General features: G+C 61.3%; 97 protein-coding genes, 3 tRNA genes and 2 riboswitches (1 of these 102 running past the window's edge). Of the genes, 40 read left to right on the top strand and 60 right to left on the bottom strand.

Translation table 11 applies throughout. From position 1 onward, the window contains the following. Positions 1-120: the 5' portion of a 30S ribosomal protein S4 gene (rpsD, locus tag QRX41_RS07365; protein ID WP_015021916.1), read on the bottom strand. 507 nt of this gene lie to the left of the window's left edge; 120 of the gene's 627 nt are visible here — the first part of the coding sequence; its start codon is at positions 118-120; its stop codon lies off the left edge, out of view. Positions 121-438: 318 nt separating this feature from the next. Between rpsD and QRX41_RS07360 the strand changes: the two genes are divergently transcribed. Beyond that, positions 439-1,101, top strand: a complete 663-nt coding sequence (locus QRX41_RS07360; RefSeq protein WP_052692786.1) for a TetR/AcrR family transcriptional regulator — start codon at positions 439-441, stop codon at positions 1,099-1,101. After that, the gene (locus QRX41_RS07355) at positions 1,098-2,357 is read left to right on the top strand and encodes an MFS transporter (protein WP_313839670.1); all 1,260 of its coding nucleotides are present in this window, start codon (positions 1,098-1,100) and stop codon (positions 2,355-2,357) included. Before QRX41_RS07360 ends, QRX41_RS07355 begins: the two co-directional genes overlap by 4 nt. 42 nt (positions 2,358-2,399) lie before the next feature. Here QRX41_RS07355 and QRX41_RS07350 read toward each other — a convergent pair whose 3' ends face one another. The 3 genes from QRX41_RS07350 to QRX41_RS07340 are packed head-to-tail and all read right to left on the bottom strand — an operon-like array spanning position 2,400 to position 5,916. Further along, positions 2,400-3,737, bottom strand: a complete 1,338-nt coding sequence (locus QRX41_RS07350; protein WP_313839668.1) for an ABC transporter permease — start codon at positions 3,735-3,737, stop codon at positions 2,400-2,402. Next, complete coding sequence (locus QRX41_RS07345; RefSeq protein WP_313839667.1) at positions 3,724-4,917, bottom strand: ABC transporter permease; 1,194 nt, start codon at positions 4,915-4,917, stop codon at positions 3,724-3,726. The genes QRX41_RS07350 and QRX41_RS07345 overlap by 14 nt, the downstream gene beginning before the upstream one ends. A gap of 42 nt (positions 4,918-4,959) precedes the next feature. Further along, positions 4,960-5,916 (bottom strand): ABC transporter ATP-binding protein, encoded by a 957-nt coding sequence (locus tag QRX41_RS07340; RefSeq protein WP_313839665.1) that lies wholly within the window; start codon positions 5,914-5,916, stop codon positions 4,960-4,962. 178 nt (positions 5,917-6,094) lie between these two features. On the opposite strand from QRX41_RS07340, the gene QRX41_RS07335 reads away from it, so the two are divergent. Then, positions 6,095-7,330: a sensor histidine kinase gene (locus tag QRX41_RS07335; RefSeq protein WP_313839663.1), complete on the top strand. Its 1,236-nt coding sequence runs from the start codon at positions 6,095-6,097 to the stop codon at positions 7,328-7,330. Continuing rightward, on the top strand, positions 7,327-7,980 hold the full coding sequence (locus QRX41_RS07330; RefSeq protein WP_313839661.1) for a response regulator transcription factor: 654 nt from the start codon (positions 7,327-7,329) through the stop codon (positions 7,978-7,980). Before QRX41_RS07335 ends, QRX41_RS07330 begins: the two co-directional genes overlap by 4 nt. A 27-nt stretch (positions 7,981-8,007) precedes the next feature. On the opposite strand, the gene QRX41_RS07325 is transcribed toward QRX41_RS07330, so the two are convergent. Further along, a complete protein-coding gene (locus QRX41_RS07325) occupies positions 8,008-10,536 on the bottom strand; it encodes a UvrD-helicase domain-containing protein (RefSeq protein ID WP_313839659.1) in 2,529 nt (842 codons plus the stop codon). A gap of 206 nt (positions 10,537-10,742) precedes the next feature. Further along, a complete protein-coding gene (locus QRX41_RS07320) occupies positions 10,743-11,036 on the bottom strand; it encodes a hypothetical protein (protein ID WP_045924523.1) in 294 nt (97 codons plus the stop codon). Between the two features lie 247 nt (positions 11,037-11,283). On the opposite strand from QRX41_RS07320, the gene QRX41_RS07315 reads away from it, so the two are divergent. Further along, the gene (locus QRX41_RS07315; protein ID WP_144085655.1) at positions 11,284-11,874 is read left to right on the top strand and encodes a xanthine phosphoribosyltransferase; all 591 of its coding nucleotides are present in this window, start codon (positions 11,284-11,286) and stop codon (positions 11,872-11,874) included. Between the two features lie 39 nt (positions 11,875-11,913). Here the strand turns inward: QRX41_RS07315 and QRX41_RS07310 are convergent, their stop codons facing one another. The 3 genes from QRX41_RS07310 to QRX41_RS07300 form a co-directional block, all read right to left on the bottom strand. Continuing rightward, positions 11,914-12,906 (bottom strand): D-2-hydroxyacid dehydrogenase, encoded by a 993-nt coding sequence (locus QRX41_RS07310; RefSeq protein ID WP_313839657.1) that lies wholly within the window; start codon positions 12,904-12,906, stop codon positions 11,914-11,916. A gap of 57 nt (positions 12,907-12,963) precedes the next feature. Continuing rightward, positions 12,964-14,133: an aminotransferase class I/II-fold pyridoxal phosphate-dependent enzyme gene (locus QRX41_RS07305; RefSeq protein WP_313839655.1), complete on the bottom strand. Its 1,170-nt coding sequence runs from the start codon at positions 14,131-14,133 to the stop codon at positions 12,964-12,966. A gap of 369 nt (positions 14,134-14,502) precedes the next feature. Beyond that, a complete protein-coding gene (locus QRX41_RS07300; protein ID WP_313839654.1) occupies positions 14,503-15,447 on the bottom strand; it encodes a sugar-binding transcriptional regulator in 945 nt (314 codons plus the stop codon). Positions 15,448-15,602: 155 nt separating this feature from the next. On the opposite strand from QRX41_RS07300, the gene deoC reads away from it, so the two are divergent. The 7 genes from deoC to QRX41_RS07265 all read left to right on the top strand — a co-directional run bounded on the left by deoC (position 15,603) and on the right by QRX41_RS07265 (position 22,307). Then, positions 15,603-16,253 carry a deoxyribose-phosphate aldolase gene (gene deoC / locus QRX41_RS07295; protein WP_313839653.1) on the top strand — a complete coding sequence of 217 codons (651 nt, stop codon included), beginning with the start codon at positions 15,603-15,605 and terminating at the stop codon, positions 16,251-16,253. A 93-nt stretch (positions 16,254-16,346) separates the two neighbouring features. Next, positions 16,347-17,693: an L-fucose:H+ symporter permease gene (gene fucP / locus QRX41_RS07290; RefSeq protein ID WP_313839652.1), complete on the top strand. Its 1,347-nt coding sequence runs from the start codon at positions 16,347-16,349 to the stop codon at positions 17,691-17,693. 14 nt (positions 17,694-17,707) lie between these two features. Further along, on the top strand, positions 17,708-18,724 hold the full coding sequence (locus tag QRX41_RS07285; protein WP_313839651.1) for an aldose 1-epimerase family protein: 1,017 nt from the start codon (positions 17,708-17,710) through the stop codon (positions 18,722-18,724). An 8-nt stretch (positions 18,725-18,732) separates the two neighbouring features. Further along, positions 18,733-19,659, top strand: coding sequence for a ribokinase (rbsK, locus tag QRX41_RS07280; protein WP_313839650.1), 927 nt, complete (start codon positions 18,733-18,735; stop codon positions 19,657-19,659). A 152-nt stretch (positions 19,660-19,811) separates the two neighbouring features. After that, positions 19,812-20,636: an oxidoreductase gene (locus tag QRX41_RS07275; RefSeq protein WP_313839649.1), complete on the top strand. Its 825-nt coding sequence runs from the start codon at positions 19,812-19,814 to the stop codon at positions 20,634-20,636. A 350-nt stretch (positions 20,637-20,986) separates the two neighbouring features. Beyond that, complete coding sequence (locus tag QRX41_RS07270; protein WP_313839648.1) at positions 20,987-21,994, top strand: hypothetical protein; 1,008 nt, start codon at positions 20,987-20,989, stop codon at positions 21,992-21,994. Next, a complete protein-coding gene (locus QRX41_RS07265; protein WP_313839647.1) occupies positions 21,981-22,307 on the top strand; it encodes a hypothetical protein in 327 nt (108 codons plus the stop codon). The genes QRX41_RS07270 and QRX41_RS07265 overlap by 14 nt, the downstream gene beginning before the upstream one ends. Before the next feature lie 1,101 nt (positions 22,308-23,408). On the opposite strand, the gene QRX41_RS07260 is transcribed toward QRX41_RS07265, so the two are convergent. Then, on the bottom strand, positions 23,409-23,603 hold the full coding sequence (locus QRX41_RS07260; RefSeq protein WP_313839646.1) for a hypothetical protein: 195 nt from the start codon (positions 23,601-23,603) through the stop codon (positions 23,409-23,411). 27 nt (positions 23,604-23,630) lie between these two features. On the opposite strand from QRX41_RS07260, the gene QRX41_RS07255 reads away from it, so the two are divergent. The 3 genes from QRX41_RS07255 to QRX41_RS07245 all read left to right on the top strand — a co-directional run bounded on the left by QRX41_RS07255 (position 23,631) and on the right by QRX41_RS07245 (position 25,454). Continuing rightward, positions 23,631-23,813 (top strand): hypothetical protein, encoded by a 183-nt coding sequence (locus QRX41_RS07255; RefSeq protein ID WP_313839645.1) that lies wholly within the window; start codon positions 23,631-23,633, stop codon positions 23,811-23,813. Between the two features lie 861 nt (positions 23,814-24,674). Continuing rightward, positions 24,675-25,094 carry a TetR/AcrR family transcriptional regulator gene (locus QRX41_RS07250; protein WP_313839644.1) on the top strand — a complete coding sequence of 140 codons (420 nt, stop codon included), beginning with the start codon at positions 24,675-24,677 and terminating at the stop codon, positions 25,092-25,094. Positions 25,095-25,097: 3 nt separating this feature from the next. Continuing rightward, positions 25,098-25,454 (top strand): PH domain-containing protein, encoded by a 357-nt coding sequence (locus tag QRX41_RS07245; RefSeq protein WP_313839643.1) that lies wholly within the window; start codon positions 25,098-25,100, stop codon positions 25,452-25,454. 135 nt (positions 25,455-25,589) lie between these two features. On the opposite strand, the gene guaA is transcribed toward QRX41_RS07245, so the two are convergent. Next, positions 25,590-27,152, bottom strand: a complete 1,563-nt coding sequence (gene guaA, locus QRX41_RS07240) for a glutamine-hydrolyzing GMP synthase (RefSeq protein ID WP_313839642.1) — start codon at positions 27,150-27,152, stop codon at positions 25,590-25,592. Positions 27,153-27,489: 337 nt separating this feature from the next. Here guaA and QRX41_RS07235 point away from each other — a divergent pair, with 337 nt between their 5' ends. The 3 genes from QRX41_RS07235 to QRX41_RS07225 all read left to right on the top strand — a co-directional run bounded on the left by QRX41_RS07235 (position 27,490) and on the right by QRX41_RS07225 (position 33,195). Then, positions 27,490-29,964, top strand: a complete 2,475-nt coding sequence (locus QRX41_RS07235; protein ID WP_313839641.1) for a phosphoketolase — start codon at positions 27,490-27,492, stop codon at positions 29,962-29,964. A 126-nt stretch (positions 29,965-30,090) separates the two neighbouring features. Beyond that, the gene (pta, locus tag QRX41_RS07230; RefSeq protein WP_313839640.1) at positions 30,091-31,779 is read left to right on the top strand and encodes a phosphate acetyltransferase; all 1,689 of its coding nucleotides are present in this window, start codon (positions 30,091-30,093) and stop codon (positions 31,777-31,779) included. A gap of 189 nt (positions 31,780-31,968) precedes the next feature. After that, positions 31,969-33,195, top strand: coding sequence for an acetate/propionate family kinase (locus QRX41_RS07225; protein WP_045924544.1), 1,227 nt, complete (start codon positions 31,969-31,971; stop codon positions 33,193-33,195). 157 nt (positions 33,196-33,352) lie between these two features. Here the strand turns inward: QRX41_RS07225 and hisN are convergent, their stop codons facing one another. Both hisN and aroA read right to left on the bottom strand, forming a co-directional pair. Continuing rightward, positions 33,353-34,153, bottom strand: a complete 801-nt coding sequence (gene hisN / locus QRX41_RS07220; protein WP_313839639.1) for a histidinol-phosphatase — start codon at positions 34,151-34,153, stop codon at positions 33,353-33,355. 32 nt (positions 34,154-34,185) lie between these two features. Further along, positions 34,186-35,544: a 3-phosphoshikimate 1-carboxyvinyltransferase gene (gene aroA, locus QRX41_RS07215; protein WP_313839638.1), complete on the bottom strand. Its 1,359-nt coding sequence runs from the start codon at positions 35,542-35,544 to the stop codon at positions 34,186-34,188. A gap of 115 nt (positions 35,545-35,659) precedes the next feature. Between aroA and QRX41_RS07210 the strand changes: the two genes are divergently transcribed. Further along, positions 35,660-35,733 (top strand) — tRNA-Pro (locus QRX41_RS07210). Here the strand turns inward: QRX41_RS07210 and QRX41_RS07205 are convergent. The 9 genes from QRX41_RS07205 to QRX41_RS07165 form a co-directional block, all read right to left on the bottom strand. Beyond that, positions 35,725-37,011: an MFS transporter gene (locus QRX41_RS07205; RefSeq protein ID WP_313839637.1), complete on the bottom strand. Its 1,287-nt coding sequence runs from the start codon at positions 37,009-37,011 to the stop codon at positions 35,725-35,727. The two genes, QRX41_RS07210 and QRX41_RS07205, sit on opposite strands and share 9 nt — an antisense overlap. Positions 37,012-37,024: 13 nt before the next feature. After that, a complete protein-coding gene (locus QRX41_RS07200; protein WP_313839636.1) occupies positions 37,025-37,720 on the bottom strand; it encodes an ABC transporter permease in 696 nt (231 codons plus the stop codon). Position 37,721: 1 nt separating this feature from the next. After that, positions 37,722-38,453 (bottom strand): ABC transporter ATP-binding protein, encoded by a 732-nt coding sequence (locus QRX41_RS07195; protein WP_313839635.1) that lies wholly within the window; start codon positions 38,451-38,453, stop codon positions 37,722-37,724. A gap of 117 nt (positions 38,454-38,570) precedes the next feature. Continuing rightward, on the bottom strand, positions 38,571-39,284 hold the full coding sequence (locus QRX41_RS07190) for a TetR/AcrR family transcriptional regulator (protein WP_313839634.1): 714 nt from the start codon (positions 39,282-39,284) through the stop codon (positions 38,571-38,573). Positions 39,285-39,412: 128 nt separating this feature from the next. Continuing rightward, positions 39,413-40,096 (bottom strand): NUDIX hydrolase, encoded by a 684-nt coding sequence (locus tag QRX41_RS07185; protein ID WP_313839633.1) that lies wholly within the window; start codon positions 40,094-40,096, stop codon positions 39,413-39,415. A gap of 35 nt (positions 40,097-40,131) precedes the next feature. Next, on the bottom strand, positions 40,132-41,049 hold the full coding sequence (locus tag QRX41_RS07180; RefSeq protein ID WP_313839632.1) for a Nif3-like dinuclear metal center hexameric protein: 918 nt from the start codon (positions 41,047-41,049) through the stop codon (positions 40,132-40,134). A gap of 49 nt (positions 41,050-41,098) precedes the next feature. Then, complete coding sequence (gene polA, locus QRX41_RS07175) at positions 41,099-43,993, bottom strand: DNA polymerase I (RefSeq protein ID WP_313839630.1); 2,895 nt, start codon at positions 43,991-43,993, stop codon at positions 41,099-41,101. A 7-nt stretch (positions 43,994-44,000) separates the two neighbouring features. Further along, a complete protein-coding gene (locus QRX41_RS07170; RefSeq protein ID WP_197071164.1) occupies positions 44,001-44,633 on the bottom strand; it encodes an ANTAR domain-containing response regulator in 633 nt (210 codons plus the stop codon). A gap of 64 nt (positions 44,634-44,697) precedes the next feature. Continuing rightward, positions 44,698-44,771, bottom strand: a tRNA-Leu gene (locus QRX41_RS07165). Positions 44,772-44,892: 121 nt separating this feature from the next. Between QRX41_RS07165 and QRX41_RS07160 the strand changes: the two genes are divergently transcribed. Further along, complete coding sequence (locus QRX41_RS07160) at positions 44,893-45,486, top strand: NUDIX hydrolase (protein WP_313839723.1); 594 nt, start codon at positions 44,893-44,895, stop codon at positions 45,484-45,486. Positions 45,487-45,687: 201 nt separating this feature from the next. Here the strand turns inward: QRX41_RS07160 and pyk are convergent, their stop codons facing one another. The 6 genes from pyk to QRX41_RS07130 all read right to left on the bottom strand — a co-directional run bounded on the left by pyk (position 45,688) and on the right by QRX41_RS07130 (position 53,783). Further along, positions 45,688-47,130, bottom strand: a complete 1,443-nt coding sequence (gene pyk / locus QRX41_RS07155; RefSeq protein ID WP_313839629.1) for a pyruvate kinase — start codon at positions 47,128-47,130, stop codon at positions 45,688-45,690. Positions 47,131-47,241: 111 nt separating this feature from the next. Beyond that, positions 47,242-48,243, bottom strand: a complete 1,002-nt coding sequence (locus tag QRX41_RS07150; protein WP_313839628.1) for a TerC family protein — start codon at positions 48,241-48,243, stop codon at positions 47,242-47,244. A 141-nt stretch (positions 48,244-48,384) separates the two neighbouring features. Continuing rightward, a complete protein-coding gene (gene uvrB / locus QRX41_RS07145) occupies positions 48,385-50,496 on the bottom strand; it encodes an excinuclease ABC subunit UvrB (protein ID WP_045924557.1) in 2,112 nt (703 codons plus the stop codon). A gap of 38 nt (positions 50,497-50,534) precedes the next feature. Further along, positions 50,535-51,167 carry a dephospho-CoA kinase gene (coaE, locus tag QRX41_RS07140; protein WP_313839627.1) on the bottom strand — a complete coding sequence of 211 codons (633 nt, stop codon included), beginning with the start codon at positions 51,165-51,167 and terminating at the stop codon, positions 50,535-50,537. Between the two features lie 86 nt (positions 51,168-51,253). After that, positions 51,254-52,759, bottom strand: a complete 1,506-nt coding sequence (gene rpsA / locus QRX41_RS07135) for a 30S ribosomal protein S1 (protein ID WP_198177695.1) — start codon at positions 52,757-52,759, stop codon at positions 51,254-51,256. A 103-nt stretch (positions 52,760-52,862) separates the two neighbouring features. Continuing rightward, positions 52,863-53,783: a bifunctional methylenetetrahydrofolate dehydrogenase/methenyltetrahydrofolate cyclohydrolase gene (locus QRX41_RS07130; RefSeq protein WP_313839625.1), complete on the bottom strand. Its 921-nt coding sequence runs from the start codon at positions 53,781-53,783 to the stop codon at positions 52,863-52,865. Positions 53,784-53,995: 212 nt separating this feature from the next. Between QRX41_RS07130 and QRX41_RS07125 the strand changes: the two genes are divergently transcribed. Further along, entirely contained in the window at positions 53,996-54,871 is an 876-nt protein-coding gene (locus tag QRX41_RS07125; protein WP_313839623.1) for an ABC transporter ATP-binding protein, read from the top strand. Continuing rightward, on the top strand, positions 54,868-55,695 hold the full coding sequence (locus QRX41_RS07120; protein WP_045924561.1) for a metal ABC transporter permease: 828 nt from the start codon (positions 54,868-54,870) through the stop codon (positions 55,693-55,695). The genes QRX41_RS07125 and QRX41_RS07120 overlap by 4 nt, the downstream gene beginning before the upstream one ends. Positions 55,696-55,701: 6 nt before the next feature. Here QRX41_RS07120 and QRX41_RS07115 read toward each other — a convergent pair whose 3' ends face one another. After that, positions 55,702-56,181 (bottom strand): 2-C-methyl-D-erythritol 2,4-cyclodiphosphate synthase, encoded by a 480-nt coding sequence (locus QRX41_RS07115; protein ID WP_313839621.1) that lies wholly within the window; start codon positions 56,179-56,181, stop codon positions 55,702-55,704. Between the two features lie 14 nt (positions 56,182-56,195). After that, positions 56,196-56,816 carry a CarD family transcriptional regulator gene (locus QRX41_RS07110; RefSeq protein ID WP_313839620.1) on the bottom strand — a complete coding sequence of 207 codons (621 nt, stop codon included), beginning with the start codon at positions 56,814-56,816 and terminating at the stop codon, positions 56,196-56,198. 224 nt (positions 56,817-57,040) lie between these two features. On the opposite strand from QRX41_RS07110, the gene QRX41_RS07105 reads away from it, so the two are divergent. From QRX41_RS07105 to QRX41_RS07090, 4 genes are all read left to right on the top strand, one after another. After that, a complete protein-coding gene (locus tag QRX41_RS07105; RefSeq protein ID WP_045924564.1) occupies positions 57,041-57,778 on the top strand; it encodes a response regulator transcription factor in 738 nt (245 codons plus the stop codon). 18 nt (positions 57,779-57,796) lie between these two features. Beyond that, the gene (locus QRX41_RS07100; RefSeq protein ID WP_313839722.1) at positions 57,797-58,927 is read left to right on the top strand and encodes a sensor histidine kinase; all 1,131 of its coding nucleotides are present in this window, start codon (positions 57,797-57,799) and stop codon (positions 58,925-58,927) included. A 70-nt stretch (positions 58,928-58,997) separates the two neighbouring features. After that, positions 58,998-59,615 carry a LexA family protein gene (locus tag QRX41_RS07095; protein ID WP_313839619.1) on the top strand — a complete coding sequence of 206 codons (618 nt, stop codon included), beginning with the start codon at positions 58,998-59,000 and terminating at the stop codon, positions 59,613-59,615. After that, complete coding sequence (locus QRX41_RS07090) at positions 59,612-60,964, top strand: Y-family DNA polymerase (protein ID WP_313839617.1); 1,353 nt, start codon at positions 59,612-59,614, stop codon at positions 60,962-60,964. The genes QRX41_RS07095 and QRX41_RS07090 overlap by 4 nt, the downstream gene beginning before the upstream one ends. On the opposite strand, the gene QRX41_RS07085 is transcribed toward QRX41_RS07090, so the two are convergent. Both QRX41_RS07085 and QRX41_RS07080 read right to left on the bottom strand, forming a co-directional pair. Beyond that, positions 60,961-61,701, bottom strand: a complete 741-nt coding sequence (locus QRX41_RS07085; protein ID WP_313839615.1) for a ComF family protein — start codon at positions 61,699-61,701, stop codon at positions 60,961-60,963. The two genes, QRX41_RS07090 and QRX41_RS07085, sit on opposite strands and share 4 nt — an antisense overlap. A 112-nt stretch (positions 61,702-61,813) precedes the next feature. Further along, positions 61,814-62,653 carry an HAD-IIB family hydrolase gene (locus QRX41_RS07080; RefSeq protein WP_396176800.1) on the bottom strand — a complete coding sequence of 280 codons (840 nt, stop codon included), beginning with the start codon at positions 62,651-62,653 and terminating at the stop codon, positions 61,814-61,816. A gap of 65 nt (positions 62,654-62,718) precedes the next feature. On the opposite strand from QRX41_RS07080, the gene QRX41_RS07075 reads away from it, so the two are divergent. Then, positions 62,719-63,153, top strand: coding sequence for a metallopeptidase family protein (locus QRX41_RS07075; RefSeq protein WP_024627339.1), 435 nt, complete (start codon positions 62,719-62,721; stop codon positions 63,151-63,153). Between the two features lie 10 nt (positions 63,154-63,163). Here QRX41_RS07075 and QRX41_RS07070 read toward each other — a convergent pair whose 3' ends face one another. Genes QRX41_RS07070 through QRX41_RS07060 form a run of 3 tightly spaced genes read right to left on the bottom strand, consistent with a single transcriptional unit; the run spans position 63,164 to position 68,140 of the window. Further along, entirely contained in the window at positions 63,164-64,687 is a 1,524-nt protein-coding gene (locus QRX41_RS07070) for a DUF5719 family protein (RefSeq protein WP_313839613.1), read from the bottom strand. Beyond that, on the bottom strand, positions 64,684-67,824 hold the full coding sequence (locus QRX41_RS07065) for a glycosyltransferase (RefSeq protein WP_313839611.1): 3,141 nt from the start codon (positions 67,822-67,824) through the stop codon (positions 64,684-64,686). The genes QRX41_RS07070 and QRX41_RS07065 overlap by 4 nt, the downstream gene beginning before the upstream one ends. 58 nt (positions 67,825-67,882) lie before the next feature. Then, positions 67,883-68,140: a WhiB family transcriptional regulator gene (locus QRX41_RS07060; RefSeq protein ID WP_029676165.1), complete on the bottom strand. Its 258-nt coding sequence runs from the start codon at positions 68,138-68,140 to the stop codon at positions 67,883-67,885. Between the two features lie 304 nt (positions 68,141-68,444). Between QRX41_RS07060 and QRX41_RS07055 the strand changes: the two genes are divergently transcribed. Next, positions 68,445-69,881: an LCP family protein gene (locus tag QRX41_RS07055; protein WP_313839610.1), complete on the top strand. Its 1,437-nt coding sequence runs from the start codon at positions 68,445-68,447 to the stop codon at positions 69,879-69,881. A gap of 139 nt (positions 69,882-70,020) precedes the next feature. Here the strand turns inward: QRX41_RS07055 and QRX41_RS07050 are convergent, their stop codons facing one another. Beyond that, complete coding sequence (locus QRX41_RS07050; RefSeq protein ID WP_313839609.1) at positions 70,021-70,209, bottom strand: hypothetical protein; 189 nt, start codon at positions 70,207-70,209, stop codon at positions 70,021-70,023. 13 nt (positions 70,210-70,222) lie between these two features. On the opposite strand from QRX41_RS07050, the gene QRX41_RS07045 reads away from it, so the two are divergent. From QRX41_RS07045 to QRX41_RS07035, 3 genes are all read left to right on the top strand, one after another. Further along, positions 70,223-71,194 (top strand): LCP family protein, encoded by a 972-nt coding sequence (locus QRX41_RS07045; protein WP_313839608.1) that lies wholly within the window; start codon positions 70,223-70,225, stop codon positions 71,192-71,194. Between the two features lie 235 nt (positions 71,195-71,429). Next, positions 71,430-73,262, top strand: coding sequence for an FtsK/SpoIIIE domain-containing protein (locus QRX41_RS07040; protein WP_313839607.1), 1,833 nt, complete (start codon positions 71,430-71,432; stop codon positions 73,260-73,262). Positions 73,263-73,340: 78 nt separating this feature from the next. Then, the gene (locus QRX41_RS07035; protein WP_015021978.1) at positions 73,341-73,619 is read left to right on the top strand and encodes a WhiB family transcriptional regulator; all 279 of its coding nucleotides are present in this window, start codon (positions 73,341-73,343) and stop codon (positions 73,617-73,619) included. Positions 73,620-73,700: 81 nt separating this feature from the next. Here the strand turns inward: QRX41_RS07035 and QRX41_RS07030 are convergent, their stop codons facing one another. Beyond that, positions 73,701-75,188 carry a sensor histidine kinase gene (locus QRX41_RS07030; protein WP_024627333.1) on the bottom strand — a complete coding sequence of 496 codons (1,488 nt, stop codon included), beginning with the start codon at positions 75,186-75,188 and terminating at the stop codon, positions 73,701-73,703. A gap of 167 nt (positions 75,189-75,355) precedes the next feature. Here QRX41_RS07030 and trhA point away from each other — a divergent pair, with 167 nt between their 5' ends. Next, positions 75,356-76,276 carry a PAQR family membrane homeostasis protein TrhA gene (trhA, locus tag QRX41_RS07025; RefSeq protein WP_101432503.1) on the top strand — a complete coding sequence of 307 codons (921 nt, stop codon included), beginning with the start codon at positions 75,356-75,358 and terminating at the stop codon, positions 76,274-76,276. Between the two features lie 178 nt (positions 76,277-76,454). Here the strand turns inward: trhA and QRX41_RS07020 are convergent, their stop codons facing one another. From QRX41_RS07020 to QRX41_RS06960, 13 genes are all read right to left on the bottom strand, one after another. Continuing rightward, positions 76,455-76,934, bottom strand: a complete 480-nt coding sequence (locus QRX41_RS07020) for a GreA/GreB family elongation factor (protein ID WP_024627331.1) — start codon at positions 76,932-76,934, stop codon at positions 76,455-76,457. Positions 76,935-77,039: 105 nt separating this feature from the next. Further along, positions 77,040-77,447, bottom strand: a complete 408-nt coding sequence (locus QRX41_RS07015) for an FKBP-type peptidyl-prolyl cis-trans isomerase (RefSeq protein WP_024627330.1) — start codon at positions 77,445-77,447, stop codon at positions 77,040-77,042. A 90-nt stretch (positions 77,448-77,537) separates the two neighbouring features. Next, positions 77,538-77,623: transfer RNA gene (locus QRX41_RS07010), tRNA-Leu, on the bottom strand. Between the two features lie 24 nt (positions 77,624-77,647). Next, positions 77,648-78,649 (bottom strand): Ppx/GppA phosphatase family protein, encoded by a 1,002-nt coding sequence (locus QRX41_RS07005; protein ID WP_313839604.1) that lies wholly within the window; start codon positions 78,647-78,649, stop codon positions 77,648-77,650. 11 nt (positions 78,650-78,660) lie between these two features. Further along, a complete protein-coding gene (locus tag QRX41_RS07000) occupies positions 78,661-79,269 on the bottom strand; it encodes a DUF501 domain-containing protein (protein ID WP_396176802.1) in 609 nt (202 codons plus the stop codon). 136 nt (positions 79,270-79,405) lie between these two features. Next, positions 79,406-79,960 carry an FtsB family cell division protein gene (locus tag QRX41_RS06995; RefSeq protein ID WP_306220972.1) on the bottom strand — a complete coding sequence of 185 codons (555 nt, stop codon included), beginning with the start codon at positions 79,958-79,960 and terminating at the stop codon, positions 79,406-79,408. A gap of 100 nt (positions 79,961-80,060) precedes the next feature. Further along, positions 80,061-81,356, bottom strand: a complete 1,296-nt coding sequence (eno, locus tag QRX41_RS06990) for a phosphopyruvate hydratase (RefSeq protein ID WP_024627326.1) — start codon at positions 81,354-81,356, stop codon at positions 80,061-80,063. A 43-nt stretch (positions 81,357-81,399) separates the two neighbouring features. Continuing rightward, positions 81,400-85,002 (bottom strand): transcription-repair coupling factor, encoded by a 3,603-nt coding sequence (gene mfd, locus QRX41_RS06985; RefSeq protein ID WP_313839600.1) that lies wholly within the window; start codon positions 85,000-85,002, stop codon positions 81,400-81,402. Further along, on the bottom strand, positions 84,992-85,591 hold the full coding sequence (gene pth / locus QRX41_RS06980) for an aminoacyl-tRNA hydrolase (protein ID WP_313836704.1): 600 nt from the start codon (positions 85,589-85,591) through the stop codon (positions 84,992-84,994). The genes mfd and pth overlap by 11 nt, the downstream gene beginning before the upstream one ends. A gap of 40 nt (positions 85,592-85,631) precedes the next feature. Continuing rightward, positions 85,632-86,162, bottom strand: a complete 531-nt coding sequence (locus QRX41_RS06975) for a GNAT family N-acetyltransferase (protein ID WP_313839599.1) — start codon at positions 86,160-86,162, stop codon at positions 85,632-85,634. Continuing rightward, complete coding sequence (locus tag QRX41_RS06970) at positions 86,159-89,365, bottom strand: UPF0182 family membrane protein (RefSeq protein WP_313839597.1); 3,207 nt, start codon at positions 89,363-89,365, stop codon at positions 86,159-86,161. Before QRX41_RS06970 ends, QRX41_RS06975 begins: the two co-directional genes overlap by 4 nt. Positions 89,366-89,374: 9 nt before the next feature. Further along, positions 89,375-90,538: a glycosyltransferase family 4 protein gene (locus QRX41_RS06965; RefSeq protein WP_313839595.1), complete on the bottom strand. Its 1,164-nt coding sequence runs from the start codon at positions 90,536-90,538 to the stop codon at positions 89,375-89,377. Beyond that, positions 90,535-91,167, bottom strand: a complete 633-nt coding sequence (locus QRX41_RS06960; RefSeq protein ID WP_313839593.1) for an NAD(P)H-dependent oxidoreductase — start codon at positions 91,165-91,167, stop codon at positions 90,535-90,537. The genes QRX41_RS06965 and QRX41_RS06960 overlap by 4 nt, the downstream gene beginning before the upstream one ends. A gap of 133 nt (positions 91,168-91,300) precedes the next feature. Beyond that, positions 91,301-91,459, top strand: a riboswitch (M-box (ykoK) riboswitch). Between the two features lie 73 nt (positions 91,460-91,532). Here QRX41_RS06960 and QRX41_RS06955 point away from each other — a divergent pair. The 4 genes from QRX41_RS06955 (at position 91,533) to QRX41_RS06940 (ending at position 95,691) form a co-directional block, all read left to right on the top strand. Next, on the top strand, positions 91,533-93,296 hold the full coding sequence (locus QRX41_RS06955; RefSeq protein WP_144085711.1) for an ABC transporter permease: 1,764 nt from the start codon (positions 91,533-91,535) through the stop codon (positions 93,294-93,296). A 20-nt stretch (positions 93,297-93,316) separates the two neighbouring features. Further along, a complete protein-coding gene (locus QRX41_RS06950; RefSeq protein ID WP_045924579.1) occupies positions 93,317-94,669 on the top strand; it encodes an ABC transporter ATP-binding protein in 1,353 nt (450 codons plus the stop codon). 46 nt (positions 94,670-94,715) lie between these two features. Further along, positions 94,716-94,788, top strand: a riboswitch (Fluoride riboswitch). Positions 94,789-94,876: 88 nt separating this feature from the next. After that, a complete protein-coding gene (locus QRX41_RS06945) occupies positions 94,877-95,314 on the top strand; it encodes a FluC/FEX family fluoride channel (RefSeq protein WP_045925073.1) in 438 nt (145 codons plus the stop codon). Then, entirely contained in the window at positions 95,311-95,691 is a 381-nt protein-coding gene (locus tag QRX41_RS06940; RefSeq protein WP_045924580.1) for a fluoride efflux transporter FluC, read from the top strand. Before QRX41_RS06945 ends, QRX41_RS06940 begins: the two co-directional genes overlap by 4 nt. 33 nt (positions 95,692-95,724) lie before the next feature. Here the strand turns inward: QRX41_RS06940 and QRX41_RS06935 are convergent, their stop codons facing one another. Next, positions 95,725-96,732 carry a bile acid:sodium symporter family protein gene (locus tag QRX41_RS06935; RefSeq protein ID WP_313839589.1) on the bottom strand — a complete coding sequence of 336 codons (1,008 nt, stop codon included), beginning with the start codon at positions 96,730-96,732 and terminating at the stop codon, positions 95,725-95,727. A gap of 391 nt (positions 96,733-97,123) precedes the next feature. Between QRX41_RS06935 and QRX41_RS06930 the strand changes: the two genes are divergently transcribed. Then, positions 97,124-99,448: a KAP family P-loop NTPase fold protein gene (locus QRX41_RS06930; RefSeq protein WP_313839587.1), complete on the top strand. Its 2,325-nt coding sequence runs from the start codon at positions 97,124-97,126 to the stop codon at positions 99,446-99,448. Positions 99,449-99,757: 309 nt separating this feature from the next. On the opposite strand, the gene QRX41_RS06925 is transcribed toward QRX41_RS06930, so the two are convergent. From QRX41_RS06925 to QRX41_RS06890, 8 genes are all read right to left on the bottom strand, one after another. After that, positions 99,758-100,573 (bottom strand): L,D-transpeptidase, encoded by an 816-nt coding sequence (locus tag QRX41_RS06925; RefSeq protein ID WP_197071165.1) that lies wholly within the window; start codon positions 100,571-100,573, stop codon positions 99,758-99,760. A gap of 54 nt (positions 100,574-100,627) precedes the next feature. Next, entirely contained in the window at positions 100,628-101,470 is an 843-nt protein-coding gene (locus QRX41_RS06920; protein ID WP_313839585.1) for an alpha/beta fold hydrolase, read from the bottom strand. Between the two features lie 224 nt (positions 101,471-101,694). Continuing rightward, positions 101,695-102,216 (bottom strand): hypothetical protein, encoded by a 522-nt coding sequence (locus QRX41_RS06915; RefSeq protein ID WP_313839583.1) that lies wholly within the window; start codon positions 102,214-102,216, stop codon positions 101,695-101,697. Continuing rightward, entirely contained in the window at positions 102,213-102,650 is a 438-nt protein-coding gene (locus QRX41_RS06910) for an HIT family protein (RefSeq protein ID WP_313839714.1), read from the bottom strand. Before QRX41_RS06910 ends, QRX41_RS06915 begins: the two co-directional genes overlap by 4 nt. After that, complete coding sequence (locus tag QRX41_RS06905) at positions 102,647-103,129, bottom strand: TIR domain-containing protein (protein WP_313839581.1); 483 nt, start codon at positions 103,127-103,129, stop codon at positions 102,647-102,649. Before QRX41_RS06905 ends, QRX41_RS06910 begins: the two co-directional genes overlap by 4 nt. Before the next feature lie 635 nt (positions 103,130-103,764). Beyond that, on the bottom strand, positions 103,765-104,853 hold the full coding sequence (gene ychF / locus QRX41_RS06900; protein ID WP_313839580.1) for a redox-regulated ATPase YchF: 1,089 nt from the start codon (positions 104,851-104,853) through the stop codon (positions 103,765-103,767). A 42-nt stretch (positions 104,854-104,895) separates the two neighbouring features. Continuing rightward, positions 104,896-105,699 carry a pyrroline-5-carboxylate reductase gene (proC, locus tag QRX41_RS06895; protein WP_313839578.1) on the bottom strand — a complete coding sequence of 268 codons (804 nt, stop codon included), beginning with the start codon at positions 105,697-105,699 and terminating at the stop codon, positions 104,896-104,898. A 10-nt stretch (positions 105,700-105,709) separates the two neighbouring features. Next, on the bottom strand, positions 105,710-107,089 hold the full coding sequence (locus QRX41_RS06890; RefSeq protein ID WP_313839576.1) for an alpha/beta fold hydrolase: 1,380 nt from the start codon (positions 107,087-107,089) through the stop codon (positions 105,710-105,712). A gap of 234 nt (positions 107,090-107,323) precedes the next feature. Between QRX41_RS06890 and QRX41_RS06885 the strand changes: the two genes are divergently transcribed. The 3 genes from QRX41_RS06885 (at position 107,324) to QRX41_RS06875 (ending at position 114,720) form a co-directional block, all read left to right on the top strand. Further along, positions 107,324-107,470, top strand: coding sequence for a hypothetical protein (locus tag QRX41_RS06885; RefSeq protein WP_313839574.1), 147 nt, complete (start codon positions 107,324-107,326; stop codon positions 107,468-107,470). A 232-nt stretch (positions 107,471-107,702) separates the two neighbouring features. After that, on the top strand, positions 107,703-110,876 hold the full coding sequence (locus QRX41_RS06880; RefSeq protein ID WP_313839572.1) for an RCC1 domain-containing protein: 3,174 nt from the start codon (positions 107,703-107,705) through the stop codon (positions 110,874-110,876). Positions 110,877-111,792: 916 nt separating this feature from the next. Next, complete coding sequence (locus tag QRX41_RS06875) at positions 111,793-114,720, top strand: InlB B-repeat-containing protein (RefSeq protein WP_313839570.1); 2,928 nt, start codon at positions 111,793-111,795, stop codon at positions 114,718-114,720. 399 nt (positions 114,721-115,119) lie between these two features. On the opposite strand, the gene QRX41_RS06870 is transcribed toward QRX41_RS06875, so the two are convergent. Beyond that, positions 115,120-115,343 (bottom strand): hypothetical protein (locus QRX41_RS06870; protein ID WP_313839568.1); only part of this gene is annotated, 224 nt, incomplete at its 5' end.

Raw genomic sequence — 115,343 nt, 5'->3', positions numbered from 1 at the left:
GCCGTGCTCGCCGGGGCCATAGGGGCGCTTCTCGAACAGGCGCTGGGCCTTGGGGGTCAGGGCGATGCCCAGAGCGCGGGACAGGCGGACCTGGCGACGCGCACGCTGAATGTTAGTCATTGATGCAATCCTTACTTGCTTCTGTCGTTATCTGAACGAAGACGGCCGGAACCGTCGAGTCAGGCCTCTCCAATGCTTCACCGTGCCAAGCACGAACGACCTTGCGGTCGCCGACCCATTGATGGGCTGAGACTCCAGATAGGTTCACGCACAAACACGCAAACCAAGTGTTTATTAAACCACATGAGCCCGACCTGGGAGTAGATGTATGTTGTGCTATATTCATACCAACGGTCGGTATGATATTGATCCAAGGCAGGCAGACTCCCCCGACCGATCAACAACGACCCATCTCAGCGATCTGAAAGGAAGACGACCATGGCCCGCAACGCACATCCAGAGCTGACACAGGAGAGAATCATCGAAGCCGCCACCGAACTCTTCACGAGCCAGGGCTACGACAAAACCAGCATGCAGGACATCATCAATGCAACCGGAGGCTTGAGCAAGGGGGCCGTCTACCACCATTTTCGGTCCAAGGAAGACCTCTTCGACGCTGTGGCCGACAGGTTGATGAACACCATGAGCGAGGAGACCAGCAAGACCAATGCGAGGTCGAAGCAAGGCACGGCATTGGAACAGCTGCAGTCGCTCTTCTCCCCTGAGCGAGCGCGCAAGAGGCTGAAGGCCGCGGACCTGATGTTCCGCAAATTCAACCCAAAGGCCAATCCCAAGATGATCGGCATGGAGTTCACGGCCTTGGTGGATGAAAGGGATGACTTTGTCGACCTTTTCAAGCAGGGCAATCAGGACGGCTCAATGCACGTGAACCATGTCGAACAAACCACAGAGATTTTCCGGCTGCTAGCTAATATGTGGCTCCTGCCTTTCTTCCGCCAGGGAACACAGGCTGAGCTGCGCACCAGAGCCGCTTGCTTTTTCTCAATCATGCAGGGCTTGGGCATCCCCCTGGAGGATCAGGGGTTCTCCGACCTTCTGGCCTCCTTCGGCACCGAAGCCAAAGGCGAAGCCGGCATATGAACCCGCCCGATCAGGCCCAAATTTCAAGCAAAGGACTGCTGGCACCGCCATTCATTGCTCTTCTGACGACTGAGATTCTCTCCAATCTAGGGCAGACATGTTTGGTCTTCGCCCTTCCGCTTCATCTGTTGAACATCTCAGGATCAGCATCCCTCTATGGCATGGCCTCCGCTATGGCCGTCCTTCCATCCATACTCCTGACCCCCCTGGGCGGAGCTCTGGCCGACCGGCTGCACAAGCAGTCCACCATGGCAGTGCTGGACATTCTGTCAGCATTGACCGCCTTCTTGTACATCCTGATCAGCCGCAAGCTCGACCCTGTTTTTTTGACCGTAGTCTGCATGATGCTGGTCAATGCCTACAGGGCCTGCTACAGCCCAACGGTGCAAGCAGCGCTTCACTGCCTGGTAGACAGCAAAGACCTGACACGTGCATCAGCCCTGGTTTCCCAGGCGATCTCCCTCGTGGGAATGATCGGACCAGTATTGGCCGGCATGGTCATGGGATTCTTCGGAATCATGCAGGTAGTCGGGGTTTCGGCCTCGGTCTGCCTTCTGTCGGCTGCCTGGATCAGGATCGCCGTCAGAATTCCCGAACCAGCACAAAGCCGCTCCCAAGGCCCAAGAGCACTCGTAAGCCATCTGGTCGCGGACACGAAAACAGCTGCACAATTTCTGGTCAGGAATAGCAACCTCAAAGTGGTCATAGGACTCAGTCTGGCGGCCAACCTGATCTTTGCCTCCTACATCAACGTGGCCCTGCCTTATATGGTCACTCGCACGCTGGGCCTGAGCAACGCCATGCAGGGGCTGGCCGAAGGAATACTGGCCTGCGGGAGCCTGCTTGGAGCCATCTTGGTGTCCATCCGTCCAGGCTGGTTCTATCTGCAGCGAGTCCCCGTGCTGCTCTCGGACAGCGCCCTGGTCCTCCTGCCCATTGTGGCAGGGCTGCTTTTGCATTTGCCCACTCATGCCCTCTTCGCCCTGGTAACCGGGTGCATGGCTCTGGCTGCGGGAATGGTGCAGACAGTCAACATCACTTCCCTATCCTATGAGCAGATTCATACCCCTGCAATGCTGATAGGCAAAGTGATAGGGCTGACCAACAGTCTATGCATGTGGGCGATTCCGCTGGGACAGGCCGCCTTCGGCCCGCTGATCGACCACAGCCCCATGACCTTGATCATCACTGGGGTGGTCATCGTGACGTTGCTGACATGCCTGGCAGCCAGGCTGGCCATGAAGCCGGACGAGTGACTGGCATGGCGGATGCATTTGCGATGATCCACGAATCTGGCATTATCCGATCATACTGGGGTCAGAGCTGCCGGGAGCGACCAGGGTGGCCCGGGTGCGTGTCAGGCGTGAGACCATAAGGCCGACACAGGCATAAGCCAGCGCGAACAAGGCAACCACGGTCAGCGGAAGGCCCCAGGAGGCCAGACCTGCTGCGCTCGAATCCATGATTGATTGGACTGCAGTGTTGTACCACCAGCCCGGAGTCAGCTTGCCGATGGTCTGCATGACCGGAGGCAGGGGGCCGCCGGAACTGGACCCGGAGGTGAACATCACCACCAGGCCGAAGGTGACGCCTACGGAGTTTATGAGCGAAGAGGAAGGGTTGAACTGGGCAAGCATGAATCCAAAGGATGCCGCCGACACAGCGAATACCAGCATGACAAAAAAGCTCAGCAGCACCCTCCCCCAGCCAAGCGAAGCCAAGGACACCCCCGATGCCGCCATGCTGAAGGCAACGAGTGCCACATAGTATGCCCAGGAGATGCCTGCCAGAATGAGGGCTGCCATGAGCTCCTGTCCATTCAGGCTGCTTGACCGCTCTGGAGAGGCAAGCAGGCGCCGATGTCGGTCTGGAGAACTGAAGGCTCCGAAGAGGGTGGCTACGCAGACCGTCAGCGCTGTCATCAGGGGAAAGGCAGCCAGGCCGACTGTCGTGGCGAAGCCTTTCAACAAAGCTCCATGGCTATCAGTCTTGGGGCTGGCATGGATGCCCACATGTGGCTGGTTGCCGGCATAGTGGGCTACTGCATAGGCAGCCGCATCCTTGACCGCAGCCGGCGAGTGCAGATCCGTCGAACCGTTTTGGCCCAGACCGCTCAGCAAAGCAGCACGAAGAGCATCAAAATAACTGTCCACCTGCAATTGTGCCAGACTGCCACGGCTGGAATTGTAGGAGGCAGCCGTTTCAACCTTAGGGAAAGCAGTCGTCTTGCCGCCGCTGTGAGCTTGGGCAGCAGTGTCTTCAAGCGTCTCAAGGAACCGTTGTCCATATCCGGCTGGGATGATGACGGTCAAATCGCTTTTACCCGATACATTGGCGTCCTGCAGGGCCTGGGGCTTATCTTCGACTGTCACCAATCGGGCCGATTTGCCCAGATACTTCTTCAGACCCTGGCCCAGCTCGCAACCAGCCTGGTTACCGCAATCCCTATTGATGACGACCACCTTCGCACGTGCGGGCTCAAAGCGACCAACCGAGCTTGAGGCGTTGGCACGTACCGCGGCCTGCACGTTCGTGGAACCGATGACAATCATGATCAGGCTCATGCCCACCAGATACAGGAGGAGGTAGAACTTATGCGCCCAGATGACGCGCAGTGCTGTTTTACAAGTATTCATACCGTTGTTTCCTTAGGAGCAGACCGCAGATGGCCAGGAAGATAGCGGCCATAATGGCCAGGATGCCGCAGGTGCGGGCAAAGGGTGCCAGGCTGTCGTAGTAGACGATGTCGTAGAAGAGGTTGGAGACCTGCTTGACTGGGTTGAGCAGGTGAAGAATAGGAGCATGCTCCTGGATGGCATTGTTGAGGTCCATGGCCAGGCTGCCGTAGAGGCCGATAAAGGCACTCAGCGTGCAGTCGATCGCTATTACCAGGCCAACCTTCGTTTCAGTGGGGAGTTTGGGAATCGCGCCCATCATAGAGCCGAAAGCGGTAGCCATAAAGGTGCCTACGGCGATAGCTATGAGGGCTATCGGGTCACGACCACCGGTCTGCACGCCGCAGACTGTGCGGACGAAGATGTAGGCGACCAGGAGGCTGACTGCGGAGAAGAGCCAGGAGGCCAGGAAGGCACCCGCTGCCTGCCGCCACTTGGGGCTGGGAGAACTGGCCCGTCGGGCTCCCAGGGCTGAAAGGTTGGGCTGGGTCCTGGCAATCATCTCGGCTGCGGTGCTGGCACCGATAAGGCAGGCCATGGCGAGCACGGCGAAGAAGTAGGGCGCGGTCATAGATGGGTGGATGTGCGTCAGGCGGATTTGCCTGGTGTAGGTCGGTCCGCCGGAGTGCAACAGAATTTGATTGCTTGGTGAGGCAATGGCTGCCCTTGCGGAATTGGCCTGGTTGAAGCTGCCCAGCGAGGCGGAAAGAATGGAGACAGCTATGCCTTCGGAGGCGGTGGCATCGGATTGGATGCTGGCGGCTTCGCGGTCCGACAGGACCATGTTGACCAGTCCGTCAGAGCCCGCGTACAGGTAACCAATATCCTTCCGGCTATCCAGACGCGTGTTCGCTTCGGCCTTGGAAGCCACTGTCGTCGGGATAAGCAGCTGAGTGTCCTCAGACCCAGCCTTGGGCTTCTTCGATAGCGATGAGACCAGTTCGTCAGCACCTGGGCTGGCTTTCCAGTTGGCGTCCGAGACAATGGCGAAGTGCTGTGCCTCGGCAGTGTAACCGTCTTGCAGGTTGCCCATGATGCCCAGCATCAGAGCGGCCAGAATGACCGGAAAGGCCAGGACCCAGAAGAGGGAGGAGGTGTTGCGTATCGAGGTCTTGACGTTGATCAGGAATGAGTTCCACATGGATAGGTGCTCCTTTACGGCAATCGAGCCTATGGACTGCGCTCAGTCGCGCAGTTCCTTGCCGGTCAGTTCCAGGAACACGTCGTTCAGGGATGGCGGACGGCTGGTCAGATGGCCGTAGCTGGTCTGGGTGGATTCCAGGACCGTCAGCACGTCCTGCAGGTTGTGCTCGCCCTGCCGGCAGTGGATGACCAGCTCCTTGCCGTCATATTCGGCGGATTGGGCCAGGGGCAGGGCACGGATCCGGGCCAGCGTGGAATCCTGCAGGTCCAGTGTCTCGACGGTGACCTGCTCGCCGGCCTGGACCATGCCCTTGAGCTCTTCGGCAGTGCCCAGGGCGATCTGACGGCCATGGTCCATGATCATGATCCGCGTGCAGATCTGCTCCACCTCCTCCATGTAATGGCTGGTGTAGACCACGGTGGCCCCTTGGGCGTTCAGCCGTTCGATGCCCTCCAGGATGGCGTTGCGGCTCTGGGGGTCCACGGCGACGGTGGGCTCGTCAAAGAAGATGAGGTCCGGCTGGTGGGCGATGCCGCAGGCGATGTTGAGCCTGCGCAGCAGACCGCCAGACAGTTTGCCGGGTCGGAACTTGCGGAATTCGCCCAGCCCCACGAAGTCGATGGCCTGCTCTACCAAAGCTTTGCGGTCGGCCTTCCTGGGCACATAGAGGGAGCAGAAATAGTCGATGTTCTCCTGCACGCTCAGTTCGTTGAAGACGGCCACATTCTGTGGAACCACGCCGATATGGCTTTTCAGGTCGTAGGAGGTCGGGGTCATCTCCTGCCCGAATATGCGAACCGTCCCCGATTCGTAGCTGAGCAGTGCCAGGATGCAGTTGATGGCGGTTGACTTGCCTGAACCATTGGGGCCAAGCAGTCCGAATACCTCACCACGACCGACTTCCATGTCGAAGTGGTCCAAGGCCACCATGTCACCGTAGCGCTTCACCAATGCACTGACCTTCAAGGCCGGCTCTTGCTCACGTGAACTGTTCATGATTCCATCATCCCAGCTACGGCTGGCCCGACACCGTGACAGCCGTCATCAATGTTGTGGATGGTCGAATCATATCTATGACATTTGTCATGGGTGCTCCCGCATGCGGATAGGCGCAGGAAGGGGTAGCCCGCCAATTACTATTTGAGACAACAGGGCAACGGGCGAGGAGACATTCATGGGCAGGATAGCTGGCTGGCTGGTCCTGCTTGGTCTGGGGACCTTATGCGGATCATGGTATGGTTCAGGGGTTTCAGCAACCCTGATCGCCGGCCTCCTGGCCTCTCTAGCCGCAGGAGCCCTGTGTGAATGGCTGCTGCCGGCGCCAGGTTCCATGTGGGGCGGCGCTCTGGTATCGCTTTTGGCAACGTTCATGCCAGTCTGGCTTTTCTTCTTGCCGGCTCTGGCCTTCGAGGCGGGGGTTGGACTCGGAACCATGGTTCCGGCTACCGGATCAGCCGACATGAAAGACACCCAGGCCAAAGACTCTGTGCTGGCCTCCCTCAGGCTGCTCTTGGCCTTGCTGCCGGCATTCTTTTGGCTGATACCTGCCATCACTGACCTCATACTGTTCAGAGGCCTCACCCAACGCTATGCCCTGCTTGCTTTGTTGACATCAGCACTGACACAAGGCGGCGGACTGGCATGTGCGCACTTGGCCGCTGTTAAGTGTCGTGTATGGCGGATTGAAGACACCGAGCGCTACCGGATTCGCCAATTGCACGGCCGCATCAACGACCTGGACGAGGAGCGGGCCCAGGCGACCCGAATGGCGCACTTATCCGAGCGGACCCGGATCGCCCGGGATATTCATGACAATGTGGGCCACCTGCTCACCCGAGCCATCATGCAGATCCAGGCTGGCCGGGTGGTTGCGCAGAGCAGGGGCGATCAGAGTACCGAGCAGATACTGGATGATGTCGGCAAGACCTTGGACGAGGCCATGACCACAATCCGTCGTTCGGTGCATGACTTGGAGGATGAAGGCACCGACTTCGCATCCCAGATGGAGGATGCCAGCTCCGAGGCTTCTATGGGGCGGCTGAAGGTCGATCTCAACAACGGGATTGAGACAGCGCCTGCACCAGTGTGCCGTTGCCTGGCTACCATTGTTCGCGAGGCCCTTACCAATACGGTCCGCCATTCTTCAGCCAGGTCGGCGCAGGTCATTCTGCGCGACCTCCCTGCCTTCTGGCAGATGGTGGTGCAGGACGACGGCGGGTCTCAGCAGTCGCAGCCTGACAGCCGCGGCATGGGACTGGCCGATATGGAGGCCAGGGCCAGGGCCTTGGGCGGCACGGCCAACAGCGGCCCCAACCGACAAGGATGGAAGGTTTTCGTATCCTTGCCCAAGGAGCCCTGGTCCGACCACGGCACAGCTGAGCATGGGGAGGATAGGAAGGTCATGGCATGAAAGTCGCTATCGCTGATGACGATCCGATTGTCTGCTCGTCCCTGTCAACGATTTTGACGGCAACCGGTACTGCAGACGTGATCTGGACAGCCAATGACGGCCAGTCAGCCCTCAAGTGTTTCCAAGCGACTGGCGGCAGGCCTGACGTGCTGCTGCTCGATGTACAGATGCCCGGCATGGACGGCCTGGAGGCGGCGGAGCGCATCATCGCCGTGGATCCGGCTGCTCGGGTGCTCTTTCTGACCACTTTTGCAGACAGGGAGTACATTTCCCGCGCCCTGGCCTTGGGAGCCAAGGGGTATGTGATCAAGCAGGACGTGGCCTCAGTGGTGCCGGCCCTCCAAGCCGTCATGGCCGGGCAGACGGTTCTCGGCGCTGAGGCCGTGGCTAACCTGTCACTTGGCAAGCAGGAGGAGCAGACGCGAAAGGACCCGTCCAAGCCTGTTCCCCGGCGCTTCCAAACCTTGACCGACCGCGAACATGAAATCGTCGCTCTGGTGGCTGATGGCCTCGATAACCAGGCCATCGCCAGGCGTCTCTATCTCAGCGAAGGCACCGTCCGCAATCACATCTCCGCCATCCTGGCCAAGACCAACCTGGCCAACCGCACCCAGCTCGCTGTGGAATGGCTGTCCGCGCAAGAGTCGTGAGCATACAGTTTTTGGAGTCTCGTCCGTTCAGAGCTTTTCGATCGGCGCCAAGCGCAGCATCAGCCGCTTGGTTCCCTCGGAACCGAAGTCCACAGTCAGGACCGAGTTGTGACCCTTGTCCTGAATGTCGACCACCTTGCCCAGGCCATACTGGTCGTGGGCAACCCTGTCACCCAGGGAGAAGTCCTGAATGGACAGGCCGTTCGACTTGGGCTGGACCGAGGCCCTGCCAGCGTGCGAGGTTGACGACGGGCTTGTCGTGCTCCGCCGCGTTGTGACCCTTCCATTTCTGGAGGAGGAGCCGCGGGAGCCGTAACCCGATGATCCGAACGACCGCTGCGAGGAGGCCTGCGAGTGCCCGTACCCATTGCGGGAAGAGCCGAAGCCGGAGCCGAACCCGCCGAATGAATGATGACCGAATGCACGGCCGTCGCTTTCATCCTCGAAACCGCCGAATTCGTCCTCGTCGTCACCCAGGTCCCAGCCTGCGCGCATCCGCTCATTGCCGGCCTGCCGACGCTTCCAGTCGATCAGATCGTCAGGGATGTCATCCAGGAACTGGCTGGGCAGCATCTCATTGACCTGCCCCCACTGGGAGCGGACGGCCGCCCGGGTCAGGTAGAGACGCCGCTTGGCACGGGTCACGCCCACATAGGCCAGTCGACGCTCCTCCTGCATCTCATCGTTATCCTCCAGGCAGCGGGAGTGCGGGAAGGTTCCCTGCTCCATGCCGGTCAGGAAGACCACCGGATACTCCAGGCCCTTGGCCGTGTGCAGGGTCATCAGCGTCACCTTGCCCGAGTCGTCGCCCAGGCCCGGCAGCTGGTCCGAGTCGGCCACCAGCGCCGTGGTCTCCAGGAAGCCCGCCAGCGTCGCGTCGGGGGTCTTCTGCTCGAACTCGGCAGCCACGGACTGCAGCTGGCCAAGGTTCTCCAGCCGGGAGGCATCCTGCGGATCCACCGACTTGCGCAGCTCGTCCAGCATGCCGGAGTCCTCCAGCACCTTCTCAACAATCTGGGACGGTTTGGTATCGTGCTCTGCGGCAAAGTCGGTCAGGGAGGTAATCAGATCCCTGAAGGCCTTCATCCGCTTGACCATCAGCGTGGAGGCCCCGGGCACCTCCTCGATATGCTGCACCCCCTCCCAGAAGGAGACCTGATGCAGATCCGCATAGGAGGTCGCCGCCGCCTCGGCACGTGCGGCCAGGCCCCGCTTGGGCACGTTGAGTATCCGTCGCATGTTCACATCGTCCTGGGGATTGGCGATGGCGTGCAGGTAGGCCAGGGCGTCCTTGATCTCCTTGCGCTCGTAGAAGCGGGTCCCGCCCACCAGCTGATACGGCAGGCCGGCGTTGATCAGCCCCTCCTCCAGGGCGCGGGACTGGGCGTTGGCCCGGTACATGATGGCCATGTCGGAGTATGGAATGCCCTCCTCGCTGCGCAGCCGGGCGATCTCGGTGGCGATCCAGGCGGCCTCCTGCTGGGCGTTGTCGGCGGCATAGCCCACGATGGGCCCCCCCTTGCCCAGGGCTGTCCAGAGCTTCTTGGGCTTGCGGCCCTCGTTCTTGACGATGATGGCATTGGCCGCGTCAAGTATGGTCTGGGTGGAACGGTAGTTCTGCTCAAGGAGAATGGTCCGGGCTCCGGGGAAGTCCTTCTCGAAGTCCCTGATGTTGCTGATGTCAGCCCCTCGGAAGGCATAGATGGACTGGTCCGAATCCCCCACCACGGTGATCCAGGCCTGGTCCTGCTTGTCGGCATCGGCACCGGCCAGCTCGCGCATGAGCACATACTGGGCATGGTTGGTGTCCTGGTACTCGTCCACCAGCACGTAGCGGAACCGATGGTGGTAATACTGGGCCACCATTGGGGACTGCTGGAGCAGCTGGACCGTGCGTACGATCAGATCGTCGAAGTCTACCGCGTTGGCCTGAGCCAGCCGGTGCTCGTACTCGGCGTAGATCACGGAGTAGAGCTCCTCCTCGTTGCCGAAGCGGGCGGTGATCTGCTGGCCGCGCTGCCCGGGCCGGTAGTCGGGGGCGTACTCCTGCAGCTGTGTGCGCCAATCCTGCAGGTTGTTCTTGTAGTCGGAGATGTGGCTCAGAATGTTTCTGGGTGTGTAGCGCTTCAGATCGATGTTGAGATCCTTGCCGATCAGTTTGATCAGGCGTTCGGAATCGGCCGTGTCATAGATGGTGAAGCCTGATCGCAGGCCGATCTCCTTGCCATCCCGCCTCAGGATGCGCACGCAGGCCGAGTGGAAGGTGGACACCCACATGCGGTCGGCCACGGGCCCGATCAGCCTGCGCAGACGTTCACGCATCTCGGAGGCCGCCTTGTTGGTGAAGGTGATGGCCAGAATCTGGCTGGGCCAGGCGCCGAACTGACTGAGGATCCAGGCGATTCTGCGGGTCAGCACCCTGGTCTTGCCTGAGCCTGCGCCTGCTCCGATCAGCAGGGCCGGGCCCTGGTATTGAACCGCCTCGGCCTGACGATCATTGAGCCCCTTGAGCAGCTCCTTGGCGCTGCGCTGGATCAAGTCCGGTTCCTCGTTCACAAGCCACCTCTTGCCATCTGGTCTCGGTCACCGTCTCAGGCCGGATGGCGCACACCCGGCAGACAACCATTTCTACCACAAAGCGGTGTCATCGATCTTGGCTCATGGGTTAGCCAGCAGACGTACCAGCAGACATAAAAGACCCCGTCCGCCTTGAGAATAGGGAAAGCGAACGGGGTTTAGTCGGGGAAGTCGAGATGACCCAGTCAGTTGCGCACTTGGTCCTTGGCGTTGTTGACAGCCTCGGTGGCGCCCTGCTCAGCCTTGGCCTTGCCGACCTTGGCATCGGCCTTGGCCTGGTCCATCTTGTCGGAGGCGGCGTCCTTGGCGTCGCCCATCTTGTCCTGGGCAGCGTCCTTGGCGTCGCCCATCTTATCGGCAACGGCGTCCTTGGCATCGGATGCCTTGTCCATAACGGTGTCTTTTACATCGCCAGCGACATCGGAAATCTTCTCGCCGGCAGACTTCATGGCATCCTTTGCATCATCCAGAATCCCCATATGGTCCTCCTTAGGTCCTTGAACGCACCGTGACGATGCGTGACCATTGCGGTCAATTTTCACTGTAACAGTCAGGGCCTTGAATCCGCGCATTGACGGGCTGACACGCCAGGAAGACACTCCAATCAGCTGGAGGTGAAACCTGGCGGATCAGGGCAGCCGGACCACAGTCCCAGAACCGGGTTATTTTGGTGTCTATCCGTCGGGACCATAGGGGCCCCGCATTCATGACGACAAGGACGATGACATGCAGGAACTTGAGGAGCGAATCCGCCGCCAGGGCACGGTCAAGCCTGGCAATGTACTCAAGGTGGACGCCTTCCTCAACCATCAGTGCGACGTGCGGCTCTTCGACCACATGGGCGCTGAATGGGCCCGCCTGTTCGCCGGTCACCAGATCGACAAGATTCTGACCATCGAGGCATCCGGCATCGGCATCGCCTGCCTGGCCGCCCGCCACTTCGGGGACGTGCCGGTGGTCTTCGCCAAGAAGACCCAGTCCATCAACCTTGACGGCGACCAGTACACGGCCCGCATCTACTCCTTCACCAAGCAGCGTGAGTACCCCGTCATCGTGGCCAAACGCTTCCTCAAGGAGGGCGAGCATGTGCTGATTCTTGACGACTTTCTGGCCAAGGGCAATGCCCTGCACGGTCTGATCGACATCTGCCATGATGCCAAGGTCGTCATCGAGGGCATCGGCATCGCCGTGGAGAAGGGCTTCCAGGAGGGCGGCCGCACCCTGCGCAAAGAGGGCTACAACCTCAAGTCCCTGGCCATCGTGGAAAGCATGGACCCGGACCAGGGCACCATCACCTTTGCTCAGAATACCGACTGAGCAGATCGGCGCCCGGTCCGGGTCGCATAAACAATGGACTCAGTCCACCTGATGCTCGCTGGTGCCGCCCTCCAGAATGGTCTTCACGTCGTTCAGGGAGATGTTGACCATGGCGTTCACGGCGGCATCGGTGTAGAAGCCGATGTGGGGCGAGACCTCCACATTGGGCATGGCCTTGAGGGTCTCCAGGGCCTGGTTGTCGACCTTGGTCCCGCTCAGGTCCTTTTCGAAGATGCCGGCCTCCCCTTCGATGGTGTCGATGGCGGCACCGGCGATGGACTTGGTCTGCAGGGCCTTGATCAGGGCCGGGGTGTCCACAATGGGGCCGCGGGCGGCGTTGATCAGGAAGGCCGAGGGCTTCATGGCATCCAGGGCCTGGGCATTGATCAGATGGTGGGTGGTCTCATCCAGCGGCGTATGAACGGTGACGATGTCGGCCCGCTTCAAAAGGGTGGGCAGATCGACATAGTCCAGAGTGTCTGCCAGCTCGGGGCGGTGGACCGGATCGTTGGCGATCACGGTGGAGCCCAGGGCCCGGAAGATCCTGGCCACGGCCGATCCGATCTTGCCGGCTCCGATGATCCCCACGGTCAGGTTGTGGATCTCATGGGCCTGAAGCCCAGCCCAGGTATAGTCGTCCTTGGCCTCGCGAGCGCTGGCCTCCCCCAGATGCCGGACCAGGCGCATGACCTGGGCCAGGACCAGTTCGGAGACCGACCGGGGCGAGTAGGCAGGCACGTTGGTGACGACCAGCCCGTTCTCCCGAGCGGCCTGCAGGTTGACGATGTCATAGCCGGTGATGCGCAGGGTCAGCTGCTTGAGGCCATACTCCTTGAGCCGCTGGTAGAGCTCGGGCTCGGGCAGGGCCGCGTGCTGCTGGATGACGATGCCGTCGTATCCCTTGATCATGTCCACGGTCTTCATCCCCAGATCGTGGTCGGTGGTGTCCACCTGAATGTCATTGGCTTGCGCCCAGGCCTGAATGGCCTCCTGCTCGTCGGGGCGTACTGAATACATGAGAATGCTGGTCATTTTCTGGTCCTTGGTAACTGTCTTCGTTGATGGTTGTAATTTGAATCGTCAGGGATATCAGCTGCGATTTTCACGCATGTAGTCGCCAATCCGCTCCACGGCGGTATGCAGATCCTCCATGGAGGCTGCGTAGGAAATGCGGACGTAGCCTTCTCCCCCAGGCCCGAAGCTGGCTCCGGGGATTACCGCCACCTTGGCCTTACGAGCCAGGTCGTAGACGAAGCTCCAGCTGTCGCGCATGCCCTCGGGCAGTCGGGCGAAGATATAGAAGGCGCCCTTGGGGTCAATGACATCCAGACCGACCTCGGGCAGGGCCTTGACCAGATAGTCCCGCCGCTTGCGGTAGGCCTCGCGCATCGAATCCGTGTCATTCATGCCCTTGGTCAGAGCCTCCTGGGCCGCATACTGGGCATTGGTGGTTACCGAAGTGATGGTGAACTCGTTGACCTTGCTGATCTGGTCAATGACGTCGGCCGGGCCGGCGGCGATGCCGACCCGCCATCCAGTCATGGCATGGGATTTGGAAACCCCGCCAAGCACGACCGTCTGCTCAGGCAGGATGGTGCCCATGGACACATGGGTACCCTGGTAGGTCAGCTCGGCGTAGATCTCATCGCTGAGCACGAAGAAGCCGTGCTTGCGCGCCACCTGGGCCAGAGCCTCCAGATCCTCACGGGCGTAGGTCACGCCGGTGGGGTTGGTCGGATAGTTGAGCACCAGGGCCTTGACCGGACCATCGCTGTGTTCGATGGCGGCCTCCAGCTTGTCCGGCCTGAGAATGAAGCCGTCATCGGATGTGTCGACGAAGACGGTCTTGGCGCCGCTCAGCTGGGCGATGGGAATATAGAGAGGAAAGATGGGTGTGGGCAGGATGACCGTGTCGCCCGGGTTGATCATGGCGGTAAGGCCCGAGAAGATACCCCCGGTGGCCCCGGCCGTAATCACCATCTGCGTGTCAGGGTCGTAGTCCAGCCCGTACTTGGCGTATAGATAGCCGGCCGCCGCCTTGCGCAGACTAGGCATGCCGCGACTCTCGGTGTAATGACTGTGGTTGTCCTGGATGGCCTGGATGCCCGCCTGCTTGACGTGCTCGGGGGTGAAGAAGTCCGGCTCCCCCAGGGTCAGCTTCACGATGCCGTCTATTCCGGCGATCTCCTTGTTGAACTCGAGAATGTCGCTCGGCGCCAGAGCTTTGACCCTGGCATTCATATGATCCGCCAATGTCATTGGCTTGTCCTTTCCCATGCGGTTACTTCAACCATTGTCGCTGGTGCTGCCCTACCGACTATGCGGTGACGATGCACGGGAAATGCTGTCGACGACTGCAGGGCCGGTGGGTTCCGATCCATGCAACCGTTCCTACAAGGCACGCGGCGTCACAGATCGAATCCGTGCCACCAATAGGTAAATCGTGTGCCCTGCATGCTGAAACCTCCTGCGGAATCTACAATCAGCATTAGCAATTAGCGTACAGCGAAGTTTCGGCAATCCAAAAAGGCGACCATTATTTGACCAAGCCATTGCGTGATTATGGACTCGATAGGCATCTGAAGAGCCATACCAGACGGCGTAACCCCCTTAATTGCACAGACCCGCTCATTCCTCAAGCAGACGCATGGCAGCCTGGGAATCCGTAATCAGCACGTTGGCATAGCCGCCCAGAAGCGCCGCACGCATGGATGCTATCTTGGGAGGCCCTCCCGCCACCAGTATTGAGCATGGCTTCTTGCGCAACCGATCAAGCTGTATCCCCACCGTTCTTGCGTCAATACCGTCATCCGCGATGGAGCCGTCAGCAGCGATGAACCGTGAAAGCACATCGCCGACAGCCTTATGCTGCAGCATGGTGATCTCTCTGCGGGAGAGATACCCCAGTTTGAAAAGCATGGCATCGTCACGAACGGTTCCGCAGGTAAACACGGCGATATCGGTCCGTTCCCCCTGACGAACAATCTCGTCGATGAAACGATCCTTGAGCACAATATCCCGAGTCAAGGCATTGTCGAAAATGACCGGCAAGGGCAGCACTGTAGTGGTAGTGCCGAAGGCCATGCCGAATTTCAGGGCGATATCCGCAGCATAGTTGTTGAAATCGGACGCGGAGACACTCCCCTTCAACTGCACCACCGATACATCCTTGTGCTCATTGGGTCGCAGATGATCGGCTACAGCCTTGAGGGTCCTCCCCCAACTGATGCCCAGCCGGTCGTGATCGCCGACGATCTCAGCCAGGTAATCTGCTGTAACAGCACCCAGTTTGTCCCTGATGGCGTCTTCGTCACCGGTCGAATCATAGGCCAGCCTGACCTCGCGCAGGCCAAAAGCCACCTTGAGCCTTCTTGCCAGGGACTCCAAATCAGCCTGAGGATCAGTGATGAGCACGCGGACAAGCCCCTCCTGCCTGGCGAAGGCCAGAAGACGCGAAACCGTGGGACGGGAAACGTTCAGCCTGCGGGCGATGGCGCTCTGCCCTAGGCCTTCCTCGTAGTACCAGTGGCAGACCGTGACCGCTTGATTCCTGTGCTGTTCATCGTCGATCATGAACCTTCCCTTTCTCCCAGTCGTGTGGAACCAGCATGCAAAAGAGCTTCACGGCCTGCCGGCGATTGAGCATCCATTTTTGAACATATGTTCATCTTAGCATTTTACTTCCGTGCATTCACTGTTACAGTGAGGCCCACAAGGAGGTAACAACCATGCAGATCAACCGCCTCATCGATCACACACTGCTCAAGCCGGACGCAACGCTGGCGCAGATCGACAAGGTCATCGACGAAGCTTTGGACAACCATTTCTATTCGGTCATGGTCAATCCCTACTGGGTTGCCCACGTCCACGAGCAGGTCAAGGGGTCGGATGTCCTGACTGCCTGCGTCATCGGCTTCCCCTTGGGCGCCAACACCACGGCCAGCAAGGTCGCCGAAAGCCGGGAAGCCATCGCGAACGGAGCCGATGAGCTGGATATGGTGATCAACATCGGCGAAATGGCAGGTGGCCGGGAAGACGTGGTCGCCGAGGACATTCGTGCGGTCGTCGAAACCGTCCACCAAGCAGGAAAAGTGGTCAAGGTCATCATCGAGACCGCCCTGCTCAGCGATGAGCAGATCGCAAGGGCCAGCACGCTGGTGGCCGACGCAGGCGCCGACTTCGTCAAAACATCCACCGGATTCGCCAGCCGTGGCGCCAGTGTGCACGACATCGAAATCATCAAAGAAGCAGTCAAGGGAAGAATCCACATCAAGGCCGCCGGCGGCATTCACACCCGGCAGGAGGCCGAGGCTCTGATCAAGGCAGGTGCCGAACGATTGGGCACCAGCTCCAGCATGGCCATCATCGGCAAGGCCTGACTTCGGCATCCGGGGGCCAGCCCCCGGGCCGACTCTTATATTTTCGGCGGACACAACGCAGCGGCCGCCGAATGCAAATCCAAGGAGGGGTTCATGCAATTGCCAACCTTTCATCTGTTCAAACTGCACGCACAGGAATTGGATGATGGATACCTGGACAGGACACCAATGCTCCAGTACATCCTGCTCTCCTGCCTATTCCCCCTTTGGGGAGCAGCCGCCAGTCTCAATGACATACTCATAACCCAATTCAAAACCATCTTCACGCTGTCCAATGTTGCCAGCGCCTTTGTGCAGACGGCCTTCTATCTGGGATACTTTCTGATTGCCATACCGGCTTCGCTCATCATCAAGAAGACCTCATACAAGGTCGCCATCATGATCGGCCTTTCGCTGTATACCATCGGATGCTCGATCTTCTTCCCCGCCTCGCGCATGGCCACCTACGGATTCTTCCTGATCGCCCTGTTCGCCTTGGCCTGCGGCTTGAGCTTCCTGGAGACCTCGGCCAACACCTACAGCTCACTCATGGGCCCGAAGAAGTATTCCACCCTGCGGCTGAACATCTCTGAAACCTTTTACCCCTTGGGTGCCATAGCCGGCATACTGCTGGGCAAATATCTGATCTTCGGCGCCGGCCAAAGCCTGGAAAGGCAGATGAAGGGGCTTCACGGACAGGCCCGCATCGCCTTCGGCGAGCGCGCTCTTCAACATACGCTGCTGCCCTACAAATACATCATCTTCGTCCTGCTGGTCGCCCTGGTGCTCTTCGCACTGACGCAATTCCCCTCAGGCAAGCCCAAGGTGGATCCGGCCAAACAGCAGCCTCAGGCGCGCATCGGTGAAACTCTGGTCTATCTTGCGCATAACCGCCGCTTCCTTTGGGGCATTTTCACCGAGTTCATGTATGTGGGCATGCAGACGGCCGTGTGGTCCTTCACCATCAGGTTGGCCATGGAGCTCAATTCCTCGATCAACGAACGCTCGGCATCGACCTTCATGGTCTACAGCTATGCGGCCTTCTTCATAGGCAAGGTGATCGCCAACTTCATGATGAAGTCCATGCACCCCTCCCGGGTCCTGCAGTGGTTCTCGGCATTCGGATTGGCTGCCCTGGTCTACATCCTCCTAGTGCGCAACATGAGCGCCGTTTATGCGGCCATCATCGTCTCGGGCCTGTTCGGACCCTGCTGGGCCACCATCTACTCGCAGACCTTGGATACGGTGACCGACAAACGCCATACGGAAACAGCGGGAGCCATCATCGTCATGTCCATCGTGGGCGGTGCCTTCATCCCCGTAGCGCAGGGATTCGTCGCGGACATCTCGAACATGTCCCTGTCCTTCCTGGTCGATGTGGTCTGCTTCGCGGTCGTCTGCGTCTATTCCACAGCAAAGATGCGCGCTTTCAAGGCTGAAGGCGCTCAGAAAAACCAATGAAAGGAAAACCAATCATGCAACAGCTTCACCTCAATCATGACATGTTCGGCCCGGCCGAGTTCACCCTCTATCAGGACGACGATTTCAAAGCCGTCACCTTCACCTACCCTTCAGGAGTTGAAGCGGTCCGTCTGGAGAACTCCCGCGGCCAGCTCACCGTCCTGCCCTATATGGGCCTGATCATCTGGGATGCGGTCTTCGACTCCATCAGCCTGAAGATGAAGGACATGTTCTCGCAACCCCTTCCCGGCACGGCCATAACAGATACCTACGGCTGCTTCCAGTTCACGTCAGGACTCCTTGGCGGCGGAACCCCGGCCCCGGAGGACGACTACCAACTCCACGGCGAGGCTCCGACCAGCCGCATGGACAGTGCCTGGCTGGAATTCGGAGATGGGACCATGTCAATACATGGGCAATTTGAATATGTCAAAGGGTTCGGCGACCACTACCTGAGCCGGCCGGCCGTAACCCTGCACGCTGATTCCGGACTTTTCGATATCGGCCTGGAGGTCACCAACCTCTCCAACTATCAGACCATGCCTCTGCAATACATGTGCCATATGAACTACGCCTACATGCATGACGGGCACATGGAGCAGAACGTGCCTGACGAGGCTTTCCGTCTGCGCCAGACCGTTCCCGCCCACGTCCATCCCACCCCGCAATGGCTGGCCTACAACGAAGAGCTCAAGGCCAGCGGTGATCTGATCAACGACCTGAACGACGAGAGCCACTACGATCCTGAGATCGTCTTCTTCTCCCAGAACCTGACCAAGTTTACGGATGTGGCCGAGTTCCGGCTCCATCTGAATGCCGAACACAACTTCCTGACACGGTTCAGCACGGAGCAATTCCCCATCGTCACCCGCTGGATCCTGTACAACGCCGATCAGCAGGTAGCAGCCTTTGCACTGCCCGGCACCAGCACACCCGAGGGCCGCGCCGCCGCTGAGAAGGCAGGCACCCTGATCCACCTGAAGCCCCAGGAAACACGCTCATTCCTGGTCACCACCGGCCTGGAAAGGTAAAGAAGAATATGGCTGACATCACTGTCATCGGTTCCAATATGTATGAGCTGACCACCTTTGTCGATCGCATGCCGGTCGAGGGAGAGACTGTGGAAGCTCCTGAATTCGAGATGGGGTTTGGCGGCAAGGGGGCCAACCAGGCCATCGCCGCCGCCCGTCTGGGTTCACAGGTCAACTTCATCACCATGGTCGGCAGGGACGAATTCGGCAGACAGCAGCTGGAGAACTACCGCAGCAACGGCATCAGCTCTGATGGAATCGGCATCGCCGATGGAAGCAGCGGCGTGGCGCCGATCTTTGTGGACACCAGCGGCGACAATCGGATCCTGATCGTCAAAGGCGCCAACAAACAGCTCACGCCTGCCGCCTTGGACGATAAAAAAGACCTGATCAAGGGATCGAAACTGGTCGTTCTCCAACAGGAGATCGCCTTGGAGACCAACTACCATGCCATTGAACTGGCAGAGGGCTACGGCGTGCCTGTACTGCTGAACCCTGCTCCAGCAAATGACGATCTGAACATCGACTATGTCTCCAGAGTGGCCTTCTTCGCACCGAATGAGACCGAGCTGGCCACGCTCACAGGAATGCCCACAGGGACATTGGATGAGATCAAGGCCGCAGCACGGAACTTGGTAAGGCGCGGAGTAGGCAACCTGATTGTCACCATGGGCGGTAAGGGCGCCCTATGGGTCAGCGCCGACCAGGAGCTGCTGGTGCCTGCAGTCACGGTTGAAGCCGTGGATACCACTGGCGCCGGAGATGCTTTCATCGGCTCGTTCGCCCACTACTACACGCAGGGCGAGGATGTGCCAACCGCTCTGGGGCACGCCAACAGATACGCTGCAATCAGCGTCACGCGCCGCGGCACCCAGAAGGCTTATCCAACAGCTGCCGAGCTGAACGACCTCCTGCTGGAAAGGGTGCAGGCATAAGGTATTCGCTATGGTCGCATTGCCAGGCGTGGACGGGTAGACCGCCCTCGTCTGGCTTTTTATGTCCTTGCAGCGAAATGCTGTCATATACTGTGCCTCAAAGAAAAGCAGGAGCCACGATTCACAGACACCAGCCAGAAGGGGTGATAAGTATGACCAATCAAGTGGCGCTGGTCACTGGAGCCACCAGCGGCATCGGGTATGAAACCGCTGGCCTGCTCGCCGATCATGGATACCAGGTATATGCGGCAGGACGACGAGTCGAACGATTGAAGCCACTGGCTGACAAGGGGGTGACGGCCGTGCAGATGGACCTGACCGATTCCGCCTCCATTGAGAAGGCCGTCGCACGAATTCTGCAGAAGGAGAAGCGGGTCGACCTGCTGGTCAACAACGCCGGCTACGGCTCCTATGGCCCAGTCGAGCAGGTTTCCATCGACGAGGTCCGGCGACAATTCGAGATCAACCTCTTCGGCCTCGCCCGACTGACCCAGCTGGTGCTGCCAGCCATGCGCCGGGCCAGACGCGGCCGGATCGTCAACACCTCATCCATGGCCGGCCGAATGGTCACCTATATGGGTGCCTGGTACCATGCCACCAAGTACGCCCTAGAGGCCTTCAGCGACGCTTTACGCATGGAAACCCGCCCCTTCGGCATCGACGTGGTCCTGATCGAGCCTGGAGCCATCGCCACCAACTGGGGCGCAATCGCCGCCGACCATCTTCGGAAGGTCACCCGCAAGAGTGCCTATCAAAAGTCAGGGTTCCAAGCTGCTGCTGGATTGCGCAAGCTTTACTCCAGCAGGCATTTGACCCGACCATCAACCATTGCCAAGGCCATCGTCCGTGCTTCGACGGTTCGCCATCCCCGTCCACGCTACCTTCTGGGCTTCGGAGCCAAACCTCTGGTCGCCCTTCATGCCCTGCTCCCCGCCCGTGCCTGGGACTGCCTGATGGTCCATGCTAAGGACCTGTAAACGCTAACACTACGCACCAGAGCAGTGTCTTCATTGAAACCAGATGCGTGCATGAAGCTTAAGCTCCCCGAAGTCAAATACTGTCCCAGCTATTGTGAAATACCAACAGTCTCATATACCTCGATTTCCTTGCCAAGGCTGGTATTGACCAGGAGAGCCATGCGAACGACGCTGGGTTGGGGTATTGCAAGTACCTTGCCCCGCCTATTCATTGATATTTGGTTGAGTTTCTGACTACCCACGAACAAAGCAATTGCTGCAAGCGCCTTTGAGTATCGGACAGTTATAATCTAATTAATTATCGTCATGTATTAGCGTGCAGCCAGCATGTCCTTCGATAGGGGGTTTCATTGAAGCCTGAAGAATCTGAGCTCAACGCCGATCCGGACTCGCCTTTGGCATTTTTCCTGGACGGAATAAGGAATGGTGTCAATAAAAGCAATGCCGCCATTAAAGACATAGTTCATGCACTGGAACGCGAATCCTCCGGATTCGCCTTGGCATATAAGGCCATGAATAGTGATTTTCGCCTGGTGGTAGATGCTCCAAAAAATACGCTCGAGGCCATCGCTAATGGTGACATCAAGCTGACTGCCGATAGAACAGGCAATACCTTTGCCCAACTTTTGGATCCTAACGGGCGATATGGAAAGAAACTGCCCATCAAGCGCGAGGATTTCAGCGGGGGGATTGATCCCGTTCAAGCGGCGAACGCCATACAACTCAGGGCAATCCAAGGTCAGCTTGAAGACATCGCCCACCAGATTGCAGTCATAGATGTGCGCGTGCAGGAAGTCCTCGAGGGGCAGCAGAGCGATAGGCTCGGCCTCCTGCAGAGCGGCATGCGCCTTTATCTGCAGGCCCGTGAAGTTGATGACGACACTCTGAGAAAGCTCCTTGTGTCTCAGTCCTTACGCGCTCTATCGGACGCAGAGGCCCAGCTCGAGCTGAAGATGGATTCTGACGTGAAATATCTCGCTAATGGCGACTATGAGCATGAAAAAGGCAAACGCACAAAACTCATCGATGAAAGAATGGACAGCATCAACAGTTGCTTTCCTGCCATACACCAGGCGTCGATTGCCAGAGCAGCCATTTTTTGCGAGCAAGGAGAGCCCAAGGCCATGGCGAAATCCCTGGAAACATATTCGCACTTCATAAAGACGACTGTGGGAGACAATGCGGGCCTTCTAGCGGAATGCGATCGCTCTGATACAGGAACAGAACAGGGAATTTGGCGATCTCGAGCCGCACTTCAACTTGATGTTTCCAATCTAAGCGAGGCCCTGGCATTGCCTGAGAAGCACCTGTACCTTAAGGTATCTGATGAAAAGGATGAGAGCCATGAAGAGCGTTAGAGGCTGCACCAACCAGGAATGCGACTCTTACAAAAAGAACGACAAATATAAAAAAGACTATGATTACTGCCCAAAATGCGGCTCAAAACTGATGGCCGTATGCAGATCTCGTGGATGCCACACTTTCATCGATAACCCGGATAACATCTTCTGCGCCCGCTGTTTGGCCAAAAGAAGAGACCGTGCGGATCATGTGAAGAAGAACATGTCCACCATCGGCGGAAGCGTGTTAGTAGCAGGTGGTTTCCTCGCAAAAAAAGGCAAGACAATCACCTCAGTTTTAGCGACGGCAAGCAAATTCATACCAAAATGAAGGCCTTCATGGACCGGAACAACATGCCTTGGGCGCGGTGGCTGGCATCCAACATGTACTCCACCCCATATGCGTGGCCAGATGACTGAGTCGACACCATACCAGTAGTTTGCTAACCGGCCAGGGAGCAACACGCTACGCCCAGATCAGTAGGTTCGAAATATGCAACATACTGACGGATAGAGCCAGAAGGCGTTGGGAGTTGAGAGCGGCCAAGGCCGCGACATCAGAGTTTGACGACACAAAACGTGCGATTAGTGATTCCATGATGTTGTTATATAGTTGTTATGAAAGTGAGTCATAGGCGATTCATGAAAGCGTTGAGGTATCGGCGGCTTCTGTGACGACGACTCTCGCGGCTGGATTCTAAAAGCGATCAGAACTTCAGCGGCCAACAATGAGCACCTGGAATTTTGAGAGGAATAGCCATGAGCTTCACGAATGACAAGAATCCGAGGGTTGAAGTCACAAAGATATTTGCCGACTACGAACACCCTATGACTGCGGCAGTGGAATGGGCCCAAAGCATCGCCACTTCCAGGGGAATAAATCCCAGCAAGGATCAAGTTGTGTTTATCCGTGAACTCAGGCGTGCGGAGCCGAGTCTAAGTCTGAAATCCGCCGTGTACCTTGCTCAGATGACAGAGAAAAGCTGTCCGAACCGAACACAACGCAGATGAAACAGGCATCAAGAGTCTGCTGGACACTGATAGCATTATTCCGTGAGCCCCACCAGTCCCATTCAAGCGAACTGGGGATATGGGTATACCTCGAAGTCATCTAAGTGACGATATATTGGGCTCACTATGATTGGGGTTCTTTTGTTGAAGCCAACCTCTCCCCCAAATAAGATAGTGCTTTCAATTTTCTCAACTGCTATGTGGCGATGAGCCGCCTGCCCTCTGGTCGGGTATAACACCAGTGTGGCCATACTCTGATCTTAATGATGGCGGTGCTTCCCGAAACGCTTACGTGGATTGCCAAAGATCTGGGTCAGACTTGGCTTGAACCACTTCGCTAACCTTGCCCCTCGCATTAATCGGAGCCGATAAAGCGCCCTCTAATCGCGCAATAGAAGACTTCGAGACATCATATGTTTCCCTACATATTTATCTCTTCAGCAATTATGTTGGCTTTTTGTTTTTCTGCAGCTAATGCACGGCTATGCCATTTGGCATACATGTCAACCAAAGGAAACTGATATGCAGTCATAGAACACACACAAGGTACTGGCCCTAGTGCAACAAGCGCGTCAGCGGCACTGATGTTGGTGTTACCGGAACGGCTAGCGTTCATGAACTCATTACAACTGCGCAGAAGCCAATGATTGAACAGATCCAAACCAGAGAAAATGGTTCATCGCTCAGCGCTGCAGAACTTGATCAATTGGCCGATTGTCTGGATCGGCTTCCTACAGAGATTAAAAATGCCGACTCCAGGACCATTCCGCATTTCGCTGAAAAACTGGATAACTTCTTAGCTGACGGAACCTTCTTTTATAACTGACCCTCAGATAACCAGATCCAACCGAGGTTTGATTTGGGAGGGTTCATTTTCCAGACAGGAATTGTCTTTATCCAATACGGTGTCCCGGCCTATAGAATCGTCAGCGGAATCAGCACGCTCGGTAAAGTCTGGTGCGGAATTTCCGGTATCAAATGGGCGCTGCGATCAGGTCATGCTGAGCTCTGATTGGAGGAAATGTTGCCAGAGTGCTGTTGTGAATAATTGGGATTGACTGTGTAATAAGGGAGTGCTTCGGCTGATTTATGCTCTGAGTATTTGCAATTCAGGTGACCACTGACACCATAAATGTTGATGGTCGCCAACTCTACTTGTAATTAAAGGAGTGTCGAATGAAACCTGGAAGAGACGCGGAACTTGTTCCGGGTCCATTTATCGATATCTGGATTGTCGGTATCATCGTTAGCGACGTTGACGGGTCGATATTTACACTGGTCTTCCTCGTTGTAACCATTATCGAAAACTGCACATATAAGTTCAACAATTCTCGTTGATATCCAGCTGATAATCGTATTCCTTGTTGGTTCCCTAGAAGCCCTGAATATATTCGTTCAATCAAAAAACAGAACACCGAAAGTTCCTCAGGGCAGTAGTTTCAGCGGGAAACATAGTTATTACACTGGTTATCACTTCTCCTATGGCAGTTTTTATGCTCGGATAGGCTTTATGCTCGGATAGGGGCCATCTTCATGGCTCTTGATTCTCGTGCTCATCACTGGAAGCTTGCCATCGAATTACTATTTCCATCGCCGACTGCTTCCAGAAAGAAGTAACGATAATCATGAGCAAGAAGACCGTCCATTATTCTTGACCATTCAGTCAAATAATGCTATCTTGGCGTGCATGGGTCGCAAGAGAAGTTTCGATGATGATGAGGTACTTGCCCGTGCCCGCGAGGTTTTCCTGGAGCATGGCTATGAGGGTACGTCGATTGATGCTCTCGTCAAGGCCACGGGTCTGCTCCGGGGCAGTCTCTACGGTGCCTTCGGCAGCAAGCGCGGCATGTTCGTGGCTGCGCTACGTGATGCAACAGATTCGGAGTCGCGCGATTCAGGAGTGCTCAATCTGGTATTGGTGGCACTCATGGAGCTGTCAGATCATGATCTAGAGGTTCGCAGGCTGGTCAGGGATTACCTGGTAAAGCTGTACAGCTCAGGATCTGACGATACCAAGGCTGTGACCGTTGATGTCGCCACGCTCCTTGGTGAGAGGCTGCTGCAGCGTGCACATATTCGGTTGCAGTCTGATGATGAAAGAAGATAAGTCATGAACAACAAGGTGGCAATTGTCGGACAAACGCTGGAGATTGAACCGCAAAGCTTGGATAAGATGTGGTCGTTCAAGGGGAAACTGGTGGTGCCGCTCGAGCATGTTCTCGGTGCCAGCGAGGATCCGGGCATTCTTGATGATGCCAAGGGGCTGCGTTCGCCCGGCCTTCATGTTCCCGGTAAATGGGCCGGCACATACATTGAGCATGGGGAAAAGACATTCTGGAATGTCACCAGACCGGAAAGTCCCATCGTCATCCAACTCAAGGACGAGCACTATGACCGGCTGGTGCTCGGGGTGGAGCAACCCCGCGAGCTGGTCAACCAGATCAATGCGGCCATTACAAAGCAGTAAACAATAAATTGCCGGACCTGAGCTCTTTTATCGACTATCGACATTTAATGGCCCAAGAACAAAATAGGTGGGCCGACAAGTCATATGACCATATGGTCTTTGACGTATCCCCGTATGATTTGTCGGCCCAGATGCTCACTCCCACTCGATGGTTGCCGGAGGCTTCGAGGTGCAGTCCAGAACCACGCGGTTGATGCCCGGGCACTCGTTGGTAATCCGCGTGGAGATAGTAGACAGCACATCATAGGGCAGCCGTGTCCAGTCAGCGGTCATGGCGTCCTCGGAGGAGACCGGACGCAGCACGATTGGCGAGCCATAGGTGCGCTCGTCGCCCTGTACACCTACCGAATGCACATTGGCCAGCAGCACCACCGGGCACTGCCAGATCTGCCGATCCAGCCCAGCCTTGGACAGCTCTTCGCGGGCAATGGCGTCCGCCTCGCGCAGGGTCTCCAAGCGTTCACGGGTGATCTCGCCGATGATGCGGATGCCCAGACCAGGGCCCGGGAAGGGCTGACGCCAGACGATCTGGTCAGGCAGGCCCAGTTCGGTGCCGATGGCCCGGACCTCGTCCTTGAAGAGGGTGCGCAGGGGCTCGATCAGCTTGAACTTGACGTCCTTGGGCAGACCGCCCACATTGTGGTGGGACTTGATATTGGCCGCTCCGTCTCCGCCGCCCGATTCGACCACGTCAGGGTAGAGTGTGCCCTGCACCAGGAACTTGACTTCCTTACCGGTCTTGCCGGCCTCCTCGATCACCTGCCGCTGAGCCTTTTCAAAGGTGCGGATGAACTTCTCCCCGATGATCTTGCGCTTGCGCTCTGGTTCGGAAACGCCCTTGAGGGCGGTCAGAAAGTCCTGCGAGGCATCCACGGCAATCAGCTTGATGCCCGTGGCGGCTACGAAATCATGCTTGACCTGCTCGGCCTCCCCCTTGCGCAAGAGCCCATGATCCACAAAGACGCAGGTCAGCTGGTCGCCGACGGCCCTGTGGACCAGAGCGGCCGCCACGGCTGAATCGACGCCGCCCGACAGGCCGCAGATGACCTGGTCGTCACCCACCGTGCGACGGATCTTCTCCACCTGCTGCTCGATGATGCCCGAGGCGTTCCAGTCCGACGGCAGTCCGGCGCACTGGTGCAGGAAGCGGTCGATCAGGTCCTGCCCCAGAGGGGTGTTGGTCACCTCGGGATGCCACTGGACCCCGTACAGCCCCCGGGAAGGATCCTGCATGGCCGCCACCGGAGCACCCTCGGTATGCGCCAGAACCTCAAATCCCTCAGGCGCACGGTTGACGGCGACGCCATGGCTCATCCACACATCCTGCCGGGCGGGTGAATCCTGCAGAATTCCCTTGGCGCTGTCGATGAAGGCCTCGGTCTTGCCATACTCCCCAAGGGCCGCCTTGTCCACCTCGCCGCCCAGCTCATGGGCCATGACCTGGAAACCGTAGCAGATGCCCAGCACGGGCACCCCTGCCTCGAAAATCCTCTTATCTATGGAAGGTGCCCCGTCCACGTAGACGGAGGCCGGGCCGCCGGAGAGGATGACCGCCTTGGGATCCTTGGCCAGCATCTGGTCCAGGCTCATTGAATGAGGCACCAGCTCGGAGTAGACCCCCGCCTCCCTGACTCGACGAGCGATAAGCTGGGCGTACTGCGCACCGAAATCGACCACCAGGACGGGACCCTGTGCCATAAGACTCCTTATATATAGGTATGCTGTATCTGCCATGGATGCCCGAGAGCGACGATTCAACGCCCGCGGACAAGTCCAGTATGGTTGCAGTTTTCGACAATGCTACCGTCATTGAGCCCCGGTCGGCACCCCCGGCGGAAATTCAAGTCTGCAAGCAGACAATTCCCTCGCATTTTCTCACAAGAGCGAACACACACTGCAAGAAAACGTTCAGAAAAGTCTGCTCGTTCACGTACCATGTAGGCATTGGGTACGAACCCGACGGATGCCTGAAATGACACCGTACGAGCCCGTAACCGAAGTAAATAAACAATCGCACTATAGTGCAGGAGTACACATGACGAATCCTGTTATCGGCACCCCTTGGGCGAAGCTGGAGACCCCAATCGCCGAGGAGACCCTCGAGGCCGTCGACAAGTATTGGCGGGCGGCCAACTATCTTTCCATCGGACAGATTTATCTTCGCAGCAACCCCCTGATGAAGGAGCCCTTCACTCGGGAGGATGTCAAGCATCGTCTGGTCGGCCACTGGGGCACCACCCCCGGCCTGAACTTCCTGCTGGGCCATATCAACCGTCTGATCGCCGACCATCAGCAGAACACCGTAATCATCATGGGACCCGGCCACGGCGGCCCCGCCGGCACCTCGCAGTCCTACCTGGACGGCACCTACAGCGAGTACTATCCCAAGATCACCAACGATGAAGCTGGCCTGCAGAAGTTCTTCCGCCAGTTCTCCTACCCGGGCGGCATCCCCTCCCACTTCGCGCCTGAGACCCCCGGGTCCATCCACGAGGGCGGCGAGCTGGGCTATGCCCTCTCCCACGCCTACGGCGCCATCATGAACAACCCCAGCCTCTTTGTGCCCTGCATCGTGGGCGACGGCGAGGCCGAGACCGGCCCTCTGGCCACCGGCTGGCAGTCCAACAAGCTGGTCAACCCCCGCACCGACGGCATCGTCCTGCCCATCCTGCATCTGAACGGCTACAAGATCGCCAACCCGACCATCCTCTCGCGCATCTCCGACGAGGAGCTGCATGAGTACTTCCATGGCATGGGTTATGAGCCCTTCGAGTTCGTTGCAGGGTTCGACGACGAGGACCATCTGTCCATCCACCGTCGCTTCGCCGACATGCTGGAGACCGTCTTCGACAAGATCTGCGACATCAAGGCCCGGGCCGAAACCGACGACATGACCCGTCCCTTCTACCCCATGATCATCTTCCGCACCCCCAAGGGCTGGACCTGCCCCAAGTTCATCGACGGCAAGAAGACCGAGGGATCCTGGCGCGCCCACCAGGTGCCGCTGACCTCCGCCCGCGACACCGAGGCCCACTTCCAGATCCTCAAGAACTGGCTGGCCTCCTACAAACCCGAGGAGCTCTTCGACGAGAAGGGCACCCTGCGTCCCGAGGTCACCAGCTTCATGCCCAAGGGCGACCTGCGCATCGGCGAGAACCCCAACGCCAACGGTGGCCGGCTGCTCAAGCCGCTGGAGCTGCCTGACATCCACGACTACGAGATCGACATCAAGAAGCACGGCCACGGCTGGGGCGCCACCGAGGCCACCCGCATCCTGGGCTACTACACCCGCGACGTACTGGCCAAGAACCCCACCGACTTCCGCATCTTCGGGCCCGATGAGACGGCTTCCAACCGTCTGGCCGCTGCCTACGAAGTGACCAACAAGCAGTGGGATGCCGACTACCTGTCGGAGCTGACCGACGAGCATATGGCCCACACCGGCCAGGTCATCGAGCAGCTCTCCGAGCACCAGATGGAAGGCTTCCTGGAGGGATACCTGCTGACCGGGCGCCACGGCATCTGGAGCTCCTACGAGTCCTTCGTGCACGTCATCGACTCCATGATCAACCAGCACGCCAAGTGGCTGGAGGCCACCGTCCGCGAAATCCCGTGGCGCAAGCCCATCGCCGGCCTGAACCTCCTGGTCACCTCGCACGTCTGGCGTCAGGACCACAACGGGTTCTCCCACCAGGATCCCGGCTTCGTCGACATCCTGCTGAACAAGAACTTCAACAACGATCACGTGGTCAACATCTACTTCCCCGCCGATGCCAACATGCTGCTGAACGTGGGCGAGCGTTGCTACAAGTCGACCAACTGCATCAACGCCATCTTCGCCGGCAAGCAGCCCGCCGCCACCTACCAGAGCGTGGACGAGGCCGCCGCCGAGCTGGAGAAGGGGGCCGCCCGTTGGGATTGGGCCTCCAACGCCAAGGATGCTGAGGATGCTGATGTCGTCATCGCCACCGCGGGCGACATCCCCACCCAGGAGGCCCTGGCCGCCGACGACATGCTGCAGAAGCTGGGCCTCAAGGTTCAGTTCGTCAACGTGGTCGACCTGCTGAAGATCCAGGACACCGAGGAGAACGACCAGGCCCTGTCCGACGAGGAGTTCACTGAGCTCTTCAGCAAGGACAAGCCGGTCCTGTTCGCCTTCCATGCCTACCCCGGCTCCATCTACCGCCTGATCCACGGACGTCCCAACCACGACAACTTCTCCGTGCACGGCTACGAGGAGCAGGGCTCCACCACCACGCCATTCGACATGGTGCGCGTCAACAACATGGATCGTTGGTGCCTGGCCGCCTCCGCCCTGAAGCTGGTGGATGCCGGCAAGTACGCCGACCAGATCGACAAGTGGACCAAGTTCCGCGACGAGGCCTTCCAGTTCGCCGTGGACAAGGGCTACGACCACCCTGATTACACCGATTGGGTCTGGCCCGATGCCAACCGCGCCGGCCAGGAGACCATCTCCGCCACCGCCGCGACCGCCGGAGACAACGAGTGATACGCTGATCCGACCCTGAAACCGCCCGTCATGCGCAGCCCGCATGGCGGGCGGTTTCTGTATACTGGACAAGGTTGTGAACAAAGCAGTCATCAAGGCAACCACATCCGGACAGGAGAAGACACAGTGAGTCTTGCAAGCATCACCATCATCAGCCCAGAAGCCGCCAACGGCCGCAATGTCGTGGCCTACGGCCTGACCAAGGCCCTGAGCGCCAAAGCCAAAACGGCCGTATTCAGGCCAATCGCCTGCAGGAAGCACCCATTGACCCCGGAACTAGTTGCAGCCAGTTCATTCCCCGACACGGATCCGGAGATCTGCCGTGGCAAGTGCCCTGGGCACGCCACTGAGGACACCATGCAGACCCGGGCCGATGTCCTCAACGCCTATGACGGTCTGGTGGAGGCAACCCATCCAGAGCGCGTCCTGATCGTGGGCAGCGATGCCTCAAAGCTCTTCGACCCCGGCCTGTTTGCTCTCAATGCACAGATCGCCGCCGACCTGAGGTCCCCGGTCATGCTGGCCGTCTGCACTATCGGCAGGGAACCCGGCCAGGTCATGAAGACCGTAGCTGCCTGCCGCCGGACCATCGAGGCCCAGGGAGCCGTGCTTGCCGGAATCTTCATCACCGGATGCCAGTCTGAGCAGAAGGCACCTCTTGCTCAGGCCTTCCAAGAGTATGATCTGCCGACCTGGACCGTCTCCAAGATGGACTTCGACACGGATCCGTCCGCCGATCAGGCCCGCCAGGCCACCAGCCAGACATTCCAGCAGGAGGTGGATGTCGACCAGGTGCTGAAGGCCGCCGACGCCGCCAGCCCCAAGGCCACCACGCCTGTAGCATTCCAGAACGATCTGCTGGCCAAGGCCAAGGCCAACAGGAAGACCATAGTCCTGCCCGAAGGCGGCGAGGACCGCATCATCAAGGCGGCCGACTACCTGCTGGCCCGCAACATCGTTGACCTGATCATCGTGGGCGACAAGGATTCCATTCTGGCCCGCGGCAAGGAGCTTGGCCTCAACAACCTGGACAAGGCCTCCTTCCAGCCCATGGACGACGAGCAGGTGCTGGCACCCATGGTCGATCGCCTCTGCCAGCTGCGCGCCAAGAAGGGCATGACCCCGGAGCAAGCGCGCAAGCAGCTGGCCGATCCCTCCTACTTCGGCACCATGCTGGTGGTGCTTGGCAAGGCCGACGGCCTGGTGTCCGGCTCAATCAACTCAACCGCCAACACGGTCCGCCCAGCCCTGCAGGTAATCAAGACCAAGCCGGGTGCCTCGCTGGTATCCGGAGCATTCCTCATGTGCTTCCCCGACCATGTGGCGGTCTTCGCCGACTGCGCCATCAATCTCAACCCGTCATCCGAACAGCTGGCTGACATAGCCATTCAGTCGGCCCAGACGGCCCGCTCCTTCGGCGTGGACCCGCGAGTGGGCATGCTCTCCTACTCCACCCTGGGATCAGGCAAGGGCCCGGATGTGGACCTGGTTGAAGAGGCCACCCGCCTGGCCAAGGAGAAGGCGCCGGACCTGCCCATCGTGGGCCCCATCCAGTTCGACGCGGCCTGGTCCCCCACTGTGGCGGCCACCAAGGCCAAGGGCGATCCGGTCGCCGGAACGGTCAACGTCTTCGTCTTCCCCAGCCTGAGCGCCGGCAACATCGGCTACAAGGCCGTACAGCGCACCTCGGGCGCCCTGGCCATCGGACCGGTGCTGCAAGGCCTCAATAAACCAGTCAACGACCTCTCCCGTGGCGCTCTGGTGGCCGACATCATCAACACCGTGGCCTTGACCGCCGTCGAGGCACAGGACTGACGACCGTCTTATAACGTCTATGCAAACCTCTGGGGCTGCTGCTGGATCTTATCTTCAAGAAGGTTCCGGCAGCAGCCCCAAAACCATGTCGGCCTGGCTATATACCGCGCCTTGTAAGGGCCGACGAGTAATCTTGAAGACTGATTGAGGAGCGCAGGCTCTATACAAGCACATCAGGAGGATGCCCCAATGGCGAAAACCGTCCTAGTCATCAATTCGGGTTCAAGCTCGATCAAGTACCAGCTGGTCGATCTGGAGACCAGCCAGAGCCTGGCCTCGGGTCTGGTCGAGAAGATCGGCGAGCCCACCGACGGCCACTACAAGCACGAGGTCAACGGCGAAAAGCACGAGCTTGAGGAGCCCATCCACGACCATGAGGTCGGGCTCAAGCGTGTCCTGGGCTTCTTCAAGGAGTATGGACCTGATCTGGACAAGGCCGGCATCATCGCCGTCGGCCACCGAGTCGTCCAGGGTGGAGCCATCTTCCCCAAGCCCGCTCTCCTGACCAAGAAGACCCTGAGCCAGGTCAAGGATCTGGCCGTGCTGGCCCCCCTGCATAACGGACCCGAGGCTGAGGGCGCCGAGGTCATGAGCCGGCTGATGCCGCAGACCCCCCAGGTCTTCGTCTTCGACTCCTCCTTCTTCTTCGAACTGCCCAAGAAGGCATCCACCTACGCCCTCAACAAGGACATCGCCAAGCAGTACCACATCCGTCGCTACGGCGCACACGGCACCAGCCACCAGTATGTTGGCCAGCTGGTTCCCGGCCTGCTGGGCAAGCCTGCAGAGGGTCTGCGGCAGATCGTCCTGCACATCGGCAACGGGGCTTCCGCTTCGGCGCAGGTCTCCGGGCATCCCGTCGAGACCTCCATGGGCCTGACCCCTCTGGAGGGCCTGGTCATGGGCGGGCGCACCGGCGACATCGACCCTGCCGTTGTCTTCCACCTGATCCGCAACGCCCACATGAGCGTTGACGAGCTGGACACCCTCTTCAACAAGCGCTCCGGCATGACCGGCCTGACCGGCCACGGCGACATGCGCGAGGTCCACAAGCTGATCGCCGAGGGCGACGAGGATGCCAAGCTGGCCCTGGACATCTACGTTCACCGCATTGTCGGCTACATCGGCAACTACACGGCCCAGATGGGCGGCCTGGATGCCATTACCTTCACGGCCGGCGTGGGCGAGAACGATGAAATAGTGCGCCGTCGGGTCATCGAGCAGCTGGCGCCCTTCGGAGTGAAGCTGGACCAGGAGAAGAACGACCAGCGGTCCAAGGAGGCCCGGATCATCTCCGCTCCTGACAGCACGGTCGCCGTCTGCGTCATCCCCACCAACGAGGAGCTCTCCATCGCCCGCCAGGCCGAGGTCGTCGCCAGCCAGGGCGATGCCTACGGCAACAAGTTCCAGGCCTGACCGTTAACCGGACCTGTCCCCTCAATCTGATTGATGATTGAATGAGGGATGATTGAGTTCAAGGTTTGGTTCTAGGAACCTGGTCCTAAGAGCAGAAAGAGGCCGGCGACCACAGCAATGCATGTGGCCACCGACCTTTTTCTATATGTCGTTTAGGTCAGTCCCCCAAAGCCGCCAATGCCTCCTTGTGCAGAAGACCGTTGCTGGCTAGACCATTGCCACCCCATGGACCCGGGTTGCCTGCCAGGTCGGTAAAGCTGCCGCCTGCCTCGGTCACGATGGGGACCAGGGCACCCATGTCGTAGAGGTCCAGCTCCGGCTCGGCCGCCAGATCGATGGCACCCTGGGCCAGGAGCATGTACTGCCAGAAGTCGCCGAATCCACGCAGACGCCAGATCCGGTCAGTCAGGTCGAGAAGCCGCTCCCGGCGGCCTATGGCCTTCCACCCTGTCAGCGATGACAAGGACATGGAAGCATCCTCCATCCGGTCCACTCTTGATACGTGGATGGCCTTGGGGGCTTCGCCCTGGCGAGCCATGTAGGCTCCCTGACCCCGCGCAGCATACCAACGGGTGCCCAGCATGGGGGCCGATACCGCGCCGACCACCATCTGATGGTCTGCCTCCAAGCCGATCAGGGTCGCCCAGACGGGGACCCCGCGCACATAGTTCTTGGTCCCGTCAATCGGATCGATGATCCACCGCCTGCCGTTGGACTCCTGCTTTCCCAGCTCCTCGGCATAGATGGTATCGTCCGGCCTAGCCTGGGCCAGCACGCGACGAATCACCGCCTCCGCCTCCCTGTCAGCCTGGGTGACCGGGGTATTGTCCGACTTGCGTTCCACGTGAAGATCCGGCGACTTAAAGTAGCCCATGGTGACCTGATCCGCCTGGTCAGCCATGGCGATGGCCAGGTCCAGATCCTCCTGCCAGTTCTGCCCTTCAGCCTCGATGCTCATAACACGGCTCCTTTCGCTCGATTCGCCGCGGCTCAGCCTTGGTCCTCGCCTGCCAGCATCCGCTTCCACATCCCCGGGAAGTCGGGCATGGTCTTGGCCGTGGTGCCGATGTTGCGCACCCTGATGCCAGGTATCCTGAGCCCGATCATGGCGGCAAAAGTGGCCATGCGATGGTCGGCATAAGTCTCCATGACGGCCCCGTGCAGACGATGAACAGGCACGGGCTCGATGGCCAGGCCATCATCCAGTTCGCGGGCCTGACCGCCTATTCTGGTGATTTCGGTGGCCAATGCCTTCAGCCGATTGGTCTCATGACCGCGCAGGTGGCCGATGCCGTGCAGGCGGCTGGGCCCGTCGGCAAAGACCAGGATTGCTGCAATCGAAGGCACGATCTCCCCCGCCGGGGAAAGGTCGAAGTCGCCGAGCCCATGAATGGCTTCCCCGCCGGTGACCCTGCAGGTGGGACTGCCCTGCCCGTCGGGAACCATGTCTACCTGCGCACCTATGGTCTCCAGATACCCGGGCAGCAAGCCGCCTGGCTGGGTGGTATGGTCTGGCCAATTGGGCACGCTGACCTGCCCGCCTCCGATCAGGGCCGCTCCCAGGAAGGGGGCCGCATTCGACAGGTCGGGCTCCACCTGGACCTGATCAGGCAGCCCTGTCCCTGCAGTCCCTCTGCCCTCAACGCTCCACCTGCAGCGGTCGGGATTGGCCTGGACCCGGACTCCGGCCTGACGCAGGTCCTCAACGGTCATCGCGATGTGCGGAAGACTGGGCAGATGCTGACCAGAGTGGACGATGGTCGTCGGGCCATCAGCCCTGGCAGCCAGCAGCAGGAGGCCGGAAATGAACTGCGAGGAAGCCGAGGAGTCTATGGTCACCTCCCTGCCCACCAGGCGATCCGGCGGTGTGAGCACAAAGGGCAGGAAGCCCTCCTGGCCCAGGTACTCGATCCTGGCTCCCAGCTGGGTCAGTCCCTCCAGCAGAGGCCTCATGGGACGGCGATAGGCCTGCTCGTCTCCGTCGAATCGTGTGGGGCCATCAGCCAGCATGGCCAGGCCCGGCACAAAGCGCATGACGGTTCCGGCCAGTCCGCAGTCCACGCGAGCGCCACCGCGGAATCGCCCGCCTGCCGGTGGAATGACAGTCACATTCGTAGCCTTGTTCGGGTCAACCCGACAGTCCACGCCAAGGGCCGCCAGGGCCCCGATCATCAGGTCCGTATCGCGCGACCTGAGCAGACCAGTCAGCCTGACGGGGCGGCTTCCCAGGGCCGCCAGAATCAGATACCTGTTCGAGAGGGACTTGCTTCCCGGTATGGTCACCGTTGCTTCCAAGGGGCCATCGGCCTGCGGCGCCGCCCATGTCTCTTCCACTGTCATGGTCACCATGGTAACCGCAGGCGCAGAGCTGTTCTTGCTCCCTGCTCACTCCCACAGGACCGGCCGGGACCCGACCCTGTGCTATATTGATACATTGTGCCCATACGGTGATGCCTATGGGTGCCGGGCTATAGCGCAGCTTGGTAGCGCGCCTGCTTTGGGTGCAGGATGTCGCCGGTTCAAATCCGGCTAGCCCGACTTTTGCCTTCGTCCCATGTCGGGAGTCGGATCCTTGGCATTCATGCCCAGCAATCCCACAGAAAAAATCGTCAGAGCAAGAAGGCCCGTCAGGCCTGCATACATGGACATGGTGATGGGGATGCCGACCAGATTACCCAGCGTCAGAAAGACCATCTGCCCCAGAGGCGCTCCGATCATCATGACAGTCTGGACCACTCCCATAGTTGCGGCCAAGTGGTCCTCGGCCACCGTGCTGATGAGCATGGTCATGAACCTAGGGTTGATCTTGCCCAGAAGATAATTCATGGCCAGGAGAGGAAAGAACAGTAGGGCAGGAATACGCAGCCAGACCAGATTGACCCCTACCATGGCGGCTGCGGCCATGACTCCGGTCAGCAAATGGGCCATGGGCAGCCGCCTGAGCAGATCTGCGGCAAGGAGTGCGCCAAGGATAAGTCCCAGCGAGGAGATGCCGTTGATTACGGCTATGGTTGTGCCGTAGCTTCCCCACCAGACCTCGGGCATGGAAATCAGCCCCAGATTGAGCAGGGGCTGCAGGGCCGTCCCCAGAAGGTTGACCATGCATCCGAAACCCACCATCAGAACCAGAAAGGCGGAGTGGCGGAACTCCCCCAAGGTCACATGAAGGCTGGATGCTAGTCCCACATGCTTGCCCACAGGTGAGCCATTGACTGAGACCTCCGCCCTGGTGAATTTCTGATAGCCAACAGCCACGAGAATCCCCGCCAGAAGGAAGGTGAGGGCGTTGATCAGCGCAAATACAGCGAATCTGTTGCCCAGGATAGCGATCAACACCGCACCTCCGCCTGCACTGATGACAGCCGCGACATTGGATGCAGCGGAGGTGATTGAGGTCGCCTGATGGAGCTGGCTAGGCAGGACCAGATGTTTGAGGACCGGCATCCACAGACTGCCTGCATATCCCTCCAGCATGGAGGATGCCATGTCCATGGCAACCAGCAGCACAAAGACGGGCAGGCTCTTGGACCTGCCGATCATTATGGCAATAACCAGATAGATACACACTTGAATCAGCTTGATCACCACTTGCATCCGTGTTTTGTGCACGGTCCTGTCGGCCAGGTAACCGGTCAGGATGGCCGTCAGGGCTGGAGCCATCCAGGCCATTGAGGCTATGGAGACAGCCAGTCCGGCAAAGGGCATGGTCTGGGCATAGACAATGAAGACGATGTTGAAGAGCTCGCCTCCGACCGTATTCAACAGACTGGCCAGAACCATGGTCACAAAAGGCTTGTTCTTCAGAAGCTCCTGCATGGTCAGCCGTCGATCAGGGCAGTTCGATCTTCATGAGGGTCCGATGAAGCAGACACCATGCCGGCAGGGAGGCCAGAAAGATGATCAGAAGCAGCAGAGCAGACAGTAGCGGGGATTGGGAGAGCAAGTTGCCCACTACAGCGTCCAGCAGGAGCAGGACCGCGAACATGATGGGCAGCGAGCGCTTCCAGAAGCCTATAGAGAGGGCGATGCCAACCAACCCCACCAGTCCGGCAAGGCTGGTAACCAGCATGAGGAGAACCTGTTCAAGCAGACAGCTTGGCGAGCCCGTTCCAAGCGAACCCACAAGACGGTCGATCAGCAAGATGACAGTCAGGGTGATGGCCGACCCAGCCAAGTAGGAGAGCGCAGTGAAGAGGCCGACGAAGATCAACTTGGCCAGCAGGATTCGGCTTCGCGATATGGGCAATGAGAGGGTGAGCGCCAGGTTCCTCCCCGTATAGGGCTCAATGAAGACCAGGTTGCAGAGGGCAGCAGCCACCAGGGAAAAGCCCACCAGAAGGATGACCATGGCCATTTGCAGCACGAAGGTCAGGCTTGACAACCGAGGATCTGACCGTCCGCTAGTGTGGCCAATGGCCAGGAACATGCCTCCGATGGCCAAGGCTGCGGCCACTACTGCCAGCCCTCCGAAGATGCAGGGCCAAAGCCTTGTCTTTTTCAGTTCCAATTTCAACAGCGTCTTCATATCAACCCTCCATAGCCTTGACCAGGGTTCGCTCGGCGGCCTCCTGGCCCTGATTGATCAGTTCCGGCACACTGGCCCGCAGGCTGACTCTGCCGTCCGCCACGACCATCACGTGGTCGGCCGTGCGCAACACTTCGGAGAGGCTGTGGCTGGAAAAGAGGATTGCACTCCCCTGGGCTGCCAGGTTGCGCAGACTGTTTCGCAGCTGTCCGATGGCCACAGGGTCCAGTCCGTTGAGCGGCTCGTCCAATAGGTAAAGGTCAGGATGATGGCCCATGCACCTGGCCAGGGCCAACCTCTGCCTCATGCCCATGGAATACCTGCCGACAGGCGTGGCTGAATCGGCGGCCAAACCGACCTTGTCCAAAAGTTGGCTGATCCCGGTAGGCTCGGCCTCCCTATGCTCCCGGTCTGCCAATGCCAGGTAGGTCAGGTCAATCTCAAGATTCTCCCTCGCGCTGAGGGACTCATAAAAGACCGGCTCGTTGATGAACACTCCCATCCTGGCCAGATTGCCCGGGTAGTCTTCGCTCAGAGGCCTCCCCAGAAAACAGACTCTGCCGCCGACAGGCCTCTGCATTCCGGTCAGGATCTTCAACAGCGTGGACTTGCCAGCCCCGTTGGCACCTAGCAAGCCCAGAATCTCGCCCTGCCCCAGGGTCAAATCCAGTCCAGACAGCACCTCCCTGCCTTCAAACACTTGGACAATTCCGTCCGCCTTCAGTACCTGCATAAAACTCCTTTCAAAAATACCGTTGGTATGTTTGGTGGAAACAAAAACCATTACTCGTTGAGTGCCCGAATCTTGCTAGTAGACAGAGCCCTCTTGGCCTTAAGATATCTATCGGCTCTAAGAGACCCCTTGATCCTGATTCTTGTCAGATTCCTCTTGCGTGGACTCCCCGCTGGTGGCAGTCAAAGGATTGCTCTTCAGATGTGCGTGCAAATGCACGGCCGCACGAATAACCCGATCATCGACGACAGGCGCCCCTATTCCCTTGAGCATATCCGCCAACAGGGAGAACTTGGAGACCACCTGGTCCCGGGTCATGGTCGAGAATCGAATCCCTATCCACATGTTGAGCAGGATGTAGAGCACCTGGGCCAGATCCTCAGGATTGCAGGGGGCGATGGAGCCGTCTTCCACACCTTCACGGACATAAGGAGTGATCACATCCACAATCCTGTCCATGGATTTCAAGTACATCTGGCCTACCATGCGGGGGCTCTTCAACAGGGTTCTGGCGGAAAAGGTGACATCGAGACGCGAGTATGCCGACAGGGAGGCGATCAGCTCATTGCGCAGCTTGTCCAGCCCGTTTTCGCCAGGCCAGTCCCCCAGCCAGTCTCCCTGGGAGGAGGACGAGGCCATACGCTCGGTAACCGCGTGGAAAATAGCCGTCTTGGAGGGGAAATGGTAGTAGACCGCCCCCTTGGTCATGCCGCCCAGGCCGTCGACGATGTCCTGGATGCTGGTTCCGTCGTAGCCCTTTTCCAGGAAGAGCCGCTGGGCTACATCGAGGATCTGATTGCGATGTCCTTCGGGATCCTTCGGCGTGCCCATGCAGTGCTCCTCTTCCTGTCAGCGCAACAATGCCTGATCATTCTGACCTAACCATCTTTTCTGACAAGAACCTATCATACCACCGGTATGTTTTACTGGCCCAATCACAGGCGTTGATGCCTGAGACCTTAATCCTTCTGCAGGCGACGGATGGCCTCATGCTGAATGGCCACCACTGCCTTGGCATCGGCGACTCCCGCTGCACAAAGCTCCTGCCAGGAGACCCAGGCCGACTGGATATGCTCGCCCGGGTCGAAGTCGGTGGATCCCTGATGCCAGCGACGCAGATGAAGGACCATGATGTGGCCGAGCTCGTCGCTCATCCCCAGAGAGGAGTAGACATCGGGAGCAGCATCGATCCAACCGTCCTCCGGATCCAGGTGGCTTTCTGAGGCCGATGCATCCTCAGGCCCGGGCACCAGACCGGTCTCCTCACGCAGCTCGCGCAGGACAGCCTTGACAGGGCTCTCCCCCGGGTCGATGAAACCGGCTGGCAGGCCGAAGACGTAAGCCTGGGCGCCCACCCGGTATTCGCGGGTCAGCAGATAGGCATCGGCAGCGCAGTCGTGCACCAGCATGACCACGCAGGGGTCGTGACGGATGAGCTGCCGGTCGATGGTTTCCTTGGAACCGTCACGCCTGAACATGGCCACCCGCTGCTGGTCGATAACGAATATCGGGCCGCGGAAGACCTCCCTGTCATCCATCAGCTCGGGAGCGCGGGTCATATCGATGCCCTTGGGCCCCTGGCCATCGCGGCCGTCCAGCTTGGCGGCCAATCGTGCCTGCAGATCCTGCGCTTCATCGCTCATGAAATCGCTCCTCCTCAACCATCAATCCTCAGCCGTCAACGCACCACCATGGTCCAGGGATCGGTGACGATGGACGAAACCTCCACCTGCGGGCGAACACCGGTGGCCGTCTCCATAGCCCAGGCGATGTCTCCCTTGGCGTAGCGGAACCAGAGGCTCTCAATTGCCGAGTGCGGGGTGTTGATCAGCATGGGTCTGGGCTGATTGGGCCGACCGGCCATCCTGGCCTCATAGAGGGCCTGCTGGTAGGCATCCGTGGCAGGGTGATGGCGCAGATCGCTGGTGATGTAGACATCGGCCCCCGTGGATCGAACCAGGTCGAATTCGGAGTCCCCCGAGCCGGGCAGCAGGGCGACCGTAGAGACCATGGCATCGGACGGACCGACCGCCTGAACACCCAGAGCCGTCCTGGGCAGGAGATCCGCCACCGTATGAACCAAATCATCAAATGGCATGGGCTCCGGAAGCCGACCCCAACGACCCAGGCCTACCTGGATCCCCTGATCGGCGTGCAGGTCGCGCTTAGAAACCGGCTGAGGGGCCAGCGGTCGCGCCTCCTGCAGGCCCAGGGCATCGGCAGCCGCCTGGGCCACGCCGCGGTAGGCGGCATCGGCGTTGGTATGCCCCACCCAGAGCCCGCAATGGCCCTCGATCAGCCTGGTTATCATATCCCCGCGGAAGCCCAGGCCGGAAACCTGGTGCACCGACCTGAAGAAGAGCGGATGGTGGGTGATCAGCAGGTCGGCATTGTGATCCAGGGCCTCCTGAACCACATCGGGCCGAGGGTCCACAGCGCACCAGATCCTTCTGACCGGCCAGGACGGATCCCCCGCCACCAGACCTGGATGATCCCAGTCCTCCGCGTAGTCCAGAGGGTATAGCCCCTCCAGCAGATCCACCACCTGGCCCAGGGGCACCGAAGGCCTCTGGGCCTCATCCTGTTCATCAGGCATGACGATCCCTCCTCGGATCCTGCTGAGCCCAGGCCACCCCCGTGTCAGGTCAGTGAGCAGCCAGCTCCCAGTCCTGGCCGATGCCGGTGGAAACGTCCAGGGGCACAGCCAATTCAACGGCATGTTCCATGGAATCCTTGACCAGCTTGGTGGCCTTGTCGGTCTCTCCGGGAGCGATCTCCACCAGCAGTTCATCGTGGATCTGCAGGGAGATGCGGCTCTTCAGACCCTGGTCGGACAAGGCACGGCTGGCCTTGATCATGGCGATCTTCATAATGTCGGCAGCCGATCCCTGGATGGGCGCGTTCAGGGCGGCCCTCTCGGCGGCCTCGCGGGTGGGACGGCGCTTGGATCGCAACCCAGGGAAGTAGCGCCGCCGCCCGAACATGGTCTCGGTGTAGCCCTTCTCCCGGGCGTCGGCCACCAGGGACTCCAGGTACTCATGGACCTTGCCGAAGGTGGCGAAGTACTTGGCGCGCAGCACATCGGCCGCAGCCGGGCTGATCTTGAGCTGCTGGGCCAGGCCGTAGGTGCTCAGTCCATAGGCCAGGCCGTAGCTCATGGCCTTCACGTGGGAACGCTGGTCCCCGGTGACTTCCTCCATGGGGATGTCATAGACCAGGCTGGCCACGTAGCGGTGGAAGTCGGCGCCCGACTTGAAGGCGTCGATCAGGGCCTGGTCCCCGGAAAGATGGGCCATGATCCGCAGCTCCACCTGGGAGTAGTCCGAGGAGAGCAGCGCCTCGTAGCCGCTGCCAGGCACGAAGGCCGAGCGGATCTCGCGGCCTCGGGCATCCCGGTTGGGGATGTTCTGCAGGTTGGGGTCGACCGAGCTCAGCCGTCCGGTGGCCGCCACAGTCTGCTCGTAGGTGGTGTGCAGCCGCCCATCCCGCGGGTTGACCGCCTCGCGCAGGGTCTGCACGATCTGCTTGAGCTTATTGGTCTCCCTGTGCTTGAGCAGGGCGCCCAGGAAGTCGTTGGCCCGCTCGTTGTTGACCGACTTGATGTACAGGTCCTGCAGGACTGAGACGTTGGTCGAGTAGGAGCCTGTCTTGGTCCTGTGGGTGGGCACCAGGCCCATGTCGTCGAAGAGCACCTTGCTCAGCTGCTTGGGGCTCTGCAGGTTGACACGGCTGCCGGCCCTATCCCAGGCGATTTCCTGGGCCTGGCGGGCCTCGGCGGCGAACCGGTCGTGCATCTCCTTCAGGCGGGCATCATCCACCTTGGCGCCCTCGGTCTCCATCTGCGCCAGGACTGCGGAGGTGGGCAGCTCTATGGTGCGCAGCAGGCCGTACTGGCGGCGCTCGTCCATCAGCTCCTGCAGCCGCTCGGAGACCATCATGACGTACTGGGCCTGACGCAGAATCCGGGTCCCCCGCCTGCGTTCGTCCTCATCCTCTCGCCCGTCCAGGGCCAAGGCCCCCTGGGTAGCCTCGGGCTCCTCCTCTACGGGGATGGCCAGGAAATGGGCGACGGCCTGTTCCAGGTTGTCGGCATGAAAATCAGGCTCAGCCAGATAGCCTGCCAGCTTGGTGTCGAACAGGGGCAGGGGCATGTGCAGCCCCTGGCTCTCCAGGAGGTGCAGGTGCTCCTTGTAGCCATGAACCACGCAGGTGCCGATCCGCTGGTCGATCAGCTCCTGGATGGCCTCACGCATGTCTTGGTCAATATCTTCTGCCATGAGGACCAGGCCGTGTCCGTCCATGGAGAGGATGGCCAGCTCCTCCAGGCCATAGTCGCCATGCTTGGCCCAGCCGATGGCGTGGAGAACCCAGTGCTCCTTCATGGCCTCGCTGCAGCGCATGGCATTCTGGTCGGAGTCGCCGATGTCCTTGATTTTGTCCAGGGAATCGGCCATGGCCTTGACATGGTCGGCCGAGCGCCGGCAAAGAGCCTTGTCCGGCAGATGCTTCTGGCACCAGTCCCGCAGCTGGTCGGCGGACTCCGCCTTATCGCGCTCGGGCTGGATGAACTCCTCCTGCTTGTTGCTGACATCGACCAGGGCGGATGCCGGCGAATAGTCGTAATCGGCGACCGTGTTGAATCCGCGCAGGATCTTCTTGCGGGTCTGCGGGCCGAACTGCAGCTGCTCGAAGATGGGCAGCACCTGATCCGTATGGATGGTGCCGAAACGCAGATCCTCCACCTTCACGCCCAGGTCCAGATCCCGCACCAGGGCATTGACCTTCCGGTTGAGCCGCACCTGGTCGGCGTTCTCCGCCAGGGCCTGGCCCTTCTTGCCGCCGATCTCGTCGGCGTGCTCCAGAATGGAATCCAGCGATCCATACTTGTTGATCCACTTGGCGGCATAGCCGTCGCCCACGCCCGGCACTCCGGGGATGTTGTCGGCCCCCTCGCCGCGCATGGCGGCCAGGTCCGGATACTGCTGCGGGGTCACCTTGTAGCGGTCCATGATGGCCTGGGGGGTCATGTGCTTGAGGTTCTTGAAGTGGTGGCCGGGGTAGAGCACAGTGACGTCGTCATCCACCAGCTGGAAGGCATCCCGGTCCCCTGACAGGACCAGGGTCTTGAACCCGGCCTGCTCCCCCATGGTGGCCAGCGTGCCGATGATGTCGTCGCCCTCGTAGCCGGGCTTTTCGATATAGGTGATGCCCAGGCCCTTGAGCAGGTCCTGGATCAGGGGCAGCTGGCTGAGCAACTCCTTGGGGGCGGCTTCACGGGTGCCCTTGTACTGGGGCAGCATGGCATTGCGGAAGGTGCCGCCCTTGACGTCAAAGGCCACGCCCATATGGGTGGGCTTCTCCTTGGCCATGACATCCGCCAGCATGGTGGCAAATCCCCACACCGCGTTGGTGGGCTGCCCGGTCGAGGTGGTGAAACTCTCGACGGGAAGGGCATAGAAGGCCCGGAAGGCCAGCGAATGTCCGTCGACGACCAGCAGGGTGCGGCCGTCCTTGTCCTGCTTCTTCGTCTGGTCTTCCATGGGAGGGCTAACGGTCGTTCTGGTTGGCCACGTTGTTGATGACCACGTCGGCCACCTCCTGCATGGTCAGCCTGCGGTCCATGGAGGTCTTCTGGATCCAGCGGAAGGCCTCGGACTCGGTCATGCCCATGCTCTCCATGAGCAGACCCTTGGCCCTGTCCACCCGCTTGCGGGCCTCGAAACGGGCCTTCATGTCGGTGACCTCGTCCTTCAGGGCGTTGATCTGGTCAAAGCGCGAGATAGCCACCTCAAGGGCCGGCAGCAGCTTTTCAGGAGCGAAAGGCTTGACCACGTAGGCCATGGCTCCTGCATCAGCCGCCTTCTCAACCAGGCTTTGCTGGGAGAACGCCGTCAGCATAACCACCGGGGCCAGGTTCTCCTTGCCGATCTCAGTGGCGGCGGTAATGCCGTCAGTGCCGGGCATCTTCACATCCATGACCACCACGTCGGGCCTCAGCTCGCGAGTCAGATCAATGGCCTCCTGGCCGCTGGCCGCCTGGCCGACCACGTCATAGCCGGCATCCTCGAGAGCTTCGACGGTATCGAGCCTGATCAAAGCCTCGTCCTCCGCCACAACCACGGTCCGCCCTTCGGGGGAATCGCTGCGGTTCTTACTCTCTGAAGCCACTTTCAACCTCATTTCCTGAAAGTCCAGCCGATCTTCACCTAAAACCGATGAGGGACGGATGGGGTTCGCTTTATCGTGCCCCCGGTGAGACTCGAACTCACACTGCACGGATTTTGAGGCCGTTTCCTCTACCAATTGGGATACGGGGGCTTTTCGTTACCACAGAGAATCTACCATACTTTGGCGACGACGCAAGGTTATTCGTGTTGAATCTGCCTTAGAATGAAGACAGTTATGTATACAGGCACATCAGCAGTCGAAGGAGAGCATGATGACCACTCAGATCTATCGACGGTTCGATCCTTGGCGCACCTCCCCCGTCCAGGAGAAGGCCCGCAAGCAGATTATGGACAGCCACTACTTCAGCGTCGACAGGGTCACCTTTGAATCCAGCGACAATCAGACCTTCGATCGCAGCATCGTCAGCGAGAAGCATGGAGACACCATCGCCGTCCTGGCCATCACCGACGACGGAAGGATACCGCTGGTCGAGCAGTACCGTCTGCCCACCCACCGCTGGACCCTTGAGCTGCCGGCCGGGCATCCGCTCAACGACAAGGAAGCCCCCATCGATGTGGCCACCAGGCGGTTGCGCGAGGAGGCCGGGTACAAGGCTGCCTCCTTTAACCAGTTCGCGAGGTTCATCAACACTCCCAGCTTCTCCACCCAGCACACCACGCTCTTCTACGCGGAGGGCCTGACCCCGGTCCAGCCGGCCAGCCTGGCACCAGAGACCCCGCACCAGAACGTGCGGCTCTTCACCGTGGATGAGGCCTACGACATGGTGATTGCAGGGACCGTACTGGACGCCAAAACCACCATCGCCATCCTGCGGGCCAAAATCGGACTTTCCGACCTGCACTGACGCACAGATCTGGAGCAACTGCATGTTTTCACAGGTTGACATATCTGGTTGAGACTGGCACCTTCAGACAGTGAACCGGTGGCCTCTCCCCCTGCATTTACCAACGGGGAAAGACCACCGGTTCACTGCTTCATCAGCATCTTGGGAATCTCAGGATCCGCCTGACTGACTCAATCGACAGTCAGGCGGCAAATCCGAGAATCACTCGTTGGAGCCCACGGTGTGGACGTAGATGCAGTCGGTGTTGCCCGGCTCATGCTCGCCCTGGGCGCAGCTGAGCACCACCAGGCAGTCGCCGTCGGAGACCTTGCCCTGCTTCTTCAAGGTGGAGTCCACGAAGTTCATCAGGTCTGCGCGATTGAAGTCGTGGTAGTCCTGCCCGCAGAGGAACGCCTCGGTGCCCCAGCTCAAGGCCAGCCAATGATAGGTGTGCTCATTGGTGGTCAGTGCATAGATGGGGGCAGCCGGACGCTCGCGGGAGATCCGGTGCACGGTGTTGCCCGTCTGGGTGAAGGCCACGATGGCCTTGGCGTTGATCTTGTCGGCCAGATCCACGGCGGCGGAGGAGACGGCGCCAGAGTTGGACATATCCAGGTTGTGCATGGCCGGGATACGGTCGAAGCCGTGCGTGGTGGCGTAGTCGGAGATCCGGGCCATGGTGGAGACCGTGGTGTCGGGGTATTCGCCCACGGCGGTCTCATTGGAGGTCATGGTGGCATCGGCGCCGTCAAGAACGGCGTTGGCGCAGTCGGAGGCCTCAGCGCGGCTGGGGATGGGCGAATGCACCATGGAGCCCAGGACCTCGGTGGCGACGATGACCGGCTTGGCGTACTGACGGGCCAGCTCGATGCAGCGCTTGGTCACCAGTGGGACCTGCTCGAAAGGCATCTCCACAGCCATATCGCCGCGGGCCACCATGATGCCGTCGAAGGCCTTGACGATCTCCTCCAGGTTCTCAACAGCCTGGGGCTTCTCGATCTTGGCCACGATGGGGATGCGGCGACCCTCCTCGTCCATGATCTCGTGGGCGCGGTCGATGTCGGTGGCGAAGCGGACGAAGGACATGGCGATGATGTCGGCGCCGGTGCGGATGCCCCAGCGCAGATCCTCCTCGTCCTTTGGGGTCAGCGCCGGCAGGCTCACGGCCACACCAGGCAGGTTGATGCCCTTGTGGGAGGAGACAGGACCGGCCACGACCACCTTGGTGTGGACCTGGCTGCCCTCGACCTTGGTGACCTCCAGGCGGACCTTGCCGTCGTCGATCAGGATGGGATCGCCGGGGTGGCAGTCCCCGGGCAGACCCTTGAAGGTGGTGGAGGTCATGTGCTCGTCACCCTCGACATCGTCGGTGGTGATGATGAACTCCTGGCCCTCCTTGAGGACGACCTTGTCTTCGCCCTGCTCGTTCTTCTTGAACCAGCCACAGCGAATCTTGGGACCTTGCAGATCGACCAGGGCCGCCACATTTCGTCCAGTCTCCTTGCTGGCCTGACGGACGTTGTTGTAAACCTTGAGGTGATCTTCAGGGGTGCCGTGCGACCGGTTGAGCCTGGCCACATCCATGCCGGCATTGACCAGCTTGGTAATGTTCTCCAGCGACTCCGAAGCCGGCCCGATGGTGTCGACGATCTTGGCTTTGCGCATATGCTACCTGCCTGTTCTTTTTCCTGTTTACCGTTCTATTGTACAGACTCGGCCTGATGGAAACCACTATTTCCCGTTAGCGCTAACAACCCTTGTGATTCAAAGGATTGTTTATTGGTTTTTCCCCTGCGAGGCGGTTGCAAGGGACTGACGACGGCTCTTGAGCACCGAAGCCAGAGCGGCGATGCCTACGGCCAGGACGATGACCAGCAGGGATGCCCAGGTCGGTATATCCGGCACGGCTGTCAGGGGCCGTCCGCCGTTGATGAAGGGCAACGTGTTGCCGTGCAGAGCCTCCAGGATCAGCTTGACGCCGATGAAGGCCAGGACCACAGCCAGCCCCAGGGGCAGATACTCCAGCTTGTCCAGCAGGGATCCCAGCAGAAAGTAGAGCTGCTGAAGGCCCAGCAGGGCGAAGACATTGGAGGTGAAGACGATGAAGGGATCCTTGGTCAGTCCGAAGATGGCCGGAATGGAGTCAAAGGCGAACATGACATCGGTGGTGCCGATGGCCAGGAAGACCACCAGCATGGGCGTGAAGTAGCGCTTGCCCTCGAAGGTGGTCCGCAGACGCTCACCGTCGTAATGGCTGGTGATGGGGATGACCCGTCGCAGGGCCCTGATCAGCCCGTTCTCGTGGTACTCCTCCTGCTTGCCCCGGCTGGAGACCATGTTCCAGGCGGTATAGAGCAGGAAGAAGCCGAAGATGAAGAAGACCCAGGTGAAACGGGTGATCAGCGCCGTCCCGGCCAGGATGAAGACGCCGCGCAGCAGCAAGGCGATGGTGATGCCGACGCTGAGCACATAGCGCTGAAGCTGCAGGGGCACGGCGAAATTGCTCATGATGATGACGAAGACGAAGAGGTTGTCGATGCTGAGCGAGTACTCGGTCAGCCAGCCCGAATAGAACTCGATGGCCGGCTTGGATCCGGCCACCTTCCAGATCAAAGCACCAAAAATCAGAGCCATGACCACGAAGAAGCCGATGTGCCTGACGCACTCGCCGGTCGAAGGCACGTGCGGCCGGCGTCCGATCACCAGAAGATCGACCACGAAGAAGACGGCCAGCACAACCAGGCTCACAACCATGAACGGCAGAGGTGTCTCGGACATATCACCAGACTCTAGCGGCAAGATATGACGTGCTCGTCTTCCCCGTCAGCCCGTAGGACATCCTCACAGGCAGCGGTCTGCAGGTCGGGCCTGTGATGCTCTTGCCTCCACATCACAGGCCGAACTTGCTTTTTGGCCTACTTACTTTTTGGCCTCGGTCATCTGCCGCAGCTCCTTCTTCAGATCCTTGATTTCGTCGCGCAGACGAGCCGCAAGCTCGAACTGCAACTGTTGCGCAGCCGTGTGCATCTGGTCGCTCAGCTGACGGATCAGGTCGGCAAGGTCCTGCGCCGGCAGACCGGCCTGAAGTATCTCCTGATGCCGCTTGTCGGCCTCCTCCTTGTCGTAGAGGGGCACGCCCAGGTGGGAATTGCCGGCCTTGTTGGCGTTGCGGTAGCCGCCCGCCAGCAGGGTCTGGGTGTCCACATCCTCCTTGGCCAGCATGTCGTTGACGTCGCTGATCTTCTTGATCAGCGGCTTGGGATCCACGCCGTGCTCCTTGTTGTAGGCGATCTGCTTGGCCCGGCGACGGTTGGTCTCGCTGATGGCCTTGTCCATGGAGTCGGTGACCTCGTCCGCGTACATGATGACCTTGCCGGACACGTTCCTGGCCGCACGGCCGATGGTCTGGATCAGGGAACGGTAGGAGCGCAGGAAGCCCTCCTTGTCCGCATCCAGGATGGCCACCAGGGAGACCTCGGGCAGATCCAGCCCCTCACGCAGGAGGTTGATGCCCACAATGACGTCGATCTTGCCCTCGCGCAGCTCCCGCAGGAGCTCCACCCTCCGCAGGGTGTCCACGTCCGAGTGCAGGTACTCCACCTTGATGTCGCGCTCGAGCAGGTAGTCGGTCAGATCCTCGGCCATCTTCTTGGTCAGCGTGGTCACCAGAACCCGCTCGTGACGTTCCACCCGGGCCTTGATCTCGTCCAGGAGGTCGTCCACCTGGCCCTTGACAGGCCTGACCTCCACCTCGGGATCCAGAAGGCCTGTGGGTCGGATGACCTGCTCCACCACACCGTCGGACAGGCCCATCTCGTAGTCGCCAGGCGTAGCCGACAGGTAGACGGTCTGGCCCACCTTGTCCAGAAACTCGGGCCACTTCAGGGGACGGTTGTCCATGGCCGAGGGCAGACGGAAGCCGTGCTCGACCAGGGTCCGCTTGCGGCTGGCATCCCCCTCGTACATGGCTCCGATCTGGGGAACCGTCACATGGGACTCGTCGATGACCAACAGGAAGTCGTCGGGGAAGAAGTCCAGCAGGGTATGGGGCGGGGAACCGGGTTCGCGCCCGTCGAAGTGGCGGGAATAGTTCTCCACTCCGGAGCAGGTGCCGATCTGGGTGAGCATCTCCAGGTCGTAGGTGGTGCGCATGGTCAGCCTCTGGGCCTCCAGCTCCTTGCCCTGCTTGCGCAGCTGGCCCACACGCCAGTCCAGCTCCTCCTTGATGGTCTTCAGGGCGCGCTCCATCCGCTCGGGACCGGCCACATAGTGGGAGGCGGGGAAGATGTGCACGGAGGTCTCATGGGCGATCTCGTCCCCGGTCAGCGGGTGCAGTGTGGAGATGCGGTCGATCTCGTCGCCGAAGAATTCGATGCGGACGGCCAGCTCCTCATAGACGGGGATGATCTCGACCGTGTCGCCGCGCACGCGGAAGGTGCCTCGGGTGAAGGCGATGTCGTTGCGCTTGTACTGCATGTCCACGAACTTGCGCAGCAGGTCGTCCCGGTTGATCCGGTCACCCTCGTGCAGGAAGAGCATGCGTCCGGCGTACTCCTCGGGCGTGCCCAAGCCGTAGATGCAGGAGACGGTGGCCACCACCACACAGTCGCGCCTGGTCAGCAGGTTGGCCGTGGCGGCGTGCCGGAGCCGCTCCACGTCGTCGTTGATGTTCGAGTCCTTCTCGATATAGGTATCCGTTTGAGGGATGTAGGCCTCGGGCTGGTAGTAGTCGTAGTAGGAGACGAAGTAGGAGACCGCGTTGTCGGGCATGAGCTCGCGGAACTCGGCGCAGAGCTGGGCGGCCAGGGTCTTGTTGGGCTCCAGAATCAGAGTGGGCCGCTGCAGGCGCTCGATCAGCCAGGCCGTGGTCGCGGTCTTGCCGGTGCCGGTGGCGCCCATGAGCACCACGTCGTTCTCGCCGTTCTCGATCCGCGTGGCCAGCTCCTCGATGGCCTCTGGCTGGTCGCCGGAGGGCTTGTAGGGAGACTTGACCACGAAGGGCTTGTCGGTCCGCTCAATGTTGAACCCCATGAAACTCCCTTCCAGGATGCGTCATTCGCCAAGGCCCCTCAGTCGCTGTGCGAGGACCCCTGGGCCAAGGATTTCAGCTCTTCATATATCCTATCAACAGACTCGAACATTTGTTCGATAGGCTGGGATCCGTCCACCAGCAGATCGGCCTGGGCGCGTCGCGAACTGCTGCTGGCCTGGGAACCGATGCGCTCAACAGCCTGGCTTGGCGTCATATGCCGCTGATTCACCATACGCGCAATCCTCACCTGGCTTGGGGCCTCCACCAGCAGGACCCTGTCGAACTGAAAAGGAATGGCTGATCCCACCTCGGTCAGCAGGGGCACCTCATGGACCACCACCTCGGAACCCTCCAGCCAGGGCTGCTCGGCCTTGGCGGCCAGCTCATAGACCAGCGGATGGATAATGTCATCCAGGTCCTCGCGGTCCCGGTCGGCCGCCGGGCCGCCGAAGACCCGCGCCGCCAGGGCTGACCTGTCCACTCCACCACGACCGTCCCCGCAGTCTGAACCGAACCGCTCCAGGACCGGCCCTACGCCGGGTCCGCCTGGGGCGATGACCTCATGGGAGAGCCGGTCGTAGTCAATGACCTTGGCCCCGTCCTGAGCCAGCCGAGCCGCCACCGTGCTCTTGCCGGCCGCTATCCCGCCAGTCAACCCCACACGTATCATCCCGACCTCCCGTATAACCCTTATGGCAGCAGATACAAATGGAGGGGCCCGACCGAGGCCGGACCCCTCCATTCACCGCTAAATGCTCACTTCTTTTCCTTGAGCAGCTGCTCACGCAGGGCGGCCAGCTGGTCGTCGGAGGCCAAGGTGCCCTCGGAGCTGGACTCCGAGCTGTAGTTGGTGGTCTCCTCGGAGCTCTGACGGCGGGAGCGCGAACCGGAGGCGGGCGCCTGGGAGGACCGGCTGTCCTCGGCGGCCGAAGCCTCGGCGTTCTCCAGCTCCTTGGCCACGAAGGCCTTGTGCTGCTCCCAGAGGTCGTGGGCGGCCGCATACTGGGACTCCCACTCCTCCCGCTGCTTCTCGTAGCCGGCGATCCACTCGTTGCTCTCGGGATCGAAGCCCTCGGGGTACTTGTAGTTGCCCTCCTCGTCGTACTCGGCGGGCATGCCGTAGATGGCCGGATCGAAGTCCTCGGAGGTCGGGTCGACGGAGTCGTCGGCCTGCTTGAGGGACAGGGAGATGCGGCGGCGATCCAGGTCGACGTCGATGACCTTGACGAAGATCTCCTCGCCCTGCTTGACCACGGTCTCGGGGTTCTCCACGTGGCGGTTGGCCAGCTCGGAGATGTGGACCAGGCCCTCGATGCCGTCCTCGACGGAGACGAAGACGCCGAACTGCACGATCTTGGTGACCTTGCCCTTGACGATCTGTCCGGGCACGTGGGTCCGGGCGAAGCGCTGCCAGGGATCTTCCTGGGTGGCCTTGAGGGACAGCGAGATGCGCTCGCGGTCCATATCGACATCCAGCACCTCGACGGTGACCTTGTCGCCCACCTTGACGACCTCGCTGGGGTGATCGATGTGCTTCCAGGAGAGCTCGGAGACGTGGATCAGGCCGTCCACACCGCCCAGATCGACGAAGGCGCCGAAGTTGACGATGGAGCTGACCGTGCCCTCGCGGATCTGGCCCTTCTTGAGCTGGGCCATGAAGGTCTCGCGCACCTCGGACTGGGTCTCCTCCAGGTACTGGCGACGGGAGAGGACCACGTTGTTGCGGTTCTTGTCCAGCTCCAGGATCTTGGCCTTGATCTTCTGCCCGATGTAGGGAGACAGGTCGCGCACGCGGCGCATCTCGACCAGGGATGCGGGCAGGAAGCCACGCAGGCCGATGTCGACGATGAGCCCGCCCTTGACGGCCTCGATGACGGTGCCCTCAACGACGCCGTCAGCCTCCTTGATCTTCTCGATGTCGCCCCAGGCGCGCTCGTACTGGGCACGCTTCTTGGACAGGATCAGGCGGCCTTCCTTGTCCTCCTTGGTGACGACCAGAGCCTCGATGGTGTCACCGACCTGGACCACATCGTCGGGATCGACATCCTTCTTGATGGAAAGCTCGCGGGAGGGAATCACGCCCTCGGTCTTGTAGCCGATGTCCAGCAAAACCTCGTCATGGTCGATCTTAACGACCGTCCCCTCGACCAGATCCCCATCGTCGAAGTTCTTGATGGTGGAATCGACTGCCTTGATGAAGTCTTCCTCGGACCCGATGTCATTGACCGCGACCTGGGGGACTTCCTTCTTGTTCTCTGCCATTAATTAAATTGTTTCTTGTATAGTTGGTGGATATTTTTTCCGTATTGAGTTATGTGTTCCCGCCGGCAGGCGCGAACATTCTCCATGATAGGAGACACCACGGTCATTGTCGCCGGGAGACCTCGGGCGTGTCGCAGGCAGGGATTCCGGCGGCCCGCTCAGCGGATTCGACCACATTGACCAGGAGCATGGCCCGGGTCATGGGCCCCACCCCGCCTGGATTGGGCGTATAGGCGGCTGCAGACAGCCTGGCGGCCGGAACGATGTCGCCCTTGATCCGCCAGCGCCCCTCCTGCTGGTCCCAGATCCGGGAGACGCCTACATCCACCAGGACGGCACCCTGGCCAACCTGGTCCGGGCCAACCAGCCCTGCCCGGCCCACGGCTGCGATGATCACGTCAGCCCTGCGCATATGGGCATCGACATCCCTGGTGCGGGTATGGCAGAGGGTCACGGTGGCATCCACGCCGCGGTTGGTCAAGAGCAGCCCGATGGTGCGGCCCACGGTCAATCCTCGGCCCAGCACGCAGACCTCCTTGCCGGCCAGGTCAATCCCGTAATGGTCCAGCAGGTGCAGGATCCCCCGCGGGGTGCAGGGCAGGGGGGTCCGCACCCGGCCGTCGGTATGCAGGACCAGCTGGCCCAGGTTGTAAGGATGCATGCCGTCGGCGTCCTTGGCCGGATCGATGCGATCGATGATCTCGGTGGGATCCACGCCCTTGGGCAGGGGCAGCTGGACGATGTAGCCGGTGCATTCAGGATCCTGGTTGAGCTGATCCACCGCAGCAAGAATCCGCTCCTTGCCGGCATCGGCGGGCAGATCAATCCTGATCGACCGGATGCCCACCTGGCTGCAGTCCCGGTGCTTGCCCTCTACGTATTTGACCGAGCCGGGGTCATCCCCCACCAGGATGGTCCCCAGGCCAGGAGTGCGTCCCATGGCCGTCAGCCTCGCCACGCGAGCGCGCAGGTCCTCCTTGAGTTCCGCAGCCGCCGCCTTGCCGTCCAGTTTCACTGCAGTCAATACATCTCCATCATCCAAGCGGGCGCAAACCCTTGTCGAAGTCGTCTGGGCCAGATTAGCGCAGATTCCTCCCCGGACGGGACCAGCGTCCATTGGCCGGTCTGGGAGGACTCGACTGCTGAAGTTGCGTGCTGTCCCCTCCCCAGCGATAATGAGAATCATGCTCAATAAGAGCAGGTTCACCATTTTGAGCCCGTGCAGGAAAGGAAGCCATGGATACGGACACGTATAGAACATCCACGCAGGCCTGCATCGTCTTCGACCATGCCGCCATCCGCCGTTCCGGGCGGCTGATCTGGTCGGAGGGGACCTTCACCATTCCCTCGGGGACCGTGACGGCCATCGTGGGCACCAACGGCACGGGCAAGACCAGCATGATGCAGGCCGAGCTGGGTCTGCTCCCCCTGGACGCCGGCAGCCTGCGGGTCCTTGGGCAGCCGGCCGGCCAGGCCAACGACCGCATCGGTTACGTACCCCAGAGCTACACCTCGGACATCGACTCCAACCTTACGGCCGAACAATCCGTCCTGCTGGGGCTGACCGGCACCCGGTTCGGCATTCACCCCGTCACCCGGCAGGACCGCGAGCGCGCCAGAGAGGCCATGCGCTTCGTCGGCGTTCAGGACAGGGCCCACCTGCGCCTGTCCCAGCTCTCCGGCGGCCTGCGGCAGCGGGTGGCCATCGCCCAGGCCCTGGTCTGCGATCCTGATCTGCTCATGCTCGACGAGCCCCTGGCCAATCTGGACCTGGCCGGGCAGCGCGCCACCGTCCACCTGCTGGCGCAGCTCAACAGCCGTCTGGGCATGTCCATCCAGGTGGTGGCCCACGACCTGAACATGCTGCTGCCTGTGCTGACCGGGGCGGTCTACCTGCTGGACGGGCACCCTCATTACGCCCGCATGGACGACGTGCTGGACTCGGACCTGCTCACCCACCTCTACGGCACCAAGGTGGAGGTGGTCACCACTCCCCAGGGGGACATGTTCGTGGCCCCCGACATGGACGAGCCAATCGGGCCCGTCCACAATCGCTACCAACCCAGCCAGGTGGCCCGCCTGCACGGGACGGACCGGGAAAGGAACTCATGACCACGCCAGTCTTCGACCCCCATTGGACGGAGATTCTCGCCGCCCCCTTCATGCGCAATGCCATGGTGGCCGGATTGTGCATCGCCGTGGCCGCCGGAGCCATGGGCTACTTCACCATCGCCAGACACTCCACCTTCGCCGCCCACGCCCTGGCCCACATCGGCCTGCCCGGTGCCACAGGGGCCGTCCTGCTGGGACTGCCGGTCTCTGCCGGCATGGGCCTGTTCGCCCTGGGCGGGGCGCTGGTCATCGGAGCCCTGGGCAAACGGGCCTCCCAGAGGGAGATCGCCACGGGCACGGTCCTGGCCTTCGCCACCGGCCTGGGACTCTTCTTCGCCAGGATGTCCAGCTCGGCCTCCCAGCAGATGCAGGCCATCCTCTTCGGATCCATCCTGACCATCACCCGGGGCCAGGTCGTCGGCTTCATCATCTTCGATGCGATCCTGCTGATCCTGCTGGCCCTGATCTACCGGCCCCTGCTCTTCAGCTCCCTGGATGAGCAGGTGGCCCAGGCTCGCGGCGTGCCCATCGGGCTGATGAACCTGACCTTCATGGCCATCATGGCCGGCGTCATCACCATCGCCGTGCCGGCAGTGGGGACCCTGCTCATCTTCGCTCTGGTCGTCACCCCGGCGGCCACGGCCAACATCCTGGTGGCCTCCCCCCTGCGGGCCATGCTTCTATCAGGATTGATCTGCCTGGCTTCAATCTGGGGAGGCCTGGTGATCTCGGCCATGGTGCCGGCCCCTCCCAGCTTCGTCATCGTGACCCTGTCCACCCTCTTCTGGGCTCTGGCCAAGGGATGGGCGGCCCTGCGCGCCTGATGCCGGTCAGTCCACCAGGGCGGCGGCCATGACGGCGATGCCCTCGTTGTGACCGGCAAAGCCCATGCCGTCAGTGGTGGTGGCAGTCAGCCGAACCGGTGCCCCGACAGCCTGGCTCATGGCCTGCTGGGCCAGGTGACGACGCGAGGAAATTCTGGGGCGCTGGCCGACGATGACCAGGGAGGCGTTGAGCAGCCTGCGACCGTGCTCATGCAGACAGTCCATGGTCTTCTCCAGCATGGCCGACCCATGCATGCCCGCTCCAGGGGCCTGCGCTCCCAGGCCGAACAGGGTGCCGATATCGCCCAGATCGGCGGCTGACAGGATGGCATCGATCAGGGCATGGGCGGCTGCATCGCCGTCAGAATCGCCCAGCAGTCCGGGGGTTCCGTCATTCCAGGACAGACAGGCCAGCCAGAGGGGACGCCCGCCGGTTGGATCAAAGCGATGGGCGTCAAAGCCCAGTCCAATGCTTGGATGGCCCATGACCGGCTCCGGTCTCAGCGCTTGGCCTTGGTCTTGCCCTTGCCCTTGGTCTTGGCGGACTCCTGGGCCACCCGTGCCAGGGTCTTGGAAGCCGGCTCCTTGGGGGACTTGGTATGGTGCTTGTCGTCGCCGGGCATGGGCTCCGCATAGCCCAGATTGACGTCCAGCAGGCGCTGGGCCTCGTCCTCGTCCAGCTTCTCGGACAGGGCGATCTCGGAGGTCAGGATCTTGCGGGCCTTGATCAGCATCCGCTTCTCGCCTGCCGACAGCCCGTGCTCGTCCACGTCGCGCTGGGAGAGGTCGCGCACCACCTCGGCGATCTTGTTGACCTCGCCGGTGGCGATCTTCTCCACATTCAGCTTGTAGCGGCGCGACCAGTTCATCTCCTTCTCCTCGACCACCGGGGTGCGCAGGATCTCGAAGACCTTGGCCACCGCCTTGGCGTCGACGATGTCCCTGACGCCCACCTTGGCCGCGTTCTCGACGGGGACGTTGATGACCAGTCCGTCCGAAGAGAGCACGGACAGCTGCAGGTACTTGCGGGTGACGCCCTTGACGGTCCGTTCGGTGATGGCGTCCACCCTGGCGGCCCCATGACGCGGATAGACGACCATGTCACCGACCTTGTAACCCATATGCCCTCCAGAACGAGTCGAGAAAATACCATATAATAATGCCATTGCGCATGGACTTGCTGACGGGCGCCCTGGGACGACGCGATTCTCCGCGAGCACACTTCCCCTGGAGGCTCTGAAGACTATTCTGGAAGAAACGACGGTGGTGGAACGAATGCCGACAAGGCTCCACCCCGCATGACGAGCATCGTTTTGCGGATCAGTGATCGAAAACAGAGGTAGGCATGATCAGAAACACAAGCCGCTACACTACACCCAGCACCATCCTGGTGGTTGAGGACGAACCCACCCTGGCCACTGCCATAGCCCAGCGCATCACCGCCGAAGGGTGGACGGCCCGGGTGGCATCGGACGGTGCCAGCGCCGTGCAGGCCGCTTCCCAGATCAAGCCCGACCTGGTCATCATGGACATCATGCTGCCCGTCATGGACGGGCTGGAGGCCACCAAGCGGATCGTGGCCGAGCGGCCGGTGCCGGTGCTGATTCTGACCGCCAGGGACGACGAGGCCGACAAGGTGACCGGTCTGGGCGCCGGAGCCGACGACTACATGACCAAGCCCTTCTCCATGCGCGAGCTGATCGCCCGCTGCAAGGCCCTCCTGCGCCGGGTGGAGCGGGCCAAGGTCATCGCCAAGAACTCCGAGAACGAGAAGGTGCTGGACTTCGGATCCCTGGTCATCGACCCGGCCCAGCGCATCGTGACCCTGCGCGGGGAGCAGATTCACCTGACACCCACCGAATTCGACCTGCTGGCCACGCTGGCCCGCCGGCCCAAGTCCGTGCTCACCCGCGAGAAGCTGTTGGAGGAGGTCTGGGACTGGGTGGATGCCTCGGGCACCAGGACGGTGGACTCCCACGTCAAGGCCCTGCGCCACAAGCTGGGCTCGCAGATGATCCGCACCGTGCATGGCGTGGGCTACGCCTTCGAGCCACCCGAGGATCAGGAACAGGACCAGCGGTAGCAGCCGCGGATGCACGCTATGAGCAAGGACGGCAGAAGCCGGCGCAAGGGGCCCAGTCTGAGTGCGCGTGTGGACCGGGAACGGCCCATTGGATCCTTCGCCTCATTGAAGGTGGAGCTGAGCGTCCTGATCATCATCTCCACAGCCATCGCCTTCGTCATGGCCTGGTTCCTGCTGAAGATGGGCTGGAGCGGCTGGATCGCCATGCCGCTGACCCTGGTGGTGGCCCTGGGGATCACCTATTTCTTCTCCCGAGGGCTCACCGCTCCCCTGCGGCAGATGCGGGATGCGGCCGAGGCCATGGCCGACGGGGACTACACGGTCCGGGTCCACGCCACCACGACCAGCCATGACGAGGTGGGGCTCCTGGCCCAGTCCTTCAACGAGATGGCCGAGGAGCTCCAGCACGCCGACCAGATGCGCCGGGACATGGTGGCCAATGTCAGCCACGAGCTGCGCACCCCCGTCTCGGCCCTGCAGGCCATGGTGGAGAATATGGCGGACGGGGTGACCGAGCCCACGCCAGCCAACCTGGAGGGGATCCTGGAGCAGACCCACCGCCTGTCCGACCTGATCGCCTTCCTGCTGGACCTGTCGAGGATGGAGGCCGGAGCCGCCAGCCTGCAGATCGAGGACTTCGACTTCGGCGACTTCATCGACGAGACCCTCCAGCCCCTGGCCATAGCCGACGCCGGGCATGCCCATGACATCCAGGTGGATCTGGAGAAGGGCCTGAGAATGGAGGGCGACCAGGACCGGCTGCGCCAGCTCTTCACCAACGTCATCAGCAACGCCCTGAAGCACTCGGCCGACGGCACCACGGTGCTGATCCAGGCCCACGAGGACCGGCAGCAGGAGACCATAGTCACCAACGTGGTCAACTTCGGCTCGCAGATACCCCCCGAGGCCCGCACCGATATCTTCCGGCGCTTCGTCAAGGGCAAGGCCGGCCCGGGCACGGAGTCAGGCGGCACCGGGCTGGGGCTGTCCATCGCCCGCTGGGCGGCCCAGTTGCATGGAGGCCAGGTGCAGGTGGTAGACGATCCGCGCGGAGCGGACTTCGAGATCACCCTGCCCAGATATCACCGCGACTCCGACGAGGACGAGGGGGACGGGGACGGCTCCGGCGGGCCCGACGCGCCGCATTGACGGGGAGGCGCACTTCGGCTCATAATGAAATCGAACATTTGTTCGAATGCCATCGAGTTCGAGGTGTGCCATGGTCGCTACCATCCATGGGTCGCCGGAGGCGGCCCCTGCTTCCCTGCCGGAGTGCCGGGTCGATGCCCTGAGTCCCTTCCGAGGGCACCCCAGCCCTGTCCCCCAGGCCCTGGAGGCCGTCCACGCCGGCTTCCCCTCAGTGGCCCAGGACTACTTCAGCGGCGACTTCAGTTTCGACCAGAACGTCATCGTCCACCCCGACTCCACCTTCATCATCCATGTGGCCGGCGATTCCATGACCGGAGCCGGCATCTTCGATGGGGACCTGTTGGTGGTCGACCGGTCACTGGAGCCACGCGAGGGGGACATCGTCATCGCCATCCTGGACGACGAGCTGCTGGTCAAGCGGCTGGCCAGACGCAAGGGACGGACCATGCTGCGGGCCGAGAACCCCGCCTACCCCGACTTCCTGCCCCAGGAGGGCGAGGAACTGGTCATCTGGGGGGTGGTCATCGGCAACTACCACTGGCAGCGGGTGGACACCAAGGGCGAATCCCGGAGCGGCTCTCCTCTGCCCCAGGTCACCTATCCCGGACATACCCCGCACGGACGCAGGCGCACGGGAAGCCAGGGCCGGAAACCCGCCTATCCTTCCACGGGCTGGGGGTCGGCATGAGCGCGCAGAGACCGGCCCAGCCGGCACCCGGGACCGCTCTGACAGGCCGGGTGGTCCTGGCTGATGCCAACTCTTTCTTTGCCTCATGTGAGGCCGTCTTCGACCCCTCCCTGGCTGATCGCCCGGTGGTTGTGCTGTCCAACAACGACGGCTGCGTGGTGGCCCGCAACCGCCCGGCCAAGGCCCTGGGCATCACCAACGGCACACCCTGGTTCACCATTCGCGACCGGGCCCTGCAGGACGGGGTGGTGGCCCGCAGCTCCAACTATGAGCTCTATGCCAGCCTCTCAAGGCGCATGATGGCCATCATGGCCCATTTCCTGCCCAACCAGGAGATCTACTCCATCGACGAGTGCTTCATGGACAGCATCTGGAACGACAAGCGCACCGTCGAGATCTGCCGGGAGCTGCGCGCCGCGGTCCTGCGATGCACCGGCATCCCCGTCAGCGTGGGTGTGGCGCCTACCAAGACCCTGGCCAAGGTGGCCAACCACTGGGCCAAGGACCATCCCTCGACCGAGGGGATCACCCTCTGGAGCCAGGTGGAGTCCCAGTATGGCGACCAGGCTCTGGCATCAGTGCCTATCGACCAGGTCTGGGGAGTGGGCCGACGGCTGACCGGCAGGCTCATGGGCATGGGCATCACCACCGCCCTGGATCTGCGCGATGCCGATCCCTCCCTGATCCGGCATCGGTTCTCCGTCATGCTGCAGCGCACCGTCCTGGAGTTGAGGGGGCGACCCTGCATCGAGCCCGAGGCGGATGCCGCCAGGGGCGTGCGCACCGATCAGATTCTGTGCTCGCGCATGTTCTCCCATCCCATAGAGGGCTACGCCACCCTGGCCCAGGCGCTGAGCATCTACGCCCAGAAGGCCTGCCGCCGCCTGCGTCGACAGCACGGCCTGTGCGGCAGGGTGCGGGTCTTCTGCTCCACCAGCCCCTATGCGCCCCAGCAGTTCTGCTCAGCTGGCCGGACCGTCGTCCTGGAGGATCCCAGCGACGACCCGCTGGTCATCGCCGGCGCAGCCAGCCGGGCGCTCAAGGGCCGAGTGGATCCCCACGCCCGCTGGATCCGGGCCGGGGTGGTTCTGCTGGACCTGACCGATGCCGACCACTTCCACACCTTGGAAGGACTGGATGCAGCCCGGGACACCCATGGTCTGGGGGACGTCCTGGAGGATGCCGCCCGTCGTTTCGGCCCCTTCCGCGTGGGCGTAGGCTACGGAGGCATCCGCGGCCAGGGCCGGGGCGACGAGGATACAGGGGCCGACTGGGCCATGAACCGGGGCATGCTCTCCCCCAGGGCTACCACCCGCTGGGACGAGATGGCCGTAGCACAGGCCCGTTAGAGGTCCTCATGGCCTGGAGGAACAGCCGCCAGAGCCAGGGCAGCCAGAGGCAGGGCACCCGCAGTCTCCAGGGCACGGGCGCACTGGCGGATGGTGGATCCCGTGGTGATGATGTCGTCCACCACCAGGACAGGATGACCGGACAGCCGTGAGGGATCCGCAACCGCGATCCGGCCTGCCAGCCGACGCGAACGGTTCCGACGGCCGCCCGCTTGGACAGACTTGGTCCTGACGGAGTTCATGATCAGAGCAGATTCCGCACGGGCAGTCAGGCCCTGCCGCTGCAGGGCCTGGACCAAGGACAGGAGGATCGGCTGCAGATGAACCCTCCCCCGCCTTCGCAGGGATGAGGACGAGGAGGGGGCGGGAACCACCAGAATGGCCCCGGCAGGCTTGGGCCGGAGCAGAGGATCGATCAGCCTGGACAGGGCTGGAGCCAGATCGGCCATGACCTGGCCCAGCGGCCTGTCCAAGGGCCGGTTGTCATGGTCCTTCCAGGCCAGAATGATCCGCCTGACAGGTCCTCGATAGGGCGCACAGGCCAGGGCCAGACCTACGGCATAGGCGGGCGCAGGCACCGACAGGGGCCGGAAGAGCAGGGATCTGCAACTGGGGCAGAGCAGAAGGTCAGGGCGGCCGCAGCCGGCGCAGGCTCGAGGAGCCAGCAGGTTCAGGGCCGAGCCCGCCAAGGCCGAGGCGACAGCACAAGCGGCCTGTCGGAGTCGATCAAATGCCAATGAGGGGTTGCGCATACCGCCCAGCCAACCCCAATACGCAGAGGATAGGCAAGCAGATCAGGGCCATGTGCATGAACATGCTGTCTGTTCACAGAATTGTCTGCGGACAGGTTCAGACCAGATCGGCCTCCATGGCCTGAATCAGGTCCAGAGCATCAGCAGGATTGTGCACCCGCAGAGCCATGGCCCCGGCCAGGGCCGCCGGATAGTCGTTGCCGTCAGGATCCATCCGGTCGCCCACGAAAGCGATATCGCCGACATCCACACCCAGTATCCTGGCCAGGGAGGTCACGGCGTAGGCCTTGTCAATGCCCTTGGCCGAGATGTCCACGCTGGTGGAGCCGCCGGAGCGCACCTGCAGGTTGGGCAGATCAGCGGCCACGGCCCGGGCCAGGGCGTCCTTGCGGCTGTTGTCCGGATCCCAGGCCTCCTTGGCTTCTACGGGAGCCTGCTGACCCAGGGCGGAGAAGGTTATCTGGCTGCCGCGATCCTCAATGCGCGGCCCCCAGACCTGCTCTTCCCAGTCGCCCAGCTGCTTGGCCCTGCGCTCCAGGCTGGCCTCGGCGGCCTGCCGGTCCTGGGCGCTCAGGTCGTGGGCGTAGACGCAATCCCAGCTTCCATCCTGCCAGCGGTAGTAGCGGGTGCCGCTGGTGGGCATCAGATGCAGTTGGCCGAAACAGGTATCGTCAGGCAGGGCATCCAGCACCTGGTCGCGGAACTGGCTGAACCGCCCGCCAGAGACGATGGCTACGGGCCGAAGCCGGGTCAGGGCGGCGAAATGGACGGCCATGGTCTGATCCATGCGGGTCTTGGACAGCGCCAGGGTATTGTCCAGATCGAAGGCCAGCACCCGTGCCCGTGCGCAGATGGACCCTATGTCTTGGCTGCCCCACCAGGCCACGTTCACCGCACCGTCCTCCGCCATGATTGCTCCCATCCGCTTGTCGATCATCGCTCCATGCTACAAGACACCCTGAATCGAAACTGCCACTGGATTGAGGGGCTATGGTGAGTGTCATGATCAACGATCAGCCGCCTTGGTCCCGCAGCGTCTATCGGGACAGTCATGGCCGCGGGATTCGTCGGCCCACCTTCGGCACCCGCCTGCCTCGCTATCGCACCAGATGCGGGATCTTCGACGATCTGACCGCGGCCCAGATCCGGCGGCTGGGAGCCGGCTGGCCCCAGCTGGTCAAGCCCGTTCAATTCGCGGTCGAGGATGTGCCGCCCTCCGACCCCACCCCCTGGGAGGACAGGGCGGACCTCTTCTCACGCAGTTTCCCGGCAGGCCGCGGCATCCCCGCCAGAATCGTCCTCTACCGGCTGCCCATCCAGAGCAAGACCCGAGACCGCACCGAGCTGGAGCTGATTATCCGCGACGAACTGGTTCTGCAGCTGGCTGACCTTTATGGGCGCGACCCCGAGGAAATCGACCCCATGTGGGGACGCTGACAGCCGACTTTCAGGGCAGAACAGCGGAGTCCGGGCCGGAGCGGATCAGCGTGGTGGCAGGCATGAGCCCGTCAGGAGCCATGACCGCCAGACCGGCCAGGCCAGCCTGGTTGACCGCGTCCACGCTCAGGCGGGCATTCCAGATCAGCCGGGAGGAGCCATGCCCGGAATCCTCGTCCAGCCGCACGGCGGCCACCTGGTCGCCCAGATCGTGGGCTGAAAGCTCATGGGCCCGACCCGGCTCAACCGTCAGCGAGCGCTCATCCAATTTTTTGCCCTTCTCGTCGAACCCGACCAGTTCGGCCTTGATCGGATCCGTCGATGGGTTGACCAGGGTCAGTGCAGCCTGGGCAGGCTGGGATATGGTCAGGGCCGAGGAGGCGGCAGCAGCACCCGCAGGAATCAGGGCCAGGTCGGACTGCGACTGGTCCTGGCTGCCTTGGCCGGTCACCTGCAGGACCGCTCGGACAGGCTGGTCGGCATGCACCTGCAGAGCCAGCTTGCCGTCAGGCACGCCGCCCAAGTCCACCGCAGTGGCCCTGGAACCCTGCAAATCCACCCGCCGCAGGGATTCCCGACCGTCTTCATCCATCCAGGAAAGCTCCACCGCAGTGGCCTTGGAGCCCTGCAGAAGCAGGGTGGCCTGGTCTGCCCCGCGCAGGCCGGGAATAACCAGATCATGGCCGGGCGCCGCCAAGGCGGTTGCCTGATCCGACCCGCGTGGATCGAGTCCAGCCATGACATTGACCGAGACCGACATGGCCACTGGCGCCTGGGAGCTGCGAGCCCGGACATAGATGGCCTGCTGTCCGGGAGCCGCCGCAGACAGGTCGTATGAGGCATAGCCTCCAGGCGCCACAGTCATGGTGTTCCCGGTCTCCAAGGACAGGTTGCCGGAGGAATGCGAACCCTGGATCTCAAGACTGATCACCGTAGCCTTGGATGACGGGTTGTAGGCCACCAGCCGCTGTGTGGCCCCTCGGCCGGTGGCGGGCAACAGGAAGTCGGCATCCATGGCGGCCCGAGGGCAGGCCAGCGCCTGGATCCCTCGCAAATCGCCCTTGGTGGCCCAGGAGACCATGCCGACGGTAGCCCCTGTGCCCGGCTGGGACTTGAGCATCCGGGAATCGAAGGCAGTGGCCGAGGTGCCTGGATCGAGCGAGGCGGCCATCGCCTTCTGCCCGTCCACAGGATCGGGATCAGTCATCATGGTGCGTCGCCCGCCTGCAAGCGGGGTCAGGCTGGCACTGCCGATGGCTCCAAAGGCGGCGGCTGTGACACGGGCGCTCAGATCGCCCTCCGAGGCCTTGAACTGGTCATCGCCGACCTTGTCCTCATCCGCTACCGTCATTCGAGCCGGGCAGTAGGACGCTGCCTCACGTTGGCTGACCCGGGTGGCAACGACTGTCGAGCCCTGGGCCCCGTCGGCCAAGGAGGCCGGAGGCGTCCATACCGTCAGAACCGCAATCAAAACCGCCACCAGAGGCGCCGTGACCAGAGCAGCCACCAGGGATCCCTTGCTTCGTGCACTCATAGTTGCTCACCTCCAAAGTAGCCAGGACGCGGCAGAGCCACCAGGCAGTATCCCAGCAGGACCAAGCCCAGGGTCCAGAGCCAGACCCTCCTCCAGGTGCTGGCCGCCGCCTGACGGGCCCCGGCCATGTTGACCCCCACATCCCTGCCGGATTGCGAGCTCAAACGGAAATAGGTTCCCTGGGCATTGGTCGCCACCTGCTGGGCGCCATCGCTGGCGGTGATGTTGGATACCAGGTCATCGTTGGGCGTGGATCCCATGCCGCCGGCACCAGAATGGTCGGCAGGCACATAGATTCCTCCGAAGCCCAGGCCGGATACAGCCGCTACGGCCTTGGAGTCGGCATTGGCCATCAGAGCCGCCGCCGAACGCGAGAGGACATCCTGACCGGCCATCTTCCCGCCGTTCACCATCTGGGCGCGCAGGGCAGGCGAGGCATCGATCAGCTCGCCTCGTGAGGTGTGCAGACCCGTGTAGGCCACGCGGCCGTGTGAGGGCGAGGTCAGCACCAGCACCCGGTGGGACGGATCCTTGTTCAGATAGTCCACCGCCACTGCCGGAAGCTGCCGGTCATCAGCGGACAGGGGTCCTCCGACTGGCGACGTCAGACCAGCCGCTGCCACGCCTGCAGTGACCAGGGTCAGGATCAAACCCAGCAGGAGCCTGAAAATCCGTCCTCCGCCATTAGCCGCAGCTGCAGAGGTTGAAGAGGACTGCGCAGGAGGCAGGGGCGGACGATCACCATCGCCGTCTGGATCCTGATCGTGCCCGGGAGCAAGAGGCGAGAAGGGACGGACGGCCCTGCCAGCCAGGAGGCCAAGACAAGCCAGCAGTCCCATGAGTGCAAGCATCACGCCGGGCAGGACCGAACCGGCCACTGGACCGGTCTCGTCCAAGCCGGTGCAGACCGCCTGGGAGATCAGCGCCAGAATCAGGCCCAGCAGAACGGTAATCCAAAGAATCCTGGCAGTCTTGAGCGCCCGAGGCACAACCAAGGCGATAAAGGCCAGCAGGGCCACCACCAGCAGAGCGCAGGCCAGGGTGGTCGGGCGCCAGAGCTCAGGTCGCCACCTGACGGGCCATTGGGCCGAAACGTCCAGGTCCAGCAGGCGGGCCAGCAGTTGCCCCAGGCTCCCGGTTCCGGGCTGACCGGTCAGGCCCGTCGAGGGGATCATAAGATCTGCGAAAAGCTGTCTGAAAAGCCCTTGATGAGCATGGTGCAAGGAATTGACCAAGGTGGGCGCCAGGGCCAGCGCCGAGGGCAGTGGCACCAGGAGCAGCATGACCCGATGGGAGGGCACCAGGCAGATCGCCATGATGAAGAGCGGAATCATGGCCAGCATGAGCTGAGGTTCGGCAGCCAGGACCGGCAGGAAGCAGATAGAGGCCAGAGCCGCCTGCTGCACCGAAGCCTTGGGGCGCACGGGAGCCTCGGTCTGATACAGCCCCACGGCCTTGAAAACAAAGGCGAAGGCGGCAGGCATGAAGGCCATGACCGTCAGCATGGGCAGCTGCAGGCCATCCACTATGCCCAGGGCGAATGCCAGACAAGCCCAGAGCAACCCCAGCAGGACGCGGACGGGATTGGACCTGGTGACCACGCCGGCCAGAGCCCAGAACGACAGAGCGGCCAGTCCCGTCTCCGCCAGGAGCATCAGGGCCATGGCTTGGGCTACGTGACCGCCGGTCAGCAGAGCGAAGGGCAGGAGCACCAGGAGGAAGGGGGCAGGAACTGCAGGCTGCCCAACGCCTCCGGCCCAGGACCAGGAGGTGGTGGCCGCCGTCAGCAGTTGGGACCAATCGGCTCCTGACGAGGGCAGGGAGGGCGCATGGATGGCCCCTCCCGAGAAGATAACGCGACACAGGGGCCAATGGGTGACCACCAAGGCCGCCAAGACCGCTAGGGTCATCCCTGTAGCCCAGGCCATGCGACGCAGGAACTGCTGCCGCAGATGAGCCAGGGCCAGGTGGCTGAGCATGGGATGCTCACGCTGATCATGAAAGGCCTGCCTGCGCTGCCGCCACTGCCGGATCTGCTGGCCGTTGGCCTGAAGAATGTCCAACCGGCGGGGACTGCCATGGCAGGCGGAGGTCAGACGGCGGCGCATGGTCAGCAGCGCTGCAGGTCGAGCCAGGATCCGCCAGGGCGCGCACAGACGGCAGAGGGCCCTGTAGGGCCGCTTGCCGATAAGATCAACCGCCATGAGCCACAATGCCGCCAGAACTCGCCAGAGCCAGACCAGCGGCCACCAGGGCAGGGCAAAATCGGTCAGCAGGTAGCGTTCCCGGGCCAGTATGGGACCCATGGAGGCATCCAAGGGGCGGTCGGGCTGCACCGCCCGCCCGTTCCGATCACGCAACCCGCTCATTCGGGCGCTGGCATGGGCCATCCGGGCTCCCGGCACGATTACCACCCGTCCCCCTGACAGGCAGATACGGCGGCAGAGATCGTCGGACTGGCCGAAAGTGCCAGCCCAGGCGCCTGGTCCGTCCAAGTCCTTCATGGTCTGCATGGGCACTAGGGCGCCAGCCAGGCTCACCGCGAAGACATCCTGACGCGCGTCATACTGCTGCTGGTCGGGCTCGCTGTCCACTACCAGGCTCACCGTTCGGTGACGGTAGGCGTAACGACCCACGTCACGCAGCCCCTCGCCCTGCCAGTCATACTGCTTGGCACCCAGCAGGGAGGCAGTGGGATTGCTGTGCCAGGTGTCCACCAGCTCGTCCAGGCAATGATTGTCCAGTGGACGGCAGTCGTCGTGCAGAAGCCAAAGAGCCCGGATCCGACCAGGCAGGCGGGCATAGCCAAGGGCCTTGTCCAAGGCATCGCCAAAGGAGGAGGCGCCTCGCGCGCGAACCACCTGCACTTCCACCCGCGCGGGCCCATCCACCGGAAACTGCGCATAGAGCGGCTCTGCGGTGGACCCCGAACAGTCCGCGATGACCAGGACCCGCGGCAAGAGGCTCTGCCGCAAGAGGGCACGCAGGGTGTCCGGCAAATAGGTCAGATCATGCTCGACCGTGATCACCGCCGCCACGGCATCCTCCACATGAGGACTGGCGGCGGGTGAACATTCGTTCATGACCGAAGAGAGGACCTGCCGGACATCCTGGGCTTGAGGCGCGACGAAACTCATGCGTTCCAGTCTACGCAAACCAGGTCACCGAATGCCTCGCTCGGGCATCCGCGGCGATTCAGACTTGACGCTGTGCGCGCATCCTCTTCTTGTAACGGCGGCGCTCCCGTTCACTCATGCCGCCCCAGATGCCGAAGCGCTCGTCGTGTTCGACCGCCCAGTCCAGGCACTGCTTGCGGACGGTGCAGTCGGCGCAGACCCTCTTGGCCTCCTGGGTGGAGCCTCCCTTGCCCGGGAAGAACGCTTCCGGATCGGTCTGCGCACAGAGCGCCTCGCTTCGCCAGGATGGTCCGACGTTGACTTCGAACCACTGCATCAGCGGCGTCAGCCTGTTTTTAGTTGTACTGCTATACCGAGTGTCAACAAATCCACTCATAGCGACCCCCCAGTCCCTAGTGTGTTTACACACTTTCATTACAGCTGCTGCAGGGGTCATCTGTCAACCCCTAAATATCTGCCAGCGCAACTGAGCAACACATGCAGGGAGCCATATCGCCCGAAGAGGAGCTGCGGATGGGGGTCAGACTATACTATGACTGGTTCAAGCACGCTTCGCCGCCATCCCGGTTCTTCCCGCCGGAATGACCCCTACAGCGACAGCCGATGAGGAAGGCATACCATTGACGTCCCCAACCAGAAAGATGGGTCTGCCCAACATCAAGGCGGGCAGGAACGGCAAGCCCCAGCACAGCGACGGGTTCCGCAGCAGCCACCGTCTGCGCACGGGCATCTGTCTGGCCCTTACCTTCGTTCTTTGTTTCGTGGCCTCGACGGTGGCGGCCTTCTGGACCGACATCAACGGTCACATGCACGTGCTCGAGCCCGTCAGCCTAGCTCAAACCCACAAGGCCCCGGAGGACATCTACAAGGGCAAAACCCTGAACGTCCTGGTGCTGGGCCAAGACACCCGCGACGGCAAGGGCAATGCCGAGGTGGGCGGCAGCGGCGACGGCCTGGAGGAGAACCACCAGTCGGACACGGCCATGGTGGTCCAGATCGCCGCCGACCGCTCCTATGTGAATGTGGTCTCCATTCCCAGGGACTCCATCGTGAACGCCCCGGCCTGCACCACCAGCAAGGGGGAGACCATCCCGGCCCGCCGCCAGGTCATGTTCAACTCCATCTTCGCCGAGGGCTACAACCAGGGCGGCGATGCGAATTCGGCCGCCAGCTGCTCCATGGCGGCGGTCCGCTCCCTGACCGGCCTGGACATCCAGCAGTTTGTGGTGGCTGACTTCAACGGCCTCAAGTCCATCATCGACGCCCTGGGCGGGGTCGACGTGTGCATCCCCAAGGACACCTGGGACGGCTACACCGGCATCAACCTGAAGCGCGGCCTGCAGCATCTGGACGGAACCCAGGCCACCGAGTACGCTCGCATGCGCCACGGAACCGGCGCCGACGGGTCGGATATCATGCGCACCACCCGCCAGCAGTACCTGATCAAGAGCCTGGTCAACGAGGCCAAGGCCGTCAACATCTATTCCGATCTGCCCAAGGCCTACCGTCTGGCCACCACCTCCATGTCCACCCTGCAGCTGAGCGAGGGGCTGGGCAGCTTCCAGACCCTGCTGGGCCTGGGCAATTCGCTCAAGCATATAGACACCACCCATATCTACGCCCGAACCATACCTGTCGAAGAATGGTCCCAGGACAGCAACCGGGTGGTATGGACGGACGAGGCCGAAACCATCTGGCATCTGCTGCGAGAGGGCAAGCCTTTGACCCAGGCCAATGAGGCTGCAGAGTCGGCATCCTCATCAGGCAGCCAGGCCGGCAATGGTCAGGATGCCCAGGATGCCGCTCAGACAGCGGGCAACGGCTCTGACACAGGGGACGGCACCCAATCCCCCTCCGCATCCGCCGCCGCTGCGCCCAAGCCCGATCCACGCACCGGACTGATCACCATGCCCGACAAGACCCTGATCGATCCGAACACGGGCGGGACCGTCGATCCGGACGACGGAACCATCAAGGATGCGAATACCGGACAGTACATCGGCATGGCGGACCGCTATCTGTTTGCTACGGTCTGTGCGGTTCCGGCGCAGAGATAGCCGATTGAACCCCCTAGGGTCGTTCAGGCATGCTATTGCTGACCTAGTCGGCCAAAGCTACGGAGGTTAAGGGTATGCGGACTGGATCAGACCAAGGCGGACAAGGGCAGGAGCCTCCTAGCTTCATGCCCTCCGGGCATCACCGTCCGGCGGCCGACCCCAGATCTCCAGGCACCGAGGCTAGACACAGTCGCAGCCAGACGCCTCCCAGCTTCTCCCCCTCCTCCAGGGCCGGGCACCAGAAGGCCAGACGCACCAGCGGCTCCTCGAAAACCACACCCAGACCGGCGGCTGCAGCGGCACCTGTTGCAAACGACCGGAGCAACATCAATCACTGCAACGTGCGCAACGGCACTGCCCTCGTCCGCAGACACCCATTGCGCAGGTTCGCGGCCATTCTGCTGCTGGTTCTGCTGCTGGCACTGGTTGTACTGGCAGGTGGAGGATGGTTCTGGATCAATGGCAAGCTCACCCGCGACAAAATGCTGACCGATACCCCTGGCTCAGAAGCCACCACCTGGCTCCTGCTGGGATCGGACCAGCGCGACGGTTCTCCGGGGGCCGGACAGGATGCCAGCATCACCGGCTTCCGCACCGACACCATCCTGGTGTTGACCAAGCCCCGCCACGGAGCCGCCTCCCTGATTTCGGTCCCCCGCGACTCCCTGGTCAAGCAGGACGGGGATTACATGAAGATCAACGCCGTGGCCTACACATCGGGCTACCGGGCCCTGACCGGCCAGATCGAGGACATCACCGGCCATAAGGTCGATCATGTGGCCCTGATCCGTTTCGGAGGCCTCAGCAAGGTGGTCGACGCCCTGGGGGGTGTCAGGCTTTGCTACGACGCAGACGTCAACGACCCCAACTCAGGCATGGTATGGTCCCGCGGCTGCCATCAGGCTGACGGCGGCATGGCCCTGGCCTTCACGCGCATGCGCTACTCGGATCCCAAGGGAGACTTTGGGCGTGCCGAACGCCAGCGCCAGGCCATCTCGGCCATCAGCGCCAAGGCCCTGCAGCCTTCGGTCATGCTCAATCCGTCCAGGGCCGGCAAGGTCCTTTCGGCAGGTCTGGATGCCCTGGTGGTGGATGAGCGGGCCAACCCCATAGACCTTGTGCGCATGGTCCTGGCCTTCCGCAGCGCCAGCAGCAGCAATGGGGTCACCGGAAGCGTCTACTGGACAGACCCCGACTACTATCCGGGCGGGGGCATCGGTTCCACCGTCCTGCTGGATCAAGCCCGCAACACCGACCTGTTCAACCAGCTGGCCCAGGGCAGTCATGCCGCTGGAACTGTCGGCGGCATGTAGCGCCCGCTTTGCGCACACCATCAATCCCGTCCACATTTGACCACATGTCAGGCTTGCTCCAGCGCTCCTGTGTCGGGCAGCTCATGCTGAAGGCATGATCAAGGCCAATTCATCAGCAACTGTATTTCCACTGCCAGCAGCCGGGACGACAGTCCCGAGCGAGGCTGCATGCGGCGATCGGCACTCTGCTGGCACCAAAGAGGGAAAGGCCAAAAGGGGAAGCGCCCAGGTTATTTTGACCCTGGTTGCGCAGACGGCTCCAGCCCTGGCCCAGGCGGGCATGATCTGGTACGTGGTCGGCCAAGGCCGCTGGATGCTCCTCCTCCTGCTGCTGCCCAGCTTGACGGGCACCCTGGCCATGGTGCTTCTGAGCCTGCTGCGAATGCATCGCCGGTCATCGTCCGCTCCGCCGGCAGGCGCTCAATCGGCATACGGCACAGTATCGGATCGTGCATCCCTATCGATGACTACGGAGAACGAGACCTTGCAGGACCTGGCTGGACTGGCCTCTGACCCCGGCCCTCAGCTGGAGTCCCGGCTCTTGGAATCAGGGCCTTCGGGATCGCAAGGTCTGCCCTGGCAGGGCATCGTCCGCGCATGGCTTGCCGCATCAGGAAGGTCGGCACCGGCAGTCATCGGCATTCGGCCTGACCATGGCCCGCTGGTCATCGATCTGCCCCGCGACGGACCACACGCCTTGGTGGCAGGCACCACAGGTTCGGGCAAGTCGGTCTTTCTGCAGACCTGGTGTCTGGCCCTGGCCGCCAGTCAGCCGCCAGACCGGCTCAATCTGGTCCTGCTGGACTTCAAGGGCGGTGCCGGCTTCGGCCTGTTGGCCCGACTGCCGCACACCGTGGGCTGCGTGACCAACCTGGATCTAGACCGGGCCGTACGCGCGCTGAACGGCCTTCAGCGGGAGTTGGAGCGCCGCCAGCGCCTGGTCGCCAGAGCAGGGGTTGAGGACACTGCACGCATGGCTGATCCCCCAGCGCGCCTAGTGGTGGTCATTGACGAGTTCCAGGCCCTGCGCCAACTCCTGCCTGACTACCTGGACAGACTGACCTCTCTGGCCTCTCAGGGCAGATCCCTGGGCATGAACCTGGTGGCCTGCACCCAGCAGACCATGGGGCAGGTCAGCGCCCAGATGCGTGCCAACATGAACCTGGGCATCTGTCTGCGAGTGCGGGACCCCCTGCAGTCCAGGGAGCTGCTGGGCTCCTCCTGTGCCACGACGATCGACCCTGCCTGTCCAGGTCTGGGCTTCCTGGAGCAGGGCCGGGGCCCCCAGGCCTTCCGCACCTGCCCTGCAGCCGACCCGCAGGGCCTGGTAGGCCAGATCGTCAAGGCCAGTCGCTTTTGCGGCAGCCGACCGCCGGCGCCGCTCTTCTCCCCTCCCCTGCCAGAGCATGATCCGGCCTGCGGGCAGGTCCTCTGGCGATCGGGACGGCCTCAGATACCTCTGGGACACATGGACGACGGGGTCCTGCTCCATCTCTATCGCCTCCCGCTCAGCGGTCATACGGCCCTGATCGGACCTCGAGGTCGGGGCAAGAGCACCCTGCTGGCGCTGCTGGCTCGTTCCCTGCTCACCCTGATGAAGCCAGGGGCCCGACCAGAGCCTAGCTTCGACCTGCGCATCACGCGTCGAACAGGTCACGGCTACAGCAGTCGGGACTTTCCCGCCACGGTGCCGCCACCGCCTCATGGCCGCCAGGATGGCAGCCGTGCATTGGTCTGGATTCTTGACGACGCCCAGGATCTGCTGGACCCGCTTTGTCGGGATCCTCTGGCCCCTCTTCTACAGGAGGCTCTGGGACAGGAGGGAACCTCTGTGATCCTGGCCGTGGAGACGGCCAGCGCCCTGCGCAGACCAGAGCGTTTCAGCCGTCGTCTGGTGTTTCCCTGCGGTGAACGGGGGGCCGATCTGGCAGCTGGCATCCCCGCCGATCAGCTGGCCGCCCTCCCCACCCGGGCCAGCGCCATTCCCGGACGGTGTCTGGTTCTGGAAGCGGGTCTCGCCATTCCGCTACAGGTGTTCTCTTTAGCCGTAAAACAAATGAACCCTTGAAAAAAGTCACTCATCGTGCTTATCTTGCATAGGGTAGTGATAAAAGCATCGATAAAAACTTCTTGGAGGCTTAGGTAGATGAGTAATGCGTTTGATTGGCGCGCCAAGGCTGCTTGCCGTGACAAGGACCCTGAGCTGTTCTTCCCCGTCGGCAACACCGGTGCAGCCTATCAGCAGATCGAGGAGGCCAAGGCTGTCTGCAGGACCTGCAAGGTCATTGACGCCTGTCTGAAGTGCGCGCTGGACACCAACCAGGATTACGGCGTCTGGGGCGGACTGAGCGAGGACGAACGCAGGGCTCTCAAGCGCAGGGCCATGCGTGCGCGCAGGTCCCAGGCCATGCAGATGCAGTCCTGATATCTTCCCGATTGCGCAAAACAGGAGAGGGGCGATGGCTTGATGCCGTCGCCCCTCTCTTTTCCTAAAAGGCGCCAGGCATCACACGTCCTGGGCCACGCGCAGCTTGATGTTGATGACCACCCGGGTGCCGCCATCCCGGCGGGGCTCCCACTTGACCGTGCCGCCGAAGTCGTTGGTGACGAAGGTGTTGATGATCTGCGTGCCCAGACCGGACCCGGTGGAACGAGCCTGGCCCTGATCCGACTCGGTGCTGTAGCCGTTGCCGTCATCCTCGACCACCACATTGAGGTTGTTGCCGCCCCGGCCCACTGATATGGTGATATGCCCTTCGTCACGGCCCTCGAAGCCGTGTTCGACAGCGTTGTTGACCAGTTCGGTCAGCACCAGGGACAGGGGTGTGGCATCCTGGGCGGGCATCATCCCGAACTTGCCCACGTAGGAGATGGTGATGTGCTGGTCGCTGGTGGTGGCCAGGTCCACGCTCATCTTGAGCAGGTTGGCGATCACCTTGTCGAAGTCCACAATCTCGTCGGCGGTCTGGCTGAGGCCCTCGTGAACCACGGCGATGGTCTGGACGCGTCGCTGGGCTTCTTCCAGCTCCTTGCGGACCTCGTCGGACTTGGTGCGCCTGGCCTGCAGCCGCAGCAGGGCCGACACGGCCTGAAGGTTGTTCTTGACCCGGTGGTGGATCTCGGAGATGGTGGCATCCTTGGTCTGCAGCTCCTTCTCCCGGCGGCGCAGTTCGGTCACATCCCGGCAGAGCACGATGGCGCCGATCCGGCCCTGTTTGCCATAGAGGGGCAGGGAGCGCATGGAGACGGCCGACCCGTTGGCGTCCAGCTCCGAGTCCACGGCCGCCTTGCCCGACAGGACCAGCGGCAGGGAGTCGGGCACGGGATCGTTTTCCTTGAGCAGGGAGGTGCCGATCTCGCTCAGGTACTGGCCGATCATGGTCTCCACTGAGCCCAGCCTGCGGAAGCAGCTGATGGCGTTAGGCGAGGCGTACCGCACTACGCCGCTTGACGTCAGCACGAAGAAGCCGTCGGCCACCCTGGCGTTGTGCCGCTGGTTGAGCACTGAATCCGCGTAGGGAAACTCGCCGCGGGTGATCATCTCGAAGAGCTCCTTGCCCGCGTTGATGCTCTCGCTCTCGTAACGGCCGTTGGACTCGCGGGTGGCCATGTTGGTCTCGCGGACCACCAGACCCAGGGTCCTGCCCTGGTGACGGATGGGGGCATAGACGTCGCAGACCGTGGCGCGGCCTATGGTGCGCAGCTTGTTGGACCGCAGCACCCCCTTGGACTGCATGGCCGCCTCCAGTTCCTCGCGGCGGTCAGCCGGGAAGTGCTCCCCCACCACGTCTTCGGTGCGCAGGGACATGACCGTGGAGGGCCGGCACTGTTCGGCCACGGTGAACTCCCCCTCGCCGGTGCGCAGCAGGAGCAGCAGGTCCGCAAAGCTCAGATCGGCGATGACCTGCCAGTCGGCCACCAGGTGGTGGAGCCACTCACGGTCCTCCTCATTGCAGTCGTCGCAGGATGCCAGAATCTCGGAAAAATCAGCCATGCCCCCCATCATACAAAGGGCCCTCGGAAGCAGACAGGCGGGTCATGCCAAGGGCGATGATGACATGCGCGCCCAATGCGCAGGTCTGGGGTAGGGTGGTTGACGGATGTTTCGCCCCGGCGACCGGACCCACAGGCCCGGACCAGTCAAGGGGCCAAGGGAGGGCCATGGCAACCAGGACCAGCGAGGACGGCAGACCGTCCGAGGATCAGGAGGTCGATCCCGATCTCGAACGCCGTCGTCAGCAGCGCCGTCAGGAGCTGACCTACCTTCGCCGGGATGCGGAGGTGGCCCACGAGGCCCATCTGCAGGCCAGAGCCGACGCGGTGCGTGCCAAGGCCAAGGCCAAGGCTGCGCGGATCATGGCCAAGGCTGAGATCAAGGCCTCACGAATCGAGGGCATCCCCGACATGGAGATCGAGCGCAAGGTCCGCCTGGATGTCCACGGCCGTCCCAAGCCCCTCTTGCGTGGCTGGATCCACGCCGTGGCCGCCCCCCTGGCCCTGGCCGCCGGCATCGTGCTGATCTGCCTGGCCCACGGCACTGGGCTCAAGCTGGCCTGCGCGGTCTTCATGGTCGCCTCACTGGCCCTCTTCGGCAACTCCGCCCTCTACCATCTGGGCGACTGGACCCCGGGGACCACGGACGTGCTGCGCCGCCTGGACCATGTCAACATCTTCCTGCTCATCGCCGGCACCTACACGCCCATTTCCTTCGCCCTGGACCCCTTCTGGCGGCGGATCATCATCCTGGGCATGTGGGGGGCCAGCCTGGTGGCCATGATCGTCCACGTCTTCTGGATCGAGGCTCCCCGCTGGCTCTACACCCTGGTCTACGTGGTCTTCGGAGTCTCGGGCGTGGGCTTCCTGAAGCTCTTCTGGGACTCCCCCATGGCCGGTCCGCCGGTGGTGTGGCTGATCGTGGCCGGCGGCCTGGCCTACATCCTTGGGGCGATTGTCTACGGTCTGCGCCGGCCGGATCCCTGGCCGCGGGTATTCGGCTTCCATGAGATCTTCCACTGCGGCACGGTCATCGGCTACGCCTGCCACATCGTGGCCATCTACCTCGTGGTCTGCAACCTGCGCTGAACAAATCGCCAACCTGGCGGTCTGTTCATCGAGCACCATCCAGCACAAGCCACCGGCCGACCTTACGAATCAAGCGATGACCCAGAGAGCGGTGACCCAGAGAAAAAGCAGCTCTCCGTCGACCATGGCGGGGAGCGGCTTCATTCAGGCCGGGCCGGGACGGTGAGGGGTCGTCCCGCTACTTGAGGGGCTGGGCATCCTTGACGGTGACCGAGATGTCCTTGCCGTTGGGTGCCTTGTAGGTCACGGTCTGGCCCTTCTTGGCGCCCATGAGGGCCGCGCCGATGGGCGACTCGGGGCTGATGACGTCGTAGTCGGTGGCCACGGTCAGATCCCTGGAGCCCAGCACATAGACCATTTCATTGCCGGCCATGGTCAGGGTCACCAGGGAGCCGTTGCCCACCGTGCCCGCCTTGGGGGCCTTGAGGATCTTGGCGTTGCGCAGCTTGACGATCAGCTCGTTGATCCGTCCCTCGTTCTTGCCCTGCTCCTCGCGGGCAGCCTGGTAGCCGCCGTTCTCGCTCAGATCGCCCTCGGCACGAGCCGCCGCGATGCGTTCGGTGATCTCGTCGCGGTACTCGCCCTGACGGTGATCGAGCTCCTCCTTCAGCTTGTCGTAAGCGGCCTGTGTCAGCAGAATCGTCTTTTCCTCAGCCATGTGATTCCTCCTTGTTTGATGCGCTTGTCTCGTGGCCCGACCTGAACTAGAAAGTCAAGGGTATGAAAAAGGCGCCGGCCCTCACCGGCGCCTGCAGACCCTTGCCTACCGTGTCGATATGATGTCGATCACGAAAACCAGGGTATCGTCGCCGCCGATGCCCGCCTGGGGCATCCCCTGACGACCATATCCATACTCCGGCGGAATGGAGACCACCAACCTGGACCCCACGTTGTGACCGGGCACCGTCTGGTCCCAGCCGCGAATGACCTGCCCCACGCCAATGCCGAAGCTGGCCGGCTGATGGCGCTGGAAGCTGGAGTCGAAGACCTGATCCGAACCCCAGACGACGCCGTGATAGTTGACGGTGACGGTATCGCCCTTGCGGACGACCGGCCCGTCCCCCTCGACCAGCTCCACGGCGCGCAGCCCGCTGGGCGCCGGACCATGGAAGGTTATGGTCGGCGTGGCGCCGAATTCGGCGTTCACCTCGGGCATGGATTGGTCACTCATGACAACTCCTTTGGTTTTCTTGCGTACCAGAGTATCGGTTCGTCGGCCGGGTGACAAGTTGCGACACTGCCGTCCAAGCCGATGAGGCCTTGGTGCCCCGGGTGGGAATCGAACCCACAAGCCGGTGAAGGCGGCGGATTTTAAGTCCGATGCGTATACCATTTCGCCACCGGGGCCGTAACCCATAACGCCTTAGTATATCATTCGCGCAGGAGGGTCCGACCGTAGTCCAGGACCAGGCCATCCAGAAGGCCGTGCTCGCTGGCCACATAGGTTCCCGAAGCCAGCGCACTGGGACTGGCCTGGCCCAGACGCTCCAGCAGACGGCTCCAGATCAGGGCGCCGCCGCCGATCACATCCACACGGCCGGGATGGATGGCCTTGAGTTCCCTGCGCTCCTGCCGGCTCATGTTCAGCACCCGGTCGTCAACCCGGCGGGCCGCATCGACCGCAATGGACCGGCCATCGACGGCATGGCGATCGTAGACCTCGCATCCCAGGGCCAGGGCGCTCATGGTGGTGACCGTGCCGGAGACCCCGATCAGGCTGCCTACCCCGGCTACGGGAACCTGTTCGAAGGCCCGGTCGATCCAGCCGTCAACATCCTCCAGCGCCTGATCGATCTGCTCCTGGGTGGGCGGATCGCCCAGCAGATGGCGCTCGGTCATCCGCACGGAGCCGATGTTCATGGAGTAGGATGCCCTGACCTGGTCCACAGGCAGATCGCTCCCGTCCCCGCCCAGGACCAGCTCGGTGGAGCCGCCACCCAGGTCGACCACCAGGTAGGGCGCAGGAGGCATGTCGGCGCTGCCCCGCTGCTCCAGCACGCTGACCGCGCCCAGAAAACTCAGCGAGGCCTCCTGGGAGCCGCTGATGACCTCGGGCGCAACCCCCAGGATGGAGCGCACCCCCTCTTCGAAACTTTCTCGGTTGTCAGCGTCCCTGGTGGCCGAAGTGGCCACAAAGCGCAGGCCATCCACCGGGTGTTCCTGCAGCTGCTGGGCGAAGAGCCGGCAGGCCTCAAAGGCGCGCTCCAGAGCCTGATCGGAAAAGCGGTGGTTGCGGTCCACACCCTCCCCCAGCCGGATGACGCGCATCAGCCTGGGAGCCACCGGGTGGAGCCCCTGTCGGTCCACCTGGGCTATCAGCAGACGTATGGAGTTGGTGCCGCAGTCCACGCCCGCCACCGTAACCTGATCCATGGAAGCCCCCTTCATTGGTTTTCCTGCTGGTTCGCCTGCCGTGATGCCTCAGTCCAAGGTTGGGCGCACCTGCAGACCTGTGGGTCGAACACCTGGCCTACCAGATCCAGGACCCGGTCACCCAGAGGATTGACCCCTGGACCCATCACCAGAGACTGGGCGGTCAGAGCATGCAGGCACTTGACCCTCTTGGGCATGCCGCCGGCCGAGATTCCGGCGATGTGCCCCTCGTCGTCGCCCAGCCGCTGGGCCAGGGCGGAACGGAAGGCCAGATAGAGCTCGTGGGCCCTGCGGTAGGCGCTGGCCAGGTCCGGATCCGAACCAAGCTCGGCATTCCAGTCGGCCATGACCCCGTCGGCCTCCAGCCGGGAGACGGCCTTGACGGCCTCGGGGCTGGTCAGATAGCAGGTGGTCGGAAAGGGTGTGCCGTCTTCCAGCTGAGGCCGGGTGACCACAGCCAGCGGATTGCCGCAGACGCAGCGGGCGCCCACGGCCACCATGCCCCGCGGATAGCGGCCCAGCTGCCGGTTCACGACGGCTGTCTGCTCCGGCGTAGCCGGGGTCGCCAGAAGCTCCTGGATACGGTCTTTGACCGCCGCCAGATCCCGGTCGGTAACCAGGCTGGTGGCTCTAGGCTCGACCCGGCCCTTGTCTGCGGCTTGAGATTCCACTGCTGCCTGGGGCCTTTCCTGGGCCTTGATCACGCTGTCCTCATCTTCCCTGATTGTTTCCTGCTGCTAAGTTCATAGTCGGAGGTCACTGCGCTCCCCCGCCCTCGGATGGAGAGGGGCCATCAGAACCGCCTGGACTGCTTGAACCAGACGGACTGGCAGAGCCGGTCGGACTGGACTCCCCCTTGCTTCTGTCGGCAGCAGGATCCTGGTCGGCCTTGGCGAAGGAATAGGCCATCTCCTGATACCAGGGCAGGGAGTTCTTCCTGGGGGCCCGGACCCCCTTGCTTCCGGCCTGGTCCTTGTCCTTGCCGCCCGTGACCGCCTCCGGGTGCAGGACCCGGATGGCCTCCTCGTCAGGGAAGACGAATCCCAGCCGATCCCGGGCCTGGGCGGTCACATAGGCCTTGTCGTCCCAGCGCCGGATCTGGTTCTCCAGGTCACGCTTGTGCTCGACAAGCTGGGCCTGCTGGTTGCGCAGGCCGTTGAGCTCGGAAAGATTGATGGCGTAGGCGTGAAAGGTGGAGACCAGCTGAATCAGCCCAAGGGCCACGATGATGACCGCCACAAAGAAGGTGATGGGTCCCGACGACCGCCTGCCTGTCCGCCGGTTGGCGCCGTCACGTTTGTTCTTGGCCATACCCATAAAAATACCCGCGGCAGCCGACGCGGACCGCCACGGGTGAAAGACTCACCGTCGGGTCAAAACCTGCAGGGGCTAGGACCCGGCTGGCAAGACCTTACTTGGTGTACTTCTTGCAGGCCTTGAAGGCGCTGTAGCCGGCGTACTCGGCGGTGGAGCCCAGCTCCTCCTCGATCTCCAGCAGTCGGTTGTACTTGGCGATGCGCTCGCCACGGGCCGGAGCGCCGGTCTTGATCTGGCGGGTGTTCTTGGCCACGGCCAGGTCGGCGATGGTGGTGTCGGAGGTCTCGCCGGAACGGTGGGAAACCATGGAGGTGAACCCGTTGGCGGTGGCCAGCTCGATGGCGTCCAGGGTCTCGGTCACGGTGCCGATCTGGTTGAGCTTGACCAGCAGGGAGTTGGCGGCCTTCAGGTCGATGCCCTTCTGCAGCCTCTTGGGGTTGGTCACCAGCAGGTCGTCGCCCACGAACTGCAGGCGGTCGCCCATGGCGGCGGTGATCTTCTGCCAGGCGCCCCAGTCCTCCTCAGCGAAGGGATCCTCGATGGAGACCAGCGGGTAGCGCTCGACCAGGCCCTGGTAGTAGTCCAGCATGTAGTCGGCGTCGCGGTCCTCGCCGTCGAAGTGGTACTTGTCGGTGTCCTTGTTGTAGAACTCCGAGGAGGCCACGTCCAGGCAGAGGCCGATCTGCTTGCCGGGCTCGTAGCCGGCGGCTTCAATGGCGTCGACGATGTACTTCAGGGAGTCCTCGTTGGACTTCATCTTGGGGGCAAAGCCGCCCTCGTCGCCCAGGCCGGTCTCGTGGCCGTCCTTCTTCAGGATGCCCTTGAGGGTGTGGTAGACCTCGACGCCGGCGCGCAGGGCCTCCCGGTAGGAGTCGAAGCCGTAGGGGGAGATCATGTACTCCTGGATGTCGGTGGCGAAGTCAGCGTGGGCGCCGCCGTTCATGATGTTCATGTTGGGCACAGGCAGGATATGGCCGTTGGTGCCGCCCAGGTAACGGTAGAGAGGCAGTTCGGCGGACTCGGCAGCCGCATAGAGCGCAGCCAGGGAGACGCCCAGGATGGCGTTGGCGCCCAGCTTGCCCTTGTTGGGGGTTCCGTCCAGGTCAATCATGGTCTCGTCCAGGGCGCGCTGATCGGTGGCGTCCATGCCGATGACATTGGGAGCGATGGTCTCATTGACCGCCTTGACGGCGTCCAGCACACCCTTGCCCTGATAGCGCTTCTTGTCGCCATCCCTACGTTCCCAGGCCTCGGCCTCGCCGGTGGAGGCACCGGAGGGAACCAGACCACGCCCCTCGGCGCCGTCCTCGGTCTGCAGAACGACCTCGACGGTCGGGTTGCCACGGGAATCAAGAATTTCGCGCGCGAACACGCTTTCAATTGCTGCCACAACTGCTCCTTCAATAAGTTGTTGTGATGTCTCTTACAGGATACTAGTTTTGTTGGACGGGGGCGGGACCCGCTGGCGTGCCATCGCCCGAGGACTTGGGCAGCCCCCAGGCCAGGTCGTCCAGCAGGGTGTCCACCCAGGCGGTCATGGCCGACGAATCCATGGGCCCCGATCCCAGGGAGCCCGCGAAGGGCGCCGGGATCAGCAGGGTCTGCGTCACCGGGCGGTACTGGCTGCCCTTGTATATTCGTGCGATCCTGGCCTGCAGGGAGTCGGGCATGGTCACGGGCCTGATCCGCACCCGGGAACCCTGGGAGGCGATCTCCGAAATGCCCAGGGAGCGAGCCTTGGCCCGCAGCCTGGCCACCGCGAAGAGGGTGTCGAACTGGACGGGCGGACGTCCGTATCGGTCGGTCAGCTCCTCGTGCAGGTCGCGCAGATCCTGCTCGTTTCGGGCCGAGGCCAGCTTGCGGTAGGCCTCCAGACGCAGCTTGTCCGAGTCGATGTAGTCCACCGGAATGGAGGCCTCCAGGGGCAGGTCGATGCTGACGGTGACCGGCTCGGTCCGCCCGGGCTCCTTGTACTCTTCCACCGCCTCGGAGACCATGCGCACGTAAAGGTCGAAGCCGACCCCCTCGATGTGGCCGGACTGCTCGTCGCCCAGCAGGTTGCCGGTGCCGCGCAGCTCCAGGTCCTTCATGGCCACGTCGTAGCCGGACCCCAGGGCCGTGTTCTGGGCGATGGTGGCCAGCCTGTCGTGGGCGGTCTGGGTCATGGGCTTGCTGGGGTCGTAGAGGAAGTAGGCGTAGGCGCGCTCCCGGCCGCGTCCCACCCGGCCGCGCAGCTGGTGGAGCTGGGAGAGCCCGAAGCGGTCGGCCCGGTCCACGATCAGCGTGTTGGCGTTGGGGATATCCAGGCCGGTCTCGACGATGGTCGTGCAGACCAGCACATCGATGTCCCGGTGCCAGAAGTCGCGGATGACCCCGTCCAGCTGCTTCTCCCCCATCTTGCCGTGGGCCACGCCCACCTTGGCCTCGGGGACCAGCGTCTGCACCTTGGCCGAGACCTTGCCGATGTCCTCCACCCGGTTGTGGATGTAGAAGATCTGCCCCCCGCGCAGGAGTTCTCGGCGAATGGCCGCCGTCACCTGGGCGTCCTCGTAGGCGCCCACATAGGTCAGCACCGGCAGACGGTCCTCGGGGGGCGTGGCCAGGGTGGACATCTCCCGGATGCCGGTCACCGCCATCTCCAGGGTGCGCGGAATGGGCGTGGCCGACAGGGACAGGACGTCCACATTGGTCCGCATGGCCTTGAGGGTCTCCTTGGCCTCCACACCGAAGCGCTGCTCCTCGTCCACGATCATCAGGCCCAGATCCTTGAAGCGGATGCGCGGGTTGAGCAGCTTGTGGGTGCCGATGACCACGTCCACGGCCCCGCTGGCCAGGCCCTCCATGGTGGCCTGGTTCTCCTTGGCGGTCTGGAAGCGGCTCATGGCGGCCACGTCCACCGGAAAGCCCTCGAACCGCTCGGTGAAGGTCTGATAGTGCTGCTGGACCAGCAGGGTCGTGGGCACCAGGACCACCACCTGCTTGCCGTCCTGAACGGCCTTGAAAGCGGCGCGGATGGCTATTTCGGTCTTGCCGAAGCCCACATCCCCGCAGATCAGGCGGTCCATGGGCACCGGCTTCTCCATGTCGGCCTTGACCTCGTCGATGGCGGTCAGCTGGTCGGGGGTCTCCTGGTAGGGGAAGGCATCCTCCAGCTCCTTCTGCCAGGGGGTGTCGGGGCTGAAGGCGAAGCCCTTGGTGCGCTGCCGGGCCGAGTAGAGCTTGACCAGGCCCTGGGCGATCTTGTGGACGTGCTTGCGGGCCTTGGCCTTGGTGGCCGACCAGTCGGATCCGCCCAGCTTGTTGAGCCTGGGGATCTCGGCGCCGATGTAGCGGCTGACCTGGTCCAGCTGGTCGGCCGGCACGAAGAGCTTGTCTGGCGGGGCGTTGCGTTTGGAGGGTGCGTACTCCAGAACCAGGTACTCCCGGCTGCCCTTGCTGGGGCCCACGCCCACGCTGCGCTGGCGCATGCCCAGGAAGCGGCCGATGCCGTGCTGGTCGTGGACCACGTAGTCGCCGGGTTTGAGCTCGTCCAGATCGATGGCCTTGCGCCGGCGGTTGGAGGTCTTGCTGCCTGCGGCCACGCTGGTGCGCCCGGTCAGGTCCCGCTCGGTCAGCAGGGCCAGATGGGCGGACTGGTCCACGAAGCCGTCCACGGCCAGGGAACGGTGGTACTCCACCCCGACAACACCAGTGGTCTGCACGGCCCGGCGCAGACGGCTCAGGGTTCCCTGGGCCGGAGCGGTCACCACCACCCGGTCGCCGCGCTCCAGCAGGGAGGCGATGCCCGAGGCGGCCCGATCCTCGTCGCCGCGATACTGGTCCGGGGCCAGGGCATCCAGACGCTCGGTCCCCTCCCGGTCCGGGTCCACCGACAAGTCGGTCAGCTTCCAGACCTCCCCTTTGCGGTACTCCAGGGATGAGATGACCTCGTCGTAGTCCAGGAAACTGGCCCTGTCGAAGCTGATAGGCGCGCCCGAACCCTGCCCGGAGGCTGCCACATGCCAGCTGGCGGCCAAGAACTCGTTGGCGGTCTTGACCAGGTCCTGAGCGGAGCGAGCCAGCAGCTGCGGCTCCGACAGCAGAATCAGAGCGCCCTCAGGCAGCATGGACCCTACCGGCACCAGGTCGTCGACCAGGGCAGGCAGGAGGGATTCCATGCCTTCTACAGGAATGGCCTGGGCGATGGACTCCAGCATGTCATCGGCGTTGGGAATGTTCCCGATCAGGGAACGTGCGCGGGCGCGGACCTGGTCGGTCAGCTGCAGCTCGCGGCAGGGCGGCGCCCATATCCGGTCCAGGTCGGGACCGTAGGTGCGCTGGTCGGAGGCGTGGAAGCTGCGGATGGTGTCCACCTCGTCGCCGAAGAACTCGATGCGCACCGGGTGGGCCATGGTGGGGACAAAGACATCCAGGATGCCACCTCGGACAGCAAATTGGCCGCGCTCCATGACCAGGTCCACCCGGGTGTAGGCGTTGCGGACCAGAGCTTCGACCGCCTGGTCCAGGGGCAGCTCCTGGCCGCGCAGAAAGACCAGAGGCTCCACATCCTGCAGGCCCTTGACCACGGGCTGCAACAGGGAGCGCACGGGCATGACCAGGATGCGGATGGGTCCGAAGTCAGGGTCGTCCTGGACCGGATGGGCCAGCCGCCTGAAGACGGCCATCCGTGAGGCCACGGTGTCTGCCCGGGGCGAGAGCCGTTCATGAGGCAGGGTCTCCCAGGAGCGCAGCAGGGCCACATCACCCGGGTCGCCCTCATACCAGGAGCGGATGGCGCCGGTCATCTCCTGGGCGTCACGCTCGGAGGGGACCACCAGGACGACTGGGGCACGTCCAGCAGCTGCGGCCGCCAGGGCTGGCCTGATGCCCTGGGGAGCCTGGACCATGAGGGAGGTGTCGGTGTCGGCGGCAGGCTGGGAGTCTCCTTGGACCAATCTGGTGAAGGCAGCGTCTGCCTGCAGGTCGTCCAGGAGGGGACGCAGGGATCCATTCAGCGATTCCTGTGACTCCGCCTTCTGGGTATGCTCATCGACCATTGAACTGCTCCTGAGCCTGGCTGAGGCCCTTGATGATTACGGTTTCCGCGGCGTCCGCGCCGTCGGCCAAAAACTCGGGCAGGCGCTTGCGCTGGTCGCCGGCAAAGGTGCCCAGAACCCAATCCACAGTGCGCCGGTGGGCGTCAGGACCTCCTCGGGCATGCCCCACGCCCATGCGGACCCGGGCGTAGGCGTTGCTGCCCAGGGAGCGGTCGATGGAACGAATGCCATTGTGCCCGCCCGAGGACCCGCCGGCCTTGACCTTGATCCTGCCGAACTCCAGGTCCATATCGTCATGGATGACCACAACCCGGCCAACAGGTATGTGGTAGTAAGAGCAGATGGAGGCCAGGGCATCGCCGGAGTCGTTCATGAAGGTCAGCGGCTTGGCCAGGAAGAAGGGTATGCGGCGTCCGTCAAGATCCAGGGTGCCACGGCCCAGCTGGGCCAGGCCCTTGTGGTCGCGCAGGTTGACCGACCATCGTTCGGCCAGCAGATCGGCGCACATGAAGCCCATGTTGTGCCTGGTGCCCTTGTACTCGTCACCCGGGTTGCCCAGTCCGGCCATCAGCCAGAAATCGGATGCCATGTAGGTGATACCTCCTGCTCTCAAACGGGACGGTGAGATTCTACACAGGCTCCCCGACCCCGTTTCGCTCAAGGGACAGGCTCCAGTAGGAGACATCATGCAGGGCGAACCGGTCCCAGGCGGCCAGGGGCAGGAGGCCGAAGCGGCTGAACCCGAACCGGTGCAGCAGGGCCTTGGAGGCCGAGTTGTCATCGAAGATGATGGCCACGGCCAGACGCATGCCCACCTGCTGGGCGCGCTCCAGCAGGGAATGGACCATCAGGGCTCCCAGGCCGCGTCCACGGCTGCCGCGGTCCACGTAGTAGCCCAGCTCGCAGGTCTCCTGGTAGCCGGGCCGGTCGTAGTAGGCCGACAGGGAGCCGAAGGCCAGCACCCTGCCCTCCTGCTCCAGGACCAGGACCGGATGGCCCTGGTCTGGATCATGTGCCAGTAACCATTGCAGGCGCTGGTCCAGGCTGACCGGGGCCGTATCCGCCGTGGAACCGCCATCCATGACCGCCTGGTTGTAGATGGCGGTGACCGCCTCCAGGTCCCCGCGGCGGCAGATCCGGATGCGCGGGGTGGCGCTCACTTGTTGCCGCCCTCCTGGTCGGAGGCCTCCTTGAGGGCTTCCCGCAGACGGTTCTGCGCCTCGCCGTAGGCGCTGAAGTCGCCCTTCTTCAGGGCGGCATCGCCGTCGCTCATGGCCTGGTTGGCCTTGTCCAAGGCCTGTTTCAGGGCCTGCCCCCCTGTGGCCGACGCCCCGCCAGAGCCGGCGGTCTTATCCGGGGCCTTACCGGATTGCTCGCTCTGATCAGCATCAGATTTGGTGCGTCCGGTGTTGTCGGCATCGCCGGCCGATGCGCCCGAGTTGCCCTGGAAGGTCTTGTCAAGAGCCGCATCCAGGGTGGCGGACGACGACACCTTGTCTCCGAAGGCCACCAAAACCCGCTTGAGCAGGGGGAAGCTGGTGGCGCCGCTGGACTGGACGTAGACCGGCTGGATGTAGATCAGACCGCCGCCTATGGGCAGGGTCAGCAGGTTGCCGCGTTTGACCTTGGTGGACCCGGACTGGAGCAGGTTGAGCTCGGTGGAGACCGCAGCATCCGAGTTGAAGTTGTTCTGCGCCTGCCCAGGGCCGGGCACATTGGAATTCTTGGGCAGCTCCATCAGCCGGATGGTCCCGTAGTCGGGGCCTATCACCCCCTTGGTGGACCCGGCGTCGGAATCCACGGACAGGAACCCGGTCAGAATCTCCCTGGTGGAGGTGCCGGCGGGGATGAAAGTGGAGGTCAGCGAGAAGGCGGGCTTGTCAGTCCCCGGTGTCTGCAGGGTCAGATAGTAGGGAGGCTGCTTGACCCCGGCCTTCTGCTCCTTGCTGCTCCCGGTCGGATCCACGGGGGTCTGCCAGAAGTCCTCGCCGGAGAAGAACTGGCTGGCCGAGTTGACGTGGTACTGGGAAAGGAGCTGGCGCTGCACCTTGAACAGGCTCTCCGGGTAGCGCATATGGCTCATCAGGTCGCCCGAGATGGACGAGAGGGGCTTGAACTGGCCGGGGAAGACCTTCTGCCAGGCCTTGAGCACCGGATCCTTGACATCCCAGGCATACAGATCCACCGAGCCGTCGTAGGCATCGACCGTAGCCTTGACGGAGTTGCGGATGTAGTTGGCCTTCTGGGAGCCCAGTCCCTTGACGGCCTCCGAGCTCAGGGTGGTCGTGTCCTGGGTGATGGGACCCAGGTCCACCTTCTGGGAGTAGGGGTAGGCGTCAGAGGTGGTGTAGCCGTCGACGATCCACTTGACCCGGCCATCCACCACAGCCGGGTAGACGCGACCGTCCAGGGTCAGATAGGGGGCGATTTGGGCCACGCGCTCCTTGGGCGAGCGGTTGTAGAGGATCTGCGAGTCGGGGGTGACGCGGTCCGAGAAGAGGATCTGGTCGGATCCAAAGCGGATGGCGTAGAGGACCCGGGCCAGGAAGTTGCCCACCGAGGGGCCGCCGTTGCCCTTGAAGGTGTTGGTGGCTCCCTTGGAGCCGGTGGGATAGTCGAACTCCCAGCCTGAGGAGCCCTGGGGCGCGCCGACGATGGAGTACTCGGGCGCGTTGGGCGAGAAGTAGATCCTCGGCTCGTAGTGCTGGCTGTCGGTCAGTTTGCCCTTGGTGGGGATGTCCTGTTCGAAGAACTCGGGCTGCCCGTCCGGGGTGACCTTGTTGCCGTAGGCGGCCACGATCCCGTAGCCGTGGGTGAAGACCGTGTGGTCGTTGACCCAGTTGCGGTTGTCGTTGCCCTCCAGGTCCAGCTCGCGAGCGCCGATGACCGTGTCCTGGCTGACTCCGTCAATGTCGTACTTGTCGACGGCCAGGGTGTCCTCGAAGGTGTAGTACTGCTTGGACTGCTGCAGCTGACGGAAGGTGGGCGAAACCACCTGGGGATCCAGCAGGCGGATCTGCGCAGTGGTCTCGGCATCACGGGAGAGGGCGCCCGACTGGACCTCGGTGGTGGCGTCATAGGCCTCGGTCTTCAGCCTGTCCAGCCCATAGGCCTGGGCGGTGGCGGTGATGTTGCGCTGGATGTAGGCGGACTCCATCTCCTGGGCATTGGGGTTGACCCGGAAGCGCTGGACCAGCGCCGGCCAGAAAACGGTCAGCAGCAGGGACAGGACGACGGTGACGGCTACAGCCAGGACGGGAACCCGCCACTGTTTGACGGCCGAACCCAGCGATCCTGCATGGACACGGCCGGGTTCCAGGGTGGACGACCTCAGAATCCAGACCGCCAGGATGATGCCTAGCAAAGCCATGACCACAGCCATGATCAGGGTGACGGGAATGGCCGCCTTGACTGAAGTGTAGGAGGCGCCGGTGATCCGATCGCCCTCCTCGGTCAGCCTGCCGAAGACGCCCAGGGCCGTATCGCCGGCCCAGACCAGCATGAACAGGACCAGCCAGACGGCCACCTGGCGACGGGCGGCACGGGTCATCTCCAGAATACCGCGGCCCTGCACGGGCATGGTCAGTCGAATGCCGCCCATGAGGAAGTTAGTGACCAGGCTGAAGACCGTGGCCGCCAGCAGCATCATCAGCAGGGAGGAGACCAGCAGCCGCAGGCCGGGCAGGATGAAGACATAGAAGCCGTTATCCAAGCCGAACTGAGGATCGCGCACCCCGAAGGACTGGGCGTTGAAGAGCAGGAGCACCTGCTTCCAGTCGGCGTTGAACTGGAAACCGAAGAAAACACCGACGACCAGGGAGACCACCGCGGCCACCTTGAGCGCCTTGCGTGAAGAGACCCCCTTGCCGACCTCGATCAGATCGCCCCTGACCCTGATGGTGGATCCGTCAGGCGAATCGGGACGGCTGCGGATGGCCAGGAAGGCCGAGAACAGGGTCACCGCAGCCAGCAGCAGGGCGTAGGCCAGCCACAGGCCCACCTTGATGCCCAGCTGGGTCCAGACAATCCGTGCCGCCCCCAGCTGGGAGAACCACATGACATCGGTGATGAAGCGGCTGAGCCCGAACAAGAGCAGGAAGACGACCAGGACGACAGCGACAACCACAGCCAGAATCCGCATGCCCCTGGAAGGTCCGTTATTGTCCTTCTTGCGGGAAGTCAGCCGGGGGTCACCTGGTCCGGCGAAGCGGAAACGGGGCGTGCTGCCGCCCCCTTGGCCGGGACCCTCCCCATCGGTCTGCACATGCAGGATGACCGGGTCGTCGTCATTGCGACGCCGGCCTGGTCCGCCTGGACCGCCCTCAGGGTCGAACATGGAACCGAAGAAATCAAAGAATGACATGTACCTAGCCTACATGAGACGGCGGTCCTGGATGGCTTGCCGGTAGACCTCCTCCACCTGATCGGCCACCGTGGTCACGTCGTAACGGTCCAAGAGCGCCAGCTGGTCATGGCGCACATTCCGCCTCCAGGAGGGGTCCCCCAGAGCCTGGGTGATTCGCCGGGCCAGCAGATCAGGTGTGTTGGGCGAGTCGACAGGGACCAGAGCCCGCTCGTCGCCCATCAGGGTGGACCGGTAGCCGGGATTGTCCCCGGCCAGCACCGGAGCCGTGCCCGAGGCGATGGCCTCCAGCAGGACGATGCCAAAGGACTCGCCCCCGGTGGAGGGAAAGACGGTCAGGTCGGAGGAGGCCAGCAGGGCGGGCTTGTCCTTCTCGTCCACAAATCCGGGGAAGGCCACCGGTGTGCGCAGGGCGGCGGCCTTCCGACGGCAGTCCTCCAGCAGCGGGCCCTTGCCGGCCATGGTCACATGCAGGCCCTCGGGCAGAATGCCGGCCCGCTCCCCCGCCTGGAGGGCCGAAAGCAGGATCCCCGCCCCCTTGCGGGCCACGAACCGTCCCAGAAAGACCAAATGCGGCCCCTGGCCGTGCAGGCGCGCCACTTCCTGGTCGCCAGCAGCCTGACGGGCCCGGCGCAGGGCAGCCACGTCCACGGGGTTGGCCACCACCCTGCTGGGCACGCCGGCAGTCTGCCGGGCATAGCTGGCCGCCACAGGCGAGACCGCGATGACCCTGTCGATGCGCCTATGGGTCCTGCGGTTGATCATTCCCAGCAGCCGGCCGCCCAGCAGCTGCAGGCTCCCTGTGGGGGCGATGTGATAGGTGGCCACCAGGGCTGTTGCCGGGTTTGCGGCACGGATGACCCGCCCGGCCAGGAAGGGGCTGTAGGGGGCCTGGACGTGCAGCAGGTCGAAGTGCCCGGCCTCCAGGACCCGGCGGATGGGCGCCTTGGGCGCAGGCAGCGGTATGCGCATCCTGTTGCCGTTAAAGGAGACCATGACGTTGCGGGACAGGGAGTGGACACCGTCAACCGGCGGATGGGCGGTCTGCCCGACCAGGTACTGGACCCTGTGGCCCCGCCTGCCCAGCTCCCGTCCCAGGGTCAGAATGTGCTGCTGGACTCCGTCAAAGACGTCCAGGGTGTCATCGAAGACAAATCCGATGCTGAGCGTCACTGAGCGTCCTGGCCAGCTCCGGGCTCGGTGCCTGCGGCCAGCTGACGACCCTTCAAGGCCAGGGCCACCAGGTGCCGGTCGGCGGCCTCCCGCGCCTGCTGGTCATCGTTGCCCGAGTCCAGATTGTCCACATAGATGGTCTCCACCTGGGCGACCTGGCAGTACTTGAGGAAGGTCTGCCTGCGCAGCTGGTTGTCCAGGGCCTCGCCGATGCCGCTGGACTGGTACCATTCCTTGTCTCCGCCGGTCAGCATGACCAGCTCCACCCGGCGCCCTGCCAGGGCCCCCGGGGTGCCATCAGCGTGGTAAGCGAAGCCCCGGCAGATGACCCGGTCGATGAAGCCCTTCATGATGGCCGGCATGCTGTACCAGTAGACGGGGAAGACCAGGGCCAGCACGTCCGCATCCTTGATGCGCTCCTGCATGGCCTGGGCATCCTCGGGCATGGGCCCCTGGCCCAGGTAGTGGGTCCTGTCCTCCATGCCGAAGACGGGATTGAATCCCTCGGCGCAAAGGTCGATCAACTCGGTGCGAGCCCCGCCCTCGGCTGCCCCGTCCAGCAGGGCGTTGCCTGCCGCATCGGTCAGGCTCTTGGGTTCGGGGTTGGCCGTGACTGCCACGATCTTCATAGGGATTCGCTCCTTACATTCCATTTCGCGCCTGCTCCGACTGCATGCAGACCCTTGTCATTGTCAGTCCTGGCAAGGACGGCAACACCGGTTTGGCAAATGCTTGACACTGCTCTGAGGCCCATCTATGTTATTGGATGGTCGGTAGGTGAAGCTACCGCATGGACAAGGCATGCTGCCGCAAAGTGGTGGAGACACCCCGCGCAGGTCAACAGTCCCCGTCGGATCAAGGCAGGGACTAATGCAGGGCCAAATACCATGCGAAGCCGAAGCTTGAACGATGACAATGGTCGGCTCATGGCCGATCGCCACGCCGTCTTCGAGGCTGCCGACAGGGATGTTCCGCACCTTGGAGGGAGGCCATCATGAATACTGTCGCACTGCCAGGAATGCTCCGTTCGCCACTGAACGACGACCGCAGCCAGGCATCGCGCTCCACCCGCATATGGACGGGTCTGGCCGTAGCCATAGGCGCTCTGGTCCTGCTGGGGGCCCTGGCCTATCTGCTGCCGGCCCTGGGCGCGCCCATCGGCCCCGCCGGCGTTCCCTCGCACGTCTCCACCGACCCGGCCAACCTGCCCTACTACGCGCTGCGCTCCCTCTTCCGCATGTTCACGGCCCTGATCATCTCCCTGGTCTTCGCCTTCCTCTACGGCCTGGCCGCCGCGCGCTCCCGCCGCCTGGGCGCCGTGCTCATCCCCCTGCTGGACATCCTGCAGTCGGTGCCCGTCCTGGGCTTTCTGTCGGCCACCATCTCCATCTGGCTGGTCCTCTTCCCCGGGTCCATCATGGGCGTGGAGGCGGCCTCCATCTTCGCCATCTTCACCAGCCAGGCCTGGAACATGGCCTTCTCCTTCTATAACTCCCTGACCAGCGAGCCCTCCGACCTGGACGAGGCGGTGAGGCTGATGCGCCTGACCCGCTGGCAGCGCTTCTGGAAGCTTGACGTGCCCAATTCCATGATTCCTCTGCTCTGGAACTGCATGATGAGCATGGGCGGCGGCTGGTTCTTCCTGACCGCCTCCGAGATGATCTCGGTCAACAACAGGACCCTGGCCCTGCCCGGCATCGGCTCCTTCGTGGAGGAGGCCACCGCCGAGCAGGACCTGGGCAAGGTGGGCCTGGCCATCCTGACCATGATCGTGGTGGTCTTATTGATTGACTTCCTGCTCTGGAAGCCGCTGACCGCCTGGGCCGAGAAGTTCCGCTACACCAGCAGCCAGTCCACCGAGCCCCGGCGCAGTCTGGTGCTCACGATCATCCGCCTGTCCGGGGTCAAGGACCTCTTGGGCCTGGTGGGCCATCCCCTGGCCGATCTGCTGGACCGGATCACCCGCCCCCTGGGCCGCACCGGGGCTCGCTGGAGCCGTGGCGGCGGACGCCGGCGGGCAAGCGACCTGGTCTGGTGGGCCTGCCTGGCCCTGATCGGCCTGTGGGGTCTCTGGCAGCTGGACCGCCTGGTCATCCGCCCGCTGGGCCTGGGCGAGGTCGGCCACGTCTTCCAGCTGGGCCTGCTGACCTTCCTGCGAGTGCTGATCCTGATGGTGGTCTGCACCATCGTCTGGGTGCCCATCGGCGCCCTGATCGGCATGAATCCGCGCATCTCCCGCTACTTGCAGCCCCTGGTGCAGATCCTGGCCTCCTTCCCGGCCAACTTCATCTTCCCCTTCGTCACCATGGTCTTCATCATCTGGCGGATCGACATCAACTGGGGCAGCATCCTGCTCATGGCCCTGGGCACCCAGTGGTACATCCTCTTCAACGTCATCGCCGGGGCCTCGGCCATCCCCGACGACCTGCTGGAGATGTCGCGCAGCCTGGGCCAGAACCGCTGGCAGCGATGGAAGACCTTGATACTGCCTGCATTGTTCGGCTCCTGGTGCACCGGCGGCATCACAGCGGCCGGCGGGGCCTGGAACGCCTCCATCGTCTCCGAGGTGGTCTCCTACGGCAAGACCGAGCTGACGGCCAAGGGCCTGGGTGCCTACATCGCCCAGGTGACCGCCACCGGCGACACCCCCCGCATCATCCTGGGGGTGGCCGTCATGAGCATCTTCGTGGTCCTGGCCGACCGGTTCTTCTGGTCTCCCCTGCAATCACTGGCACAACGGCGCTATTCCCTGACATGAGAAGTCTGAGAGGTTCGACAATGACCAAGATCAATTCCAACGGGATCATCACGGCCGAGCACGTGACCAAGACCTACCAGTCCGACAAGGGCGCTGAGCTGACCGTCCTGGACAGCATCGACTTCACCCTGCACGAGGGCGAGGTGGTGGCCATCCTGGGCCGCTCCGGCGCCGGCAAGTCCACCCTGCTGCGCATCCTGGCCGGCCTGGTCCCGGCCAGCAAGGGCAGTGTCGAATACCGGGGCAAGCAGCTGGACGGGCCCAACCCCGGCGTGGCCCTGGTCTTCCAGAGCTTCGCCCTGATGCCCTGGCTGACCGTCAAGGACAACGTGGAGCTGGGCCTGCAGGCCCGTGGCGTGCCCAAGAAGGAGCGCGAGAAACTCTCCCTGGCCGCCATCGACGCCATCGGCCTTGACGGCTTCGAAAGCGCCTACCCCAAGGAGCTCTCCGGCGGCATGCGCCAGCGCGTGGGCATCGCTCGAGCACTGGTCCTCAAGCCGGACGCCCTCTTCATGGACGAGCCCTTCTCGGCCTTGGACGTGCTGACTGCCGAGAACCTTCGCCAGGAGGTCCTCAAGGTCTGGTCCGAGGAGGCGGGCAGCGTCAAGTCGGTCCTGATCGTCACCCACAACATCGAGGAGGCCGTGGAGATGGCCGACCGGGTCCTGGTCCTGGACTCGCATCCCGGCCGGGTCATCGCCGACGTGCCCATCAACCTGGACAGGCCTCGTGACAAGCAGTCCGACCTCTTCCAGTCCTGCGTGGACTACCTCTACTCCATCCTGACCGGCCAGCGCGACAGCGAGGACATCCGCCGCCGTCTGCAGACCAAGGTGCGCAACCGTCAGGCTGTGCGGGACTCGGTCCGGGACGAGGACACCGCCGAGCGCAACCTGCCCGATGCCACCCCCGGCGGCCTGGCCGGTCTGGCCGATGTCATGGTCAACCAGCCCAACGGCATGGATCTGGCCGACCTGGCCGCCAAGCTCTCCTTCGAGGTGGACGACCTCTTCCCCCTGATCGACGCCGGGCTCATGCTGGGCATCTTCCAGGCGGACAACGGGCACGTCAGGCTGACCGACCAGGGCCGGGCCTGGCACGACGCAGACATTCTGGAGAGCAAGGAGATGTTCTCACGGATGCTGATGGACCACGTTCCGCTGATCCGCATCATCGACCGGGCCCTGAAGAACAGCGACGACAAGAGCCTGCACGGCTCCCTGATCCTGGACCTGCTGAGGGCCCACCACTCGGACAGGGAGGCCGTCCAGCAGTTCGACACCGCCATCACCTGGGGCCGCTACGGCGAGCTCTTCGACTACGATGCCGACGACGACCGGCTGACCCTGGACCCGGAAAACCACACCGAGTGAGCAGTCTCGCAGCTGCGGCGGCTGCGGTCCCCTTGGGCTCCTAGAATGAGCCTCAGGCGATGGAACCCGCCCGGGGCTTGAGCCCCGAACCGCAAACCGCTGATAGTTCCTGCACCATGATTCGACGACCCGTCTGTGGGCCGGGTGCAGGCGCATGCCATCCAGCCCGACCTTGCGGACGCTGATCCGTCGGGAACCGAGCCTCCAATGACCAAACCCCCTACCGGACCTGATATGGCCACGGCCCTGGTGGTGATACTGGGCGGAACACTAGGCACCGGCTGCCGGTACGCCCTGAGCCTGCTGCCGGGCCAGAGCGGCCCACTGCATCCGGGAACCCTTCTGGCCAACCTGATCGCCTGCGCAGGTTACGCCCTGCTGACCGCCTTCCTGGCCGGGATGACCAAAAGCACGCATGCGCGCCGAAGGCAGCTGACCAACAAGGGCCTGGGTATGGGCCTGTGCGGAGGGCTGTCGACCATGTCCACGCTCTCGCTGGAACTGGTCCAAGGCCTGTCAGGCGGTCAACTCCAAGCAACCCTTGCCTACCTGCTGGTCTCCTTCGCCGGAGGCCTGATGGCCTCTTGGGCCATGGCAGCGCTGGGAGCGCGTTTGGCCGCACGCATCCAGGCGGGTGCGCGATGACCTTTACATTTACCTTGCTGATTTGCCTGTGCGGCGGCCTGGGTGCCGGACTGCGTTACCTGCTGGACACCCTGGTCAAGGCCCGATGGCAGGTGGATCTGCCCCTGTCGACCATGATCATCAACCTGCTGGCCGGATTGGGCGCAGGACTGGTGGCCGCCTTTGCCACCTTCCACGGACTGCCTAACTGGGGACGGCTGCTGCTGACCACAGGACTGCTGGGTGGCTTCTCCACCTTCTCGACAGCAGTCAACGAAGTGCTAGCCCTGGCCCGGCAGAGACGGCATCTGGCAGCCCTGGGCTATCTATCGGCATCGATCTTCCTGCCACCACTGCTGACGGCCCTTGGTTTCATGCTGGCCGGACCGGGCATGTAGCAGATCCAGCCAGCAATCAAGGAGCTGCGGAACCTAGGCGCGAACCGGTTCCGGACGACCCTGGGCGGAGTCGGCGGCGATCCCCAGCCGGTCGTCATGCCGACGCCACCAGGCGGACAGCACCGAGCCGGAGATGTTGTGCCAGACGCTGAAGAAGGTGGAGGGTATGGCCACAATCGGGTCGGCTGCGAAGGCCTGCAGGGCCAGGGTCGCGCCCAGTCCGGAATCCTGCATGCCCACCTCGAAGGTGATGGCCTTCTGCTGGGCGTAGCGGAACCCCTTGGGGTAGAGACGGTACATGAGCCGGCTGAAGAGGAAGCCCAGCCCGTACCCGCACAGGTTGTGAAGCATGACCACCGGCAGGACCAGAGCGGTGGCGGCGGTGAAGAGCTTGGCATGGTTGACGGAGACGACCACGCCGATGATGATCAGTATGGCGATCTGCGAGACTGCCGGCAGGGCCACGGTCACCTTCTGCACCTTCTCCTTGAATATGGCGTGGACGGCCAGGCCCAAGGCTATGGGGATCAGCACCACCTCAAGGGCCGTCAGGAAGAGCTGCTTGGTGGGGATGTCCACATACTGGCTGGCCAGCAGATTCATCAGCATGGGGATCATCAGGGGCGCACACAGGGTGGAAAGCAGGCCTATGGACACGTCCAGGGCCACATCGCCGCGCGACAGGTAGGACATGACGTTGGAGGAGGTCCCCGAGGGGCAGCAGCCCACCAGGATGACTCCTACGGCGATCATGCCGTCCAGGCGGAAGATGCGGCAGAGCAGCACGGCCAGCAGGGGCATGATCACGTAGTGGGCCACGGTGCCGACGATGACCATGAGCGGCATCTTGAGGATTCGCTTGAAATCGTCCAGGCTCAGGGTCAGCCCCATGCCGAAGAGAATAATGCTCAGGAAGTAGTTAGTGTAGCTGCGGGCCCAAATGCTAATCTGCGGGACAAAGAAGTTGATGGCGGCCCAAGCCAGGACCACCAGGATGAACCACTTAGTCAACCAGTCACTGAACCGCTGCACCTTTTGCATGATTCCTGACCACTTCCTCTCGATAGTTCTCTCTGTGGTAGGGCAAAGTTAGAAAACCGAGGGCAGGCACGACGGCGAATGGTCACATTTTGGACGAGGTTATTGCTACATCCTCGCGTCAATACTGTCATTAAAGTTCTCAGACTTTTCAATCTTAGAAATTCACTTAGCAAAACTCGAAGCGAAAAAACAAAAGTTGAGGTTCGATGCGTCCATCATGACTAAACATAAATCAAGACTAAACATAAGTAAATCTAACACTGAGTAAATTTCACATGGGCAAGGGAACCGATATCCAAACTGGCATTGACCGAACCAGTCATACAAGCACAAGACGTTACTTGACTTTAGTGCTTCATTAAACGACCGTTTTAGATTGTATTCTTATAGCATGAGAGAGAACTCAATTCAGCATTCTTCGTGGCTTTTCGACGAACCGATTACTGACAAGTCCGAAGATGAGTATCAACGTTCTGAATTTACACAGAATCTTGCAGATGCTCTTCTTAGTAGCACTGAACCTCATGGACTCATTATTGGGATTAATGGCCCATGGGGATCAGGCAAAACATCCCTAAAGAATATGCTTATCAATGATCTCAAAGCATCTGAAGATACTAACGGATTTCATATTATCGAATTCGAACCATGGATGTACTCAGGCAGTGGTCAGATAGTTTCTCTTTTGTTCAAACAAATGGCACAAACCTTGTCGGGAAAAACTAATTTCTTGTATCGAGCTTTGTTACGGTTATCAACAATATCTAATTTTTGGAGTCCTGTAGTATCAGCATTATTTAATGCACTGTTACCAGGCTTTTCTTATACCGTTAATCTAATCGCGTCATTCTTTGATAACATCGGAAATTATTTGAATCCCGGCAACGAGAATTTCAAGGTGCTCACTGAGCAACGCGAAAAACTTAGAGATAATCTAAATTCAACTAAGACTAGAATAGTCGTATTTATTGATGATCTAGATCGTTTGACAGACAGCGAAATAGCCGAAATGCTCCGTGCCGTTAAGGCCGTGGGGGATCTACCTTATGTGACCTATGTACTCCTCTATGACAGAGATGTCGTCGCTAAGTCTCTCAACAAGACATGCCACAACAAGGGTGACGAGTATCTGGAAAAGATAATCCAGGTACCAATCGGTTTACCAGAACCGTCCAAAGAAGTCGTGGAAAGAATGCTCACGTCAGAGATAGAAAGCATCATTCAAGTAAAGAGACACGACCATGCAGCACTACCCAGTTCAATTGCAGTTTCAAGCTCATTCGAAGATATCAAACGATTCTGCATAGCTCCGTTTGTCAATAATTTACGAGACGCAATCCGCCTGACAAATGAATTCAAAATAAGATACCAGGTTTTGAAAGACGATGTCGAGCCTGGAGATCTACTAGGAATTACAAGCCTTGAGGTATTTCGACCAAGCCTTTATAAATGGATCATCGGCCACAAGAACCTTATATGCAGTCATTATGCACCATTCACCTTACCCTCCCGCTTTCCCCCAGAAACCGCTATCAGTAATCTTTCAGATAGAGTTCAAGAACTGTTAGAAAATATGAATTCGAGCAACGGAGAAACCGGCAAACAAGACAGCGAAGCAATTAAAGCCCTATTTCCCTTTGCTAAAGCGTCAGCTTCACGCAACAACGATCAGAAAAATGTTTCTCTAGCGTATCTCGACCCGTATGAAGCAGATCGTCATATATTTAGACCGGAACATTTTGACGCATATTTCCGCTTATCGATTGAGCAGGATATCATGCATGAAAATGAATATAAGAAATTCCTGCTATATGATGCACTAAGCCCAGCAGATTTAGATAAGCACCACTGGGACATATTCCGCAGTACCGTATTCGTAGGTAAAGCTAGTAAATATCTTTGCAATAGCAATAGTAACCGAGCTGCAGAAGTGATTGAATTTTGCCTTCGTCTCGAAGAAAAGTTCAATGATAAAGACCAAGGATACATGACCCTTAAATTGGTGCTTGTTATTCTCAATACTGGTGAACAATATTCAAATTTCGCAAGTCTACTTGATGCAATAACTCGTCAACTTGTAGATTCTGAATCACCTTTGTCACTAGTAGTATGCGAATATCTTGCGTATCAATTCCATGTTTTTCTCTCGCCAGAAGCTCACAAAGATCAATCAGAATACCAGCCCCATCGTGTGCTAACATATTTACCTGAATTGTCTTTATTCGATTATGTTATTAGATCTGGCTTTCAGAACAATTATCTCACATCAATTTACAATAAACTTAGCGATCGACTTAAAAGATGGGAATTCAAACCCTTCGAAAAATCTCTATATGGCAGTGTCATGAGTGATTACGCCAAGTTTATTCCAATTTTATTTGATAGTTTGGATGATCAGTATAAAGCTTTTATTGTTTTCTCGCACATGGTAAATAAGGCACATTTTGTTATATACACACTTAATGCACTTGTGCAAAATGACGACGATAATTATGTCATGAATTTGCCACTCTTACAGCAATTAGTCGATGCTGATGCATGCCAAATTGCTATTACAGAGCTGATAAATGACGAATCCTATAGAGGAGGCAAGGATGCGCTCGATTTTGGCCCACTCGCAGCATACGAAGTCTTACTTAAGAGTGATATGTCTACAAACTCTGTCTCAACCAAGAAAGTAAATCACGTCTTGAAAGAGTGGGAAAACAAACTTTAAGCTCATTACGGCACAGGTTAACCGTTTTGCAGAATAAATGTAAAGCTCACTTACGTATCAGGATTGTTCTTATTCAATTGGGGTGACACAATCTTAGCATGCGGTAAACATAAAGACTGTAGCTTACCCAATGGAAGAAAAGAGATTGTATTATTAGTTGAAAATATTCACAATTACAATCATATGCACGAAAAATGTCGTTACTCAATACACGAAGAAATTAACGATAAACCGAAAATTCCTTGCATACGATTCTCCCAAGCCTGCACAAAGGTACTGCAACTAATTTGAAAATCAAAATCATGTATCCTATTCAATAACGACGGGCGTGCCGGTGGGCACGGATTGCATGATCCATCGAGCGTCAGGCACTGTTAGCCGGATGCAGCCGTGGGAGCCAGGGCGGATGCCCAGCATATCGGCCTCCTCCTTGATGAAGCCGCCCTTGGAATCAGTGGGGACCGAGTGGAAGAGGAAGACCCCGTGGTTCAAAAAACTGGTGTAGTAGCGGGCGCCCATCCCCTCGCCGGGATTGTAAAAGTGGTCGCCGCGCTCGGCCTGGATGCGGAAGCTGCCCCTGGGCGTGGAGTCATTCATGCCCGTCGAGGCGTACATGGTGTAGAGCAGTTCAGACCCGTCGCGCACATAGACCCGCTGGTCCTGAAGGCTGACCTCCAGGGAGAGGCCAGGATGGGCTGCAGGATCCGGGTAATCAACCTGCTGGGAAGGCTTAAGCCAATCGACAGGCTGTGCAGATGCGCCAGCAGGCTCGGTCTTCCGAACCTTTGTCTGCTCCTCATCTTGTTCCTTTGTGTGCCTCTTTGTCGCTGATGAAGAGGAGGACTCGGATTTACCGGAATGATGCGCCTTGGGGAATTGCCTCGCCGAAACAGTGGACGTGCTGGAAGCGCTTGCATCTGCCGATCGTTCCGCATGAGCCGCATCCACCGGCTGGATCAGGTTGACGATCATGACTGTCAGCAGCAGCGTCAGTAATGCGCTTGTCACTACCACAGGCGTGCGGCGGACAGGGTCCAGCAGCCAACGGAGCATGGCAAGCACACGCCGCTTAAGGCGTTTGCTATCCAATCCCCAGACAGCCATGTCCTTCCCCTTCGTCGCCATCGAACGAACCTGTATGCACAGTTCATTGTAGTGGCGGAAGGAACCAGGGCGGACTCAGCCTTTCAGCACCTGCCTGGCCCAATCCTCCAGCAGGTCGCAGACCAGGGCGGTCTGTTCGATCTGCACATTGTGGCCGGCTTGGTCCAGCACCGAGTAGGAGGCCCGGGGGAAGCGGCAAGCCAGGTCGAACTGGTCCAGGTAGCCCACACGGTCGTCCTGGCGGCCGCAGACGAAGAGCACAGGGGCTATGAACCCGTTCCAGGCTCGGTCGAAGTCCATATCCAGCCGGTAGTGCCCCTCCATCCGAGCCGCCGTATCGGCGTCGGCCGAACGAATGCCGGGTATGATGGTGCGCTGGTAGGCCTCCAGATGCTGACGGGACTCCACCACAGCCATCTGCCGGTAGGCATGCCTGGTGAACTCGTCCACGTCGGCCAGGCCCTGGTCGTCCCGGACCAGCACCTGACGCGGGGGCAGGCGCCTGTGGGCGGTCACCGGGTCGACCACCGAGGAGAGCAGGGCCATCCCCCGGCAGCGTTCCAGTCGACCGGCGGCGGCATGGCGGCTGAGCAGCCCGCCCAGGGAGTTGCCCACCAGGGCGAAGGGGCCGCCGCCGCTGAAAATATCCACCTGGTCATCCAGCCACCGGGCCAGACCATCCAGGTCGAGGATGGACGGGTCGGGCGGCGTACGGCCGAAGCCGGGCTGGTCCAGATAGATCCGTTCGAAACCGCCCACCCGCTCGAAGACGGGGTCAAGGTCGTCAAAGATGTGATGGTCCACGCCCGACCCGTGCACGAAGATCAGCGGCAGCCCATGACCCCGACGAATGGCAAACCCAGGCTTGGCGCTCACTTCTTGGAATAGGAGGGAATGCCGGTCTTGAACTCGGGTCATCTTATTGCTTTTTTTGTTACTGTTCAATATGTAAAAATCTATTCTTTCTAAATCTAAAAGCTTGACAGCTAAAAAATGATTATAAAATTCCACACAATCCTGTCAGAATTGACTTCTTCCTAAATATCACGCAGAACAGAAGTGCACAACGAGCCTCAGTTTATGCTCCAAGAGTAACGATAACCAAGCGCACAACACCTGTCCATTTCTGCAGGGCTCACAACTTAGCGGATCAGGGCATGGCACAAAACCAAAGCGCCTACAAAAAGAAGGGCACCATAAAATGGCGCGATTGACCATGAAGTTAGGATACGAAACCACTCTTTGACATTAATCTTCGAACGCCTACAACGACCACTATTAAACTGACTCTTCTGTGTGTTTGCCTCACCATCTGCATCCGGTGCTGTTTCCTCGTAATCATGAGGGTCAAGTGACAGTTCTGGAATCTTCACATCTTGACGGACCACAGCATTGTAAAGTCGTCGATAAAGGCGTTCCTGCCTAAGATAATTCACATCCATGTATCCAAATAAAAGAATTGCGGAAATACCAAGAAGTGCCACTTCCACTGAACGTTGCGTCAACGCATACCCAAAGGCGGCAGTAACCACTGGAAGAAGCCAGCTTTTCGCTTGAACTGACGACTGAGACATTCGAGTCACAATATTTTGAATATAGTCGAGGTGCTTCAGACGAACTGTCGTGCTCGACTCGTGCAACTCTGACCCCTTGTCTTCTTTCATAAGTGAATCCCTGTACACGCATCACGCAGGGCATCCCAAGTTTCGTCTTTTGCTTGTTCCGAATAATTAGTTTTAGTCGGCCAAATGCGTCCTAAGCCGTCATCAGACCAACGAGGAACAAGATGAAAATGAACATGCGCGATACTTTGTGTGGCAACCTTACCGTTCGACTGAATAATATTGAGACCCTCAGAATTGACCGTCTCTACAATTACACGTGACATGCGAGAGATAAGCAGCCCTATATGCTCTGCCTCTTCTTTTGAAAGATCCCATACGGAAGAAACGTGCCGATGAGGGATTACTAATATATGCCCGAGTACCGCAGGCTCAATCGGAAAGAATGCGACTGCTTTATCGTCCCGAAACACCTCACGCACATTCTCATCAGCACGTTCTGCAATCAAACAAAATGGGCAGTTTAAGTTAGTCACCAAGGCCTGACCGTGCCCTGCTCTGACCAAGATTTGAGATTCATTGCAAGCGTGTTGTAAGTAGCCTTAGAGTCGATTCTTCCGGTACTCCAAGATATTTGAGTCGGGTCAAAAACAGGAATGCCATACACTCCATCCACTCTTTCGAAGGGATTAGCACCTTTTGAGTCGACTTCTCCCATGGAAGACAGACCATGAATATAGATACCAAGCAAACGGTGTTTGTCATTCCAAGCCTTCTCGATTTCGTAAAGCACCCAAGGTCGTGTCGAAGTTTCTTTTCCTATCAAAACGATCACAGCGGACTTATATTTCATTTGTTCGTCAATCCACCTTGTGATCGCAGACGTACCGCCTCTCTTGACTGATTCCCAGTCTTGATGGTTCAAAATCTTTTGACCATCAAGTACGCCCATATTCTCGACAAGTTGAACACGATTCACATCACGGTCGTAGTGAAACGAATAGAAAACTGCCATCTTATTCCCCTCTGCCTTCTACAAAGTACAAGAATCTTGTTGACTTTACCTAATCCGAACAACACCTGTATTCAGGATATGGCTAGGCAACGGGTTATGCAAGTGGACAAAGCGGAAAGCAATTAGTTAAAGCAATTAGTTAGCTATCTACGCTCTCTAACTTCATAGATTTCATTAGTGTTATTCAACACTAATGCCACTTGAGTTAGCACTCTCATCCATAAGTCAAACGCGTGGCATTTAGGAAGGCTAGACTTGGATTGGCCAGACAGTGTTCATAACAATTTATCAGAAGAAACTTCAAATCCTGCAATTTAAAAACAGCACGTTTGCTAAATGCTATGCTGCCTTATTTGCAATACACGCTCATGCCAATCGGACTGATCACCAAAATGGTATGCGGTTTCATTACTGAGCATCCAATGCGGCAGATTAGCTGAACAGATATGCAAACCGGAGCCTTCCGTAAAGGGATCCGGTTTGCACACATACTTAAGTTAATAACAGCTATATTAGAAATATTTTATTCCTCCTGATGAGGAAATCCTCAACATACTGTTTATCAACTACAGATTGGCACACTTGACACTTGTTTTCTTAATCGCTGGATATTAGAAACACATAATCAAATTAATTCACACATTAAACTTGAACTCCACGATGTCGCCGTCCTGCATGACGTAGTCCTTGCCCTCAAGGCGCATCTTGCCCTCCTCGCGCACCTTGGCGTAGGAGCCGTCGGCGGCCACGAAGTCGTCGTAGGAGACCACCTCGGCCTTGATGAAGCCCTTCTCGAAGTCGGTGTGGATGATCCCTGCGGCCTGGGGTGCGGTCCAGCCCTTGTGGATCTGCCAGGCGCGCACCTCCTTGACCCCGGCGGTCAGGAAGGTCTGCAGGCCGAGGATGTCAAAGCCCACCCGGGCCAGCTGGTCCAGGCCGGACTCCTTGAGCCCGGCATCGGTCAGCATCTCTCGCGCATCGGCCTCGTCCAGCTCGGTCAGCTCGGACTCGAACTGGGCGTTGAGGAAGATGGCGGGCGCGGGAGCCACGGAGTCGGCCAGCTGCTTCTTCATGTCCTCGTTCTGCAGCTCGTCGTCGTCCACGTTGAAGACGTAGATGAAGGGCTTGGCGGTCATCAGATGCAGGTCGTAGAGCTCGTCCTTGTCGATGTCCCCGGCCTGGGCCGCCTGGTCGATGGTCCGCCCCTGGCCCAGAATCTCCTTGGCCTTGCGGACGGTGTCCAGGTAGGCGGGCTTGATCTTGCCGCCACGCTGGTCCTTCTCCAGCTTGGGCAGGGCCTTGTCGATGGTCTGCATGTCGGCCAGGATCAGCTCGGTGTTGATGGTGTCGATGTCGTCGGCCGGATCCACCTTGCCGTTGACGTGGACGATGTCGTCGTCATTGAAGGCGCGGACCACCTCGCAGATGGCGTCGGCCTCGCGGATGTTGGCCAGGAACTGGTTGCCCAGCCCCTCCCCCTCCGAGGCCCCCTTGACGATGCCGGCGATGTCCACGAAGGTGACCGTGGCGGGCACGATCTTGTCCGTGTGGACCAGCTTGGCCAGGACGGGCAGACGGTCGTCGGGCAGGGGCACGATGCCGGTGTTGGGCTCGATGGTGGCGAAGGGGTAGTTCTCCGCCAGAACGTTGTTGCGGGTGAGGGCGTTGAAGAGTGTGGACTTGCCGACGTTGGGCAGCCCGACGATTCCTATGGTTAACGACATATGCACCAGTCTATTGCCCGGACTGCCCCGGCGTGGCTCCCCCTAGTCGCCGCGCTCCACCGCATCGATGGCCTCGATGACCGCTCCACGGAAGCCGTGCTTCTCCAAGGAGGCGACACCCTTGATGGTGGTTCCGCCCGGCGAGCAGACCGCGTCCTTCATGGCCCCGGGGTTGGTGCCGGTGGCCAGGTAGAGGGCTCCAGTCCCCTGAACCATGCGCGCCGCCAGCCGGTAGGCCGCCTGCCTGGGCAGCCCATGCTCCACCCCGGCGTCGGCCAGGGCCTCCATGTACATGGCCGTGTAGGCGGGCGCGCATCCGGCGACGGTCGTGCCCACCGAGACCAGCTCCCGGGGCAGCCGTTCGATCATGGCCACTGGGTCGAAGACCTGGGTGAAGAGCTCCCGCTGCTGGTCGGTCAGGGTATCGTCCTCCTGGGTGACCAAAACCCCCTGCCCTACCGAAATGGGGGTGTTGGGGATGGCGCAGATCAGGTGGGTGCCCTCCTCCAGGATGTCGGCATAGTCCTCAAGCGTCATGCCGCCCACCACCGAGAGGACCATGCGGTCCGGGTCAGCCAGCTCATGGCGGATGGGCTCGCAGACCTGGGCCACCTGCCCAGGCTTGACGGCCAGAATCACCAGGTCGGCGGCCGCAGCCACCTCGGTGCCGGAGTGCATGGGCCGCACCCCCAGCTGGGCCGTCCGCTCCACCAGCCGGTCGTAGTGGGCTGCGCAGGCCACAATCCGGCCGCCTGGCAGCACGCCTGCGTCGACCAGGCCCTGGGCCATGGCCTGGGCCATGTTGCCGTATCCGATGAATCCGAGAGTCAATGAGTCCGTGTTCATGCCCTCAAGTCTAGCCGCGCGCCGGGAAGAGCCCCTCCAGATCGCCGCGCTCCAGGGCCAGCCGGTAGAGGTGGGCGAAGACCCTGTCCCCGTGCAGGCCGTCGTGCTCGAACTCGTTGGTCACCCAGGCATGGGCATGGCCCACGCGCGAGAGGGTGTCCAGCTGGAGCTCGGAGGGCACGTAGAGGTCGTCGGCATAGACCGCGGCCTGCAGAGGAACCTGATTGTCGGCCAGACGGTCGGGGTTGTACAGGTGGCCCCAGGAGCCCTCCTCCATGAGCAGGCTGACCGCCGGGCCGAAGGGGCGCAGGGCCGACTCCTGCTCGAACATCCAGGGGAAGATCGCCTCCCCGGTGAACATGAGCGGACGGGCAGCAGTATCGAATTCAGGACGGGCATCGCGCACCCGCTGCGCAGCCCAGCGCAGGGGTTCACAGTCCCCATCGGCGTAGATGAACTCCTGCAGGGGCCAGTAGAGCGGTGTGACCGCAGTGGCCGCCCCCACCCCCTCCAGGAAGGCCTGCGAGAGGGTGGCCCGGGAGCTGCTGGCGCCGGAAGCGGGCAGGCTGCCGTCGCCGTCCAAGAAGGCCGTGTCCAGCAGCCAATGGAGACGCTCGAACCCGCCGCTCTTGCCCAGGTCGGCGCCCAGGGTCTGCAGCCGCTCCACGCTCAGGGGGTCGCCGCCGGGCAGGACCACATCGCCCTGTGCCAGCCGGTCGGCAATGGCCGCCACACGGTCCTGGTCCCCTGGATAACGCTGATAGAAGATCTGGGACCGCTGGGCCATCTTGGTGAAGGTATGGGAATAGAGCTCATAGGCATCAGCAGGGATGTGGGGCACGCCCCCGGTGGTAAAAGCCGCAGCCAGCCCCTGGGGGAAGTTCGACAGGTAGGCCATGGTCAGGAAGCCGCCGAAGCTCTGCCCGAGGGTCACCCAGGGACGGCCGGCGAAGACCGTGCGACGCAGGTGCTCGAAGTCCCGGATGATGGAGTCCGCCAGAAAATGCTTCAGATAGTCGGCCTGGGCCCGAGGCTCGCCCAGGGAGGCCATGGTGGAGCCGTCGATGGCGCTGGACCGGCCCGTACCCCGCTGGTCGGGCAAGACAATGCGGAAGTGGCGCAGGGCCTCGGCCATCCACCCGTCGGCAGTGGCATTCAGCGGCCGTGGGGCGCCCGAGCCGGGTCCGCCCTGCAGGTAGACCAGCAGCGGCAGGTCGTCGTGGATGTGCTCGGGGGCGCAGACCACGCGGTAGAAGCAGCGGATGACCGCCTGGTCCGAATGATCTTCGGCTCGCCAGACGCCAGGTTCACTGCCCGCCCAGTCCAAGGGAACGGGGATGGACCCCTCCCGAACGTAGAGTCCCGGCAGATAGTATCCCTGGTTGGTCATACACTGGCTCCTTTCTTTGAGATCAGTCGGGTTCATTGTCTCCGGGCGGTTGGACCTCGATCGTGTGTTGTCTGTGGGCTGGGTGGTAGGGTGAAAAGCGGGGGACGTCGAGAAGACGGCTGGTTTGCGCCATTAGCTCCTGCGATGTGATGCAGGGTTGGCGTTGGCAGGCAGAACTTTGATAGGCAAGCGGAATTGATTCCGTTTGGTGTTTGATGAAGGGGTTTTGGTTTCATGCATCTGGTTTCCCGTCTGCGTCGCATCATGGCGATGACGACCGTCCTGCTAGGAATGCTGGCAGGCCTGGGCGTCGCATCCGCCCAGGCGGACGCTCCCATCCTCACCGGGGGGGGGGGGTCGTCAGACCCCTCGCGTAGCTGAGCAAACCCCCGGCATTTCCCCCAGCAGCACACCAGACGCCGCACTGCCCTCGCCATCACCAATACAAACCTTCACGCCATTAAGCCCAGCAACACCAAACCCAGACACCCCATCATCGACGATAGACAATCCAGAATCCGCTCCGGCTAAATCAGCCGATAAGACGCATGGTCAAGCCGCGCATGTAGTGCGTTTCGACCCGGCCGAAGGGAGCAAGCCGACTCAGTCAACCGTGAAAACCGGTACCCTTGCCACTCCCCCGCTGCACAATCCTCAGCGTCCCGGCTTCCAGTTCGACGGATGGACCCATGACGGCCAGCCTTTCGACTTCCAGACCCCTATCCTCCAGGACACGACCCTGAAAGCCAAGTGGACACAAATAACAGATTGGACGCTAAGCCCGGATCATGGGCCCGCTTCCGGCGCCCTCCTGACCATCAGCCCGCCCAGTCCGCAGGAACCCTACTACACCAGCGTCCAAGCCAAAGGTGAGCAGATCCTTGGCCTGACCGGCGACGGCCGCATCTACACCTGGACCCAAGACAGCACACCCGTGCAGGTTCCTTTCCCCGCCCAGGCTCCTGCCGGGTTCCGCTACCTGCAAGTTGCAACCGGCAACCGTTGGCACGCAGCTTTGGGATCCGACCAGCACATCTACACCTGGGCCAGCGGACAGCACGAACCCGCGACTCTCGACACCAACCAGAATGCCAGGTTCACCAGCATCAGCCTGAACGATTACCTTTTGCTGGCAGTGGACCGACAAGGACAGGTCCACACCTTCCAGGCCAGCGATGCCGACAGCCAGAATCAGAATCCGAAACTCATGCAGCAGGCCGCAACCAGCCTGCCCGGGCAGGCGGCCGTCAGCGCCGTCGCCTCCACCAGCCGGATTCTCATCGTCGACGCGGACGGACAGGCCTGGACCCAGGAAACGAGCAGTACCAAGAAAGCCGAACCCGAACACATCAAGCAAAACCCCAAGATCCGCATCATCCAAGCCCAAGTCCTCAGCAAAGGGTTCCTGCTCCTGGAAGCGGATGGGCAGGCCTGGTACCTGGACAACAATGCAACCAACTCTGCAGTCGTCAGATTGCCGGAAGGCATGAAGACCGGAAGGATCGCCTGCAACGGCAGCCAGGCCGTCATCACCGACACGGACGGTCATAACTGGGCCTGGAAGCCCGGAGAAACCCCTATGCGGGCAGACAATAGGAACCAGCAATATACACTGGCCGTCAGCATCAACGGTAGAGTCACCGCTGTTGACCGGCAGGGCGATATATTCTCCTGGGAGTGGGTCGAGCAAGACCAACCCGGCAAGCCAGCCAGACTCGACACCACTACAGCGCCCACCCTGGAATCAGCCAGCATGGGCGGCCAGCCGCTCAAACTCTACAAGACCGACGGCGCTTGGCGAGCGGACATACTCGCCCGCCAGCCCGGACAAGCAACCATTCTCATCGCCGGCAGTCAGGATGGCCAACCTTTCACCAGAAGCCTCAACTACACGGTCGACCAGCCGCTGACCAGAGACGACCAACAAGGACCCATCTATGAAGTCGACTTCGACATAAACGGAGGAAGCTCGAAGCCAGACCCGCAGTCGGTGACTTACCCGTTGGGAAGGGTGCAGCGGCCCTCACCTAACCCTACGCGTGAAGGCTACCAGTTCGACGGATGGTTCATCGGGGAAGTCGCCTACAACTTCAGCAGGCCCGTGACAGACAACCTCACCCTCACCGCCCGCTGGACACCCAACACGCAGAACAACCAGTGGAGCATCAGCCCCGACAAGGGCAGCCAGCTTGGCAACGCAACGACCACCATCACCCCGCCTGCCAGTCGAAGCGGCATCAAATTCAGCCAGGTTAGTGGGTCAATAGACTCACCGAGTGATAGTGGCTCTGGTTTTTCCTTGGCGGTGGGCAGCGACGGAAACGCCTACGCCTGGGGATTAAACAATTATGGCCAGCTCGGCGACGGCACGACCACCAGCCGGGCCACGCCGATCAGGGTCAAGAAGCCTGCAGGCATGCCTGCGAATTTCACTTACATGCAGGTCAGTGTCGGAATGCGGCATTCGCTGGCCGTGGGTAGCGACGGATACGTATACGCCTGGGGAAACAACCAGTATGGCCAGCTCGGCAACAACAGCAGCGGCTCTTCGTATGTTCCTGTGCGTGTACGCGACCCCGCCAACCCCACAGACACGAGCAAAGGGCTGAAAGCCGTACAGATCAGCGCCGGAAGTTGGTATTCATTGGCCGTGGGCAGCGACGGATACGTATACGCCTGGGGAAACAACCAGTATGGCCAGCTCGGCAACAACAGCAGCGGCAACTATGCGAAGTCCTCTGTTCCTGTGCGTGTACGCGACCCCGCCAACCCCACAGACACGAGCAAAGGGCTGAAAGCCGTACAGATCAGCGCCGGAAGTTGGCATTCATTGGCCGTCGATGAAAACGAGAATACCTGGTCATGGGGATACAACGCCGCTGGCCAGCTCGGCAACAACACCGCAACGAACTCCTCTGTTCCTGTGCGCGTGCGCGACCCCGCCAACCCCACAGACACGAGCAAAGGACTGAAAGCAACACAGGTCAGCGGCGGAGGCGATCACTCGCTAGCAGTCGACAAGGGCGGAAACACATGGTCATGGGGAAGAAATGATCATGGTGAGCTTGGCAACGGCCACAGTACCGATACGAGGGTTCCTGGACCAGTGCAGTACCCGAAGAACGATGGCACTGTGACAGCCACCCAGGTAAGCGCCGGGACCTTTCACTCGCTAGCAGTCGACAAGGACGGAAACACATGGTCATGGGGATGGAACAACTATGGCCAGCTCGGCAACAACACCGCAACGAACTCCTCTGTTCCTGTGCGCGTGCGCGACCCCGCCAACCCCACAGACACGAGCAAAGGACTGAAAGCCGTACAGATCAGCGGCGGATGGTACCATTCCCTGGCAATCGGCGCGGACGGGAACGCCAAGGCCTGGGGAGGTAACGGCGATGGTCAGCTCGGTGACGGCACCACGAACACCAAACGGACTCCTGTGCCAGTGGTGTTCAATCTGACGCCGGTGATCACCGGCGTCAGGTTCGACCAGGCCCTCGCACCAGGCCTGACGCGCGGCGATGGCAGCAGCGTCAGCGTGCTCACGCCCGCACACCAGCCGGGCACGGTCACGGTCAGCGTGGACTACACGCTGGGCGGCGCACCCCAAACGCCCGACACATCCTTGAGGTACACGTACCTGCCAGCAGGCGTGCTCCCCAAGGCAGGCGGGGAAGGCATCCTGCTCGCCCTGGCCACGGGCATGACCGGCATGGGCGGAGTTCTCGCCTCACGCCGCCACCGGAAAGAACAACACAAGCTATTGCATGCTTCGCACGAGTAAGAAAGGCCGGAGGGCGTATCAATCCCCCCGCCCCTGGCCCATACAGGGGGAGCAGGGAGGAACGTGCCACTTAAGGCTCAAACCCCAAGAGAGCCGACACTTTCCTCCCGCGCCCCCACCACACTTCTGCAGGCAAAAGCACGAGGGCAGGCATGCACGCCCCCGCCTCTGCCTAGGGGAGGAGGAAACACGGCCAGGCCGGCCAAGAGGCTCAACAGCCACCAGCCAGCCCGGCCGCTGTTCATTTGTCTATCTCAAATAATTACTATAAGTAGTCGCTCTTTCCCAACCGCCTGGACTGGTTTTGGCTGATGCCTGCATGTTGCAATGGTATGATTTTTGTGGGGATGTTGAGGGGTCTTTCGTCTTCTGACTGCATCAGCGCAATTGGCGCCAGATCAGCCTTGAATGGCCGAGAGACTCCTCTGAAAGTAAGACGTAGCAGTGGTGTTGGCCGGCCGTTGGGGAATAACAGATGGCAGGCAAGCCTGTTGTTGGGGAAGAGGTTTGTAAGTCATGCGTATAGGCTCCCGATTGCGTTCGCTGACGTTCGCGATTATTCTTATGCTGCTCCTGTCAGGCTTGGGCATGGTCGAAGCCGAAGCTGAAACCGACGCTGGTACTGAATCTATGTTTATCGGGGGGGGGGGGTCGTCAGACCCCTCGCGTAGCTAAGCAAACCCCCGCCACTCTTCCCAGCAGCACAACCGGCACGCCGCTTCCTTCGCCCTCGCCTCTGACAACTGCCTCGCCCCTGAGCCCCACGACATCAAGCCCAAACACCCCGTCATCGCCGACAGACAGTCCAAGCAGTGCAGACTCCGCTTCAACCAGGCCATCCCGGCAGACAGATGATCAGGCCGCGCACACGGTGCGCTTCGACCCAGCCGACGGGAGCAATCCCACCCAAGCGACAGTGAAAACCGGGAACTTTGCCTCACCTCCGAAGAACAATCCGCAACGTGAGGGCTCCCGGTTCGACGGGTGGACGCGTGACGGCTTTCCCTTCGATTTCCAGACCCCCATCCTGCAAGACACGACGCTGACCGCCCGTTGGGCCAAGGCCACGGACTGGACTCTGAGCCCGAACCACGGACCCTCCTCAGATACACAGCTGACCGTCAGTCCGCCCGACAAGCAGGAACCCTCTTACACGAGCATCCACACGGCAAACAGCCAGTTTGTCGGTCTGACCGGCGACGGCAACATCTACATTTGGACACAAGACGGCACACCAAAACAGGTTCCTCTCCCTGCCCAGGCTCCCGAAGGGTTCCACTACCTGCAAGCCGCCGCCGGCAGCCAGTGGCAGGCGGCCCTCGGATCCGACCAGCACATCTACACCTGGACCAGCCAACGGCCCACGCCCACCATCCTCGACACTGATCGGAACATCAGGTTCACCAGCATCAGCACAAGCGACGACCGGCTGCTGGTCGTGGACCAACAGGGCCGTATCCACATCTTCCAGGTCAGCCAGGCCGACAGCCGGAACATGAAACCCACTGAGCAATCCACGATCAGCCTGCCCGGGCAAGCTCAGGCGATACTCGCCGTCGCCTCCCCCAGCCGGACATTCATCGTGGACGCTGACGGGCAGGCATGGTCATGGAAGCCAGGCCAGGCAGGAAACACGAAGCCATCACCCATCATGCAGGACCAGGATGTGCGCATCATCCAAACTGCAGCCCTCAACCAGGGGCTGCTCCTGCTGAACGCTGACGGGCAGACCCGGTACCTGGCCGACAGCACGACCAGCGCCAAAGCCGTCAACCTGCCAGAAAGCACGAAAGCCAATCGGATCAGCGCCAGCAATGACCAAGCCATCATCACAGACAAGGACGGCCGCCTCTGGTTCTGGAAGTCAGGCGAGGCACCCACGCGCGCAGAGAACGGGAACCAGCACTATCTGCAGGCAGGCCGCATCGGCAACGAAATCGCCGCCCTAGACAGGCAGGGCAGCCTATATCAGTGGAGCATCGACACCCAAGGCCAGCCCGGCAAACCGGCAAAAATCGACTCCACCACAGCGCCCACCCTGGAATCAGCCAGCCTGGATGGCCAAGACTTGACACTCAGCAAAACCGGCGATGCCTGGCAGGCAGATGTCCCCGCCCGCGATCCCGGGCCGGCCATCATCACCATCACCGGCAGGCAGGACGATAAGCCCTTCACCAAGAGCCTCAATTACACCGTCGACCAGCCGCTGTTAAGGGATGCTCAACAGGATTCCACCCACACGATCACCTTCGATACAGCAGGAGGAAGCCAGGCACCCAAACCCCAGCAAGTCGGTTACCCCTACGGTAGGGTGAAGCGGCCCTCCCCCGACCCGACGCGCAATGGTTACCAGTTCTACGGATGGTTCATTGGCAAAGTCGCCTACGACTTCAGCAAGCCTGTGACCAAAGACCTCAGACTTACTGCCCATTGGTCGTCAAACAAGTGGACAATAAGCCCTGATACAGGCAGCCAAATCGGCGGTGAAAGGACCACCATTACCCCACCAACCAATACAAACGGTATCAAGTTCAACCAGATCAGCAGCTCAAACACTGGTTCATTCTCCCTGGCTGTGGGTAGCGACGGGAACGCGTACGCCTGGGGAGACAACACGTATGGCCAGCTTGGCGACGGGACGGCCAAAAACTCCAGATATACGCCGGTCATGGTTCAGAAACCTGATCGCAAGACGTATCCAGACCTGCCAACGAATTTCACCTACGTACAGGTCAGCGCCGGAGGCCGGCATTCGATAGCCCTGGGCAGCGACGGATACGCATACGCCTGGGGATACAACAGCTCTGGCCAACTCGGCAATAACACGAAAACGGATTCGCATGTTCCTGTGCGCGTACGCGACCCCGGCAGCCCTACTGATGAGAGCAGAGGACTGAAAGCTATACAGGTCAGCGCCGGATACTGGCATTCGCTGGCTCTGGGCAGTGACGGATATGCATACTCCTGCGGATACAACTGGTATGGCCAACTCGGCAACAACATCAGCGGCTCCAGTGAGTATTCGCCTTTCCCGGTACTCGTGCGCAATCCCGACAGCCCCACTGATGAGAGCATGGGGCTGAAAACCATACAGATCAGCGCCGGATACGATCATTCAATGGCCGTGGGCAGCGACGGATACGCATACGCCTGGGGATGGAACATCAAGGGCCAACTCGGTAACAACACCATCAGCGACAGCTACAGTGGGAATCCTTTTCCTGTGCGCGTGTGCGACCCCGCCAACCCCACTGATACGAGCAAAGGACTGAAAGCCACACAGGTGAGCGCCGGATACTGGCATTCGCTGGCCTTGGGCAGCGACGGATACGCCTACGCCTGGGGATACAACTGGTATGGTCAGCTCGGTAACAACACGAAAACGGATTCGTATATTCCTGTGCCCGTGCGTGACCCCGCCAACCCCACTGATTCGAGCAAAGGACTGAAAGCCACACAGATCAGCGCCGGATACTGGCATTCACTGGCCGTGGGCAGTGACGGATACGTGTACGCCTGGGGAAACAACGGAAACGGTCGGCTCGGCGACGGTACCACCAACGGCAAGTTAGTTCCCGTGTCGGTGATGTTCAACCCGCAGCCGGTGATCGCCGCAGCCAAGTTCGACACCAGCCCTGGCACGCATCTGACTCCTGTCAGCAACAGCAACAGCGCCACAGTGCTCACGCCTGCACATCTGCCAGGCACGGTCACGGTCAGCGTGGACTACACGATGGGCGGCGCGGGAAACACACTGACCGACACGTCCCTCAGATACACGTACACACCGTGCTCCCTCAGGCCGGCGGTGAGGGCATTCTGCTGGCCCTGGCCACCGGCATGACCGGCATGGGTGGGGTGCTGGCATCCCGCAGCCACCGGAGGGAAACACGCCAACTGTCACAAGCTTCGCACGAGTAAGAGAGGCCGGGGGCGGTGTATCAATCCCCCCGCCCCCGGCCTACACAGGGGGAGGGGACAGGGAGGAACGTGTCCATCAAGGCTTAAACCTCAAGAGAGCCGACACCCCCTCCCGCGCCCCCACCACACTTTTATCTGCTGGAGTTCAGGGCAGGCATGCACACCCACATTCAGAAAAAGGAGAGGAACAGAGAAACACAGACAGGCCGACATATGAAGCTTACAGCACTCAGTCAGGCAAGTCGCCGTTCATTCCCTACAACCTCATAATTTCGTAAACAATCGCTTTTCCCCAATTACCACGCTCATTGTCGCCGGGCGATTAGTTCAGGCTTGTGTGTTGTTCGCTGACCGGGTGGTAGGGTGAAAAGCGGGGGATGTCGAGAAGACGACTGGCATACGCCACGGTTCCTGCAATTCGATGCAGAGCTGGCGTTGAAAGACAGTACGGCTTTCCGGCAGGAAGAACTTTATTAGGCAGGCGGTGTTGATTCCGCTTGGTGTTTGGTGAAGGGGTTTTGGTTTCATGCATCTGGTTTCCCGTCT

The organism is Bifidobacterium kimbladii (genome assembly GCF_032193675.1).
GTDB lineage: Bacteria > Actinomycetota > Actinomycetes > Actinomycetales > Bifidobacteriaceae > Bombiscardovia > Bombiscardovia kimbladii.
This window is presented reverse-complemented; position numbering and strand designations above follow the sequence as displayed.

Bases quoted from the DNA above. Each gene is read 5' to 3' on its own strand.
- QRX41_RS07095 (WP_313839619.1), top strand. From the start codon at position 58,998: ATGGTCGCTACCATCCATGGGTCGCCGGAGGCGGCCCCTGCTTCCCTG.
- QRX41_RS07205 (WP_313839637.1), bottom strand. From the start codon at position 37,011: ATGCAGGAGCTTCTGAAGAACAAGCCTTTTGTGACCATGGTTCTGGCC.
- QRX41_RS07235 (WP_313839641.1), top strand. From the start codon at position 27,490: ATGACGAATCCTGTTATCGGCACCCCTTGGGCGAAGCTGGAGACCCCA.
- QRX41_RS07035 (WP_015021978.1), top strand. From the start codon at position 73,341: ATGAGTAATGCGTTTGATTGGCGCGCCAAGGCTGCTTGCCGTGACAAG.
- QRX41_RS06890 (WP_313839576.1), bottom strand. From the start codon at position 107,089: ATGACCAACCAGGGATACTATCTGCCGGGACTCTACGTTCGGGAGGGG.
- QRX41_RS07075 (WP_024627339.1), top strand. From the start codon at position 62,719: ATGATCAACGATCAGCCGCCTTGGTCCCGCAGCGTCTATCGGGACAGT.
- polA (WP_313839630.1), bottom strand. From the start codon at position 43,993: ATGGAAGACCAGACGAAGAAGCAGGACAAGGACGGCCGCACCCTGCTG.
- QRX41_RS07070 (WP_313839613.1), bottom strand. From the start codon at position 64,687: ATGAGTGCACGAAGCAAGGGATCCCTGGTGGCTGCTCTGGTCACGGCG.
- trhA (WP_101432503.1), top strand. From the start codon at position 75,356: ATGGCAACCAGGACCAGCGAGGACGGCAGACCGTCCGAGGATCAGGAG.
- QRX41_RS07080 (WP_396176800.1), bottom strand. From the start codon at position 62,653: ATGATCGACAAGCGGATGGGAGCAATCATGGCGGAGGACGGTGCGGTG.
- QRX41_RS07330 (WP_313839661.1), top strand. From the start codon at position 7,327: ATGAAAGTCGCTATCGCTGATGACGATCCGATTGTCTGCTCGTCCCTG.
- QRX41_RS07180 (WP_313839632.1), bottom strand. From the start codon at position 41,049: ATGCCTGATGAACAGGATGAGGCCCAGAGGCCTTCGGTGCCCCTGGGC.
- proC (WP_313839578.1), bottom strand. From the start codon at position 105,699: ATGAACACGGACTCATTGACTCTCGGATTCATCGGATACGGCAACATG.
- rpsA (WP_198177695.1), bottom strand. From the start codon at position 52,759: ATGGCAGAGAACAAGAAGGAAGTCCCCCAGGTCGCGGTCAATGACATC.
- pyk (WP_313839629.1), bottom strand. From the start codon at position 47,130: ATGCGCAAAGCCAAGATCGTCGACACCATCGGGCCGGCTTCGGAGTCG.
- pth (WP_313836704.1), bottom strand. From the start codon at position 85,591: ATGGCATCCGATTTCTGGCTGATGGCCGGACTGGGCAACCCGGGTGAC.
- QRX41_RS07355 (WP_313839670.1), top strand. From the start codon at position 1,098: ATGAACCCGCCCGATCAGGCCCAAATTTCAAGCAAAGGACTGCTGGCA.
- uvrB (WP_045924557.1), bottom strand. From the start codon at position 50,496: ATGGGGTTCAACATTGAGCGGACCGACAAGCCCTTCGTGGTCAAGTCT.
- QRX41_RS07260 (WP_313839646.1), bottom strand. From the start codon at position 23,603: ATGAACGCTAGCCGTTCCGGTAACACCAACATCAGTGCCGCTGACGCG.
- QRX41_RS07320 (WP_045924523.1), bottom strand. From the start codon at position 11,036: ATGGGGATTCTGGATGATGCAAAGGATGCCATGAAGTCTGCCGGCGAG.
- QRX41_RS07315 (WP_144085655.1), top strand. From the start codon at position 11,284: ATGCAGGAACTTGAGGAGCGAATCCGCCGCCAGGGCACGGTCAAGCCT.
- QRX41_RS07150 (WP_313839628.1), bottom strand. From the start codon at position 48,243: ATGTCCGAGACACCTCTGCCGTTCATGGTTGTGAGCCTGGTTGTGCTG.
- mfd (WP_313839600.1), bottom strand. From the start codon at position 85,002: ATGGTCGATGAGCATACCCAGAAGGCGGAGTCACAGGAATCGCTGAAT.
- QRX41_RS07110 (WP_313839620.1), bottom strand. From the start codon at position 56,816: ATGGGTTACAAGGTCGGTGACATGGTCGTCTATCCGCGTCATGGGGCC.
- QRX41_RS07200 (WP_313839636.1), bottom strand. From the start codon at position 37,720: ATGAAGACGCTGTTGAAATTGGAACTGAAAAAGACAAGGCTTTGGCCC.
- QRX41_RS07065 (WP_313839611.1), bottom strand. From the start codon at position 67,824: ATGAGTTTCGTCGCGCCTCAAGCCCAGGATGTCCGGCAGGTCCTCTCT.
- QRX41_RS06930 (WP_313839587.1), top strand. From the start codon at position 97,124: ATGAGAGAGAACTCAATTCAGCATTCTTCGTGGCTTTTCGACGAACCG.
- QRX41_RS07345 (WP_313839667.1), bottom strand. From the start codon at position 4,917: ATGTGGAACTCATTCCTGATCAACGTCAAGACCTCGATACGCAACACC.
- QRX41_RS07090 (WP_313839617.1), top strand. From the start codon at position 59,612: ATGAGCGCGCAGAGACCGGCCCAGCCGGCACCCGGGACCGCTCTGACA.
- QRX41_RS07335 (WP_313839663.1), top strand. From the start codon at position 6,095: ATGGGCAGGATAGCTGGCTGGCTGGTCCTGCTTGGTCTGGGGACCTTA.
- QRX41_RS07125 (WP_313839623.1), top strand. From the start codon at position 53,996: ATGGATACGGACACGTATAGAACATCCACGCAGGCCTGCATCGTCTTC.
- QRX41_RS06945 (WP_045925073.1), top strand. From the start codon at position 94,877: ATGACCAAACCCCCTACCGGACCTGATATGGCCACGGCCCTGGTGGTG.
- QRX41_RS06925 (WP_197071165.1), bottom strand. From the start codon at position 100,573: ATGGCGACGAAGGGGAAGGACATGGCTGTCTGGGGATTGGATAGCAAA.
- guaA (WP_313839642.1), bottom strand. From the start codon at position 27,152: ATGGCACAGGGTCCCGTCCTGGTGGTCGATTTCGGTGCGCAGTACGCC.
- QRX41_RS06950 (WP_045924579.1), top strand. From the start codon at position 93,317: ATGACCAAGATCAATTCCAACGGGATCATCACGGCCGAGCACGTGACC.
- QRX41_RS06920 (WP_313839585.1), bottom strand. From the start codon at position 101,470: ATGACCCGAGTTCAAGACCGGCATTCCCTCCTATTCCAAGAAGTGAGC.
- QRX41_RS07060 (WP_029676165.1), bottom strand. From the start codon at position 68,140: ATGCAGTGGTTCGAAGTCAACGTCGGACCATCCTGGCGAAGCGAGGCG.
- QRX41_RS06905 (WP_313839581.1), bottom strand. From the start codon at position 103,129: ATGGCAGTTTTCTATTCGTTTCACTACGACCGTGATGTGAATCGTGTT.
- QRX41_RS06915 (WP_313839583.1), bottom strand. From the start codon at position 102,216: ATGAAAGAAGACAAGGGGTCAGAGTTGCACGAGTCGAGCACGACAGTT.
- QRX41_RS07030 (WP_024627333.1), bottom strand. From the start codon at position 75,188: ATGGCTGATTTTTCCGAGATTCTGGCATCCTGCGACGACTGCAATGAG.
- QRX41_RS07310 (WP_313839657.1), bottom strand. From the start codon at position 12,906: ATGACCAGCATTCTCATGTATTCAGTACGCCCCGACGAGCAGGAGGCC.
- QRX41_RS07340 (WP_313839665.1), bottom strand. From the start codon at position 5,916: ATGAACAGTTCACGTGAGCAAGAGCCGGCCTTGAAGGTCAGTGCATTG.
- fucP (WP_313839652.1), top strand. From the start codon at position 16,347: ATGCAATTGCCAACCTTTCATCTGTTCAAACTGCACGCACAGGAATTG.
- QRX41_RS07005 (WP_313839604.1), bottom strand. From the start codon at position 78,649: ATGGATCAGGTTACGGTGGCGGGCGTGGACTGCGGCACCAACTCCATA.
- QRX41_RS07305 (WP_313839655.1), bottom strand. From the start codon at position 14,133: ATGACATTGGCGGATCATATGAATGCCAGGGTCAAAGCTCTGGCGCCG.
- QRX41_RS06960 (WP_313839593.1), bottom strand. From the start codon at position 91,167: ATGAAGATCGTGGCAGTCACGGCCAACCCCGAACCCAAGAGCCTGACC.
- coaE (WP_313839627.1), bottom strand. From the start codon at position 51,167: ATGATACGTGTGGGGTTGACTGGCGGGATAGCGGCCGGCAAGAGCACG.
- QRX41_RS07195 (WP_313839635.1), bottom strand. From the start codon at position 38,453: ATGCAGGTACTGAAGGCGGACGGAATTGTCCAAGTGTTTGAAGGCAGG.
- QRX41_RS07020 (WP_024627331.1), bottom strand. From the start codon at position 76,934: ATGGCTGAGGAAAAGACGATTCTGCTGACACAGGCCGCTTACGACAAG.
- QRX41_RS07160 (WP_313839723.1), top strand. From the start codon at position 44,893: ATGACCACTCAGATCTATCGACGGTTCGATCCTTGGCGCACCTCCCCC.
- deoC (WP_313839653.1), top strand. From the start codon at position 15,603: ATGCAGATCAACCGCCTCATCGATCACACACTGCTCAAGCCGGACGCA.
- QRX41_RS07105 (WP_045924564.1), top strand. From the start codon at position 57,041: ATGATCAGAAACACAAGCCGCTACACTACACCCAGCACCATCCTGGTG.
- QRX41_RS06970 (WP_313839597.1), bottom strand. From the start codon at position 89,365: ATGTCATTCTTTGATTTCTTCGGTTCCATGTTCGACCCTGAGGGCGGT.
- ychF (WP_313839580.1), bottom strand. From the start codon at position 104,853: ATGTCGTTAACCATAGGAATCGTCGGGCTGCCCAACGTCGGCAAGTCC.
- QRX41_RS07250 (WP_313839644.1), top strand. From the start codon at position 24,675: ATGGGTCGCAAGAGAAGTTTCGATGATGATGAGGTACTTGCCCGTGCC.
- QRX41_RS07120 (WP_045924561.1), top strand. From the start codon at position 54,868: ATGACCACGCCAGTCTTCGACCCCCATTGGACGGAGATTCTCGCCGCC.
- QRX41_RS06935 (WP_313839589.1), bottom strand. From the start codon at position 96,732: ATGCAAAAGGTGCAGCGGTTCAGTGACTGGTTGACTAAGTGGTTCATC.
- QRX41_RS07190 (WP_313839634.1), bottom strand. From the start codon at position 39,284: ATGGGCACGCCGAAGGATCCCGAAGGACATCGCAATCAGATCCTCGAT.
- QRX41_RS06955 (WP_144085711.1), top strand. From the start codon at position 91,533: ATGAATACTGTCGCACTGCCAGGAATGCTCCGTTCGCCACTGAACGAC.
- QRX41_RS07115 (WP_313839621.1), bottom strand. From the start codon at position 56,181: ATGGGCCATCCAAGCATTGGACTGGGCTTTGACGCCCATCGCTTTGAT.
- QRX41_RS07245 (WP_313839643.1), top strand. From the start codon at position 25,098: ATGAACAACAAGGTGGCAATTGTCGGACAAACGCTGGAGATTGAACCG.
- hisN (WP_313839639.1), bottom strand. From the start codon at position 34,153: ATGAGCATCGAGGCTGAAGGGCAGAACTGGCAGGAGGATCTGGACCTG.
- QRX41_RS07255 (WP_313839645.1), top strand. From the start codon at position 23,631: ATGATTGAACAGATCCAAACCAGAGAAAATGGTTCATCGCTCAGCGCT.
- QRX41_RS07170 (WP_197071164.1), bottom strand. From the start codon at position 44,633: ATGAGGTTGAAAGTGGCTTCAGAGAGTAAGAACCGCAGCGATTCCCCC.
- QRX41_RS06940 (WP_045924580.1), top strand. From the start codon at position 95,311: ATGACCTTTACATTTACCTTGCTGATTTGCCTGTGCGGCGGCCTGGGT.
- QRX41_RS07015 (WP_024627330.1), bottom strand. From the start codon at position 77,447: ATGAGTGACCAATCCATGCCCGAGGTGAACGCCGAATTCGGCGCCACG.
- QRX41_RS06885 (WP_313839574.1), top strand. From the start codon at position 107,324: ATGCATCTGGTTTCCCGTCTGCGTCGCATCATGGCGATGACGACCGTC.
- QRX41_RS07360 (WP_052692786.1), top strand. From the start codon at position 439: ATGGCCCGCAACGCACATCCAGAGCTGACACAGGAGAGAATCATCGAA.
- QRX41_RS07285 (WP_313839651.1), top strand. From the start codon at position 17,708: ATGCAACAGCTTCACCTCAATCATGACATGTTCGGCCCGGCCGAGTTC.
- QRX41_RS07265 (WP_313839647.1), top strand. From the start codon at position 21,981: ATGAAGAGCGTTAGAGGCTGCACCAACCAGGAATGCGACTCTTACAAA.
- QRX41_RS07275 (WP_313839649.1), top strand. From the start codon at position 19,812: ATGACCAATCAAGTGGCGCTGGTCACTGGAGCCACCAGCGGCATCGGG.
- QRX41_RS06995 (WP_306220972.1), bottom strand. From the start codon at position 79,960: ATGGCCAAGAACAAACGTGACGGCGCCAACCGGCGGACAGGCAGGCGG.
- QRX41_RS07050 (WP_313839609.1), bottom strand. From the start codon at position 70,209: ATGTTGCTCCGGTCGTTTGCAACAGGTGCCGCTGCAGCCGCCGGTCTG.
- rbsK (WP_313839650.1), top strand. From the start codon at position 18,733: ATGGCTGACATCACTGTCATCGGTTCCAATATGTATGAGCTGACCACC.
- aroA (WP_313839638.1), bottom strand. From the start codon at position 35,544: ATGGTGACCATGACAGTGGAAGAGACATGGGCGGCGCCGCAGGCCGAT.
- QRX41_RS07225 (WP_045924544.1), top strand. From the start codon at position 31,969: ATGGCGAAAACCGTCCTAGTCATCAATTCGGGTTCAAGCTCGATCAAG.
- QRX41_RS07300 (WP_313839654.1), bottom strand. From the start codon at position 15,447: ATGATCGACGATGAACAGCACAGGAATCAAGCGGTCACGGTCTGCCAC.
- QRX41_RS07100 (WP_313839722.1), top strand. From the start codon at position 57,797: ATGAGCAAGGACGGCAGAAGCCGGCGCAAGGGGCCCAGTCTGAGTGCG.
- QRX41_RS07350 (WP_313839668.1), bottom strand. From the start codon at position 3,737: ATGAATACTTGTAAAACAGCACTGCGCGTCATCTGGGCGCATAAGTTC.
- QRX41_RS07185 (WP_313839633.1), bottom strand. From the start codon at position 40,096: ATGAGCGATGAAGCGCAGGATCTGCAGGCACGATTGGCCGCCAAGCTG.